General features: G+C 71.5%; 106 protein-coding genes, 7 tRNA genes and 1 pseudogene (2 of these 114 running past the window's edge). 89 read left to right on the top strand and 25 right to left on the bottom strand.

Translation table 11 applies throughout. The annotated features are described in order from the left end of the window. The 3 genes from ACZ7P3_RS32705 to ACZ7P3_RS32695 all read left to right on the top strand — a co-directional run. On the top strand, positions 1-338 hold the end of the coding sequence (locus ACZ7P3_RS32705) for a glycerophosphodiester phosphodiesterase (RefSeq protein ID WP_472087156.1). 838 nt of this gene lie to the left of the window's left edge; 338 of the gene's 1176 nt are visible here — the last part of the coding sequence; its start codon lies beyond the left edge, outside the window; the stop codon is at positions 336-338. Positions 339-450: 112 nt separating this feature from the next. Then, the gene (locus tag ACZ7P3_RS32700) at positions 451-957 is read left to right on the top strand and encodes a sigma-70 family RNA polymerase sigma factor (protein ID WP_472087155.1); all 507 of its coding nucleotides are present in this window, start codon (positions 451-453) and stop codon (positions 955-957) included. Between the two features lie 45 nt (positions 958-1002). Further along, entirely contained in the window at positions 1003-1500 is a 498-nt protein-coding gene (locus ACZ7P3_RS32695) for a GNAT family N-acetyltransferase (RefSeq protein WP_472087227.1), read from the top strand. 235 nt (positions 1501-1735) lie between these two features. Here the strand turns inward: ACZ7P3_RS32695 and ACZ7P3_RS32690 are convergent, their stop codons facing one another. Together ACZ7P3_RS32690 and ACZ7P3_RS32685 are read right to left on the bottom strand one after the other, a co-directional pair. Continuing rightward, positions 1736-2155, bottom strand: coding sequence for a hypothetical protein (locus tag ACZ7P3_RS32690; protein WP_472087153.1), 420 nt, complete (start codon positions 2153-2155; stop codon positions 1736-1738). A 1-nt stretch (position 2156) separates the two neighbouring features. Next, entirely contained in the window at positions 2157-2516 is a 360-nt protein-coding gene (locus ACZ7P3_RS32685) for a hypothetical protein (protein WP_472087151.1), read from the bottom strand. Positions 2517-2585: 69 nt separating this feature from the next. Between ACZ7P3_RS32685 and ACZ7P3_RS32680 the strand changes: the two genes are divergently transcribed. The 9 genes from ACZ7P3_RS32680 to ACZ7P3_RS32640 all read left to right on the top strand — a co-directional run bounded on the left by ACZ7P3_RS32680 (position 2586) and on the right by ACZ7P3_RS32640 (position 15842). Then, the gene (locus ACZ7P3_RS32680; RefSeq protein WP_472087150.1) at positions 2586-3236 is read left to right on the top strand and encodes an HAD family hydrolase; all 651 of its coding nucleotides are present in this window, start codon (positions 2586-2588) and stop codon (positions 3234-3236) included. A 386-nt stretch (positions 3237-3622) separates the two neighbouring features. Continuing rightward, positions 3623-4669 carry a methionine ABC transporter ATP-binding protein gene (locus tag ACZ7P3_RS32675; RefSeq protein ID WP_472087149.1) on the top strand — a complete coding sequence of 349 codons (1047 nt, stop codon included), beginning with the start codon at positions 3623-3625 and terminating at the stop codon, positions 4667-4669. Next, a complete protein-coding gene (locus ACZ7P3_RS32670) occupies positions 4666-5403 on the top strand; it encodes a methionine ABC transporter permease (protein ID WP_472087148.1) in 738 nt (245 codons plus the stop codon). Before ACZ7P3_RS32675 ends, ACZ7P3_RS32670 begins: the two co-directional genes overlap by 4 nt. Positions 5404-5484: 81 nt before the next feature. Then, complete coding sequence (locus tag ACZ7P3_RS32665) at positions 5485-6321, top strand: MetQ/NlpA family ABC transporter substrate-binding protein (protein ID WP_472087147.1); 837 nt, start codon at positions 5485-5487, stop codon at positions 6319-6321. 193 nt (positions 6322-6514) lie between these two features. Then, positions 6515-7153, top strand: coding sequence for a GNAT family N-acetyltransferase (locus ACZ7P3_RS32660; protein ID WP_472087145.1), 639 nt, complete (start codon positions 6515-6517; stop codon positions 7151-7153). 136 nt (positions 7154-7289) lie between these two features. Next, positions 7290-8513 carry a precorrin-6y C5,15-methyltransferase (decarboxylating) subunit CbiE gene (cbiE, locus tag ACZ7P3_RS32655; RefSeq protein WP_472087143.1) on the top strand — a complete coding sequence of 408 codons (1224 nt, stop codon included), beginning with the start codon at positions 7290-7292 and terminating at the stop codon, positions 8511-8513. Between the two features lie 393 nt (positions 8514-8906). Beyond that, positions 8907-13484, top strand: a complete 4578-nt coding sequence (cobT, locus tag ACZ7P3_RS32650) for a nicotinate-nucleotide--dimethylbenzimidazole phosphoribosyltransferase (protein WP_472087141.1) — start codon at positions 8907-8909, stop codon at positions 13482-13484. 205 nt (positions 13485-13689) lie between these two features. After that, positions 13690-14949: a uroporphyrinogen-III C-methyltransferase gene (cobA, locus tag ACZ7P3_RS32645; RefSeq protein WP_472087140.1), complete on the top strand. Its 1260-nt coding sequence runs from the start codon at positions 13690-13692 to the stop codon at positions 14947-14949. Between the two features lie 74 nt (positions 14950-15023). Continuing rightward, on the top strand, positions 15024-15842 hold the full coding sequence (locus ACZ7P3_RS32640; protein WP_472087138.1) for a TrmH family RNA methyltransferase: 819 nt from the start codon (positions 15024-15026) through the stop codon (positions 15840-15842). 96 nt (positions 15843-15938) lie between these two features. On the opposite strand, the gene ACZ7P3_RS32635 is transcribed toward ACZ7P3_RS32640, so the two are convergent. After that, positions 15939-17393 (bottom strand): serine/threonine-protein kinase, encoded by a 1455-nt coding sequence (locus ACZ7P3_RS32635; RefSeq protein WP_472087136.1) that lies wholly within the window; start codon positions 17391-17393, stop codon positions 15939-15941. Positions 17394-18276: 883 nt separating this feature from the next. On the opposite strand from ACZ7P3_RS32635, the gene ACZ7P3_RS32630 reads away from it, so the two are divergent. From ACZ7P3_RS32630 to ACZ7P3_RS32615, 4 genes are all read left to right on the top strand, one after another. Beyond that, positions 18277-18453: a hypothetical protein gene (locus ACZ7P3_RS32630; protein ID WP_472087134.1), complete on the top strand. Its 177-nt coding sequence runs from the start codon at positions 18277-18279 to the stop codon at positions 18451-18453. Positions 18454-18803: 350 nt separating this feature from the next. Further along, a complete protein-coding gene (locus ACZ7P3_RS32625; protein WP_472087132.1) occupies positions 18804-19052 on the top strand; it encodes a hypothetical protein in 249 nt (82 codons plus the stop codon). Beyond that, entirely contained in the window at positions 19049-20002 is a 954-nt protein-coding gene (locus ACZ7P3_RS32620; protein ID WP_472087131.1) for a phosphotransferase family protein, read from the top strand. Before ACZ7P3_RS32625 ends, ACZ7P3_RS32620 begins: the two co-directional genes overlap by 4 nt. 80 nt (positions 20003-20082) lie before the next feature. Beyond that, positions 20083-20391, top strand: coding sequence for a TFIIB-type zinc ribbon-containing protein (locus ACZ7P3_RS32615; RefSeq protein ID WP_472087130.1), 309 nt, complete (start codon positions 20083-20085; stop codon positions 20389-20391). Positions 20392-20443: 52 nt separating this feature from the next. Here the strand turns inward: ACZ7P3_RS32615 and ACZ7P3_RS32610 are convergent. The 5 genes from ACZ7P3_RS32610 to ACZ7P3_RS32590 all read right to left on the bottom strand — a co-directional run bounded on the left by ACZ7P3_RS32610 (position 20444) and on the right by ACZ7P3_RS32590 (position 20905). After that, a tRNA-Val gene (locus tag ACZ7P3_RS32610) sits at positions 20444-20515 on the bottom strand. A gap of 34 nt (positions 20516-20549) precedes the next feature. Beyond that, a tRNA-Val gene (locus ACZ7P3_RS32605) sits at positions 20550-20621 on the bottom strand. 26 nt (positions 20622-20647) lie between these two features. Then, positions 20648-20719: transfer RNA gene (locus ACZ7P3_RS32600), tRNA-Val, on the bottom strand. Between the two features lies 1 nt (position 20720). Beyond that, positions 20721-20794, bottom strand: a tRNA-Cys gene (locus ACZ7P3_RS32595). A gap of 38 nt (positions 20795-20832) precedes the next feature. Continuing rightward, positions 20833-20905 (bottom strand) — tRNA-Gly (locus tag ACZ7P3_RS32590). Between the two features lie 177 nt (positions 20906-21082). Between ACZ7P3_RS32590 and ACZ7P3_RS32585 the strand changes: the two genes are divergently transcribed. From ACZ7P3_RS32585 to ACZ7P3_RS32575, 3 genes are read left to right on the top strand one after another with little or no spacing between them, the layout of a single operon-like run. After that, positions 21083-22162: a chorismate-binding protein gene (locus ACZ7P3_RS32585; RefSeq protein WP_472087129.1), complete on the top strand. Its 1080-nt coding sequence runs from the start codon at positions 21083-21085 to the stop codon at positions 22160-22162. After that, a complete protein-coding gene (locus ACZ7P3_RS32580) occupies positions 22159-22980 on the top strand; it encodes an aminotransferase class IV (protein ID WP_472087127.1) in 822 nt (273 codons plus the stop codon). Before ACZ7P3_RS32585 ends, ACZ7P3_RS32580 begins: the two co-directional genes overlap by 4 nt. 54 nt (positions 22981-23034) lie before the next feature. After that, the gene (locus ACZ7P3_RS32575; RefSeq protein ID WP_472087125.1) at positions 23035-23871 is read left to right on the top strand and encodes a GNAT family N-acetyltransferase; all 837 of its coding nucleotides are present in this window, start codon (positions 23035-23037) and stop codon (positions 23869-23871) included. 88 nt (positions 23872-23959) lie between these two features. Here the strand turns inward: ACZ7P3_RS32575 and ACZ7P3_RS32570 are convergent, their stop codons facing one another. Next, entirely contained in the window at positions 23960-24484 is a 525-nt protein-coding gene (locus tag ACZ7P3_RS32570) for a DsbA family protein (protein ID WP_472087123.1), read from the bottom strand. Between the two features lie 235 nt (positions 24485-24719). Between ACZ7P3_RS32570 and ACZ7P3_RS32565 the strand changes: the two genes are divergently transcribed. After that, entirely contained in the window at positions 24720-25160 is a 441-nt protein-coding gene (locus ACZ7P3_RS32565) for a hypothetical protein (RefSeq protein ID WP_472087121.1), read from the top strand. Positions 25161-25290: 130 nt separating this feature from the next. Beyond that, on the top strand, positions 25291-25434 hold the full coding sequence (locus tag ACZ7P3_RS32560) for a hypothetical protein (RefSeq protein WP_472087232.1): 144 nt from the start codon (positions 25291-25293) through the stop codon (positions 25432-25434). A gap of 121 nt (positions 25435-25555) precedes the next feature. On the opposite strand, the gene ACZ7P3_RS32555 is transcribed toward ACZ7P3_RS32560, so the two are convergent. Continuing rightward, positions 25556-26116 carry a CGNR zinc finger domain-containing protein gene (locus tag ACZ7P3_RS32555; RefSeq protein WP_472087119.1) on the bottom strand — a complete coding sequence of 187 codons (561 nt, stop codon included), beginning with the start codon at positions 26114-26116 and terminating at the stop codon, positions 25556-25558. 353 nt (positions 26117-26469) lie between these two features. Further along, positions 26470-26883 (bottom strand): SsgA family sporulation/cell division regulator, encoded by a 414-nt coding sequence (locus tag ACZ7P3_RS32550; RefSeq protein ID WP_004002642.1) that lies wholly within the window; start codon positions 26881-26883, stop codon positions 26470-26472. A 191-nt stretch (positions 26884-27074) separates the two neighbouring features. On the opposite strand from ACZ7P3_RS32550, the gene ACZ7P3_RS32545 reads away from it, so the two are divergent. From ACZ7P3_RS32545 to ACZ7P3_RS32525, 5 genes and pseudogenes are all read left to right on the top strand, one after another. Continuing rightward, positions 27075-27527, top strand: a complete 453-nt coding sequence (locus tag ACZ7P3_RS32545; protein WP_472087118.1) for a TIGR02611 family protein — start codon at positions 27075-27077, stop codon at positions 27525-27527. An 84-nt stretch (positions 27528-27611) separates the two neighbouring features. Next, positions 27612-27683, top strand: a tRNA-Val gene (locus ACZ7P3_RS32540). Between the two features lie 263 nt (positions 27684-27946). Beyond that, positions 27947-28446: pseudogene (locus tag ACZ7P3_RS32535) on the top strand (extracellular solute-binding protein); the annotation flags it as partial. A gap of 360 nt (positions 28447-28806) precedes the next feature. Continuing rightward, positions 28807-29253: an SRPBCC family protein gene (locus ACZ7P3_RS32530; RefSeq protein ID WP_472087117.1), complete on the top strand. Its 447-nt coding sequence runs from the start codon at positions 28807-28809 to the stop codon at positions 29251-29253. Between the two features lie 39 nt (positions 29254-29292). Next, positions 29293-29364 (top strand) — tRNA-Val (locus ACZ7P3_RS32525). Positions 29365-29466: 102 nt separating this feature from the next. Here the strand turns inward: ACZ7P3_RS32525 and ACZ7P3_RS32520 are convergent. Continuing rightward, on the bottom strand, positions 29467-30192 hold the full coding sequence (locus tag ACZ7P3_RS32520) for an exonuclease domain-containing protein (RefSeq protein WP_472087115.1): 726 nt from the start codon (positions 30190-30192) through the stop codon (positions 29467-29469). Between the two features lie 168 nt (positions 30193-30360). Between ACZ7P3_RS32520 and ACZ7P3_RS32515 the strand changes: the two genes are divergently transcribed. From ACZ7P3_RS32515 to ACZ7P3_RS32500, 4 genes are all read left to right on the top strand, one after another. Next, a complete protein-coding gene (locus ACZ7P3_RS32515; RefSeq protein ID WP_472087114.1) occupies positions 30361-30927 on the top strand; it encodes a DUF4365 domain-containing protein in 567 nt (188 codons plus the stop codon). Beyond that, entirely contained in the window at positions 30924-32159 is a 1236-nt protein-coding gene (locus ACZ7P3_RS32510) for a hypothetical protein (RefSeq protein WP_472087112.1), read from the top strand. The genes ACZ7P3_RS32515 and ACZ7P3_RS32510 overlap by 4 nt, the downstream gene beginning before the upstream one ends. A gap of 98 nt (positions 32160-32257) precedes the next feature. Beyond that, a complete protein-coding gene (gene thrS, locus ACZ7P3_RS32505; protein WP_472087111.1) occupies positions 32258-34234 on the top strand; it encodes a threonine--tRNA ligase in 1977 nt (658 codons plus the stop codon). A 160-nt stretch (positions 34235-34394) separates the two neighbouring features. Then, entirely contained in the window at positions 34395-34955 is a 561-nt protein-coding gene (locus ACZ7P3_RS32500) for an HIT family protein (protein WP_472087109.1), read from the top strand. A gap of 222 nt (positions 34956-35177) precedes the next feature. On the opposite strand, the gene ACZ7P3_RS32495 is transcribed toward ACZ7P3_RS32500, so the two are convergent. After that, on the bottom strand, positions 35178-36314 hold the full coding sequence (locus ACZ7P3_RS32495) for an FAD-dependent oxidoreductase (protein ID WP_472087108.1): 1137 nt from the start codon (positions 36312-36314) through the stop codon (positions 35178-35180). 90 nt (positions 36315-36404) lie between these two features. Here ACZ7P3_RS32495 and ACZ7P3_RS32490 point away from each other — a divergent pair, with 90 nt between their 5' ends. Then, positions 36405-37163, top strand: coding sequence for a TetR/AcrR family transcriptional regulator (locus ACZ7P3_RS32490; protein WP_472087107.1), 759 nt, complete (start codon positions 36405-36407; stop codon positions 37161-37163). Positions 37164-37267: 104 nt separating this feature from the next. Here the strand turns inward: ACZ7P3_RS32490 and ACZ7P3_RS32485 are convergent, their stop codons facing one another. Both ACZ7P3_RS32485 and ACZ7P3_RS32480 read right to left on the bottom strand, forming a co-directional pair. Further along, positions 37268-38920: a hypothetical protein gene (locus tag ACZ7P3_RS32485; protein WP_472087105.1), complete on the bottom strand. Its 1653-nt coding sequence runs from the start codon at positions 38918-38920 to the stop codon at positions 37268-37270. Positions 38921-39250: 330 nt separating this feature from the next. Then, entirely contained in the window at positions 39251-41458 is a 2208-nt protein-coding gene (locus ACZ7P3_RS32480) for an elongation factor G-like protein EF-G2 (protein WP_472087103.1), read from the bottom strand. A gap of 229 nt (positions 41459-41687) precedes the next feature. On the opposite strand from ACZ7P3_RS32480, the gene pgsA reads away from it, so the two are divergent. From pgsA to ACZ7P3_RS32405, 15 genes are all read left to right on the top strand, one after another. Continuing rightward, the gene (gene pgsA / locus ACZ7P3_RS32475) at positions 41688-42416 is read left to right on the top strand and encodes a phosphatidylinositol phosphate synthase (RefSeq protein WP_472087226.1); all 729 of its coding nucleotides are present in this window, start codon (positions 41688-41690) and stop codon (positions 42414-42416) included. Continuing rightward, entirely contained in the window at positions 42413-43321 is a 909-nt protein-coding gene (locus ACZ7P3_RS32470; RefSeq protein ID WP_472087102.1) for a phosphatidylinositol mannoside acyltransferase, read from the top strand. The genes pgsA and ACZ7P3_RS32470 overlap by 4 nt, the downstream gene beginning before the upstream one ends. Further along, positions 43318-44478 carry a glycosyltransferase family 4 protein gene (locus ACZ7P3_RS32465; RefSeq protein ID WP_472087101.1) on the top strand — a complete coding sequence of 387 codons (1161 nt, stop codon included), beginning with the start codon at positions 43318-43320 and terminating at the stop codon, positions 44476-44478. Before ACZ7P3_RS32470 ends, ACZ7P3_RS32465 begins: the two co-directional genes overlap by 4 nt. Before the next feature lie 221 nt (positions 44479-44699). Then, complete coding sequence (locus tag ACZ7P3_RS32460; protein ID WP_472087100.1) at positions 44700-45242, top strand: LemA family protein; 543 nt, start codon at positions 44700-44702, stop codon at positions 45240-45242. A 134-nt stretch (positions 45243-45376) separates the two neighbouring features. Next, positions 45377-46282: a pyridoxal 5'-phosphate synthase lyase subunit PdxS gene (pdxS, locus tag ACZ7P3_RS32455; protein WP_472087098.1), complete on the top strand. Its 906-nt coding sequence runs from the start codon at positions 45377-45379 to the stop codon at positions 46280-46282. Between the two features lie 13 nt (positions 46283-46295). Next, entirely contained in the window at positions 46296-46901 is a 606-nt protein-coding gene (gene pdxT, locus ACZ7P3_RS32450) for a pyridoxal 5'-phosphate synthase glutaminase subunit PdxT (RefSeq protein WP_472087097.1), read from the top strand. A 48-nt stretch (positions 46902-46949) separates the two neighbouring features. Continuing rightward, entirely contained in the window at positions 46950-47702 is a 753-nt protein-coding gene (locus ACZ7P3_RS32445; RefSeq protein ID WP_472087095.1) for a YebC/PmpR family DNA-binding transcriptional regulator, read from the top strand. Positions 47703-47833: 131 nt separating this feature from the next. Beyond that, positions 47834-48373, top strand: coding sequence for a crossover junction endodeoxyribonuclease RuvC (gene ruvC / locus ACZ7P3_RS32440; RefSeq protein ID WP_472087093.1), 540 nt, complete (start codon positions 47834-47836; stop codon positions 48371-48373). Further along, positions 48370-48981 carry a Holliday junction branch migration protein RuvA gene (gene ruvA / locus ACZ7P3_RS32435; protein WP_472087091.1) on the top strand — a complete coding sequence of 204 codons (612 nt, stop codon included), beginning with the start codon at positions 48370-48372 and terminating at the stop codon, positions 48979-48981. The genes ruvC and ruvA overlap by 4 nt, the downstream gene beginning before the upstream one ends. A 27-nt stretch (positions 48982-49008) precedes the next feature. Then, positions 49009-50103 carry a Holliday junction branch migration DNA helicase RuvB gene (gene ruvB / locus ACZ7P3_RS32430; protein WP_472087090.1) on the top strand — a complete coding sequence of 365 codons (1095 nt, stop codon included), beginning with the start codon at positions 49009-49011 and terminating at the stop codon, positions 50101-50103. A 176-nt stretch (positions 50104-50279) separates the two neighbouring features. Further along, on the top strand, positions 50280-50780 hold the full coding sequence (yajC, locus tag ACZ7P3_RS32425) for a preprotein translocase subunit YajC (protein ID WP_472087088.1): 501 nt from the start codon (positions 50280-50282) through the stop codon (positions 50778-50780). A 137-nt stretch (positions 50781-50917) separates the two neighbouring features. Continuing rightward, on the top strand, positions 50918-52690 hold the full coding sequence (gene secD, locus ACZ7P3_RS32420) for a protein translocase subunit SecD (protein ID WP_472087086.1): 1773 nt from the start codon (positions 50918-50920) through the stop codon (positions 52688-52690). A 3-nt stretch (positions 52691-52693) separates the two neighbouring features. Continuing rightward, complete coding sequence (gene secF, locus ACZ7P3_RS32415) at positions 52694-53803, top strand: protein translocase subunit SecF (protein WP_472087085.1); 1110 nt, start codon at positions 52694-52696, stop codon at positions 53801-53803. Continuing rightward, positions 53800-54339 carry an adenine phosphoribosyltransferase gene (locus ACZ7P3_RS32410; protein WP_472087083.1) on the top strand — a complete coding sequence of 180 codons (540 nt, stop codon included), beginning with the start codon at positions 53800-53802 and terminating at the stop codon, positions 54337-54339. The genes secF and ACZ7P3_RS32410 overlap by 4 nt, the downstream gene beginning before the upstream one ends. Before the next feature lie 500 nt (positions 54340-54839). Next, positions 54840-57353 carry a RelA/SpoT family protein gene (locus ACZ7P3_RS32405; protein ID WP_472087082.1) on the top strand — a complete coding sequence of 838 codons (2514 nt, stop codon included), beginning with the start codon at positions 54840-54842 and terminating at the stop codon, positions 57351-57353. A 326-nt stretch (positions 57354-57679) separates the two neighbouring features. Here the strand turns inward: ACZ7P3_RS32405 and ACZ7P3_RS32400 are convergent, their stop codons facing one another. Together ACZ7P3_RS32400 and ACZ7P3_RS32395 are read right to left on the bottom strand one after the other, a co-directional pair. Further along, entirely contained in the window at positions 57680-58909 is a 1230-nt protein-coding gene (locus ACZ7P3_RS32400; protein WP_472087081.1) for a DUF349 domain-containing protein, read from the bottom strand. 169 nt (positions 58910-59078) lie between these two features. Further along, positions 59079-59906 carry a peptidylprolyl isomerase gene (locus tag ACZ7P3_RS32395; RefSeq protein ID WP_472087079.1) on the bottom strand — a complete coding sequence of 276 codons (828 nt, stop codon included), beginning with the start codon at positions 59904-59906 and terminating at the stop codon, positions 59079-59081. A gap of 179 nt (positions 59907-60085) precedes the next feature. Between ACZ7P3_RS32395 and ACZ7P3_RS32390 the strand changes: the two genes are divergently transcribed. Next, positions 60086-60793, top strand: a complete 708-nt coding sequence (locus ACZ7P3_RS32390) for an MBL fold metallo-hydrolase (RefSeq protein WP_472087077.1) — start codon at positions 60086-60088, stop codon at positions 60791-60793. 13 nt (positions 60794-60806) lie between these two features. Then, positions 60807-62117 carry a histidine--tRNA ligase gene (gene hisS / locus ACZ7P3_RS32385; RefSeq protein ID WP_472087076.1) on the top strand — a complete coding sequence of 437 codons (1311 nt, stop codon included), beginning with the start codon at positions 60807-60809 and terminating at the stop codon, positions 62115-62117. A 105-nt stretch (positions 62118-62222) separates the two neighbouring features. Here hisS and ACZ7P3_RS32380 read toward each other — a convergent pair whose 3' ends face one another. The 4 genes from ACZ7P3_RS32380 to ACZ7P3_RS32365 are packed head-to-tail and all read right to left on the bottom strand — an operon-like array spanning position 62223 to position 65756. Further along, positions 62223-62849, bottom strand: coding sequence for a response regulator (locus tag ACZ7P3_RS32380; RefSeq protein ID WP_472087074.1), 627 nt, complete (start codon positions 62847-62849; stop codon positions 62223-62225). Further along, a complete protein-coding gene (locus tag ACZ7P3_RS32375) occupies positions 62846-64051 on the bottom strand; it encodes a sensor histidine kinase (RefSeq protein WP_472087072.1) in 1206 nt (401 codons plus the stop codon). The genes ACZ7P3_RS32380 and ACZ7P3_RS32375 overlap by 4 nt, the downstream gene beginning before the upstream one ends. Beyond that, positions 64048-64893 (bottom strand): ABC transporter permease, encoded by an 846-nt coding sequence (locus tag ACZ7P3_RS32370; RefSeq protein ID WP_472087070.1) that lies wholly within the window; start codon positions 64891-64893, stop codon positions 64048-64050. The genes ACZ7P3_RS32375 and ACZ7P3_RS32370 overlap by 4 nt, the downstream gene beginning before the upstream one ends. Further along, positions 64890-65756: an ABC transporter ATP-binding protein gene (locus tag ACZ7P3_RS32365; protein WP_472087069.1), complete on the bottom strand. Its 867-nt coding sequence runs from the start codon at positions 65754-65756 to the stop codon at positions 64890-64892. The genes ACZ7P3_RS32370 and ACZ7P3_RS32365 overlap by 4 nt, the downstream gene beginning before the upstream one ends. 144 nt (positions 65757-65900) lie before the next feature. On the opposite strand from ACZ7P3_RS32365, the gene ACZ7P3_RS32360 reads away from it, so the two are divergent. From ACZ7P3_RS32360 to rpsD, 3 genes are all read left to right on the top strand, one after another. After that, on the top strand, positions 65901-66557 hold the full coding sequence (locus tag ACZ7P3_RS32360; RefSeq protein ID WP_472087067.1) for a vitamin K epoxide reductase family protein: 657 nt from the start codon (positions 65901-65903) through the stop codon (positions 66555-66557). A 46-nt stretch (positions 66558-66603) separates the two neighbouring features. Next, entirely contained in the window at positions 66604-67959 is a 1356-nt protein-coding gene (locus ACZ7P3_RS32355) for a replication-associated recombination protein A (RefSeq protein ID WP_472087066.1), read from the top strand. Between the two features lie 332 nt (positions 67960-68291). After that, positions 68292-68906, top strand: a complete 615-nt coding sequence (gene rpsD / locus ACZ7P3_RS32350) for a 30S ribosomal protein S4 (protein WP_108957064.1) — start codon at positions 68292-68294, stop codon at positions 68904-68906. A gap of 21 nt (positions 68907-68927) precedes the next feature. Here the strand turns inward: rpsD and ACZ7P3_RS32345 are convergent, their stop codons facing one another. Further along, on the bottom strand, positions 68928-71093 hold the full coding sequence (locus ACZ7P3_RS32345; protein WP_472087064.1) for an ATP-binding protein: 2166 nt from the start codon (positions 71091-71093) through the stop codon (positions 68928-68930). 159 nt (positions 71094-71252) lie between these two features. Between ACZ7P3_RS32345 and ACZ7P3_RS32340 the strand changes: the two genes are divergently transcribed. The 13 genes from ACZ7P3_RS32340 to nusB all read left to right on the top strand — a co-directional run bounded on the left by ACZ7P3_RS32340 (position 71253) and on the right by nusB (position 84620). Further along, positions 71253-71699 carry a DUF948 domain-containing protein gene (locus ACZ7P3_RS32340; RefSeq protein WP_472087063.1) on the top strand — a complete coding sequence of 149 codons (447 nt, stop codon included), beginning with the start codon at positions 71253-71255 and terminating at the stop codon, positions 71697-71699. 9 nt (positions 71700-71708) lie between these two features. Further along, a complete protein-coding gene (locus ACZ7P3_RS32335; protein ID WP_472087061.1) occupies positions 71709-72056 on the top strand; it encodes a hypothetical protein in 348 nt (115 codons plus the stop codon). Further along, positions 72056-74728 (top strand): alanine--tRNA ligase, encoded by a 2673-nt coding sequence (gene alaS / locus ACZ7P3_RS32330; protein ID WP_472087059.1) that lies wholly within the window; start codon positions 72056-72058, stop codon positions 74726-74728. The genes ACZ7P3_RS32335 and alaS overlap by 1 nt, the downstream gene beginning before the upstream one ends. Positions 74729-74753: 25 nt before the next feature. Then, a complete protein-coding gene (gene ruvX, locus ACZ7P3_RS32325) occupies positions 74754-75218 on the top strand; it encodes a Holliday junction resolvase RuvX (RefSeq protein WP_472087057.1) in 465 nt (154 codons plus the stop codon). Between the two features lie 122 nt (positions 75219-75340). After that, positions 75341-77083, top strand: coding sequence for an endolytic transglycosylase MltG (gene mltG, locus ACZ7P3_RS32320; RefSeq protein ID WP_472087055.1), 1743 nt, complete (start codon positions 75341-75343; stop codon positions 77081-77083). Then, on the top strand, positions 77064-77903 hold the full coding sequence (locus tag ACZ7P3_RS32315) for a shikimate dehydrogenase (protein ID WP_472087054.1): 840 nt from the start codon (positions 77064-77066) through the stop codon (positions 77901-77903). Before mltG ends, ACZ7P3_RS32315 begins: the two co-directional genes overlap by 20 nt. 210 nt (positions 77904-78113) lie before the next feature. After that, entirely contained in the window at positions 78114-79298 is a 1185-nt protein-coding gene (gene aroC, locus ACZ7P3_RS32310; protein ID WP_472087052.1) for a chorismate synthase, read from the top strand. Between the two features lie 5 nt (positions 79299-79303). Further along, on the top strand, positions 79304-79813 hold the full coding sequence (locus tag ACZ7P3_RS32305; RefSeq protein ID WP_472087050.1) for a shikimate kinase: 510 nt from the start codon (positions 79304-79306) through the stop codon (positions 79811-79813). Beyond that, positions 79810-80901, top strand: a complete 1092-nt coding sequence (gene aroB, locus ACZ7P3_RS32300) for a 3-dehydroquinate synthase (RefSeq protein WP_472087048.1) — start codon at positions 79810-79812, stop codon at positions 80899-80901. Before ACZ7P3_RS32305 ends, aroB begins: the two co-directional genes overlap by 4 nt. 164 nt (positions 80902-81065) lie before the next feature. Then, positions 81066-81881, top strand: a complete 816-nt coding sequence (locus tag ACZ7P3_RS32295; RefSeq protein WP_472087047.1) for a Pro-rich N-terminal domain-containing protein — start codon at positions 81066-81068, stop codon at positions 81879-81881. A 578-nt stretch (positions 81882-82459) separates the two neighbouring features. Next, positions 82460-83566 carry an aminopeptidase P family protein gene (locus ACZ7P3_RS32290; protein WP_472087046.1) on the top strand — a complete coding sequence of 369 codons (1107 nt, stop codon included), beginning with the start codon at positions 82460-82462 and terminating at the stop codon, positions 83564-83566. 56 nt (positions 83567-83622) lie between these two features. Then, positions 83623-84189 carry an elongation factor P gene (gene efp, locus ACZ7P3_RS32285; RefSeq protein ID WP_472087045.1) on the top strand — a complete coding sequence of 189 codons (567 nt, stop codon included), beginning with the start codon at positions 83623-83625 and terminating at the stop codon, positions 84187-84189. 2 nt (positions 84190-84191) lie between these two features. Beyond that, the gene (gene nusB, locus ACZ7P3_RS32280) at positions 84192-84620 is read left to right on the top strand and encodes a transcription antitermination factor NusB (protein WP_472087044.1); all 429 of its coding nucleotides are present in this window, start codon (positions 84192-84194) and stop codon (positions 84618-84620) included. A 230-nt stretch (positions 84621-84850) separates the two neighbouring features. On the opposite strand, the gene bldD is transcribed toward nusB, so the two are convergent. Further along, positions 84851-85354 carry a transcriptional regulator BldD gene (gene bldD / locus ACZ7P3_RS32275; protein ID WP_014671524.1) on the bottom strand — a complete coding sequence of 168 codons (504 nt, stop codon included), beginning with the start codon at positions 85352-85354 and terminating at the stop codon, positions 84851-84853. A 252-nt stretch (positions 85355-85606) separates the two neighbouring features. On the opposite strand from bldD, the gene pyrR reads away from it, so the two are divergent. The 14 genes from pyrR (at position 85607) to ACZ7P3_RS32205 (ending at position 102670) form a co-directional block, all read left to right on the top strand. Then, positions 85607-86185, top strand: coding sequence for a bifunctional pyr operon transcriptional regulator/uracil phosphoribosyltransferase PyrR (gene pyrR / locus ACZ7P3_RS32270; RefSeq protein ID WP_472087042.1), 579 nt, complete (start codon positions 85607-85609; stop codon positions 86183-86185). A 92-nt stretch (positions 86186-86277) separates the two neighbouring features. Further along, positions 86278-87255, top strand: a complete 978-nt coding sequence (locus ACZ7P3_RS32265) for an aspartate carbamoyltransferase catalytic subunit (RefSeq protein ID WP_472087041.1) — start codon at positions 86278-86280, stop codon at positions 87253-87255. Between the two features lie 5 nt (positions 87256-87260). Continuing rightward, complete coding sequence (locus ACZ7P3_RS32260) at positions 87261-88547, top strand: dihydroorotase (RefSeq protein ID WP_472087040.1); 1287 nt, start codon at positions 87261-87263, stop codon at positions 88545-88547. Then, positions 88544-89104 carry a PH-like domain-containing protein gene (locus tag ACZ7P3_RS32255; RefSeq protein WP_472087039.1) on the top strand — a complete coding sequence of 187 codons (561 nt, stop codon included), beginning with the start codon at positions 88544-88546 and terminating at the stop codon, positions 89102-89104. Before ACZ7P3_RS32260 ends, ACZ7P3_RS32255 begins: the two co-directional genes overlap by 4 nt. After that, a complete protein-coding gene (gene carA, locus ACZ7P3_RS32250) occupies positions 89101-90243 on the top strand; it encodes a glutamine-hydrolyzing carbamoyl-phosphate synthase small subunit (protein WP_472087038.1) in 1143 nt (380 codons plus the stop codon). The genes ACZ7P3_RS32255 and carA overlap by 4 nt, the downstream gene beginning before the upstream one ends. Beyond that, positions 90236-93553: a carbamoyl-phosphate synthase large subunit gene (gene carB, locus ACZ7P3_RS32245; RefSeq protein WP_472087037.1), complete on the top strand. Its 3318-nt coding sequence runs from the start codon at positions 90236-90238 to the stop codon at positions 93551-93553. Before carA ends, carB begins: the two co-directional genes overlap by 8 nt. 51 nt (positions 93554-93604) lie before the next feature. Beyond that, a complete protein-coding gene (locus ACZ7P3_RS32240; protein WP_472087036.1) occupies positions 93605-94711 on the top strand; it encodes a quinone-dependent dihydroorotate dehydrogenase in 1107 nt (368 codons plus the stop codon). Then, on the top strand, positions 94708-95553 hold the full coding sequence (gene pyrF / locus ACZ7P3_RS32235) for an orotidine-5'-phosphate decarboxylase (RefSeq protein ID WP_472087034.1): 846 nt from the start codon (positions 94708-94710) through the stop codon (positions 95551-95553). Before ACZ7P3_RS32240 ends, pyrF begins: the two co-directional genes overlap by 4 nt. 300 nt (positions 95554-95853) lie before the next feature. Beyond that, on the top strand, positions 95854-96177 hold the full coding sequence (locus ACZ7P3_RS32230) for an integration host factor (RefSeq protein ID WP_003977346.1): 324 nt from the start codon (positions 95854-95856) through the stop codon (positions 96175-96177). Positions 96178-96237: 60 nt separating this feature from the next. Further along, entirely contained in the window at positions 96238-96795 is a 558-nt protein-coding gene (gene gmk / locus ACZ7P3_RS32225; RefSeq protein WP_472087033.1) for a guanylate kinase, read from the top strand. Between the two features lie 77 nt (positions 96796-96872). After that, positions 96873-97145 (top strand): DNA-directed RNA polymerase subunit omega, encoded by a 273-nt coding sequence (rpoZ, locus tag ACZ7P3_RS32220; protein WP_005319902.1) that lies wholly within the window; start codon positions 96873-96875, stop codon positions 97143-97145. 100 nt (positions 97146-97245) lie between these two features. Next, positions 97246-98448, top strand: a complete 1203-nt coding sequence (gene coaBC / locus ACZ7P3_RS32215; RefSeq protein ID WP_472087032.1) for a bifunctional phosphopantothenoylcysteine decarboxylase/phosphopantothenate--cysteine ligase CoaBC — start codon at positions 97246-97248, stop codon at positions 98446-98448. 262 nt (positions 98449-98710) lie between these two features. Next, on the top strand, positions 98711-99919 hold the full coding sequence (gene metK, locus ACZ7P3_RS32210) for a methionine adenosyltransferase (protein ID WP_472087031.1): 1209 nt from the start codon (positions 98711-98713) through the stop codon (positions 99917-99919). A 603-nt stretch (positions 99920-100522) separates the two neighbouring features. Next, positions 100523-102670, top strand: coding sequence for a primosomal protein N' (locus ACZ7P3_RS32205; RefSeq protein ID WP_472087030.1), 2148 nt, complete (start codon positions 100523-100525; stop codon positions 102668-102670). A gap of 167 nt (positions 102671-102837) precedes the next feature. Here ACZ7P3_RS32205 and ACZ7P3_RS32200 read toward each other — a convergent pair whose 3' ends face one another. After that, on the bottom strand, positions 102838-103380 hold the full coding sequence (locus ACZ7P3_RS32200; RefSeq protein ID WP_472087029.1) for a hypothetical protein: 543 nt from the start codon (positions 103378-103380) through the stop codon (positions 102838-102840). A 476-nt stretch (positions 103381-103856) separates the two neighbouring features. Between ACZ7P3_RS32200 and fmt the strand changes: the two genes are divergently transcribed. From fmt to ACZ7P3_RS32150, 10 genes are all read left to right on the top strand, one after another. Beyond that, the gene (gene fmt, locus ACZ7P3_RS32195) at positions 103857-104816 is read left to right on the top strand and encodes a methionyl-tRNA formyltransferase (protein WP_472087028.1); all 960 of its coding nucleotides are present in this window, start codon (positions 103857-103859) and stop codon (positions 104814-104816) included. A 205-nt stretch (positions 104817-105021) separates the two neighbouring features. Continuing rightward, complete coding sequence (locus ACZ7P3_RS32190; protein WP_472087027.1) at positions 105022-106440, top strand: RsmB/NOP family class I SAM-dependent RNA methyltransferase; 1419 nt, start codon at positions 105022-105024, stop codon at positions 106438-106440. A 57-nt stretch (positions 106441-106497) separates the two neighbouring features. Further along, a complete protein-coding gene (locus tag ACZ7P3_RS32185) occupies positions 106498-107184 on the top strand; it encodes a GAP family protein (RefSeq protein ID WP_472087026.1) in 687 nt (228 codons plus the stop codon). Between the two features lie 118 nt (positions 107185-107302). Continuing rightward, positions 107303-107989 carry a ribulose-phosphate 3-epimerase gene (gene rpe, locus ACZ7P3_RS32180; RefSeq protein ID WP_472087025.1) on the top strand — a complete coding sequence of 229 codons (687 nt, stop codon included), beginning with the start codon at positions 107303-107305 and terminating at the stop codon, positions 107987-107989. 90 nt (positions 107990-108079) lie between these two features. Then, positions 108080-109123 carry a sugar-binding transcriptional regulator gene (locus ACZ7P3_RS32175; RefSeq protein WP_472087024.1) on the top strand — a complete coding sequence of 348 codons (1044 nt, stop codon included), beginning with the start codon at positions 108080-108082 and terminating at the stop codon, positions 109121-109123. A gap of 174 nt (positions 109124-109297) precedes the next feature. Continuing rightward, positions 109298-109726 carry a guanyl-specific ribonuclease gene (locus tag ACZ7P3_RS32170; protein ID WP_472087224.1) on the top strand — a complete coding sequence of 143 codons (429 nt, stop codon included), beginning with the start codon at positions 109298-109300 and terminating at the stop codon, positions 109724-109726. Further along, positions 109723-110052, top strand: coding sequence for a barstar family protein (locus ACZ7P3_RS32165; protein WP_472087023.1), 330 nt, complete (start codon positions 109723-109725; stop codon positions 110050-110052). The genes ACZ7P3_RS32170 and ACZ7P3_RS32165 overlap by 4 nt, the downstream gene beginning before the upstream one ends. A 134-nt stretch (positions 110053-110186) precedes the next feature. Further along, positions 110187-111629 carry a GuaB1 family IMP dehydrogenase-related protein gene (locus tag ACZ7P3_RS32160; RefSeq protein ID WP_472087022.1) on the top strand — a complete coding sequence of 481 codons (1443 nt, stop codon included), beginning with the start codon at positions 110187-110189 and terminating at the stop codon, positions 111627-111629. Positions 111630-111976: 347 nt separating this feature from the next. Beyond that, entirely contained in the window at positions 111977-113467 is a 1491-nt protein-coding gene (locus ACZ7P3_RS32155) for an amino acid permease (RefSeq protein ID WP_472087020.1), read from the top strand. A gap of 27 nt (positions 113468-113494) precedes the next feature. Beyond that, the gene (locus ACZ7P3_RS32150; protein WP_053665929.1) at positions 113495-113947 is read left to right on the top strand and encodes an Lrp/AsnC family transcriptional regulator; all 453 of its coding nucleotides are present in this window, start codon (positions 113495-113497) and stop codon (positions 113945-113947) included. A 375-nt stretch (positions 113948-114322) separates the two neighbouring features. On the opposite strand, the gene ACZ7P3_RS32145 is transcribed toward ACZ7P3_RS32150, so the two are convergent. Next, the gene (locus tag ACZ7P3_RS32145) at positions 114323-115063 is read right to left on the bottom strand and encodes a GntR family transcriptional regulator (protein WP_472087018.1); all 741 of its coding nucleotides are present in this window, start codon (positions 115061-115063) and stop codon (positions 114323-114325) included. A gap of 226 nt (positions 115064-115289) precedes the next feature. On the opposite strand from ACZ7P3_RS32145, the gene ACZ7P3_RS32140 reads away from it, so the two are divergent. Further along, a protein-coding gene (locus ACZ7P3_RS32140; RefSeq protein ID WP_472087016.1) for an ABC transporter substrate-binding protein crosses the window boundary here: on the top strand, positions 115290-115343 show its 5' portion. 1107 nt of this gene lie beyond the right edge of the window; the window shows 54 of its 1161 coding nt (coding positions 1-54); it begins with the start codon at positions 115290-115292; its stop codon lies beyond the right edge, outside the window.

The following is a 115343-nucleotide window of genomic DNA, read 5'->3' as shown; positions in this document are numbered from 1 at the left end:
ACCTGATCACCCCGCGGGGCCTCAGGGAGATCGCCGGCTACGCGCAGGGCATCGGCCCGACGCTGGACCTGATCATCCCGAAGAACGCCGACGGGACCCTGGCCGAGCCGACCACACTGGTCGCCGACGCGCACAGGGTGGGCCTGGTCCTGCATCCGTACACCATGCGCAACGAGAACCCCTTCCTCCCGGCCGAGTACCGCAAGGGCACCGACGCGGACGCCTACGGTGACGCCTTCGGCGCCTTCAGGACGTACTTCGCGACCGGCATCGACGGGGTCTTCACGGACAACGCCGACACCGGCGTGCTCGCTCGCGCCGACTTCCTGGCCCGCTGAGCGCAGGCCCGCCAGCCCCGGACCGTCAACGGCAAGGCCGTACGGCACCCCGTTCGGGCTGACTCCACGCCGCCCCGGAAACCTGCCGCCGGGGCGGTGCGTCGTTCCGCATATGACGCACGACCTGGTAGCCACCCTGGGCCCGCTGCTCACCGCCGAGGCCTCCGCCGAGGCATATTCCTCCGGAGGTGAGCCGGGTGACCTGGAGCAGGCCGTCTGGCTCCGCCTCCTGGAGCGCCTGGAGGCGGACGGGCCGCCGCAGGACCCGCAGGGCTGGCTGCGCAGGGCCGTGCGCGCCGAGGCCCGCCGCAGCCGTCGCACCACTCGCCTGGAACGCCCCTACGGCACCGAACCGGCCGACGACGTCCGCCCCGGCCCCGAGCAGCTCGCCCTCACCTCCGCCCGCCACCGCGCCCTGCGCGACGCGGTCCGCCGGCTGCCCGGCCGCTGCCCCCGCCTCATGGAGGCACTGCTCTCCCCGAAGGACCTGACATACCGGGAGATCGCGGGGGAGTTGGGTATCTCACAGGGCAGTCTTGGGCCGGAACGCTCCAGATGTCTCGGATGTCTGCGGCGATTGCTCACGCCGGAGGTTGCGGCCCGCGAAGCGCGGGGATAGGAGTGGGGGACGACAGGTGATCAGGTGAGCGGGAGGCATGCGCACATGGGCATGAGCGTGACCATCTCGGCAGCGACCGAGCAGGACGCGGAGCAGATCTTCAAGCTCCAGTACCTGTGCTTCCAGAGCGAGGCGGCGCTGTACGGCAACTACCGCATCGACCCGCTCGTCCAGAGCCTCGACTCGGTGCGCCAGGAGGTCGGAGCCGACTGCGTCTTCGTGGCGCGGCTCGGCGACGAAGTGGTCGGCTCGGTGCGCGGCAAGGTGACCGAGGACGGGGCGGCCGACATCGGCCGGCTCTGCGTCCACCCGCGTCTGCAGGGCCACGGCATCGGTGCGAGGCTGCTGCGCGCGGCCGAGGCGGCGCTGGCGGAGGAGCGGGGTGCCAAGCGGTTCCGCCTCTTCACCGGCCACCGCAGCGAGGGCAATCTGCGCCTGTACCGCCGCTCCGGCTATGAGACGGTGGGCCGCTCCCAGGGGGCCGACGGCGTGGAGATGATCGTCCTGGAGAAAACAGCGGGGACTTTCGTCCAGACGGCGTGAGGCGGAGCGCCCCGCAAGGGGCGCGAGGCTCTGCGCGCGAGTGCGGCTCCTGCCGGGCCGTACGGCTCTGCCAGGTGCATGGCTCTTACCGGGTGTTCGGCTCCGCCAGGTGCATGGCTCTTACCGGGTGTTCGGCTCCGCCGGGGTGCGGCTCCGCCGCGGGGTGCGGTCCGTCGGTCGTCCCTGCGCACCCGCGCCCCGCACCCGCGCCCCGCAGGCGCGGCTCCGGTGTGGCTCAGGCGCCCTGCGCGGCAGGTGCCTTCCGCAGCCAGTACATCGCGGAGAGCGGCAGCAGCACCGGGATGAAGATGTACCCCATCCCGTACTTCGACCACACGGTCGCGTCGGGGAACGCCGAGGGATCCACGATCGTCCACGTGCCGACGACCAGTACACCCACCAGCTCGGCCGCGCAGCACAGTTGTGCCGCCCGCCGGGCGGTCTCCCCGCCCCGGACCAGCGTGTACGTGATGAACCCGTACACGACCCCGGCCACGGCCGACAGCGCATAGGCCAGCGGCGCCCGCTGGAAGTCCGTCGCGATCTGGTACGCCGAACGCGACACCGCGCCGACCACCATCACGCCGTAGAACCAGACGAGCAGCATCCCCGGCCCGCTGATCAACCGGGTCGGCTTCTCCTCCAGTGCCGTCATCTCAGCCTCCCCAGATGTCATAGAGCCGCACCTCCAGCACGGCCAGCACCACACCGCCGGCCGCCACCGTCACCGAACCCCAGCGCGTGCGCTCGGCCAGTGACATGAAGCCCGACGCCGGCACGCACGCGAATGCGCCCAGCAGATAGGCCACGAAGATCGTCGTGCCCTGCTCCGGCTTCTGGCCCTGCGCCAGTTGCACGATCCCGACCACCAGCTGGACCACGGCCAGCAGCGACACCACGGCCATGCCGATGAAGTGCCAGTCCTTGGTCGGCTGGTCCCGGTAGGCGGCCCAGCCGCACCAGGCGGCGAGCAGCAGCGCGGCGACCCCGGTCACCAGCGTCAGGGCATTGAGCATGCCGTGACCTTATTACGGCGGAAATGGGCCGCCGCCGCCGACCCCGCCGAACACCGTAGGGTCTAGACCATGACGATCCACGCGCAGGCCCTCCTCTTCGACAACGACGGCACTCTCGTCTCCTCCCTCGACTCCGTCGAGCGCTGCTGGACACGCTGGGCGCGGGAGTACGGCATCACGGCCGAGGACTTCGCACGCGTGGCGCTGCACGGGCGGCCGGCGGCCGAGATAGTCGCCGACCTGCTGCCCGCCCGCCTGGTGCCGGAAGCGGTCGCGCGGGTCGAACAGCTGGAGGTGGAGGACGTGCCGGACGGTGGCGTGCAGCTCCTGCCCGGGACGCGGGAGTTCCTCGACTCGCTGCCGGCCGACCGCTGGGCCGTCGTCACCTCCGCCACCCGCCGGCTCGCCGAGGCGCGCCTCGACGCCGTCGGCATCCTGCCCAAGACCCTGATCTCCGCCGACGACATCACCCGCGGCAAGCCCGACCCCGAGCCCTACCTGCTCGCCGCCCGGCAGCTCGGTGTCGACCCGGCCCGCTGTGTCGTCTTCGAGGACGCCCCGGCCGGACTCCAGGCGGGCCGCGCGGCCGGCATGACCACCGTGGCATTGACCACAACCCACCGAGCGCAGGAGCTGGCGGCCGACCTGGTGGTGAAGGACCTGTCGGCCTTGTCCGCACTGGTCACCGAGGGCGGAGTGGAGATCTCCGTTCGCGGTTGAGAACTGTCCGCCGCTGTCCAGCATGCGGACAGCGGCGGACAGTCGGCAGCACAGGTCTGGTTTACTGATCGCATGACCACGACGAGCTGCCGCACCCTTGCGACCGAGGCGACCATGACGCCCGGTGCTCGTTGTCTGTGTCTGCGTCGAATGTGCGCCTTCTAGAGGGCCCCTGCACCATCTGAGCCTCGCGCCCCGAAGCGAGAGCCATGGCCTGTCCCACGCCGGGTTCCCGGCGTGCGCGACCGACGCCGCCCCGCGCACACGAAGTTCTCCCCCGGTTCACCGCCACAGCGAGAACCGTGCCGCGTCCTGAACGAATGCAACGCATGCACCCGTGCCCGGGCACACCCACGCCCGCGCACTCGACAGTGACGGAATTCCCTGTGATCACCACATCGGGCCTGACGAAAATCTACGGAGCCGACCGCTCCCGCGAGGTCACCGCCCTCGACGGCGTCGACCTCCATGTCCGCGAGGGCGAGGTCTACGGCGTCATCGGCCAGTCCGGCGCCGGCAAGTCCTCGCTGATCCGCTGCATCAACCTGCTGGAGCGGCCGACCGCCGGCACCGTGACCGTCGCCGGACAGGACCTCACCGCGCTCGCCGGGCGCGGACCGCGCGCCGGCCGGGAACTGCGGCAGGCGCGCAGCCGGATCGGCATGGTCTTCCAGCACTTCAACCTGCTGTCCTCGCGGACGGTGCAGGACAACATCGAGCTGCCGCTCGAAATCCTCGGCAGGTCCGGGAAGGACCGTTCCCGCAGGGCGCTCGAACTGCTCGACCTCGTCGGCCTCGCCGACAAGGCCAAGTCCTACCCCGCCCAGCTCTCCGGCGGCCAGAAGCAGCGCGTCGGCATCGCCCGTGCCCTCGCCGGCGACCCCAAGGTGCTGCTCTCCGACGAGGCCACCAGCGCCCTGGACCCGGAGACCACCCGCTCCATCCTCCAGCTGCTGCGCGACCTGAACCGGCAGCTGGGCCTGACCGTGCTGCTCATCACGCACGAGATGGACGTGGTGAAGTCGATCTGCGACTCCGCCGCCCTGATGGAGAGGGGCCGGATCGTGGAGTCCGGCACGGTCAGCGAACTGCTGGCCACCCCGGGCTCCGAGCTGGCCGCCGCGCTGTTCCCGGTGGGCGGCGAGGCCACCGGTGCCGACCGCACCGTCCTGGACGTCACCTTCCACGGCGAGGCCGCCACCCAGCCGGTCATCTCCCAGCTCTCCCGCACCTACAACATCGACATCTCGATCCTCGGCGCCGCCATCGACACCGTCGGCGGTCTCCAGATCGGCCGCATGCGCATCGAACTGCCCGGCCGCTACGAGGACAACGTGGTGCCGATCGGGTTCCTGCGCGAACAGGGCCTGCAGATCGATGTCGTCGGCCACGAGGGCGAGCAGCCCCTGCTGGTGAAGGAGGGTGCGAAGTGACCTGGTCCGAGATGCAGCCGCTGCTGTCGCAGGCGGGCTACGAGACGCTGTGGATGGTCGCCTGGTCCACGCTGATCTCGGTCGCCGCCGGACTCCCGCTCGGCGTCCTGCTCGTCCTGACCGACCGGGACGGCCTGCTGCAGAACCTCCTCGCCGGCAAGGTGATCGGCCAGGCCGTGAACGTCCTGCGGTCGATGCCGTTCATCATCCTGATGGTCGCCCTGATGAGCTTCACCCGCTGGGTCACCGGGACGACGATCGGCACCAACGCGGCGATCGTGCCGCTCGCCATCGGCGGCATCCCGTTCTTCGCCCGCCTGGTCGAGACGGCCGTCCGCGAAGTGGACCACGGGCTCGTCGAGGCCGTGCAGTCCATGGGCGGCAACACCTGGACCATCGTGCGCAAGGTGCTCGTCCCCGAGTCGCTGCCCTCGCTGATCGCCAGCACCACGACCACGCTCATCGCGCTCATCGGCTACTCGGCCATGGCCGGCACGGTCGGCGGAGGCGGGCTCGGCGACCTCGCCATCCGCTACGGCTACCAGCGCTTCGAGACCGAGCTGATGTGGATCATCGTCGCGATCCTCGCCGTCGTCATCTCCCTGATCCAGTTCGCCGGCGACTTCGCGGCCCGTTCGCTGCACCGCCGCGGCGCCCGCTCCGGGGCTGCGCCGAAGCTCCGCCTGCTGAAGGCCGGGGAGCCCGCGGCGGCCGACATCGGCAAGGTCGCCTGAGCCGGAGCCCCGAGCTCCCCTCCCCAGTACCCCCCGTGCACCGACACGGGGTCGCACCACCCTTAAGGAAAGGCACTTTTCGTGCGTAACACCGCCAAGATCACCGCAGCCGCCCTCGCCGCCGGAGCCCTCATCCTCGGGCTCACCGCCTGCGGCCCGGACGGGAACTCCTCCTCTTCCTCGTCCGACACCAGCGGCCCGCTGGTCGTCGCCGCGAGCCCGACCCCGCACGCCGAGATCCTGAACTTCGTCAAGAAGAACCTGGCGAAGAAGGCGGGACTCGACCTGGAGGTCAAGGAGTTCACCGACTACATCACGCCGAACACGGCGACGGAGGACGGCTCGGTCGGTGCCAACTACTTCCAGAACCAGCCGTACCTGGACGACTTCAACAAGAAGCGCGGCACCCACATCGTGCCCGTCGTCACGGTCCACCTGGAGCCGCTCGGCCTGTACTCCCACAAGGTCAAGAAGGTGGACGCGCTGAAGAGCGGTGCGACCATCGCCGTCCCGAGCGACGCCGTGAACGAGGCCCGCGCCCTGAAGCTGCTCGCCGCCAACGGGCTCATCACCCTCAAGGACGGCGTCGGCACCGAGGCGACCCCGCAGGACATCGCGAAGAACCCCAAGAACCTCAAGTTCAAGGAGGTCGAGGCGCCCCAGACCGCGCGCTCCCTGGACGACGTGGACGCGGCCGTGATCAACGGCAACTTCGCCATCTCCGCCGGCATCAAGCCCGCCAAGGAGGCCCTGGTCCTGGAGTCCGCGAAGAACAGCCCCTACGGCAACTTCCTCGCGGTGAAGAAGGGCCACGAGAAGGACCCGCGGGTCAAGAAGCTCGCCAAGCTGCTCACCTCGCCCGAGGTCAAGAAGTTCATCGAGGACAAGTACCAGGGCTCGGTCATCCCGTCCTTCTGACCCGCTGACCAGCGGCTGACCCGGATCTGACGGCACGTATACGGCGTATCGCCACGCACGGGGTCCACTCCCTCACCCGGGGTGGGCCCCGTCGTGCGGTTCAGTGGTTTCATGCTGCATGCTGGGCAGTTCAGCAGGGCCCTGACGGTCCTGATGCTCTCTCAAGGTTCTTCCGAAGGTTACGGAGCGGCGCATGACGAGCACCTTCCCCACCATCTCCATCAGCACGGAGCGGTTGGTGCTGCGTCCCCTCGACGAGGACGACGTGCCCGCCCTGGCCGAGATGATGAACGACGAGCAGATCGCCGCCTGGACCGACGTCCCCCAGCCGTTCACCGAGGACGGCGCCCGGCACTGGATCACCGAGCACGCGCCCGCCGAGCGCGCCGCCGGCCGGGGCCTGGACTTCGCCGTCACCGAGTTCCTCACCCAGCGGCTGGTCGGCATAGTCCAGCTGACCAGGGCGAACTGGCACATCCGCTCCACCGAGCTGTCGTACATCGTCGCCCCCTGGGCGCGCGGCGAGGGCTACGCCTCCGAGGCCGCGCTCGCCACCGCGCAGTGGCTCTTCGGCGACCAGAAGATCGAGCGCATCGAGATCCGCACCGCAGCCGACAACACCGCGTCCCAGCAGGTCGCCCAGAAGATCGGCTGCATCAGCGAGGGCGTGCTGCGCAACGCCTGCATAGTCCACCACCGCACCGAGGACGGCACCTGGACCGACGTGCGGACCGACTTCATCGTGTGGAGCCTGCTCCCGGAGGACCTGGAGGGCGTCGACGAGCAGCTCGCCGACTCCGGCGGCTTCGGGACGTACTCCGACTGGAACTGACGCGGGCAAGGAGCGCCCGGAGCCGCCCGCGGCCCCGCCCGGCCGCGCGTCCGCTACCTTCACCAGGTACGCTCACGGAGCCCGCTCAAGGGACCCGTACCCCTGACGACCTGCGAAAACCTGGAGACTGAGGACGATGGCCGACCGGGTCACGGTGATCGGCTGGGACGGCTCGCCGCTGACCGACGCGGCACGCGCCGCCCTCGGGGCCGCCACGCTCGTGGCGGGCGCGGCCCACCACCTGGCGCTGCCCGAGATCCCGCCCGCCGCCGAGCGCATCCGGCTCGGCAGCCCCGCCCTGGCCGCCCGCCGCATCGCCGCCCACCGCGGCACCGCGGTCGTCCTCGCCGACGGCGACCCCGGCTTCTTCGGCGTCGTACGGACCCTGCGCGCACCCGAGTTCGGCCTGGAGGTCGAGGTCGTCCCCGCCGTCTCCTCCGTGGCCGGCGCCTTCGCCCGCGCCGGCATGCCGTGGGACGACGCCCAGGTGGTCGTCGCCCACCCGCGCACCCTGCGCCGGGCCGTGAACGTGTGCCGTGCCCACACCAAGGTCGCCGTCCTCACCTCTCCCGGCGCCGGACCCGCCGAGCTCGGCCTGCTCCTGGACGGAGTCCACCGGACCTTCGTCATCTGCGAGGAACTGGGCACCGAACGCGAGCAGGTCACCGTCGTCACCTCCGACAAGGCCGCCGACCACAGCTGGCGGGACCCGAACGTCGTCATCGTCATCGGCGGCCCGGTCGGTGCCGGCGAGGGCGGCTGGATCGCCGGGCGCGACCCGGGCGCCGGCCCGCGCGGCTGGGTGCAGCGGGACGACGAGTACGCCGCGTACGGCGGCGGCCTCGGCGAAGGGGAGACGGAACTGCTCCGCGCCGCTCAACTCGCCCGGCTCGGGCCCCGGATCGGTGACCTCGTCTGGGACATCGGATCGGGCAGCGGCGCGTTCGCCACCGAGGCCGCGCGTGCCGGAGCGGCCGTCATCGCCGTGGACCGGGATGCCGGCGCCTGTGCGCGCACCGAATCGGCCGCACGCCGCTACGGCGTCCAGCTCCAGATCGTGCAGGGCAGCGCCCCGCACGTCCTCGAGAACCTGCCCGAACCGGACGTCGTCCGGGTCGGCGGCGGGGGAGCGGCCGTGGTCTCCGCGGTCGCCGACCGCCGACCGCAGCGCATCGTCACCCACGCCGCCACCCGGGACGAGGCCGAGCTCGTCGGCCGCGGTCTGACCGAACACGGATACCGGGTCGAGTGCGCCCTGCTGCAGTCCGTCGCGCTCGACACCAGGGCCTGGACCGAGACCGAGCGGAACGTTGCGTTCCTGCTCACTGGGGAATTGCCGCCGCGTGAAGCGCCTCACTGAGGGGCGGATGGCGGGCAGCGGGCGGGCCCTGCCGGATCACGCCCCGTGATCCTGTTGTCGTACTGCGCGCGGTAGGCTGGCCGATCGTTGTACCGCACCGGTGGCCCGGAACTTCGTTCGCCAATGTCCGGAAAACGCGCCCGTTTTGGGGTGGGTGTGGTACGGCGGAACCCGAGGACGCGCAACGTGGCGCAGTCCACAGCGGGCTGTCGCGGATCATGCTGTCGCGATGGCGGAACGGCCGGGACAATGCCACTGAATGGCTTTGTCGCCTTTTTTGGGCGGGTCGTTCGTGCCGCTGGGCACGCACGCTCGTTCTTCACTGCGGGGCGGTCGGTGCGCCGTCCCGGGTGAGAGGTCGTAGGAGCACTAACCGATGGGCGAGGGGTACGCATGACCGACACCGGCCAGGTCCCGGCCGAGGGGCAGCCGGAGAGCGCAGGCATGGCGGAACAGCCGGGCGTCCCCCCGCACGGCGCGTACGCCTACCTCTCCGAGACACCCGCCGAGGACGAAGACCTGCTGCTGCCGGGAGCCCAGGGCGCGTGGGGCAACGAAGTGCCGCCACCCGCCCCGGAACCGGTCGTCGAGGCCGTCCACGAGCCGGGCCCGCACGAGATGGCCGGCCGGGACAGCGGTTCCGTCGACCTCAGCGGCGTCCGGCTGCCGGGTCCGGGACCCGCGTCCGTGCCCCCGTCGCCCATTCTCTCGGCACCGCACGACCCGACGGCGGCCCCCCAGCCGCAGCGCCGGCCGCTGCACCTCGGGCCCCCCATCCCCGATGCCTCCGCCAGCCCGGTCCGCTCCCTCGCCGACCGCGGCCCCGCGGGCGCGCCGGTACGGCAGCCGGGGCCGCCCGGAACCGGTCCCGAGTACCTCGACGTCCAGCCACTGCCCGAGATGGCCCCGCAGAGCGCGGACCCGTGGGGTGCCGCTCCGGCGGCCGTGGCTCAGGTCGGCCCCGGGGCACCGGCTGCGGAAACGGTTAGTCCGGTCGATGTGTCCTTCGCGGATCCGGCCGGCGTGTCCTTCGCGGATCCGGCCGACGCCGCCCAGGTCGCCGTGGCCCGCGTCGCGACCCGGGCGGTCGCGCACACGTCGGGCGAGGGCGTCCAGGACCTGGCGCAGACGGGCCTGGTCCACGGCCATGACGGCGCGCAGCCGGTGCACGGCCACGACGGTGTGTACGCCGCTCCGGTGGAGCAGGGCCCCGGAGGAGCGCCGATTCCGGCAGCGCCAGGGCAGGAGCCGCCGGCCGCACCGGTGGCAGAGGGCGCGCCGGTTGTGCAGGACACACCGGTGGCAGAGGACGCTCCGGTTGTGCAGGACGCCCCGGTCATGCAGGACGTTCCGGTGGCGCAGGACGCTGCCGCGGTGCAGGACGCGTCGGTCGCACCGGCTTCGGCCGAGGCTGTGGAGATCGCCGCCGAGGGTGTAGACGGTGCCCGGAGCGTGCCCGTGCCGGAGGCGCCGGCGGTGCCGGAGGACGGACAGCAGGCCGACGGTGCCGTAGCGGCGCCGGCGGGCGTGGGGGCAGAGCACGGTGCCGGGGCGGTGGCGGCCGCGGAGACCGCGGAGATCCCGGACGGTGCGCAGACCGTCCCCGCCCCCGCTCAGGAAGCGCAGGCCGAGGTCGCGCCGGACCGGTCGGCGCAGGGTGCGCAGGCCGCGCAGGTCGCGCAGCTCGCCGAGTCCGTCCAGGTGCCCGAGCCGGTCGTGTCCGAGCCGGTCGTGTCCGAGTACGAGGGGGAGCAGCCGCTGCCGGGAGAGGGTGTGCAGCTCGGCGACGCCGCGCAGGTACCGGGTGCGCACGCCGTGGTGGCCGAGCCGCTGCCGCAGGCTGTGGATGCCGCCGCGGCCGGGGCTGTAACCCAGGCTGCGGATGCTGTTCAGGCCGAGCCGCTGCCTCAGGCTCCGGACGCCGTCCCGGCCGAGACGGTGCCTCAGGCCGTCGATGCCGTTCTGGCCGAAGCCGTGCCTCAGACCGTGGATGCCGTCCCGGCCGAGACGGTGCCTCAGGCCGTCGATGCCGTTCCGGCCGAAGCCGTGCCTCAGGCCGGCGATGCCATGCCGCCTCAGGATGTGGCCGAGGAGGCAGGCGTCGGCGCACCCCACGCTCCGGCCGAGAGCGCTGACGTCGCCGTCGCCCAGACCGCCTCCCAGGCTGCCGAGGCCGCTGTGGCTCAGGCCGTGGCCGAAGCCGCCGGACTCGCACCGGCGCCGGCCCACCCGCACATGGACCCGCAGTTCGCCGGAGCCGTGGCTGCCCAGGCCGACGCTGCCGGCCCCGGCCTCGCCGCCGAAGGCACTGCCGCCGCCACGGACCCGCAGTTCGCCGGAGCCGTAGCGGCCCAGGCCGTGGCCGCCCAGGCCGACGCTGCCGGCCCCGGCCCCGCCGCCGAAGGCACTGTCGCCGCCCAGCCCGTGCCGACGCACGCCGCCGACCCGGCCGTCGGCCCGGGTCAGGCCCCCGCCGCCACCGACCCCGAGCCGGCGGCGGCCGCCGAGCCCGTCGCCGCCCCCGGAGCGGACGCGCCGCAGGCCGAGGCCGTCGCCGCCCCGGAGCGGGACGCCGTACAGGTCGTGCCCGCCGCCGACGCCACGGTGACGCCCGCCGCGGGCGTCCCCGCGGCCACCGAGGTGTCCGAGCCGGCCCTCCTCCAGGTGCAGGGCCCCCAACTGGCCGGAGCCGTCCCGAACGAGGGTGAGGCCATGGCCGTCACACAGGAGTCGCCGGAGCCGTCGCCCGCCCAGGGGGCCGCCGGCCATGGCGAGGCCGGCCCCGTCGCCACGCCGGTCCCGCCCCATGGGCCCGCCGCCCCGGCGGGCCCCCAGATGCAGCCCGCCGCGGCGGAGCCCGCCGTGGAGCAGGGTGCCCCCGGGCAGCCGGTGCCCGGCGCCCCCGCGGACCCGCTGTCCCCCGGCGCCCCGCCGGAGCCGCACCCCGAGCAGCTGCTCGGGCAGTTCGTGCCGGTCGAGGGGTCGGTGCCGACCGCTCCGCACCTGGCCCCGACCCCGCCCCAGCCGCTCGCGCTGCCCGCCCAGGAGCAGCAGGAGCCCGTGGTGATGGTCCCCGGGCCCCGCGAGGCCGAGCCCGCTGCCGCACCCGCCGCGCCGGACGCCGAGCACGCCCCCGATGCCGTACAGCACGCGGAGGACCTGGAGACCAGGGCCGCCGATCAGGAAGAGAGCCAGGAAGAGAGCACGGCCGCAGTGGAAGACGTACGACAGTCCACCGGACCGGCTGCGCCCGCCTACGACGACGCCGAGCGTGAAGCCGTTCTGAAGGTGATGCGCGAGCGCCGCGACATCCGCAACGGCTTCCGCAGCGACCCCATCCCGCACGAGGTGCTGCTGCGTGTCCTGGAGGCGGCCCACACGGCCCCTTCCGTGGGCCACTCGCAGCCCTGGGACTTCGTCGTCATCCGGTCCGCCGAGACGCGCCGCACCATGCACGAACTGGCCCAGCGCCAGCGCGAGGCGTACGCCAAGTCGCTGCCCAAGGGCCGGGCCAAGCAGTTCAAGGAACTGAAGATCGAGGCCATCCTCGACACCCCCGTGAACATCGTCGTCACCGCGGACCCGACCCGCGGCGGCCGGCACACGCTCGGCCGGCACACCCAGCCGCAGATGGCGCCGTACTCCTCGGCGCTCGCCGTCGAGAACCTCTGGCTCGCCGCGCGGGCCGAAGGCCTCGGCGTCGGCTGGGTCAGCTTCTTCGACGAGCGGGAGATGGTCCGCGCCCTCGGCCTGCCCGAACACCTTGAGGTCGTCGCCTACCTGTGCGTCGGGTACGTCGACGAATTCCCGGACGAGCCCGAGCTGATGCAGGCCGGCTGGTCCAAGCGCCGCCCGCTGTCCTGGGTGGTGCACGAGGAGACGTACGGCCGACGCGCCCTGCCCGGAGAGGAACCCCACGACCTGCTTGCCGAGACCGTTGCACAGATCCGCCCGCTCGACGCCAAGGCACTCGGCGAGGCCTGGGAGCGCCAGAAGCGCATGACCAAGCCGGCCGGTGCGCTGGGCATGCTGGAGATCATCTCCGCGCAGCTGTCCGGGCTGTCCCGGCAGTGCCCGCCGCCGATCCCGGAGCCCGCGGCCGTCGCCATCTTCGCCGGCGACCACGGTGTCCACGCCCAGGGCGTCACCCCCTGGCCGCAGGAGGTCACCGCCCAGATGGTGGCCAACTTCCTCGGTGGGGGAGCGGTCTGCAACGCCTTCGCCGCCCAGGTCGGCGCCGAGGTGTGCGTCGTGGACGTCGGCGTCGCCGCCGACCTGCCGGCCACCCCCGGCCTGCTGCCCCGCAAGATCCGCGGTGGTACGTCCGACATGACCACCGGCCCCGCGATGACCCGCGAGGAGGCCAGGGCGGCCATCGAGGTGGGCATCGAGACCGCCCGCGACCTGGTGGCGGCCGGCAACAAGGCGCTGCTCACCGGCGAGATGGGCATCGCGAACACGACCGCGTCCGCCGCGCTCATCTCCGTCTTCACCGGTGCCGACCCCGTCGAGGTCACCGGCCGGGGCACCGGCATCAACGACGAGACGCTGGCCCGCAAGACCGAGGTCGTCCGCCGTGCCCTGGAGCTGCACCAGCCGGACCCGGCCGACCCGATCGGCGTCCTCGCGGCCATCGGCGGCTTCGAGCACGCGGCCATGGTCGGCCTGCTCCTCGGCGGCGCCTCCCTGCGCACCCCGGTGATCCTGGACGGCGTCAGCGCCGGCGCCGCGGCTCTCGTCGCCCGCGCGATCGCCCCGGAGGTCCTCGCGGCCTGCATCGCCGGTCACCGCAGCGCCGAGCCCGGCCATGTGGCCGCCCTCAACAAGCTGGGCCTGCGTCCTCTGGTCGACCTCGACCTCCGCCTCGGCGAGGGCACCGGCGCGCTGCTGGCCCTGCCGCTCGTACAGAGCACGGCCCGGGCGATGCACGAGGTGGCGACGTTCGATTCGGCGGGCGTCACGGAGAAGTAGAGGCAGAGGGGGCGACTCCGGGGCCTGTCGGCGACCGCGTGGTTGTGGCCGGCCGTTCCGCAGGGCGGAACGGGTGGGCACAACCACCCCGGCCGTGCACACGGCGATCATGCCCAGCCATCGGACAGCTGCCCCACCCTGCGCGTCGCCAACGTAAAATCCGCACGTCAGCGCCACTGCAACGCCCCTCGGAGGAGCCGCCGCCATGGCCGAACCCCCCGCCTACCCCGTAGGCCTCCGTCTCTCCGGCCGCCGTGTGGTCGTCCTCGGCGGCGGCCAGGTGGCCCAGCGCCGCCTCCCCGCCCTGATCGCGGCGGGCGCGGACATCGTCCTCGTGTCCCCCGGGGCGACCCCCTCGGTGGAGGCGATGGCCGACGCGGGCGAGATCACCTGGCACCGGCGTCCCTACGCCGAGGGCGACCTCGCGGCGGCCTGGTACGCCCTCATCGCCACCAGCGACCCCGAGGCCAACACCCGGGCCTCCGCCGAGGCGGAGACCCACCGCGTCTGGTGCGTCCGCTCCGACGACGCCGACCGGGCCACGGCCTGGACGCCGGCGACCGGCCGCAGCGAGGGCGTCACGATCGCCGTCCTCACCACGGACGCCAAGGGCCGAGACCCGCGCCACACCGCCGCCATCCGCGACGCCGTGGTCGAGGGGCTGCGGGACGGCACCCTGGTCGCCCCGCACCACCGCACCCGCACGCCCGGCGTGGCCCTGGTCGGCGGCGGCCCCGGCGACCCGGACCTGATCACCGTCCGCGGCCGCCGCCTCCTCGCCGAGGCGGACGTCGTCATCGCCGACCGACTCGGCCCGCGCGACCTGCTCGCCGAACTCCCGCCGCACGTCGAGGTCATCGACGCCGCGAAGATCCCGTACGGCCGTTACATGGCCCAGGAGGCCATCAACAACGCCCTCATCGAGCACGCCAGGCAGGGCAAGTCGGTCGTACGGCTCAAGGGCGGCGACCCGTTCGTCTTCGGCCGCGGCATGGAGGAGGTCCAGGCGCTCGCCGAGGCCGGCATCCCGTGCACCGTGGTCCCCGGCATCTCCAGCTCGATCTCCGTGCCCGGCGCGGCCGGCATCCCGGTCACCCACCGGGGCGTCGCCCATGAGTTCACCGTGGTCAGCGGCCATGTCGCCCCGGACGACGAGCGCTCACTGGTCGACTGGCCCTCCCTGGCCAAGCTCACCGGCACGCTCGTGATCCTCATGGGCGTGGACAAGATCGGGAAGATCGCCGAGACGCTCGTCGCGCACGGGAAGGCGCCCGGGACCCCCGTCGCCCTCGTCCAGGAGGGCACGACGGCCGCGCAGCGCCGCGTGGACGCGACCCTCGCCACGGTCGCCGAGGCCGTACGCACCGAGGACGTGAAGCCCCCCGCGGTCATCGTGGTCGGCGAGGTCGTCAACGCCGGCCCGGAGCCCGCGGCCGTGCCCCCCGGCCCGGCGCCCTCGGCGTGATCGCGCGTAACCCGGGGTAACACAACCCGTTCCCAGCCGTTGGCACCACACCCAGGACAAGGCAGTATCACCCTGTGGCCGATCTCATCACCGTTGAGGATCCCGAGGACCCGCGCCTGCGCGACTACACGGGCCTGACCGACGTCGAACTGCGCCGTAAGCGCGAGCCGGCCGAAGGCCTGTTCATCGCCGAGGGCGAGAAGGTCATCAGAAGGGCCAAGGAGGCCGGCTACGAGATGCGCTCCATGCTGCTCTCGGCCAAGTGGATCGACGTCATGCGCGACGTGATCGACGAACTCCCGGCCCCCGTGTACGCCGTGAGCCCGGAACTCGCCGAGCAGGTCACCGGCTACCACGTGCACCGCGGCGCCCTCGCCTCCCTGCAGCGCAAGCCGCTGCCGACGGCGGCGGAACTGCTGCGCTCGGCCCGCCGGGTGGTGGTGATGGAGTCGGTCAACGACCACACCAACATCGGCGCGATCTTCCGTTCGGCGGCGGCCCTCGGCATGGACGCGGTGCTGCTGTCGCCCGACTGCGCCGACCCGCTGTACCGGCGGAGCGTCAAGGTCTCCATGGGCGCGGTGTTCTCCGTGCCGTACGCGCGTCTGGAGACCTGGCCGAAGGGGCTGGAGTCGGTGCGCGAGGCCGGCTTCACGCTGCTCGCCCTCACCCCGGACGAGAAGGCCAGGACCCTGGACGAGGCCGCTCCGCACCGGATGGACCGGGTGGCGCTGATGCTCGGCGCCGAGGGCGACGGCCTGTCCACCCAGGCCCTGGTCGCCGCGGACGAATGGGTCCGCATCCCGATGTCCCACGACGTCGACTCCCTGAACGTGGGCGCGGCGGCCGCGGTGGCCTTCTACGCCGTGGCCTCGGGACGGCCGCAGTCCTGAGCCGGGCCGATGAGGCCACTTCGCCGATGAGGCCACTTCCCGGGAGGGTCCCTTCCTGTGGAGGCCACTTCCTGTGGAGGCCACTTCCTGGGGAGGTCACTTCCCTGGGGAGGTCACTTCCCCTGGGCCGGACGAGTGGAAGACCGAGTCGTACCGCTCGGACATCAGCTGCCCGTCGTCCAGCGGAGTGAAGCCCGGCTGCACCTGCTCATGCCGCCGGTCGTCGTCGCCGAGCCCGCGCGCCGGCCCCTGACAGCCCTGCGCCACCGCGATGCCGAGCGCGACCAGCAGCGTCACCACCACGAACACGAACAGCCGCTGACGCAGCAGCCGGGGATTGGCCGGCCGCCGCTTGGTTCTGGCGGTGTGCGGTCCCGGACGCCCGGTGCCGCCGCGGGCAGTGGGTCGGTGCCCGCTGCCCGAGCGCGGACCGCCGTCGCGGGGAGCCGGAGGAGGGCCCGCCGTGCCCGCACGGGAGGCGACACCGCCGGAACGCTGGGCGCCGACACCCCGCGACGGCGCACCACCTCGGGCAGGCGCGCCACCGCGGGGCACGGGGGTGCCACCGCGCGGCAGGGGGGTACCGGGGGAGGTCCGCCGCTGGGCGCGCTGCTGCTCGGGGTACTGGGCGCGCTGCGACTCGGGGTAGGTGTCCACGAGCCGCCCGGTGGGCCGGTCCGCCTCCGCGGAGCGCGGCGCGGGCGGCCGCGCGTCGGCCAGGCCCTGCGCCTCCCGCGCGGCGATCTCCTTCAGCCGCAGCGACAGTTGGAGGGTGCTGGGCCGGTCTTCGGGATCCTTGGCCAGACAGGCCCGCACGAGCGGAGCGAGAGCGTCCGGCACGCCGTGCAGCTGCGCCTCCTCGTGCACCACCCGGTACAGCATCACCTCGGAACTGCCGTGTCCGAAGGGTGAGTCACCGGTCGAGGCGTAGGCCAGGGTCGCGCCGAGGGAGAAGACGTCCGTGGCGGGCGTGACGGCCGCGCCGCGCACCTGCTCCGGGGCGAGGAAGCCGGGGGAGCCGACCGCCGTGCCGACGTGGGTGAGCGTGGAGGCGCCGGTGGCCCAGGCGATGCCGAAGTCGATGATCCGCGGCCCCTTGGGGGACAGCAGGATGTTGGACGGCTTCAGGTCCCGGTGGACGACCCCGGCCTCGTGCACGGCGACGAGCCCCTCGGACAGTGCCGCGCCGACCGCAGCCGTGTCGGCCGCGCTGAGCGGGCCCTCGTCGGCGACCTTGTCGTGCAGGGACGGGCCCGGTACGTACTGCGTGGCGAACCAGGGCCGCTCGGCATCCAGGTCCGCCGCCACCAGCCGGGCCGTGCAGCCGCCCCTGATGCGCCGGGCCGCCGAGACCTCACGGGCGAACCGGGACCGGAACTCCTGGTCCTCCGCCAGATCGGGCCGGATCACCTTGAGCGCGACGCGCTGCCCCTTCTTGTCGGAGCCGAGATAGACCACGCCCATCCCGCCCGCGCCGAGCCGTCGGTGAAGCCTGAACGAGCCGACGACACGCGGGTCCTCGCGCCTCAGGCGCATCATCGCCATGTTCATCCCCGCTGCCCGGTCCCTGTGACGTGGCACAGCTTACGTTTCCACAGCCGCCTGCGCGCAGAGGCCGCGCCCTCTGGGGCGGATGGATTGTGCCGGCCGGGCATACAAGGTGAAACGCGGTCAGGAAGCCGGTGCCTGCGGTGTCCTTGAGGCCGGTGGGACTCCAACCCGGCTCTGACAAAAGAAGGTTGACGCCGTGACGGATGACCGTGGACCAGGACGCGATGTCGCCCCGGGTACACCGTGCCCGGCCGGACGCACGGGAAGCGGGGCGGACCGCCGGGCGGCCGTGGCACGGCCCCAGGGCTCGTCCGGAGTGATCGAAGTCACTCGGCGCGCCCCGCCCGGCGCCCGGGACACGCCGCGACGCAGCCGTCCGGCAACAGGACGACACCCGTCCGGATCCGGTGTGGCACGGCGGTCCGCAACCGGTGTGACAGGCGGGTCCGCAGGGGGTGTGACGGGCGGTCCTGACTCGGTGTGACGGTCGGGTCCGCAGTCGGTCTGACGGGCGGTCCGGACCCGGTGCGACGGGCGGTCCGGACCGCCGGCTCACGGTGATCCGGCTCCGCACGGATGCGGGAGGGGGTGCGGCGATGGCCCAGTGGGTCCGGATATGCGGGACCCCGCCGTCCGGACATGGCCGGACACGGCGGGCGACCCCTCCGGGAAGACCCCGAGACCTAGGTCCCCGTCTCCACCCAGGGGAGTACTTCGCAGGTCATGGCTCATCCTCCGGGAGGCCCGCGATTCGGTACGAAGGCATGACGCCGGTCGGGCGCCGCACGCCTAGATTTGAGGTCAAGCGGCGGGTGCAGCACTCGTCCCCCGAGGTCAGACACCCGCCGCTGTCAAGGACAACCAGAACGGTCAGGAGAGGACCATGGCCCACACGGCACCGCGGCGCACAGCGCTCCGCCCCCGCCGGACGGGCCGTCGCCACCCCTTGGTGGCGACGCTCATGGCCCTTCCCCTGGCGGCCCTGCTCCTTCTCGTCTTCGACGGCTGGGAGACGGTGGCCACACAGGCGTCGTCCGTGGGTGCGATGCTGGGGCGCTGAGCGGCGACCCCAGGCCCGGAAGAGCGGTCCGGGCGGGGACATCCATCCATGAAACCCCGTGGGGACGGGGGTGCGGCGGACGGCACAAATGCCGGCGCAGCTGGGGAGCTGCGCCGGCATTGCGCCGTTTCCGGGGCGTTGTCGGTGCGGGGTGCGATGCTGGCGTGGACGACCGGCTCGTACTGATCAGGGGGAATCCGGTGACGGGTGAAGGCGCACGATCCGCCGGCCGGCCGGCCCGCCCGGCCCCGCAGCCCGGCCCGCCCGGGGCGAATGCGATCCCCGTACGATTCCCGCGGCACCAGCAGAGCCGTGTCCTCTGCCACCCCCACCTGCGAACCTGCGGCGAGGTGCCCGTCTTGCACTCCTTCCTCGACCTCGACCACGACCACGAGTACAGCTACGGGTACGCCTGCAAGCGCGAGTACCAGCACAGGCAGGACTGCGGGTGCGCCCACCAGCGCGAGCACGTGCACAGGCAGGACTGCGGGTGCGCCCGCAAGCACGGGCACGAGCGCGCCTACGAAGATCGCTCCGGGCCGGAGCCACAGCCGCGCGACTGTCCGTGCCGCGCCGCACAGCCCCAGGTGTCCGCATGAGTGCGCCGCCCGGGGTCCTCACAGCCCTCACCGCACAGGCCAGGGCCGCCGCCCACCCCGGTGCCGGCCCGGCCTCGTGCGCCTGTGGCAGCATCCCCCTCGCCGATCGCGCCGACGCCACCGTCGTCCGGCACGCCGACACCGTCGCGAAGGCCCACGCCCCGGACACCGACCCGGCCGGGCTGGCCCGCCGCCTCGCCATGGCCGCCCGCGTCCCCGACATCCTTCTCCCGCCGCTCACCGCCACCCCGGCGGCCCTGCACGGCCGCCCGGTGACCTTCTGGCCGTACGGCGCCCCCGTGGACCCGGACGATCCGGCGGCAGCCCCCTGGGAAGCCGCCGCCACGCTCCTCGCCCGGCTGCACCGAACGGCCCCCTGTGGCCCCCTGCCCCCGATGCGCGGGCCCGCCAAGGCCGCCCACGCCCTCACCCGGCTGCGCGCGGCCCTGGACGCCACGCCCGATCCGGCCGCGCGCCCGGTCCTGCAGGCCTGGCACGCTCTGCCCGCCTGGGCCCGCGCCGAGGCTCCGATGCCCGGCACCCCGGCCCTGTGCCACGGCGACCTGCACCTCGGCCAGCTCGTCCGCCACCCGGCACCGGACGGGCCCTGGCGGCTGATCGACGTGGACGACCTCGGCCTGGGAGTCCCGGCCTGGGACCTGGCCCGCCCCGCCGCCTGGTACGCCTGCGGGCTCCTCCCGCCCGACGACTGGGACCGTTTCCTGACCGCCTACCGCCGGGCCGGTGGACCCGCCGTACCGGCCGACGGCGATCCCTGGCCCGCCCTGGACGTCCCGGCCCGGGCCGTCACCGTGCAGACCGCGGCCCGCGCGCTCACCAAGGCGCTCGCGGCAGAGCGCCCGCTGGACGAGGTGGAGCAGGCCCTCGTGGACGCCTGTGCCCGAATGACCTCGGTACCCCGTCAGTTGACGCACGGATTCCCGGGTTAGGGTGCAACCGACCGGGGCCGGACAGAGTCTGTCCTGGGGAAACACGAAGCAGGACCTACCGGCGAGGAGTTGAGCCGACCATGCAGTGTCCGAAGTGCCATGCGCCGATGCACACATACAACCGCAACGGCGTCCAGATCGAGCAGTGCAGCGGCTGTCGCGGCATCTTCCTCGACTACGGCGAGCTGGAGGCGCTGACCCAGCTGGAGGCCCAGTGGGCCAAGCCCGTCCCGCCGACCCCGCCCGCGGCCCCGCAGGCGTACCCGGCGCCGCCCGCCCCCGCCTGGGGCGCCCCGCACGGCGGTGGCCACCACGGCGGTCACTACGGTGGCCACGGACACCATGGCCACCACCACAAGAGCTGGGCCCACATGCTCTTCTCCAGCTGAGCCCACGAAGAAGCCCCCGGCCGTACGAGACGGCCGGGGGCTCCGGAAGGTGTGGACGATACTGGGATTGAACCAGTGACCTCTTCCGTGTCAGGGAAGCGCTCTCCCGCTGAGCTAATCGTCCTCGGGACTGTGACCCGAAGGTCACAGGCTGTGCGTGCGCGATACTGGGATTGAACCAGTGACCTCTTCCGTGTCAGGGAAGCGCTCTCCCGCTGAGCTAATCGCGCGGGTAAGGATCTTCGAGGAGATCCAGTGGACGATACTGGGATTGAACCAGTGACCTCTTCCGTGTCAGGGAAGCGCTCTCCCGCTGAGCTAATCGTCCTTGGAGGTGGAGACGGGATTTGAACCCGTGTAGACGGCTTTGCAGGCCGTTGCCTCGCCTCTCGGCCACTCCACCAGGAGTGTAGGGGATCGGGAAGACCCCTTCTTCCTTCGAGCGGACGACGAGGCTCGAACTCGCGACCTCAACCTTGGCAAGGTTGCGCTCTACCAACTGAGCTACGTCCGCTTGTCGTTTCGTTCCGCTTCCACGTCCCGGCGACGTGTTGAACTCTAGCGGATTCCCGGGCCAGCACAAAAACGCGTTTGTGCAGCGTGCTGCGTTGCGTACGACAGAGGACGTGGTCAGGGCTCCGAGGGGACATCCGCGGGCCACCTTTCGGACACCCGCCCTAGACTCGTCCACGTGCTCCACCTCCCGTCTCGGCTCCCACCCCTGGCCCGGTTCGGCGACCGTCTCGCCACCGGCCTGCTCGACGTCACCAGCGACCCCGCCGCCCTGGAATCCGCAGGCTTCTGGGCGGTCTGCGCGGACTTCGAGGGCACGCTGACCTGCGCCCGCTTCGCGGACGTCCGGGAGGAGGGGGTGCCCGCTCCGGTGCCGGGCGGCTGGCGCGGCCCGGCCAGGGGTGAGTGGACCACCTCCCTGGACCGCGCCGCGTACACGGCGGCCGTGGGCCGGATACGCGAGCACATCGCGGCCGGCGAGGTCTACCAGGCCAACCTCTGCCGGGTGCTCACCGCGCCCGTCGCCCCCGACGCCGACGTGGACGCCCTGACCGCCGTGCTGGCCCGCGGCAACCCGGCGCCGTACGCGGGCACGGTCCGGCTGCCGGAGTACGGCGTGGAGATCGCCACCGCCTCGCCCGAACTGTTCCTGCGCCGGGACGGCCGGACCGTCGAGTCGGGGCCGATCAAGGGCACCGGCCGTACCGAGGCGGACCTCCTGGAGAAGGACTACGCCGAGAACGTGATGATCGTGGACCTGGTCCGCAACGACCTCGGGCGTGTCTGTGCCACCGGCAGCGTGACCGTCCCCGACCTGTGCGCCGTCGAGAAGCACCCGGGCCTGGTCCACCTGGTGTCCACGGTCCGCGGCGAGCTGCGCGACGGCGCCGGCTGGCCCGGGCTGCTCGCCGCCGCCTTCCCGCCCGGCTCGGTCACCGGCGCACCCAAGTCGAGTGCCCTCCGGATCATCGAGGCCCTGGAGACCGCACCGCGCGGCCCCTACTGCGGCGGCATCGGCTGGGTCGACGCCGACCGGGGCACCGGCGAGCTGGCCGTGGGCATCCGCACCTTCTGGATCGACCGGGACGCCGGTGTGCTGCGCTTCGGCACCGGCGCCGGCATCACCTGGGGGTCCGATCCCGAGGGGGAGTGGCGCGAGACCGAACTGAAGGCGTCCCGGCTGCTCGCGGTAGCGTCGGGGACGTACGAGGACAACGGGGCGGGCGGGGCCGCACCCGACGAAGGGGCTCTCACATGAAGATCTGGCTGGACGGCACTCTGCAGGACGCCGAGTCCGCGCGTGTCTCCGTCTTCGACCACGGGCTGACCGTCGGCGACGGCATCTTCGAGACGGTGAAGGCGGCCCACGGGCAGCCCTTCGCGCTCACCCGCCACCTCGACCGGCTCACCCGCTCGGCACGGGGCCTCGGCCTGCCCGACCTCGACCACACCGAGGTCCGCCAGGCCTGCGAGGCGGTCCTGGAGGCCAACCCGATGCCGCTGGGCCGGCTGCGCATCACCTACACCGGTGGCCACGGCCCCCTCGGTTCCGACCGCGGCGACCACGGACCGACCCTGGTGGTCGCCCTCGGCGAGACCACCCGCCGCCCGGACTCCACCGCGGTCATCACCGTGCCCTGGACCCGCAACGAGCGCGGCGCGCTCACCGGTCTGAAGACCACCTCCTACGCCGAGAACGTCGTCGCCCTCGGCCGCGCCCACCAACACGGCGCCTCCGAGGCACTGTTCGGCAACACGGTCGGGCAGCTCTGCGAGGGCACCGGGTCGAACGTCTTCGTCGTCCTGGACGGCGAGATCCACACCCCGCCGGTCGCCTCCGGCTGCCTCCCCGGCATCACCCGCGCCCTCACCGTCGAGTGGACCGGCGCCAAGGAGGCCGACCTGCCGCTGGACGTGCTGGAGCGGGCCGAGGAGGTCTTCCTCACCTCCACCCTGCGGGACGTGCAGGCCGTGCACCGGATCGACGGCCGGGAACTGCCCGGCACCCCCGGCCCCGTGACGGCCAAGGCGATGCGGATCTTCGACGAGCGGTCCGGCGAGGACCTGGACCCCTGACAGACACCTGAAATTCGGCTGCCCCGGGGTTCGGGAACGGGTAGAACACCGGTGATGACGACGACCCTGCGGCCGTCCGAGCCGCTTCAGCAGCACCCCGACGGGACCCGGTCCCGCCGCTACCAGGTGTGCGTGAACAGCCGGCCTGTCGGCGCGATACACCTCGGCACGGTGCCCGGCTTCGCCGGCGCCGTGGCCGGGGTCCTGGACCTGCGGATCGAAGAGGCGGACCGCCGCCGCGGCCGCGGCACGGTGGCCCTGCTCGCCGCCGAGGAAGTGGCGCGCGGCTGGGGCTGCCGGCGGATCCAGACGAACGTCCCCGCCGACGCCGACGTCCCTGCCGACGCCGCGCTGCGGCTCTTCGAAGCACTCGGCTACGCCCGCCGCAGCCGCGGCATGCACAAGCGGCTCGGCGAGGTCCCGCCCGAACTGCCCGCGGGCAGCCTGGCACGCCCCATGGACGAGGCCGAGTTCACGGCGTGGCTCGCGCATGAGTCCGAGCACTACACACGTGTCTGGATCGAGCAGGGCGTGCCCGAGGCCGAGGCGTACGCCAAGTCGCGCCGCGACCACGAGACGCTTCTGCCGCGCGGGCGCGCCACCGAGAACATGCTGTTCAGCGTGGTCGAGCACGAGGGCGTACGGGTGGGGACGCTGTGGGTGGCCCTGCAGGACGGCCAGGCCTATGTCTTCGACGTCGCGACCGAGGCGGCACAGCGCGGACGGGGCCACGGCCGTACGCTGATGCTCCTGGCTGAGGCGCAGGCGATCGCCGCCGGCCGCCGCGTCCTCGGCCTCAACGTCTTCGCCGGCAACACCCCGGCCGAGCGGCTGTACGAGTCGCTGGGCTACGGGACGACGCGGTACTCCCTGTACAAGGATCTCCTGTAGCGCCCGCTGCGCAGGGATCTCCGGTACTGCCCGGTGTGCGGGGATCTCCAGTGCTGCCCGGTGCGCAGGGTCCTCCCGTAGTGGCCGGTCAGGCCTGTTCCCCGGCCAGCAGCCGGTCCGCGATCTCCTCGATGCGCTCGCGCAGTCCGTCCTGGCTCTTGCCGCCGTCGAGGCGTTCGCCGCCGATGACGTAGGTCGGGGTGCCGGTCACACCGATCGCCTTGCCCTCGGCCTGGTCCGCGTCGACGATCAGGATGTGCCGACCGTCGATCAGCGCGGTGTCGAACTCCTCGGCGTCCAGCCCGAGTTCGCGGGCGACCTCGACCAGGAAGGGTTCCCCCTTACGGTCCAGCTCCTCGACCCGTTCCAGGACCGCCTCCACGTACGGCCAGCCCTTGCCCTGCCCGAGGGCCTCCTCGGCGGCCTGGGCGGCGGCGAAGGAGTGCTGGTGCTTCTCCAGCGGGAAGTGCCGCAGCCGCACGTCCAGCCGGTCGCCGTAGCGGTCGCGCAGGGCACGGACATCGCCCAGGGCGCCGCGGCAGTCGGGGCACTGGAGTTCGCACCAGACGTCGAGGACGAGGGGTTCGGTGCGGGCGGGGGAGGAGTCGCTCATGTGCCCAGTCTTCCAGGCCGGACGCGGGCGACCCAATCGAACCGTACGGCTGCGGCACCTGGCGGGGCGGGTCCGGGGGACCAGCACCTCAGGAGGAGGTGACCCGGAGATCTCCCTGATGTCGGGCCGGAGCGTGGCGTCGCGGGGACCGGGAGGGGCAGGATGGAAGGGACGAAGCGCACTCTGCCCGTGCGCCGCGTTCCGTTCGCCCGCCCGAGCCCGCCTGGAGGACCGGATGATTGCCGAGACCGTCTGCTCCGCCGTGTCCGCGGCGGGCCTGGGCATCGCGGTGGTCACGGCCTACCGCAAGCGTTTCCTGGCGGCCGCGCGGATCACTGCGTACTCGCTCGTGCCGGTCGGCCTGGTGATGACGGGCGTGGTCGGCTGGCTCGCCGACACCGCGTTCAGTCCCACGGCCTGGGCGGGCTTCGGGGTGCTGGGCGCGGCCTGGCTGTTGTTCGCGAGCACACGCGCCATCGAGCGCCGACGCGGCGGCACGCGTGCCGAGCGAAAGGCGGCGCGCAGCGGTCAGGGCGGCGCCGCGGTGGCCCCGACCGCGTCGGCGCCCTCGCTCGGTGCCGGGTCGACGCCCGCCGCACGGCCCGCCGCCCCGCGCAGCGGCTCCGGCGAGGACTTCAGCGACATCGAGGCCATCCTCAAGAAGCACGGCATATGACCTGAAACCGTTCACAACCGGAAGCAAGTCGAGCGGGCCAGTACGGAAATCGGTGCAGTACCGCACTCGGTGCGTGTGTTGATCGCCAACGGGGCACCCTCTGGGCCATCATCACCGCGAGATGCTGGACATGGAACAGAGCGAGGCCGCGCCGCAGAAGGACGAGCCGCGCGGGTGCCTCTTCGCCCTTTCCCAGCCACCGCTGATGATCTTCCTTGCGGTGATCGGGTGTCTGCTCCTCATGGCTGCGCTGCACGACCTGCTGTTGCTGTGAGCCGTACACGCCCGTCCCGGCGCCACCCGCCGGGACCGGCGTCGCCCGCCGCAGGGCGTGCGCCCTCCGTTCCCGCCCCTGGCCGTGCCCGTCGCCTCTGCCCCCGGGCCGCGCCGGCCGATCAGCCCGCCGCCTCCTTGCGCCGCGCCCGGTAGGCGGCCACATGCAGCCGGTTCCCGCAGGTGCGGCTGTCGCAGTAGCGGCGCGAGCGGTTGCGGGAGAGATCCACGAAGGCATGACGGCAGTCCGGTGCCTCGCAGCGTCGCAGCCGCTCCTGCTCCCCGGCCACCACGAAGAAGGCGAGCGCCATCCCGCAGTCGGCGGCGAGATGGTCCGCGACGGAGGCGCCGGGGGCGAAGTAGTGCACATGCCAGTCGTAGCCGTCGTGGTCCGTGAGGCGTGGCGTGGTGCCTGCCGCGGCGACCAGCTCGTTGATCATTCCCGCAGCGGCCCGGGCGTCCGGGGCCGCGAAGATCCCCGCGAACCGGCCGCGCACCTTGCGCACCGCCGACAGGTCGAACTCCGACAGCACTCCGACATCGCTCATTTTGTGGCTTCGCACGAAATCGGCGAGAGCCGTGACATCCGGCAGTCCGTCCGCCGCCGCGTTGTCCTCCGGCACGGTGTTCACCAGATCCACCACGGTATCGAGGGCGCACCGGGTGTCGTGGGTGATCAGCACGTTTCGCTCCCTGGCCTGGGGGGTCGGGCAGGCGCCCGCCGATGCTGGCCGATGGTAGCGACAACCGCGCCCGCCGCACCGGGTTCCCGCTCCACCGACGCTCGCCGGTAGAACGTCCCCGTGCCCACGGGGGTTCCCCGACCTCACGGGCGGTACCCGTACAGGCACAGCGGGTCCACGGAGGGTAGCCGGACAGGGCGCAGGGTGCTTACGGACGGTAGCGGGACAGGCATACGCCAACGCCGTCCCGTGAACACTCACGGTGACGGCGCCGGCCTGTGCCGTATGCGGTTGTCTTGGCCCGAGCCGTCTCCCCGAGTGGACGGCGCCGGGCGGCTTTGAGGGGCCGCGGCCTAGCTCTCCGCCAGGATGTGCGAGAGCTCCTGATCCAGATCGAAGTGCCGGTGTTCCGTGCCGGGCGGCACGGCGGCGTCGGTTCGCTTCAGGAAGGACTCCAGGGCCCGCGCCGGGGCCTCGAGCAGGGCCTCTCCCTCCGGGGAGCTCAGGGCGATGCACACGACGCCCTGGCCATGACTACGGGATGGCCAGACGCGGACGTCGCCGGTTCCGGTGGGCCGGTGAAGCCCCTCGGCGAGGAGGTCGCGGGCGAACACCCACTCGACGGTCTCCTCGGCTCCGGTGTGGAAGGTGGCGTGCACGGCGTAGGGGTCGGCCGTGTCGTACCGCAGGCCTGCGGGGACAGGCAGGGAGGACTCGCTCGACACAACGAGGCGCAGGTGCAGCTCGCAGCTGACCGTGGTGTTCATAAGCGCCAGGGCCTTTCGCTCAGTGTGCGCTCGGGGATTCGCACGTCGGCGAAATCGACATGCCACCTACGGTGCCGTTGTAAACCCCTCTGAGTGTTTTGCGTGTGTTTGCGTAACTCTTCCGGCCGAGAACTTCTCCAAGATCTACGACCATTCCGGTGACCGGATTCACTCGGGTAGGGTTTGGCTGTATGAATACGGGGAGTGACGAACAGGGCGAGGTCGCCGCGGGGGCGAGCGGCGCGACGGCCGGCCCGGGGCAGGCCGGGCAGGGGCTCGGTTCCCGCGCGCCGGAATTCATCAAGGCCCGCCGGGCCCTGCATCTGAGCTGGCAGGTCGGCGTCTTCGTGGTCGGCCTCGCGGTCGTCGTCGCGGGCGTCATCATGCTGCCGCTGCCCGGCCCGGGCTGGGTGGTGATCTTCGGCGGCATGGCGATCTGGGCGACCGAGTTCGTCTGGGCCCAGCTCGTGCTGCGCTGGACGAAACGCAAGGTCACCGAGGCGGCCCAGCGGGCGCTCGATCCCAAGGTGCGCCGCCGGAACATCACCCTGACGGCGCTGGGACTGGTGATCGTGGGGACGCTGGCCGGGATCTACCTGTGGAAGTTCGGCGTCGTGATGCCCTGGAAGATCAAGGATCAGTGACGGCGCCGCGGGACAGGGCCGTGCGCAGGCCCGGCCCGTGGTCGGAGGCACCCCCTGACATGGGGTAATGTTCTCCCTGCGCCCGGGCGATTAGCTCAGTGGGAGAGCGCTTCGTTCACACCGAAGAGGTCACTGGTTCGAACCCAGTATCGCCCACCCGGAACGACGGCCCATCTGCGAAACAGCAGATGGGCCGTCGTCGTCTGTGCTTGTGCGGCGACGGTCCGTGGCGGTGCCGGCTCGACCGCAGGCGCCGACCGGCCACCCGTGGCGTGCCCGCGAGTCGTGAAGAACCACGTACGTTCCCGCATGTGTCCGACAGCCCGGACGCCTCTCGCCCTCTCATGCGACTCCTCGCCCCCTGTGCACTCCTGGGCCCCTCCGCACCTTGCGTCAGCAAGCACCTGTTGAAACGATTCATGGCCCGGCGGAAACGCTGCGGGGAGAGCCCGGCCGCCGTGAAGGCCGACAAGAACCCTGAGGGGCGCAGGACCCTGGAGGCGGCCGGAGCCTCGGCTGCTGGGCTGTGGCTCGCCGTGGCGACGGGGTGTGGGGGCGACACCGGTTCCGGGAACGCGGCGGTGACGATCCGTTACTCGTGAGGGGGTGCCGAGGGGCGGGCCAAGAAGGTCGGCCGGCCGATCGCCCTCTTCGAGAAGAAGTACCCGAAGATCAAGGTAAAGACCGACTTGCAGATATATCAGTCGTTCTGGGAGAAGTTCCGGACCCAGGCTGCCGACGGAAATCCACCGGATGTTTTTCTCAATGCCGTCGGGTTCCTTCGCAAGTACGACAAGAGAGGAATTCCTCTCGGCCTCAAGTCACGGCTCCAGGCACGCCATCTGAGCCCGGATCACTTCCGCGGGGCCTCGTGAAGGCCGGCGGGACGGACGGTGGACAGCTCGGAATTCCCGCCGGCAAGGCCGACCTGACGCAGTGGTGGACCCGCGGCTGTGCGGCGGCCTCGCCGAGGAGGACCGGGGGCCGGCCGCGACGGCGCCCCGGTGGAGGGGAGTGAGGCGAGCCGGGTGCCGGCCAACGGCACCTCGCCGTACGGCCTCGCGGCCGTCGAGAATCCGGCGCTGCTCGGCGACGGGAAGCCGAACCGGCGGGTGATGGGAAGCGGAGCCGGGGGGTTACGGGAACCCGAGCCGGCGGGTGATGGGGGAGCGCCGTCGCACGGGCGGCGGCGCTCGTCCCCCGAGTGTGGTCCGCGTCACCGTGCGGCACATGAGTACTCGTACTCGGATCCACGGAGCCACCAGGGCAGACTCTGCCCATGGACTGGTCCCGCTACCGCTTTCGCAGTCTGTGGTCCCTGCCCGCCCCGCCGGCCGCCGTGTACGCGGTGCTGGAGCGGCCCGAGGACTATCCCTGCTGGTGGCCGCAGGTACGGGCGGTGACCCGGGTCGACGACGGCACCGGCGTCATCACCATCCGCTCCTTCCTGCCGTACGCCATCACGTTCACCGCACGTGAGACGCGCCGCGACCCGGCCGCGGGCATCCTGGAGGTCGCCGTGTCCGGGGACATCGAGGGCTGGGCCCGCTGGACGGTCACCGCCGACGGCGCGGGCACGCTGGCCCGCTACGACCAGGTCGTGGACGTCACCAGGCCACTGCTCAGACGGCTGGCCGTACCGGGGCGGCCCCTCTTCCGCGCCAACCACCGGCTGATGATGCGGGCCGGGCGGCGCGGACTGCTGCGCCACCTCGCAGCGGTTTGAAGTAACACCGCAAGGGCCTGTATTGTTCAGTGCGTTCCCGGGCGATTAGCTCAGTGGGAGAGCGCTTCGTTCACACCGAAGAGGTCACTGGTTCGAACCCAGTATCGCCCACCGGGAAGAGCCGGTCTGCAGTCGCAGACCGGCTTTTTCGTTTCCGCATGTACGTCCGGTCGTCCATCTGCAGGGGACTGCGCGCTGCGGTTCCCCGAACCGTCACGCCGCCGCCGGCAGCTCCGGCCGCAGCGGCCACTCCGTGCTGACGATCTCCGCCGAGCCGCTGCGCGCGAACCACGCCTGCAGGCCGCGGGCCTGCGCCGCGTGCCAGGCGGCCTGGAGCGTGTGCAGTTCGGCGGGGGAAAGCCGCTCCAGCCGGGCCGCGAAACGGCGGCCCAGCGCGCGTACGACCTCCAGCGCGGCCAGGGCGTCGGCCGCCGCGTCGTGCGCGCCCTCCAGCGTCACACCGTAGTGCGCGCACAGGTCGGTCAGCGTGCGCCGCCCCTTGCGGTAGCGGTCCAGATGCTTGTCCAGCACCCGGGGATCCAGCACCATCAGCGGCACCGACTCGAACCAGCGGTCGAGCGAAGAAGCCCGGTGCCGGCGCAACTCCCGGTCCAGGAGCGTCAGATCGAACGGCGCGTTCATCACCACCAGCGGCCGCTGCATCGCCGCGTGCTCCGCCAGCTGCTCGGCTATCTCGTACACCACAGGCGCCGGCCAGCGGCCGTTGTGCTGCAGGTGTTCATCCGTCAGTCCGTGCACCGCTGTCGCCGCCTCCGGCACCGGCACGCCCGGGTTCACCAGCCACCGGATGATCCGGGGCCGGGTGCCCGGCGCGTCCTGGACGACGACGGAGGCCGACACGATCCGGTCGGTCTCGACGTCCACGCCCGTCGTCTCCGTGTCGAAGGCGGCCAGCGGCCCCTCGTACCAGGTCGTCATGCGAACCCAACTCCTCGTTCACCCACGGCAGGTGACGTTCCGTCTTCTGCCCGTTTGGTGATACCCGGGCCGTTTGCGCCGTACGCCGGAAGGAGACAACAGGAGTACGGGTCTTTGCAGTTCAGCGGCCCGGCACGGGGAAACTCTTGGCTTGGAAGGCTGTTGGTCATGGCCATAGCGCAGCCCGAGCGGCCCGGGCTGCTGCCCGAACGCCCGGGCCCTCTTCGCGGCACGCTCGCCACCACCGCCTGCATGGAGACACTGCAGGTCGGCTATCTGCACGCGGTCGCCGCCGCGGCGGGCTGCTCGCTGTCCCAGCCCTTCCCGGACAACGGCATCGACTGGCACGTCAGCCACAGCGCGCCCGGACACACCGTCGACGACGAGGTCACCATCAAGGTGCAGCTGAAGTGCACCTACCAGGTCGCGCCGAACCCCGCGGGCCGCTTCTTCTCTTTCACGCTCGACAACGACCACCTGCGCAAACTCGCCCGCACACCCGTCTCGGTGCACAAGATCCTGGTGGTCATGCTCGTCCCGCGCTCCCAGGACGACTGGCTGCGCGCCAGCCACGACCGGCTCGACCTCAGGCACTGCTGCTACTGGGTCAACCTGGCCGGCCGGCCGGTCACCGGCCGGCACCGGACCACCGTGCGGATACCGACTTCGCGCATCTTCGACGACCGGGCGCTGTGCGAGATCATGACGCGGGTCGGGACGGGAGGCAGGCCATGAGGAGCCGTCCGTACGACGAGCCGGCCCGGCAGGTCCGGCCGCACCCCGACGACCTCGCCTGGAACCGGCCCCCCGACCCCGCCGAGGTCGACCCCGCCGTGCTGGGCGCACTGCTGCACCGGCACGGCTGGCAGCGGCGCGGCGGCGCGGCCGGGCGCTACGGCCGCTGGACCCCGCCGGGGCCGGGCGGCGGCGGGACCAGCCTGCTGGTGCCCGAGAGCCGAGCCTTCCCCGACAGCGACGACCTGCTCGGCGAGGCCCTCGACGCCCTGGCCCGCAGCGACATGCCCTCCGCGCGCGAGGTGCTGATCTCCCTGGCCGTGCCCAGCGACGAGATCCGCTGGTGGCGGGACACCCCCAGCGGGCCGGTGGGCGGCGCCGCGCCCTGGACCGTCGACGAACAACTGCGCGCCGCGGCCCGGCAGATGCTCCTCGCGGCCGCCCTCGCCACCCGGGCGCGGGCGGGTTACCACGGTGCCCGGCACCGGCGGTCCGCCGCCACCCTCCTGGAGCACCTCCTCGTCGGCCCGGCCGCCGAGGGCCGCCGGCTGACCGCCTTCACGCCCGTGCCCACCGCCCGCCCGCTCGCCGTCCGCCTCCACCAGGCCCTGTACGCGGCCCGCGAGGCCATCGACTACGAACGGGCCACCGGCGGCATGGACGCCTTCGACGGCGCAGTGGAGGCCGGCGTCAGCCGTGAGCTGACCGAGGCGCTGATCACCCTCGTCCGGGGCACCGAGGGCGCACGCATCGCCGTCGCCTGGGCGCCCGGGGCCGGTGTCCCCGAGGGCTGCGCCGCCTCCGCCGAACCTGTCGAGTTCTCGCCCGGCGACCTGCCCGTGCTGCGCGCGGCCGGCGCCCGCTATCTGCAGGAGGAGCCCTCCGTGCCGGTCCGGATCACCGGCGCCGTGGTCCGCCTGCGCCGCTCCGGCCCTCAGGGCGAGGGCACCGCACGGCTGCGGGTGCTCGCGGGTGCCGAGGTCCCGCACGTCCGCGTCACCCTGGACGAGGAGGACTACCGCATCGCCGGCCACGCCCACCTCGTCGGCCTCCCGGTGCGGGTGCACGGCCGGCTGGAGCGCCGGGGCGGCTTCCGCAGGCTCACCGGCGCCTCCGGGGTCGTACCCGTGCAGGTGGACGACGCCGAGCGGGACCGGCTGATGAAGTCCCTGCAGGAGAATCTCGACTTCTTCGAGGAGGCGTGCGGGGAGGGGTACGGGGCCGAGGACTGAGGGTGACCGTTTCGCGGTCGGTGCCGTCGGGTCGGTACGATCCCTTGTGCGCGCGCTCCTGGTATGGCGCCGCCCCCACCTTCAGTCAGGAGAGACCGGTGTCAGACGTCCGTGTGATCATCCATCGCGATTCCGAGCGGGAAGAACGCGTGGTGACGACGGGCACTACGGCCGCCGAGCTCTTCGCCGGCGAGCGCTCGATCATCGCCGCGCGTGTCGAGGGCGAGCTGAAGGACCTCACCTACGAGGTCGAGGACGGCGAGAGCGTCGAGGGCGTCGAGATCTCCTCCGAGGACGGTCTGAACATCCTGCGCCACTCCACCGCGCACGTCATGGCGCAGGCCGTGCAGGAGCTCTTCCCCGAGGCCAAGCTGGGCATCGGCCCGCCCGTCAAGGACGGCTTCTACTACGACTTCGACGTCGAGAAGCCGTTCACGCCCGAGGATCTCAAGGCCGTCGAGAAGAAAATGCAGGAGATCCAGAAGCGGGGCCAGAAGTTCTCCCGCCGGGTCGTCACCGACGAGGCCGCCCGCGAGGAGCTCGCGGACGAGCCGTACAAGCTGGAGCTGATCGGCCTCAAGGGATCCGCCTCCTCCGACGACGGCGCGGACGTCGAGGTCGGCGCCGGCGAGCTGACGATCTACGACAACCTGGACGCCAAGACCGGCGAGCTGTGCTGGAAGGACCTCTGCCGCGGTCCCCACCTGCCCTCGACCCGTCTGATCCCCGCGTTCAAGCTGATGCGCAACGCCGCCGCCTACTGGCGCGGCAGCGAGAAGAACCCCATGCTCCAGCGCATCTACGGCACCGCCTGGCCGTCCAAGGACGAGCTGAAGGCCCACCTGGACTTCCTCGCCGAGGCCGAGAAGCGCGACCACCGCAAGCTGGGCAACGAGCTGGACCTCTTCTCGATCCCCGAGCAGATCGGCTCCGGCCTCGCCGTCTTCCACCCCAAGGGCGGCATCGTCCGCCGCGTGATGGAGGACTACTCGCGCCGCCGCCACGAGGAGGAGGGCTACGAGTTCGTCTACACCCCGCACGCGACCAAGGGGAAGCTCTTCGAGACCTCGGGCCACCTGGACTGGTACGCCGAGGGCATGTACCCCCCCATGCAGCTCGACGAGGGCGTGGACTACTACCTCAAGCCCATGAACTGCCCGATGCACAACCTGATCTTCGACGCGCGCGGCCGTTCGTACCGTGAACTGCCGCTGCGCCTCTTCGAGTTCGGGACCGTGTACCGATACGAGAAGTCGGGCGTCGTGCACGGCCTGACCCGTGCCCGCGGCTTCACCCAGGACGACGCGCACATCTACTGCACCCGTGAGCAGATGTCCGAGGAGCTGGACAAGACGCTCACCTTCGTCCTCGGCCTGCTGCGCGACTACGGCCTGACCGACTTCTACCTGGAGCTGTCCACGAAGGACCCGGAGAAGTTCGTCGGCTCCGACGAGGTCTGGGAAGAGGCCACGGAGACGCTCCGCGAGGTCGCCGAGAAGCAGGGCCTGCCCCTGGTCCCGGACCCGGGCGGGGCCGCCTTCTACGGCCCGAAGATCTCCGTCCAGGCCAAGGACGCGATCGGCCGTACCTGGCAGATGTCGACCATCCAGCTCGACTTCAACCTGCCCGAGCGCTTCGACCTGGAGTACACCGGCCCGGACGGCGCGAAGCAGCGCCCGGTGATGATCCACCGCGCTCTCTTCGGCTCGATCGAGCGCTTCTTCGCGGTGCTCCTGGAGCACTACGCGGGCGCGTTCCCCGCGTGGCTGGCCCCGGTCCAGGCGATCGGCATCCCGATCGGCGACGGGCACGTGGAGTACCTGGAGAAGTTCGCCTCGGCGGCGAAGAAGCAGGGCCTGCGGGTCGAGGTGGACTCCTCCTCGGACCGTATGCAGAAGAAGATCCGCAACGCCCAGAAGCAGAAGGTGCCCTTCATGGTCATCGCGGGCGACGAGGACATGTCCAACGGCTCGGTGTCCTTCCGCTACCGCGACGGCTCCCAGGAGAACGGCATCCCGTTCGACGAGGCCATCGCCAAGATCGCGAAGGTCGTGGAGGAGCGGACCCAGGTCTGACGTCCCGGAGCCAGGTCCGACGTCCCGGACTCCGGTACGACGTCCGGGACCCGGGTCCGAGTCCGGCGTTCCGGCCAGGGGCCCTCGGGGATCGCATCCCCGGGGGCCCTTGCCGTCTTCTCCCTCGCCCCTGCGACACGCCTCGAACGGGCGAAGCCATATGCTGCCTTGCATGACGAGTGAGCCGGAACAGCAGATCGGAGTGGGGACGCAGGACGCGTTCCAGCGCCTGTGGACGCCCCACCGGATGGCCTACATCCAGGGTGAGAACAAGCCGACCGGTCCGGGGGCCGACGACGGCTGTCCCTTCTGCTCGATCCCGGCCAAGTCCGACGAGGACGGCCTGATCGTCCGCCGAGGCGAGCATGTGTACGCCGTCCTCAACCTCTACCCGTACAACGGCGGTCACCTGATGACGGTTCCGTACCGGCACGTCGCCGACTACACGGAGCTGACCGGGGCGGAGACCGCCGAGCTGGCCGAGCTGACCAAGCAGGCGATGACCGCGCTGCGCACCGCCTCCGGCGCGCACGGCTTCAACATCGGTATGAACCAGGGCACCGTGGCGGGCGCCGGCATCGCCGCCCACCTCCACCAGCACATCGTCCCGCGCTGGGGAGGCGACACGAACTTCATGCCCGTGGTGGGCCACACGAAGGTGCTGCCCCAGCTCCTGGCCGACACGCGGACGATGCTGGCCGAGGCCTGGGCCGAGGGCTGATGTCCCCGGGCCCGGGCTGAACCTTTCAGGCCTTGCACGCCGCGCGGGCACGATCCAACGCCGGGCCGGCCGTGCCGGGACCGCCGGGACGCCGTTGCCACCTTTGACGGGGTATCGCCGAGGTGAGCCCAACAGGGGGCATGGGGCGGTCCTCCGGCGGTGTGGTCGGGCATGAGCTAGGCGGCGGGCAGCCCGTGGTGGGCCGGGCGGTGCCGCACCGGCTCAGGCGGAGGTGCTTGCGTCTTCCGAGAACAGGCTGATGACCCCGGCGGGGGCGTTGGCGCCGAAGATGAAGTCGATGGTGCGGTGGGCGGCGGCAGCCGCCTTCTGGCTCCGGGGGAACATCCTGCTCTCGTAGTCTGCGAGGGCCTGCTCGATGTCGTCGGGGTGGGCCGCGATCGCCGTACCGAGTTCGGCGCCGTCGAGCATCGCGAGATTGGCTCCGTCTCCTCCGGGGACGGTCGCGTGTGCCGCGTCGCCGAGGAGTGTGACGCCGGGGACCCGGTCCCAGCGGTGGTCGTCCGGCAGCTCGTAGATGCTGCGCAGGACGGGTGCTGACTCGCCGTCGGTGATCAAGGCCAGCAGTTCCGGTGCCCAGCCGTCGAACTCTGCGGCCACCCGTGCCTTCGCCGCCGTGGCCTCGGTGAAGTCGATCGCATCGAACCACTCCACAGGACGGTGCAGCACGACATAGGTGTGGACGACGTCACCGGCTTCACGGTGGGCGAGGAATCCTCGGCCCGGGGCCAGGGCGTACAGGGCGCCGTTCCCGACGAGGCCGGCCACGTGCGGGTGGGCCGTGCCGACGTCGTGAAGGTAGGTGTCGACGTAGCTCATGCCTGAGTACACCGGCCGTTCGTCCGACAGGAGCGCCCGGACCTTGGACCAGACCCCGTCGGCGCCCACGAGGACGTCGGACACGGCCGACGAGCCGTCCGCGAACGACACCTGGTGTCGTCCGTCTCCGACGGGGGTCGCCGAGACGAGCTTCTTGTCCCATCGCACCGTGCCGGGCGGCAGTGAATCGAGCAGGATCCGACGGATGTCACCGCGCAGCGTTTCCGGCCGTTCCAGGGAGCCGTCGTCCGGCCGGTCCACGACAACGCGTCCCTGCTCGTCGACGACACGTCGTGCTCCGCCGCCCCGGTGGATGATCGAGCGGTACTCCTCGGTGAGCCCGGCCATCTCAAGGGCGAGCTGGCCGTCCTCTTCGTGGAGGTCGAGCTGTCCTCCCTGGGTGCGGACGCCTGCGGACTTCTCCGCCTCGTAGACGGTGGCGGGGATGTGGTGCAGGTGCAGGATCCGGGCGAGCGTGAGTCCGCCGAGGCCGGCGCCGATGATCGAGACCGAGGTCGTCATGGTGATTCCCTTCGCGTTGGTTCGCCTCCCAGCCTACGACGAACATTGTTCTAGTGGCGATGATTGTTCGTCAACGAGTAGAGTGGCGTCGTGGCAGGACGACGGGCAGCGCGTGACGCAATCTCCCGGGATCAGTGGGCGGCGCTGATCTCGGCCAACAACGCCGACCCGGAAACCGGAGCGCGCCGGGCCGCCGGCCGGGAGAAGACCCCCATCACGGTGGAGCGCATCATCGACGCCGCTCTCCGGGCCGTGGAGGAGGGCGGCTTCGAGGACCTGACGATGCGCGCGGTCGCGACGAGGCTGGGGACCGGCCCCGCGTCGTTGTACGCGCACGTGCGCAACCGCGCGGAGCTCGGTGACCTGCTCATCGGCAGGCTGTGCTCCCAGGTCGCTCTCCCCGCACCGGACCCCGCGTGCTGGCGGGACCAGTTCATGGACGTGTGCGCACAGCTGCGCGATCAGTTTCTGCGCTACCCCGGTATCGCGCAGGCCGCTCTCGCCGTGGTGCCCGCCGATCTGGCGACTCTGCGGGTCGGCGAGGGGATGCTCGCGATCCTGCTCGCCGGTGGCGCGCCCGCCCGACAGGCGGCCTGGACCAGCGACGCGGCCTTCCTCTACATCACGGGCTACTGCCTGGAGGCATCCGCGGCCCGGCGGCAGAGTGAGGACGCCGACGGCCGTGTGATCGACCGCGCGGAGATCGAGGAGCGGCTCCGGATGCTGCCGCCCGACGTGTTCCCCCATACCGTCGCCCATGCGCGGGAGCTCACCTCGGGCGCCGGACACGACCGGTTCGCCTTCACCCTCACCCTGCTGCTGCAGGGGCTGGCCCCGCCACGGCCGTGAACGGTCTCAGGACATCGGTGCAGCGGTTGACGCCGAGCCGGTGATCCTGGTCGGGCCGTGGTCCCGTCCTCGTAACTTCCGGCACCGGCCGAACCGCCGGGTGCCTACGCGTCGTACAGGTCCGCCTTCCTCGGCGTCGGGTCCTGGACCAGGCCGCTCAGCATCGACGAGCGGTTGCCGAACTTCTCCGTGTCCACCCCGTTGTCCGCCAGGACCCGGAGAGCCGCCGAGTGCACCACCCTGAGCACCGGCGTGGCCGCGCGCAGCGCATCGTCGGCCATGAAGCGGTGCCGCCAGGGCTGATCGGCCCAGGCGTGCCGCAGCCCGAACGGCTCGGGCAGGACGAGGGAGCCGCCGAGCCAGTTCAGCAGCGGCGGATACCAGGTCAGCGGGGCGCGTGCGGCGAGCCGTACCACCTCGTCGGTCGGCACCAGCGGAAGCTTGACCGTGCGGGTCTCCCAGGGCTTCAGGGACTTGGAGACCTCCTTGGTCGGTGCCTCCGGCTTCGCGGTGAACAGCGGGTTCACCGGTCCCAGGGCATGCCCGGTCACCTCGATGCGCAGCGTCTCGTGCAGCACGGTCACGGTGATCAGCATGGTGATGACCAGCTGTCCGTCCCAGAGCGTCCACTGCACACCCAGGTAGTGGCGGTCACCACTGCCGAACTGCTGCTTGTTGCAGATCTCCTGTATGGCGTGCTGCTTGACCTGGAACGCCTCGACGTCCGTGCCCTCCGGCCGGGACACGGCCGCGGCCTTCTCGCCGATCGGCGTGACGATCCAGTGCCGTATCGACGGCCGGGGGAAGCCGCCCGTGTTCAGCGGGCCCCGCTCCAGCATGCGCAGCTGGTCGTGGATCGCGCGTACGACGTCCCAGCTGCGGAAGGGGTGGATCTCCCGGGTGGGGTCGGCCGACACCAGGTCCTCGGCGAGCTGCCATGATCCCCAGCGGGTGCCCATGCCGAGCACGCCCTTGGGGCCGGCGTAGAAGACCGAGTTGGACTGCTGTTCGGCGCTGAGCCGGGCCAGCGACTGGCGCAACTGCTCGGCCGCGGTCTCGCCCGGGCTGCGCGGCACGGCCTCGGGGACCTTGGCGCCGACGCTGCTGCCCGAGAGCAGCCCGTCCCAGCGCGCCCGCAGGTCCTTGGCGGTGCGCTCGCAGATCCGCTTGGCCAGGAACCACCCCAGCACCGGTGCGGCCACCGCCGCCCGCGCGTACCAGGCCCAGAAGCCGTGGAACGGCATCTTCAGGAGGAAGAGCGCGGCCAGCAGGCCCACCCCGTACAGCAGGGCACTGGCCACCCATCCGGCGCGCTTGGCGTCGCGCTTGGCGACGAACCTGCGCAACTGGAAGACGATCAGCCAGCCGATGAGCCCCGGCAGGAAGATCAGGCCGCACACGACCATGAGGAGCGACAGCCGGTTGTCACGGTCCCGGCGGATGTTGTTGGCCGCCAGACAGTGCTCCACGACGACCTGGGGCTCGGCCCCGAAGGACTGGATGAGCGGCTTGCGGCCGGGCGCGAGCATGCGGTCGGCCACGGCCCGGGAGAAGGCCTCACCCAGGTTGGGCCGGAAGATCGTGGCCCATTTGCGGCCCGGCTTGACGGTCGACTGGTGCCAGTCGTTGTCGGCCTTCTTGATCTCGTCGAGCACGTTGTCCCGGTAGGCCGCCGAGGCCAGCGCGAAGGTCGCCGCCTGGCCCCCGTCGCCGGATACGGGCACCTGTGGTCCGTCCCACTCCGTTCCCACCGACATTGCCGCCCCCCTCGCCGCCGGTCTCGCTCCTGCGGCCTTCCCGACTTCCCTGCTCCGCACACCTGTTGGACAGGACGTCGTGCCGATACCACTTCCGTACCGCATGAGTTCGGCACGACATGATCAGGTGATCAGCGTATCCGCAGTCACTGACAGTGCGTCGGCGGACCGCGAAGGCCGCTTCGATCGCCCGTACTCCTGCGGGCGCCCCGGCCGGTGCCGGGGCCCGACCGTGCTCGGCCCTGCGGGCCTTTGCACTCGGGCTCCCGGCACCGGCGTGCCCCTCCGGCTCACTCGTGGCGCCGGCGCACGGCGGCCACCGGTGGTGGGCTACGGCGTCTCGCCCGCCTGTTCGCGGATCCGCTCCGCGATCTGCGGCGGCATCGGCTCGTGCCGCGCGTACGAGCGGCTGAAGCGGGCGGTGCCGTGCGAGAGGGACCGCAGGTCGATCGAGTAGCGGCCGATCTCGAACTCGGGCACCTCGGCGCGGACCAGGGTCCGCCCGGAGCCCACCTGTTCGGTGCCGAGCACCCGGCCGCGCCGGCTCGACAGGTCGCTCATCACCGCGCCCACATAGTCGTCGGTGACCAGCACGGTCACCTCGGCCACCGGTTCCAGCAGATGGATCCGTGTCTCGGTCGCCGCCTCACGCAGGGCCAGCGCGCCCGCCGTCTGGAAGGCGGCGTCGGAGGAGTCCACCGAGTGCGCCTTGCCGTCCAGCAGCGTGATCCGCACGTCCACGAGCGGATAGCCGGCGGCGACCCCCTTGGCGGCCTGCGCCCGCACGCCCTTCTCCACGGAGGGGATGAACTGGCGCGGTACGGCGCCGCCGACCACCTTGTCCACGAACTCGATGCCCGAGCCGCCGGGCAGCGGCTCGACCTCGATCTCGCAGATGGCGTACTGCCCGTGCCCGCCGGACTGCTTGACGTGCCGGCCGCGCCCCGCCGCCTTCTCGGCGAACGTCTCCCGGAGGGAGACCTTGTGCGGGACGACGTCGACCTGGACGCCGTACCGGCTGCGCAGCCGTTCCAGGGCGACGTCCGCGTGGGCCTCGCCCAGGCACCACAGGACCACCTGGTGGGTGTCCTGGTTCTGCTCCAGACGCATCGTCGGGTCCTCCGCGACCAGGCGCGCGAGGCCCTGGGAGAGCTTGTCCTCGTCGGCCTTGCTGTGCGCCTGGATGGCCAGCGGCAGCAGCGGGTCCGGCATCTGCCAGGGCTCCATCAGGAGCGGGTCGTCCTTGGGCGAGAGCGTGTCCCCGGTCTCCGCGCGGCTCAGCTTTGCCACGCACACCAGGTCGCCCGCGACGGCCTGTGTCACCGGGCGCTGCTGCTTGCCGAAGGGCATGGACAGCGCGCCGATCCGCTCGTCGGCCTCGTGCAGGGTGCGGACCTCGTGCCCGCCGTCGGCCAGGCCGTGCCCGCAGACGTGGACCGTTTCGTCGGGGCGCAGGTTGCCGGAGAAGACGCGGACCAGGGAGACCCGGCCGACATAGGGGTCGGAGGCCGTCTTGACGACCTCGGCGACCAGCGGCCCGCTCGTGTCGCACGCCTTCAGCGCGCGCGGCTTGCCGTCGATCGTGGTGACCCCGGGCATGGGATGCTCGAACGGGGTGGGGAACCCGCCGGTGATCAGCTCCAGCAGTTCCACCGTGCCGAGGCCCTGCTTGCCGCCCTCGACGGCGGGGGCGGCCGCCAGGACGGGGAAGAACGTGCCGCGCGCGACGGCCCGCTCCAGGTCCTCGATCAGCGTCTTCACGTCGACCTGCTCGCCGCCCAGATAGCGGTCCATGAGGGTCTCGTCCTCGCTCTCGGCGATGATCCCCTCGATGAGCCGGTTGCGGGCCTCGTCGATGTCCGGCAGCTGGTCCTCGTCGGGTTCGGACTCCTTGCGCTCCCCGGTCGAATAGTCGAACAGCTTCTTCGACAGCAGCCCGACCAGCCCGGTCACGGGCGCGTGTCCGTCGGGGCCCTCCAGGCCGCGCAGCGGCAGGTACAGCGGCAGCACGGCGTCCGGGTCGTCCGCGCCGAAGGCCTGCGCGCACACCCGGGTCATTTCCTCGAAGTCCGCGCGGGCGGCCTCCAGGTGCGTGATCACGATCGCCCGGGGCATGCCGACGGCCTGGCACTCCTCCCAGACCATGCGGGTCGAGCCGTCCACCCCGTCCGAGGCCGAGACGACGAAGAGGGCCGCGTCCGCCGCGCGCAGACCGGCCCTCAGCTCCCCGACGAAGTCCGCGTACCCGGGGGTGTCGAGGACATTGACCTTGATGCCGTCCCACTCGACCGGCGCGAGGGAGAGCTGTACGGAGCGTTGCTGCCGGTGCTCGATGTCGTCGTAGTCGGAGACGGTGCCGCCGTCCTCCACGCGGCCCGCCCGGTTCACCGCCCCCGCGGTCAGCGCGAGGGCCTCCACCAGCGTTGTCTTGCCCGATCCGGAGTGGCCGACCAGCACCACATTCCGTATGGACGCGGGGTGGTCGGCCGCTACTGCCCTGCCGGCGGCTCCAGGGTGTGTATGCGTCTTGTCGCCCATGATCCTGCCTCCCGTGCACGGTGAGGTCACTGTGGGCGCGGACACGCGGCACCGCGTGCACTGGCGGCTCCTGCGACGCCCGCGGTCCTTCGAGCTTTCCACTCCCGTCATGCTGCGTCCATACGACGGACGCCGATCGCGCCACCGGCGCCCCCAGGGTGCGGTGCGCGCCGGATCGGGGCACGGCTGCGGGTGGCCCGCCCGTCACGCACACGCGCGCGTGGCTACGATGGGCCAGCCGGTGGTCACCAGGGCCGCGGCGACACCGACCGTCGGGAAGGCCATGCTGAACAAGTACGCGCGTGCATTCTTCACGCGTGTCCTCACACCGTTCGCCGCGTTTCTCATCCGGCGGGGGGTCAGCCCCGACACGGTGACGCTCCTCGGCACGGCCGGTGTGGTCGCGGGCGCGCTGGTCTTCTACCCCCGGGGGGAGTTCTTCTGGGGCACGGTCGTGATCACGCTGTTCGTCTTCTCCGACCTGGTCGACGGCAACATGGCGCGCCAGCTGGGCCGCACCAGCCGCTGGGGCGCCTTCCTGGACTCCACCCTGGACCGGGTCGCCGACGGCGCGATCTTCGGCGGCTTCGCGCTCTGGTACGCGGGCAACGGCGACAACAACGCCCTGTGCGCCGTCTCGATCTTCTGCCTGGCCAGCGGCCAGGTGGTCTCGTACACCAAGGCACGCGGCGAGTCGATCGGACTGCCGGTCGCCGTCAACGGGCTCGTCGAGCGCGCGGAGCGCCTGGTGATCTCGCTGGTCGCGGCCGGTCTCGCCGGTCTGCACACGTTCGGTGTGCCCGGCATCCAGTGGCTGCTGCCGATCGCCCTGTGGATCGTCGCCGTCGGCAGCCTGGTCACGCTGATCCAGCGGGTCGTCACCGTCCGCCGCGAGTCCGCCGAGGCCGAGGCGGCGGCGGAGCACAACGCGTCCCAGGGGAGCGAGGCGGCGAAGTGAGCACCGCCGACCGGCTCACCGACGCGCTGTACGGCCTCGGCTGGGGCACCGTCAAGAAGCTCCCCGAACCCGCCGCGGTCCGCCTCGGGCAGACCATCGCCGACCTCGCCTGGAAGCGGCGCGGCAAGGGGGTGCAGCGGCTGGAGGCGAACTACGCGCGCGTGGTGCCGGACGCCACCCCCGAGCGCCTCGCCGAGCTCTCCCGCGCGGGCATGCGCTCGTACCTGCGGTACTGGATGGAGTCCTTCCGGCTGCCCGCCTGGAGCGCCGAGCGCGTGAAGACGGGCTTCGAGTGCAAGGACGTGCACCACCTGACCGACGGGATCGCCTCCCCCCGGGGTGTGATCCTCGCCCTGCCGCACCTGGCCAACTGGGACCTGGCCGGCGCCTGGGTCACCACCAGGCTGGAGACGCCGTTCACCACGGTCGCCGAGCGGCTGAAGCCCGAGACGCTCTACGACCGCTTCGTCGCCTACCGCGAGGGCCTCGGCATGGAGGTCCTGCCGCACAGCGGCGGCAGCGCCTTCGGCACCCTGGCCCGGCGGCTGCGCGACGGCGGCCTGGTCTGCCTGGTCGCCGACCGCGACCTGTCCGCCTCCGGTGTGGAGGTCGACTTCTTCGGCGACCGGGCCCGGATGCCCGCGGGCCCGGCCCTCCTCGCCCAGCAGACCGGAGCGCTGCTGCTGCCCGTCACGCTCTGGTACGACGACTCGCCCGTGATGAAGGGGCAGGTCCACCCCCCGATCGAGGTACCGGAGTCAGGTACGCGGGCCGAGCGGACGTCTGTCATGACACAGTCGCTGGCCGATGCCTTCGCCACCGGCATCGCCGATCATCCGGAGGACTGGCACATGCTCCAGCGCCTGTGGCTCGCCGACCTCGACCCCGCGAAGGGACCCTCGTGAGAATCGGGATCGTCTGCCCGTACTCCTGGGACGTGCCCGGTGGCGTCCAGTTCCACATCCGCGACCTCGCCGAGTACTTCATCCGTCTCGGCCACGAGGTCTCCGTCCTCGCCCCCGCCGACGACGACACCCCGCTGCCGCCGTACGTCGTCTCGGCCGGCCGTGCGGTCCCGGTGCCCTACAACGGGTCGGTGGCCCGGCTGAACTTCGGTTTCCTGTCGGCCGCGCGGGTGCGGCGCTGGCTGCACGACGGCGCGTTCGACGTGGTCCACATCCACGAGCCGACCTCCCCGTCGCTCGGCCTGCTGACCTGCTGGGCCGCCCAGGGCCCCATCGTGGCCACCTTCCACACCTCCAACCCCCGCTCGCGCGCGATGATCGCCGCGTACGCCATCCTGCAGGCCGCGCTGGAGAAGATCAGCGCGCGCATCGCGGTCAGCGAGTACGCCCGCCGCACCCTGGTCGAGCACCTGGGCGGCGACGCGGTGGTCATCCCCAACGGGGTCGACGTCGACTTCTTCGCCCGGGCCGAGCCCAACCCGGAGTGGCAGGGCGACACGATCGGCTTCATCGGCCGCATCGACGAGCCCCGCAAGGGCCTGCCGGTGCTGATGAAGGCCCTGCCGAAGATCTTCGCCGCCCGCCCGCAGGCGCGTCTGCTGATCGCGGGGCGCGGCGACGAGGAGGCGGCCGTCGAGGACCTGCCCCGTGAACTGCGCTCCCGCGTCGAGTTCCTCGGCATGGTCAGCGACGAGGACAAGGCGCGCTTCCTGCGCAGCGTCGACCTGTACATCGCGCCCAACACCGGCGGCGAGAGTTTCGGCATCATCCTCGTCGAGGCCATGTCGGCGGGTGCCCCCGTGCTCGCCTCCGACCTGGACGCCTTCGTCCAGGTCCTCGACCAGGGCGCGGCCGGCGAGGTCTTCGCCAACGAGGACGCCGACGCGCTGGCCGAGGCGGCCGTACGCCTGCTCGCCGACCCGGTCCGGCGGGCCGAACTGCGCGAGCGGGGCAGCGCCCACGTGCGGCGCTTCGACTGGTCGACCGTCGGCGCGGACATCCTGTCGGTCTACGAGACGGTCACGACCGGCACGGCCGCGGTGGCCACGGACGAGCGGTCGGGCCTGCGGGCACGCTTCGGGCTGGCCCGCGACTGACCCGGATCCAGGTGCCGACGGCCTCGGGCCGGCGCGGGACCGACCCGGATCCGGATGGCGGCGGTTTCGGGCCCGCCGCGGCACGGCTTGCGGGCGCGGACCGGCCCGGCGCCCGGCAGGCCCGGATCCAGGTGCTGACGGCCTCGGGCCGGCGCGGGACCGACCCGGATCCGGATGCCGACGGCTTCGGGCCCGCCGCGGCACCCCGATAGCCTTCGCCCGTGACCGCAACCCTGATCTGGATCCTTGTCGCGCTCGTCGCCATCGGCCTGTACCTGAGCTGGACGGCCGGACGGCTGGACCGGCTGCACGTGCGGATGGACGCGGCGCGGGCCGCACTCGACGCGCAGTTGCTGCGGCGGGCCTCCGTGACGCAGGAACTGGCGACCTCGGGCGTGCTGGACCCGGCCGCCTCGATCGTGCTCTACGAGGCCGCGCACGCCGCCCGGCAGGCCGAGGAGGAGCAGCGCGAGGTGGCGGAGAGCGAGCTGAGCCAGGCCCTGCGGGCGGTCTTCGGGGATCCGCTGCAGGTCGAGGCCGTCCGGGAGGCCCCGGGCGGCGAGGAGGCGGCCCGTGAGCTGGCCGAGGCGGTCCGCAGGGTGCCGATGGCCCGGCGCTTCCACAACGACGCCGTGGGGGCCGCCCGCAGGCTCCGGGAGCACCGCAAGGTGCGCTGGTTCCGGCTGGCCGGCCACGCCCCGTTCCCGCTGGCCTTCGAGATGGACGACGAGCCGCCCGCGGCCCTGGTGGAGCGGGCCGCCTGAACGCCCGGTGGACCAAAAGGATCCACCGGCTTTCCATTGGCCCTTGCTGTGGCCTGGTCCACTCGCGTTTCCTCTGGGGTGCAGAAACCCCTTCCGGGGTGCACAAACCCTCTTTCCCTTCAGTGAGGTCACCCGTGTCCACCATCGAGAACCAGGCTCCCGAGACCGGCACCGCCCGCGTGAAGCGCGGCATGGCCGAGCAGCTCAAGGGCGGCGTGATCATGGACGTCGTCACACCGGAGCAGGCGAAGATCGCCGAGGACGCGGGCGCCGTCGCGGTCATGGCCCTGGAGCGGGTCCCGGCCGACATCCGCAAGGACGGCGGCGTGGCCCGCATGTCCGACCCGGACATGATCGAGGGCATCATCGAGGCCGTATCCATCCCGGTCATGGCCAAGTCCCGCATCGGCCACTTCGTCGAGGCCCAGGTGCTGCAGTCCCTCGGCGTCGACTACATCGACGAGTCCGAGGTCCTCACCCCGGCCGACGAGGTCAACCACTCCGACAAGTGGGCCTTCACCACCCCCTTCGTCTGCGGTGCCACCAACCTGGGCGAGGCCCTGCGCCGCATCGCCGAGGGTGCGGCCATGATCCGCTCCAAGGGCGAGGCCGGCACCGGCAACGTCGTCGAGGCCGTCCGTCACCTGCGCCAGATCAAGAACGAGATCGCCAAGCTGCGCGGCTTCGACAACAACGAGCTGTACGCCGCCGCCAAGGACCTGCGCGCCCCGTACGAGCTGGTCAAGGAGGTCGCCGAGCTGGGCAAGCTCCCGGTGGTCCTCTTCTCCGCCGGTGGCGTGGCCACCCCGGCCGACGCGGCCCTGATGCGCCAGCTCGGCGCCGAGGGCGTCTTCGTCGGCTCCGGCATCTTCAAGTCCGGCGACCCGGCCAAGCGCGCCGCCGCCATCGTGAAGGCCACCACCTTCTACGACGACCCCAAGATCATCGCGGACGCGTCCCGCAACCTCGGCGAGGCCATGGTCGGCATCAACTGCGACACCCTCCCCGAGGCCGAGCGCTACGCGAACCGCGGCTGGTAAGGCACCGGAGCACATGAACACCCCCGTCATAGGCGTCCTGGCCCTCCAGGGCGACGTACGGGAGCACCTCATCGCCCTGGCCGCGGCCGACGCCGTGGCCAGGCCGGTGCGGCGCCCCGAGGAACTCGCCGAGGTCGACGGCCTCGTGCTGCCCGGCGGCGAGTCCACCACCATCTCCAAGCTGGCCGTCCTCTTCGGAGTGATGGAACCCCTCCGCGCGCGCGTGCGGGCCGGTCTGCCCGTCTACGGCACCTGCGCCGGCATGATCATGCTCGCCGACAAGATCCTCGACCCGCGTTCGGGCCAGGAGACGATCGGCGGGATCGACATGATCGTGCGCCGCAACGCCTTCGGACGGCAGAACGAGTCGTTCGAGGCGGCGGTCGCCGTCAAGGGAGTCGCGGGCGATCCTGTAGAGGGCGTCTTCATCCGCGCCCCGTGGGTCGAGTCCGTGGGGGCCGAGGCCGAGGTGCTCGCCGAGCACGAAGGCCACATCGTCGCGGTCCGCCAGGGCAACGCGCTCGCCACGTCGTTCCACCCGGAACTGACCGGCGACCATCGCGTGCACTCCCTGTTCGTCGACATGGTGCGCGCCAATCGGACACCGGAGTCCTTGTAGGATCTCTGGCGTTCGTTCATAGATGGGTTACGCGAAGGAGACAGGCAGATGTCCGGCCACTCTAAATGGGCCACGACGAAGCACAAGAAGGCCGTGATCGACGCCAAGCGCGGCAAGCTCTTCGCGAAGCTGATCAAGAACATCGAGGTCGCGGCGCGGATGGGCGGCGTCGACCTGGAGGGCAACCCGACCCTCTACGACGCCGTTCAGAAGGCCAAGAAGCAGTCGGTCCCGAACAAGAACATCGACTCCGCCATCAAGCGCGGTGGCGGTCTCGAGGCCGGCGGCGCCGACTACGAGACGATCATGTACGAGGGTTACGGCCCCAGCGGCGTCGCCGTGCTCATCGAGTGCCTGACCGACAACCGCAACCGCGCCGCCTCCGACGTCCGCGTGGCCATGACCCGCAACGGCGGCAACATGGCCGACCCGGGCTCGGTGTCGTACATGTTCAGCCGCAAGGGCGTCGTCATCGTCCCCAAGGGCGAGCTGTCCGAGGACGACGTCCTCGGTGCCGTCCTGGAGGCGGGCGCCGAGGAGGTCAACGACCTCGGCGAGACCTTCGAGGTCATCAGCGAGGCCACCGACCTGGTCGCGGTGCGCACCGCCCTCCAGGAGGCCGGCATCGACTACGACTCCGCCGAGTCCAGCTTCGTGCCGTCCGTCCAGGTCGAGCTGGACGAGGACGGCGCCAAGAAGATCTTCAAGCTGATCGACGCGCTCGAGGACAGCGACGACGTGCAGAACGTGTTCGCCAACTTCGACGTCAGCGACGAGATCATGGAAAAGGTCGACGCCTGAGCGCAGCCGCGGGCACAGCAGGTTCTCCGGCGGGCCGGGTGGGACACGTCCCACCGGCCCGCCGTCGTTGTCGGTGGCAGCCGTTAGCCTGGCGTCAACCGGAGATCGCAGAGGGGATGGGAGGGGGCGCGGTGCGCGTACTGGGGGTGGACCCCGGACTGACGCGGTGCGGTGTCGGCGTCGTCGAGGGGGTCGCGGGCCGCCCGCTCACCATGCTCGGCGTCGGGGTCGTACGGACCCCCGTGGACGCCGAGTTGAGCCTGCGTCTGCTCGCCGCCGAAGAGGGCATCGAACGGTGGCTGGACGAGCACCGGCCCGAGATCGTCGCGGTGGAACGCGTCTTCAGCCAGCACAATGTGCGCACGGTGATGGGCACCGCCCAGGTCAGCGCCGTCGCGATGCTGTGCGCCGCCCGACGCGGCCTCCCGGTCACCCTGCACACCCCCAGCGAGGTCAAGGCCGCCGTCACCGGCAACGGCCGCGCGGACAAGGCCCAGGTCGGCGCCATGGTCACCCGGCTGCTCCGGCTCGCCGCACCGCCCAGGCCCGCCGACGCCGCCGACGCCCTCGCGCTCGCCATCTGCCACATCTGGCGCGCCCCCGCCCAGAACCGGCTCCAGCAGGCCGTCGCCCTGCACACCGCCAACGCAACGAAAGGCCGTACGGCATGATCGCCTTCGTCAGCGGACCGGTCGCCGCCCTCGCCCCCGACGCAGCCGTCGTCGAGGTCGGCGGTGTCGGCATGGCCGTCCAGTGCACGCCGAACACGCTGTCGACGCTCCGCGTCGGCCGGCTCGCCAAGCTGCACACCTCCCTGGTCGTGCGCGAGGACTCGCTGACCCTGTACGGCTTCGCGGACGACGACGAGCGCCAGACCTTCGAGCTGCTGCAGACCGCGAGCGGAGTCGGCCCGCGCCTGGCCCAGGCGATGCTCGCCGTGCACACCCCGGACGCGCTGCGCCGTGCCGTCGCCACCGCGGACGAGAAGGCCCTCACCGCCGTCCCCGGCATCGGCAAGAAGGGCGCGCAGAAGCTGCTGCTGGAGCTGAAGGACCGGCTCGGCGCCCCCACCGGTGGTGCCGCCCCCGCGGTCGCCGCCCCGGTGACCCAGGGCTGGCGCGACCAGCTGCACGCGGCCCTCGTCGGCCTGGGCTATGCCACCCGCGAGGCCGAGGAGGCGGTCGTCGCCGTCGCCCCGCAGGCCGAGGCGGCGGGCGGCACGCCCCAGGTGGGCCAGCTGCTGAAGGCCGCCCTGCAGACCCTGAACCGAGCCCGCTGACCTGCGCCGCCCGCAAGGAGATCTTGAGTGAACTGGGACGAGACGACCGACGCCTCCGCCGAGGAGCGGCTCGTCGGCCCCGCCGCGGAGCGGCTGGTGGGCTCTGCCGCCGACGGGGAGGACCAGGCCGTGGAGGCCGCCCTGCGGCCCAAGGACCTCGGCGAGTTCATCGGCCAGGAGAAGGTCCGCGAACAACTCGACCTCGTCCTGCGGGCCGCGCGCGCGCGGGGTGCGACCGCCGACCATGTCCTGCTCTCCGGCGCGCCCGGCCTCGGCAAGACCACGCTGTCGATGATCATCGCCGCCGAGATGGGCGCCCCCATCCGCATCACCTCCGGCCCCGCCATCCAGCACGCCGGCGACCTCGCCGCGATCCTCTCCTCCCTCCAGGAGGGAGAGGTCCTCTTCCTCGACGAGATCCACCGCATGTCGCGGCCCGCCGAGGAGATGCTGTACATGGCCATGGAGGACTTCCGCGTCGACGTGATCGTCGGCAAGGGCCCCGGCGCCACCGCCATCCCCCTGGAGCTGCCCCCGTTCACCCTGGTCGGCGCCACCACCCGCGCGGGCCTGCTGCCGCCCCCGCTGCGCGACCGCTTCGGCTTCACCGGACACATGGAGTTCTACGGGCCCGCCGAGCTGGAGCGGGTCGTGCACCGCTCGGCGAGCCTGCTCGACGTCGCGATCGAGCCGGACGGCGCCGCAGAGATCGCCGGCCGCTCCCGCGGCACGCCCCGGATTGCCAACCGCCTGCTGCGCCGCGTGCGCGACTATGCGCAGGTCAAGGCGGACGGCTTCATCACCCGCGAGATCGCCGCGGCCGCCCTCGCGGTCTACGAGGTCGACGCGCGCGGCCTCGACCGCCTCGACCGGGCCGTGCTGGAGGCGCTGCTGAAACTGTTCGGCGGCGGCCCGGTCGGCCTGTCCACGCTCGCCGTCGCGGTGGGGGAGGAGCGGGAGACCGTCGAGGAGGTGGCCGAGCCCTTCCTGGTACGCGAGGGTCTGCTCGCCCGTACCCCACGCGGCAGGGTGGCCACTCCTGCGGCATGGGCGCATCTCGGTCTGACCCCGCCCCGCTCGTCAGCTGGGGGAAACGGACAACAGGACCTGTTCGGGGCGTGATGGCTTCGTGACGGCGAGGGCATTGGCGGGTGCAGGAACCCAGGTGCCATGCTGAGCGTTGTTCCATGCGCGCGGACTCGCTTAGACTCCGCCGATGCCGCCCTTGCGGGTGGCGCCGACCGACCCCCATCCATCAGGCCGCTCAGCGCGCGGTCGCGCGAAGGAAATTCCGTCCCGTGAATGCCTTTACCATTCTCCCTTTCATTGTGCTCATCGCGGCCATGTTCCTGATGACACGCTCGGCCAAGAAGAAGCAGCAGCAGGCCGCCTCCATGCGGAACGAGATGCAGCCCGGATCCGGTGTCCGCACGATCGGGGGGATGTACGCGACGGTCAAGGAGGTCAACGAGGACACAGTCCTCCTCGACGCCGCCCCTGGTGTCGACCTTCTCTTCGCCAAGAACGCGATCGGCGCCGTGCTCACTGACGACGAGTACAACCGCATCGTGCACGGCATCGAGCACGACCTGAAGTCCGACGCCGACATCGTCCCGGACGACGCCTCCTCCCTCACCGAGTCCGACGCCGCCGACGAGCCTGCCGCCGCCTCCGACGACAAGGCCGTCGACCTCGGTAAGAAGGACGCCGTCGAGGACAAGACCGATGCGGCCGAGGCCGCCGAGGCCAAGGCGGACGAAGAGCCGAAGAAGACCGACGGCGACTCCGACGCGAAGTAGTCACGACCCGGGGTGTGCGGCGCGGTCCGATCGCGCCCCGCGCACCCCGGGCGCGTCTGTTTCCCGCAGGGGAGCCCGACACCATGTGATGGCCGACCGCGCCGGGCGCGGGGCGGCCCGAGAGGGAGTACGAAAAGGTGGCAGCACCTAAGAAGGGCCGGAGCGCGAGCGCCCAGAGCAAGCCAGGGCGCTCGCTGGCCCTCATCCTGATCGCCATCGTGGCGCTGACCGGAGGGATGTTCGCCTCCGGGCACACCACTCCGCGTCTCGGTATCGACCTCGCCGGTGGCACGAGCATCACGCTCAAGGCGAAGGCCGACCAGGGGTCCGCGATCAACAAGGCCAACATGGACACCGCGGTCGACATCATGGACCGCCGTGTCAACGGCCTGGGCGTCTCCGAGGCGGAGGTGCAGACCCAGGGGACCGACCACATCATCGTGAACATCCCCAAGGGCACCAACTCCAAGGAAGCCCAGCAGCAGGTCGGCACCACCGCCAAGCTGTACTTCCGCCCGGTCCTCGCCAGCGAGCCCAGCGGCGCCGCCGCGCCGAGCCCCTCGCCGAGCGCTTCCTCCAGTGGCAGCAGCTCGCCGAGCCCGTCGAGCAGCGCCTCCGGCAAGCAGAAGGCCTCCTCGTCCTCCAGCGCGTCCCCGACGGCCACCGCCACCTCCCAGGGCCGCGCGGTCACCGACGCCCTGAAGGCTGACGCCACGCCGTCGCCCTCCGGCTCCCCGAGCGGTACGTCCTCTCCGAGTCCGTCCGCCTCGTCCTCCGGCGCCAGCGCCGACGCCGGCAAGCTCCAGGCCCAGTACGCCGCCCTGAACTGCGCCAAGCCCGCCGAGCGCGCCAAGGCCGGCACGAGCGCCAAGCCCGGCGAGCCCACCGTGGCCTGCGGTCAGGTCGACAAGGTCTGGTACAAGTACGTCCTCGGCCCGGCCGGCGTGGACGGCACCGAGGTGAAGAAGGCCCAGGCGGTCTTCGACACCCAGGGCGCCTCCGGCTGGCAGGTCCAGATGACCTTCACCGGCAGCGGATCGAAGAAGTTCGCGGACATCACCGGCCAGCTGGCCAAGAACCAGCAGCCGCAGAACGAGTTCGGCATCGTCCTCGACGGCCAGGTCGTCTCCAGCCCGTTCGTGCAGAACGCCATCACCGGCGGCCAGGCGGAGATCTCCGGCCACTTCACGCAGCAGGAGGCGCAGAGCCTCGCCAACATGCTGTCGTACGGTGCCCTCCCGCTGTCCTTCAAGGAGGACACCGTCACCACGGTGACCGCGGCGCTCGGCGGTGAGCAGCTGCACGCCGGTCTGCTCGCCGGCGCGATCGGCCTCGCCCTGGTCGTGATCTACCTGATCGCCTACTACCGGGGCCTGTCGATCGTGGCGATGGCCTCACTGCTGGTCTCCGCGGTCCTCACCTACGTGATCATGGCGCTCCTGGGCCCGGCCATCCACTTCGCCCTGAACCTGCCGGCGGTCTGCGGTGCCATCGTGGCCATCGGTATCACCGCGGACTCGTTCATCGTGTACTTCGAGCGCATCCGGGACGAGATCCGCGAGGGCCGCACGCTGCGTCCCGCCGTCGAGCGGGCCTGGCCGCGCGCCCGGCGCACCATCCTGGTCTCCGACTTCGTGTCGTTCCTCGCCGCTGCGGTGCTGTTCATCGTGACCGTCGGCAAGGTGCAGGGCTTCGCGTTCACGCTCGGCCTGACCACCGTGCTCGACGTGGTCGTCGTCTTCTTCTTCACCAAGCCGCTGATGACGCTTCTCGCGCGCCGCAAATTCTTCGCGAACGGCCACAAGTGGTCCGGACTCGACCCGAAGGGCCTGGGCGCCAAGCCGCCGCTGCGCCGTACCCGCCGTCCCGCCGGTCCCGCCGCCGGCCCTGTCGACCCGAAGGAAGCGTGAGCGATGTCGAAACTCGGCAGCCTCGGCGCCCGACTGCACCGTGGTGAGATCAGCTACGACTTCGTCGGCAAGCGCAAGATCTGGTACGGCGTCTCCATCCTGATCACCATCACGGCCATCCTCGGCCTGTCGGTGCGCGGCCTGAACATGGGCATCGAGTTCCAGGGCGGAGCGGTCTTCACGACGCCGACGAAGATGAGCACGTCGGTGGCGAAGGCGGAGGAGTACGCGAAGGACGCCTCCGGCCACGAAGCGGTCGTGCAGAAGCTCGGCAACGGCAGCCTGCGCATCCAGATCGCCGGCATCGACACCGACAAGTCCGACCAGATCAAGCAGACACTGGCCAAGGACCTGAACCTCAACCCGGAGAAGCTCGCAGCCGACCTGGTCGGCCCGAGCTGGGGTGAGCAGATCGCCAACAAGGCCTGGGAGGGTCTGGCGATCTTCATGGTGCTCGTGGTGATCTACCTGGCGATCGCCTTCGAGTGGCGCATGGCCATCGCCGCGCTCGTCGCGCTGATCCACGACATCACCATCACGACCGGTATCTACGCCCTCGTCGGCTTCGAGGTCACGCCCGGTACGGTCATCGGTCTGCTGACGATCCTCGGTTACTCGCTCTACGACACGGTCGTCGTCTTCGACAGCCTCAAGGAGCAGACGAAGGACATCACCAAGCAGTCCCGCTGGACGTACAGCGACATCGCCAACCGGTCGATCAACGGCACGCTGGTCCGCTCCATCAACACCACCGTGGTCGCCCTGCTGCCGGTTGCGGGTCTGCTCTTCATCGGCGGCGGCTTCCTCGGCGCCGGCACGCTGAACGACATCTCGCTGTCGCTGTTCGTCGGCCTCGCGGCCGGTGCGTACTCCTCGATCTTCATCGCCACGCCGCTCGTCGCCGACCTCAAGGAGCGCGAGCCGGCGATGAAGGCGCTCAAGAAGCGGGTCCTGGCCAAGCGTGCCCAGGCCGCGGCCGAGGAGGACCTCGTGGAGACACGGTCCGACGCGGGCGACGAGCCCGACGACGCCGCTCCCGCCGTGGTGGGTCCGCGCAACCAGCCCGCGTCCCGCAGCCGGGGCCGTGGCCGCCCCTCCGGGAAGCGCCGATGACCGACATCGAGGAACTGCTGCTCAGCCGCATCCGTGATGTGGCCGACTACCCGGAGCCGGGCGTGATGTTCAAGGACATCACACCGCTCCTGGCGGACCCGGCGGCCTTCACGGCCCTCACCGACACGCTCGCCGAGATCGCCGCGAGCACCGGTGCGACCAAGGTCGTCGGCCTGGAGGCCCGGGGGTTCATCCTGGGCGCGCCGGTCGCGGTCCGGGCCGGCCTCGGGTTCATCCCGGTCCGCAAGGCGGGCAAGCTGCCGGGGGCGACGCTCCGGCAGGCGTACGACCTGGAGTACGGCTCGGCGGAGATCGAGGTGCACGCGGAGGACCTGTCCTCCGGGGACCGTGTGCTGATCGTGGACGACGTGCTGGCCACGGGCGGTACCGCCGAGGCCGCGATCCAGCTGATCCACCGGGCCGGCGCCGAGGTCTCGGGCCTCGCGGTCCTCATGGAGCTGGGTTTCCTGGGCGGCCGGGCCCGTCTGGAGCCCGCGCTGAGCGGTGCACCGCTTCAGGCGCTGCTGCGGATCTGAGTTCTGAGTACGGAGCGGCCGTCGGCGGACCGAGTGACCTCGGCTCCCCCTCCGGCCGCTCCGTCTTTCCCGCCCACACCACCGGTACCACCGGCACCACCCGCATCGGCACCGGACCGGCACCAGCACCCGCACCCGCACCACCCGCACCCGCACCACCCGCACCCGCACCACCCGCGCCCGCACCACCCGTGCGGGTCTCGTGGCCACCCGCGGGTGGCCCTCCATAGGGTCACCGCCGCCGTCGGCGCCCGCGGCCCAGTGGTCGCCTTCCGTGTCGGCGTTCGGCGTCGTGCGGTCGTCTCAGGGCCCCGGCGCGACACTTCGCGGTCACCCCGAGAACACCCCGGCGAAGCCCCCTGGAATCCCCCGGCAGCCCCGGGTGTTTCAGCGGTGGACGGTGCTCTCGGTCGCCTGAAGGCGATGACCGGGCGCAGGATCGATACCATGGGGTCTCCGGAGCCTGACCGGGGGACCCGGATCGTGCACGAGGAGCCCTCTTGCCAGACGAGGCCCAGCCACTGACCGCCGCGAAGCCCGAGCCCGGCTCGGCGCCCGCGGCCAAGCCCGCGCCGAACGCGTCCCACGCGAAGAACGACCCCCGCGGGACGGTCGAGCACGCCCAGTCCGCGCCCGTCGAGAAGGCGGCCGAGACCGCACGTCCCAAACCTGCTGCGCCCGTGCGCCCCGCTGCCGGCCAGCCCGCCCGCACCGGCTCCTCCAACCGCGTCCGCGCCCGCCTCGCCCGCCTCGGCGTCCAGCGCGCGAACCCGTACAACCCCGTGCTGGAGCCGCTGCTGCGGATAGTGCGCAGCAACGATCCGAAGATCGAGAACTCGACGCTGCGGCAGATCGAGCGCGCCTACCAGGTCGCCGAGCGCTGGCACCGGGGCCAGAAGCGCAAGAGCGGCGATCCGTACATCACGCACCCGCTCGCCGTCACCACCATCCTTGCCGAGCTGGGCATGGATCCGGCCACGCTGATGGCAGGCCTGCTGCACGACACCGTCGAGGACACCGAGTACGGCCTGGACGACCTGCGCCGCGACTTCGGCGACGTCGTGGCGCTCCTCGTCGACGGCGTCACCAAGCTGGACAAGGTCAAGTTCGGCGAGGCCGCGCAGGCCGAGACCGTGCGCAAGATGGTCGTAGCCATGGCCAAGGACCCTCGTGTCCTGGTCATCAAGCTCGCCGACCGTCTGCACAACATGCGCACCATGCGCTACCTCAAGCGCGAGAAGCAGGAGAAGAAGGCGCGCGAGACCCTGGAGATCTACGCGCCGCTCGCTCACCGCCTGGGCATGAACACCATCAAGTGGGAGCTGGAGGACCTCGCGTTCGCGATCCTCTACCCCAAGATGTACGACGAGATCGTGCGGCTGGTGGCCGAGCGCGCGCCCAAGCGGGACGAGTACCTCGCCATAGTGACCGACGAGGTCCAGGCCGACCTCCGTGCCGCACGGATCAAGGCGACCGTCACCGGGCGCCCGAAGCACTATTACAGTGTCTACCAGAAGATGATCGTCCGCGGCCGGGACTTCGCGGAGATCTACGACCTGGTGGGGATCCGTGTACTGGTCGACACGGTCCGCGACTGCTACGCCGCCCTCGGCACCGTGCACGCGCGATGGAATCCGGTCCCCGGCCGGTTCAAGGACTACATCGCGATGCCCAAGTTCAACATGTACCAGTCGCTGCACACGACGGTCATCGGCCCCAACGGCAAGCCGGTCGAACTGCAGATCCGCACCTTCGACATGCACCGGCGCGCGGAGTACGGCATCGCCGCGCACTGGAAGTACAAGCAGGAGGCCGTCGCCGGCGCCTCCAAGGTGCGCACCGACGTGCCCAAGGCCGGCAAGGGCAAGGACGACCACCTCAACGACATGGCGTGGCTGCGCCAGCTGCTGGACTGGCAGAAGGAGACCGAGGACCCGGGCGAGTTCCTGGAGTCCCTGCGCTTCGACCTGTCCCGCAACGAGGTCTTCGTCTTCACGCCCAAGGGCGACGTCATAGCGCTCCCGGCCGGGGCGACGCCGGTGGACTTCGCGTACGCGGTCCACACGGAGGTCGGCCACCGGACCATAGGAGCACGGGTCAACGGCAGGCTCGTACCGCTCGAATCCACCCTGGACAACGGCGACCTGGTGGAGGTCTTCACCTCCAAGGCACCCGGTGCCGGTCCGTCCCGCGACTGGCTCGGGTTCGTCAAGTCGCCGCGCGCCCGCAACAAGATCCGCGCCTGGTTCTCCAAGGAGCGCCGCGACGAGGCGATCGAGCACGGCAAGGACGCCATCGTCCGCGCCATGCGCAAGCAGAACCTGCCGATCCAGCGCATCCTCACCGGCGACTCGCTCGTCACGCTCGCGCACGAGATGCGCTACCCGGACATCTCCGCGCTCTACGCGGCGATCGGCGAGGGCCATGTCTCCGCGCAGCATGTCGTCCAGAAGCTCGTCTCCGCGCTGGGCGGCGAGGAGGCCGCCGCCGAGGACATCGACGAGGCCGTCCCGCCCACGCGCACCCGCGGCCGCAAGCGCCGCTCCAGCGCCGACCCCGGCGTGGTCGTCAAGGGCGTCGACGACGTCTGGGTCAAGCTGGCCCGCTGCTGTACGCCCGTCCCCGGCGACCCGATCATCGGCTTCGTCACGCGCGGTAGCGGTGTATCGGTTCACCGCAGCGACTGTGTCAACGTGGAGTCACTGTCCCGCGAGCCGGAGCGCATCCTCGACGTCGAATGGGCACCCACCCAGTCCTCGGTCTTCCTGGTCGCCATCCAGGTGGAGGCCCTGGACCGCTCGCGCCTGCTGTCGGACGTCACCCGGGTCCTGTCCGACCAGCACGTCAACATCCTCTCCGCGGCCGTCCAGACCTCCCGCGACCGGGTGGCCACCTCCCGCTTCACCTTCGAGATGGGCGACCCGAAGCACCTCGGCCACGTCCTGAAGGCCGTCCGGGGCGTGGAGGGCGTGTACGACGTCTACCGCGTGACCTCGGCCCGCAGCCGGTCGTAGACCGCAGGAACGCACGGCCGGCTGTGCGGACGCACGGCCGGCGGTAGGCAGGCCCGGTTGTGGGGACGCTCGTCCGGTCGCAGGCACGCAGGGCCGGTTGTGGGGACGCACAGCCGGTCGTAGGCACGCAGGGCCGGTTGTGGGGACGCACAGCCGGTCGTAGGCACGCAGCGTCGGTTGTGGGGACGCACAGCCGGTCGTAGGCACGCAGCGTCGGCTGTGGGGACCCGCGGCCGGCCGCGGGAAGAACCGCCGGTCGTGGACACGCAACGCGCAGGGGCCCCGTACGCCACGTACGGGGCCCCTGGTGCGCGCAGGCGGGGGGATCAGCCGCCGAACTCCTGCAGGCCCTTCAGAGCCTGGTCCAGGAGCGCCTGACGGCCCTCCAGCTCCCGCTCCAGCTTGTCGGCCTTGGAGGTGTTGCCCTGGGCGCGCGCCTGCTCGATCTGCGCCCTCAGCTTGTCCACGGCGGCCTGCAGCTGGCCGGTCAGACCCTCGGCACGCGCGCGTGCCTCCGGGTTCGTCCGGCGCCACTCGGCCTCCTCGGCCTCCTGGATGGCCCGCTCGACCGTGTGCATCCGGCCCTCGACCTTCGGACGCGCGTCCCGCGGGACGTGACCGATGGCCTCCCAGCGCTCGTTGATCGAACGGAAGGCGGCCCGGGTGCCCTTCAGGTCCGCGATCGGCAGGAGCTTCTCGGCCTCCTCGGCCAGCTCCTCCTTGAGCTTCAGGTTCTCCGACTGCTCGGCGTCCCGCTCGGCGAAGACCGAGCTGCGGGCGGCGAAGAACACGTCCTGGGCGCCGCGGAAGCGGTTCCACAGGTCGTCCTCATGCTCGCGCTGGGCGCGGCCCGCGGCCTTCCAGTCCGCCATCAGCTCGCGGTAGCGGGCCGCCGTCGGACCCCAGTCCGTCGAGCCCGACAGCGCTTCGGCCTCGGCGACCAGCCGCTCCTTGATCTTGCGGGCATCCTCGCGCTGCGCGTCCAGCTGCGCGAAGTGGGCCTTGCGCCGCTTGGAGAACGCCGACCGGGCGTGCGAGAAGCGGTGCCACAGCTCGTCGTCCGACTTGCGGTCCAGCCGCGGCAGCCCCTTCCAGGTGTCCACCAGGGAGCGCAGCCGTTCACCGGCCGCCCGCCACTGGTCGGACTGCGCCAGCTGCTCGGCCTCGGTGACCAGGTCCTCCTTGGCCTTGCGGGCCTCGTCGGACTGCTTGGCGCGCTGTGCCTTGCGCTCCTCGCGCCGCGATTCGACCGTCGCCACGAGTTTGCCGAGACGGGTCCGCAGGGCCTCCAGGTCGCCGACCGCGTGGTGTGCGTCCACCTGCTCGCGCAGGTGGTCGATGGCGGTCTGGGCGTCCTTCGCCGACAGGTCGGTCGTCTGTACTCGCTTCTCGAGGAGGCCGATCTCGACAACCAGGCCCTCGTACTTGCGCTCGAAGTAGGCAAGCGCCTCCTCAGGGGAGCCGGCTGCCCAGGAACCGACGACCTGCTCGCCGTCGGCCGTACGCACGTACACGGTCCCCGTCTCGTCGACGCGGCCCCACGGGTCGCTGCTCACAGCGCCTCCTCCACATGATGCCTGCGAGGGGCCTCAGCACCCCCGGGCATCGTCCACAGTTTCGTCACGGCCAACATAGGCGACCAGCGGGTTACCTGTCCGCATCCAGCGCGACCGAAATTCCGCTGTTGGCCGTGTTGAGCATTGCCTGGACGTCACGAGCGAGACATCAGGACTTGGTGACCGTCGCCTTGTCGATCACGACCGTCGCGTTCGGGGCACCGTCACCGGCACCCGTGTTCTCGCCCGCGGCGGCGATCTTGTTCAGCACCTTCAGACCCGCCGCGTCGATCGTGCCGAACGGCGTGTACTGGGGCGGCAGCGGGCTGTCCTTGTAGACCAGGAAGAACTGGCTTCCGCCGGTGTGCTTCTGACCGGTGTTGGCCATGGCCACCGTGCCCGCCGGGTACTTGTTGCCCTTCAGGCTCGCGTCCTTCAGGTTCTCGTCCGGGATCGTGTAGCCGGGACCGCCGCTGCCGAGGCCCGTCGGGTCGCCGCACTGCAGCACGTAGATGCCGTTCGTGGTCAGGCGGTGGCACTTGGTGTGGTCGAAGAAGCCCTTGCCCGCGAGGAAGTCGAACGAGTTCACCGTGTGCGGCGCCGCCGACGCCTTCAGCGCGATGCCGATGTCACCGCACGTCGTGGCGAGCTTCATCGTGTACTTGGCCGACGTGTCGATCGACATCGCCGGCTCCTTCTTCCAGCTCTGCTTCTTGATCGCGCCCGCGGCCGGCTTCGCGCACGGGTCCGGCGCCTTGCTGCTCGGCGAGGCGCTCGGCGTGACGGCGGAGCCGGCGTCGGTCTTCTTGTCGTCGTTGCTGTTCTTCAGCACCCCGGTCGTGTACAGCGCAACGCTGCCGATCACGACCACGCCGAGCACCGACGCGATCACGGAGTTGCGCATGCGTGCCTTGCGCCGCGCGCTGGTGCGCCGCTGCTGCTGCCGCAAGAACTTCTCCCGGGCGAGCTGACGCCGCCGCTGCTCCTGGCTGACCACCGGGTTCTCTCCTCATGCGTGTCGTGTGTCGACCGGTACACGTGCGTCCTGTGAGCCGACAGCCGCTTGTAGCCCCGTACCGTATATGGGTTCGCTGAGGAAACGGCAGCGCCGGTAGGCTCTGGACCACGGGCCGACCGCCCGCAAGCCCTCCCGTATCGACACAACCAAGGACGATCGTGCTCATTGCCGGGTTCCCCGCCGGGGCCTGGGGGACGAACTGTTATCTCGTCGCCCCCGCCGCCGGTGAGGAGTGCGTGATCATCGACCCGGGCCACCAGGCCGCCCAGGGCGTCGAGGAAGCGCTGAAGAAACATCGGCTCAAGCCCGTCGCCGTCGTCCTCACCCATGGTCACATCGACCACGTGGCCTCGGTCGTCCCCGTGTGCGGCGCACATGACGTGCCGGCCTGGATCCACCCCGAGGACCGCTACATGATGAGCGACCCCGAGAAGGCGCTCGGCAGGTCCATCGGCATGCCGCTCATGGGCGAGCTGACCGTGGGGGAGCCGGACGACGTCAGGGAGCTGGCCGACGGCGCCGGCCTCCGGCTGGCCGGGCTGGAGTTCTCCGTCGCGCACGCGCCGGGCCATACCAAGGGGTCGGTGACCTTCCGGATGCCGGAGACCGCGGACATCCCCCCGGTCTTCTTCTCCGGGGACCTGCTGTTCGCCGGCTCCATCGGACGTACCGACCTGCCCGGTGGCTCCACGGAGGACATCCTCGACTCGCTGGCCCGCGTGTGCCTGCCGCTCGAGGACTCCACCGTGGTGCTGTCCGGCCACGGCCCCCAGACGACCATCGGCCACGAGCGCGCCACCAACCCCTATCTGCGGCAGGTGGCGGCCGGCCGGGGAGCCGTCCAGGCTCCCCGACGAGGAATGTGACGAGAGAGCTTTCGTGAGTACCTTCCAGGCCCCCAAGGGCACCTATGACCTGATCCCCCCGGACTCCGCCACGTACCTGGCGGTCCGCGAGGCGATCGCGGCCCCGCTCCGCAACTCCGGCTACGGCTACATCGAGACCCCCGGTTTCGAGAACGTCGAACTCTTCGCGCGCGGTGTGGGTGAGTCCACCGACATCGTGACCAAGGAGATGTACGCGTTCGAGACCAAGGGCGGTGACCGGCTGGCCCTGCGGCCCGAGGGCACGGCGTCCGTCCTGCGGGCGGCCCTGGAGGCCAACCTGCACAAGACCGGCAACCTCCCGGTCAAGCTCTGGTACTCCGGCTCGTACTACCGTTACGAGCGCCCCCAGAAGGGCCGCTACCGGCACTTCTCCCAGGTCGGCGCCGAGGCGATCGGCGCCGAGGACCCGGCGCTGGACGCCGAGCTGATCATCCTGGCCGACCAGGCCTACCGCTCCCTGGGGCTCAGCAACTTCCGCATCCTGCTGAACAGCCTGGGCGACAAGGAGTGCCGGCCGGTGTACCGGGCCGCGCTGCAGGACTTCCTGCGCGGCCTCGAACTGGACGAGGACACGCTGCGGCGGGCGGAGATCAACCCGCTGCGCGTCCTCGACGACAAGCGCGAGTCGGTCCAGAAGCAGCTGACGGGCGCGCCGCTGCTGCGTGACTACCTGTGCGACGCTTGCAAGGCGTACCACGAGGAGGTCCGTGAGCTGATCACGGCGGCGGGCGTGGCCTTCGAGGACGATCCCAAGCTGGTCCGCGGCCTGGACTACTACACGCGCACCACCTTCGAGTTCGTGCACGACGGTCTGGGCTCCCAGTCCGCGGTGGGCGGCGGCGGCCGGTACGACGGCCTGTCGGAGATGATCGGCGGTCCCGCGCTGCCGTCGGTGGGCTGGGCGCTCGGTGTCGACCGCACGGTCCTGGCCCTGGAGGCCGAGGGCGTGGAGCTGGACATCCCGTCGTCGACCAGCGTCTATGCGGTGCCGCTCGGCGAGGAGGCCCGCCGTGTGCTGTTCGCGAAGGTCACCGAGCTGCGCAAGGCCGGTGTCGCCGCGGACTTCTCCTACGGTGGCAAGGGCCTGAAGGGCGCCATGAAGAACGCCAACCGCAGCGGCGCCCGCTACGCGCTCGTCGCCGGTGAGCGTGACCTCGCCGAGGGCCTCGTCCAGCTCAAGGACATGGTGTCCGGCGAGCAGACGGCGATCGGCGTCAACGAGATCGTGGCGGAGCTGGAGTCCCGGCTCGGCCAGGACCTGTCCGGCACGATCCGCCGGACGGGCCTCACCACCCGGGCGTAGGGCCCCCAGCACCCGGGCGTAGGTCAGCACCCGGGCGGTAGAGCCCCAGCGCCCGGCGTAGGGCCCCAGCGGTCGCAAGGGCGCCGGAATCCTCCGGCGCCCTTGTCAGTGGTCGAGCAGTCCGTGGCGCATGGCGCTGGTGACGGCCGCGGTGCGGTCGTCCACCCCCAGCTTTCCGAAGATCCGCAGCAGATGGGTCTTCACCGTGGACTCACCGATGAACAGGCGGCGTCCGATCTCGGCGTTGGTGCAGCCGTCCGCCACCAGGCGCAGCACCGCGGTCTCGCGGGCCGACAGGCGGGGGAGTTCGGGTCGGGTGCGGAGCTGGTCCACCAGGCGGGTGGCGACCGACGGGGCGAGGACCGTCTCGCCGCGCGCGGCGGCCCGTACCGCGTCCGCGAGTTCCCGGCGCGGCATGTCCTTGAGCAGATAGCCGGCGGCGCCCGCCTCCACGGCCCGCAGGATGTCCCGGTCCGTCTCGTACGTCGTCAGGACGATCACCCGGGACGGCAGGCCGGCCGCGCTCATGCGCTGGATGGAGTCGACGCCTCCGCCCCCGGGCATCCGCAGGTCCATCAGGACGATGTCCGGACGCAGTTCGGCCGCCAGCGCCTCGGCCTGCGGTCCGCTCGCCGCGTCCCCGACCACCTCCAGGTCCGGCTCGGCGCTCAGCATCGCGCGCAGTCCCTCCCGTACGACGGGATGGTCGTCGGCCAGCACGATCCGGATCACACGCTCTCACTCCTCAGGGCGGCGGGAACGGGAAGCCGCACGGTCACCTTCGTACCGTCGCCGGGTGCGCTGCACACCGCTGCGGTCCCGCCCACCTCGGCGGCGCGGGCGCGCAGCCCCGCGAGACCGTATCCGCCGGCCGCGGCGGCGGGGTCGAAGCCCCGGCCGTCGTCGTCGACGGAGACGGTCACGGCGTCGTCGCTGTAGGCGAGCGCGACCTGCGCGACCGCCGAACTCCCCGCGTGCTTGTGCGCGTTGGTCAGCGCCTCCTGGCACGAGCGCAGGGCCACCACCTCGATGCCGGCCGGGAGGGCGCGCACCGGGCCGGTCACCTCCAGAGCGGCCTCGTGCCGGGCGGCCAGCCGCGTCAGCGCGTCCGGCAGCGAGGCGCCCGCCAGATCGGCGGGGGCACCACCGGCCACCAGGGCCCGGGCCTCGGCGAGGTTGCGGCGGGCCGTCTCGTCCATCAGGGCCAGGTGGTGGCGGGCCTGCGGGAGGTCGGAGTCCAGTTCCGCGTCCACGGCCTGGACCAGCATCAGCAGGCTGGTGAAGCCCTGCGCGAGGGTGTCGTGGATCTCCCGCGCGAGCCGTTCGCGTTCGGCGAGCGCGCCGTGTGCGGCGGACAGCCGGGAGATCTCGTGCCGACTGGCGTCCAGTTCTGCGATCAGCTCGGCCCGTTCGCTGCTCTGCTCGATGATCCGGATGATCCAGCCGCCGATCACCACCGCGAAGACGAGGGTGACCACGGCGAACAGGAAGTTCTCCACCAGGTCCGACAGGCCGGGACGCCACAGCACGGCCCAGCCGGTGACCGGCACCAGATTGATGACGGTCACCATGACCAGGGCCCGGCGCTCCCGCAGCGTCATGAAGCACTGCGGGATCAGCGCGTACGCCATCAGGCGGCTCTCGCCGGCCAGGACCGCCGCCGGCAGGAACAGCGCGATCGCCCCGGCGAGGTAGCACAGGGCACGCCGTTCGTCGGGCGGGTGCCGCTGCAGCAGTCTGCGCCCCACCGCGGCGTACCAGGGGACGAGCGGCACGAGCAGCCCGGCCGCGGTGGCCCGCACCGGCCAGCCCGGCTGGGACGCGTAGAGGACGAAGGCCAGGGTGGTCGCCCAGGCCGCGGCGAAGTACGCGTCCCAGTACCGGATCGTCCGGTCCCAGGCGTGCACGTCCCGCGCCCGGCCCGGACCGGTCATCCCTCGCGCCGGTTCTTCCACCGGAAGGTCAGCAGGCACAGCGCCAATCCTCCGACGCACCAGGCCGTCAGCACCAGCGCGATCCGACCGAACTCCCAGCTCCCGGCCTGTTCCAGTACCCGCGCGGAGTCCGGCAGGAACACGCCCCGCAGGCCCTGGCACAGCCACTTCAGCGGGAACAGGGCGCTGATGTCGAGCATCCAGCCGGGGATGGTGTCGATGGAGATGTACACCCCGGAGATGAACTGGAGCACCAGGAAGGGCAGGACGACGACGGAGCTGGCGCTCTTCGCCGACCTGGGCACCGAGCTGATCGCGATGCCCAGCAGCGCGCACCCGGTCAGACCGAGCACGAAGATCCATGCGAAGTCGAACCAGCGGCCGGGATCCGTCGGCAGGCGGACGTCGTAGAAGGCGGTGCCCACGAACAGAAGGATCGCGGTCTCCAGGACCCCGGTGAACAGAACGAGCCAGATCTTCCCCAGGAAGTAGGCGGTCGGCGGCATCGGGGTGCCGCGCAGCCGCCGCAGTACCTTCTCGTCGCGTTCGACGGCGATGGAGATGCCCAGCGACTGGAAGCTCGTGGACATGATCCCGGAGGCCATCATGGCGGGCACGTACAGCTGCGAGGCGTTCACCCCGCTGCCCCGGACGTCGTCGTGGAAGATCGACGCGAACAGGAACAGGAACACCACCGGGAAGGAGAAGGTGAAGACCACCTGTTCGCGCTGGCGGAAGAACTGCCTGATCTCCAGGCCGCCCCGCAGCAGCCCGAGCGTCCAGGCGCCGGGCAGGGACCCGGCGGACCCGCGGGCGGTGGCCCGTACGGCGGTCGTGGTCATCGCGCGGACTCCTGTCCGGTCAGCCGGAGGTAGACGTCCTCCAGGGTGGGGCGGGTCACGGTCAGGCCCGGTATCTCGCCGTCGAAGCGGCTCAGCAGGGCGGCGACGGTCCTCGTGGGGGTCTCGGTGTGCTCCACGCGCGTGGAGCCGTCGGGTTCCGTCCAGGTGACGGTGGCGCCGCTGCCGTGGCGCTCGCGGAGTTCACCCGGCCCGCCCTCGGCGACCACCCGGCCCCGGGCGACGACCGCGAGCCGGTCCGCGAGGCCTTCGGCCTCCTCCAGGTAGTGCGTCGTGAGCAGGATCGTCGTGCCCTCGTCGGCCAGCAGCCGGATCAGGTCCCAGAACTGGCGCCGGGCCGCCGGGTCGAAGCCGGTGGTCGGCTCGTCCAGGAGCAGCAGCTCGGGGCCGCCGATCACGCCGAGCGCCACATCGAGGCGTCGGCGCTGACCGCCGGAGAGAGCCTTGATCCGGCTGTTCGCCTTCGCCTCCAGACCGACCAGGCGGATGACCTCCTCCGGGTCGCGCGGGCGCGGGTAGCAGCGGGCGAAGTGCCGGACCGTCTCGCGGACCGTCAACTCGGCGGGCGTCGATTCGTCCTGCCAGACGATTCCCACCCGGGACCTCCACGCGCGCGTGCCGGTCGCCGGATCCGACCCGAGGACCGACACCTCGCCCGCGTCCCGTGACCGGTTGCCCTGGAGTATCTCGACCGTGGTGCTCTTGCCCGCACCATTGGGTCCTAGCAGGCCGAACACCTCACCCCGGCGGATGCCGAGATCGATGCCGTCCACCGCGGTCACGTCCCCGTACTGCTTGCGCAGCCCCCGTACGTCCACCGCGAGGTCGTTCGCGTGTGCTGTCATGCTCCGAGCATCGGCCGGAACCGAACGATCCGTGACCACCGTGCGTACTTCCTTATGTCCATCGAACGGTGGACACACAAGCGAGTACGGCACAATGACCGGTGCCGGAAGATGGTCCAACTCTCAAGTGACGGAATCGGCGTGATGAGCAAGACGACAGTCAAAGACGTCTCCACGGAGCCCGAGCCCGAGCGTGCCGCCGCGGCACCCCGCACGGTGGGCGGCAGCCGCGCCTTCGCTCTGCTGCTGGTGATCACCGGCGCGGCCGGAGTGCTCGCCGCCTGGGTCATCACGATCGACAAGTTCAAGATCCTCGAGGCCAAGGTCGCGGGCAAGACCTTCACGCCCGGCTGCAGCGTGAACCCGGTGGTGTCCTGCGGCAGCGTGATGGAGAGCAAGCAGGCGGCGGTCTTCGGGTTCCCGAACCCGATGCTCGGCCTGGTCTGCTACGGCATCGTGATCTGCGTCGGCATGAGCCTGCTGGCCCGGGCCCGCTTCCCGCGCTGGTACTGGCTGACCTTCAATTTCGGCACCCTCTTCGGCGTCTGCTTCGTGACCTGGCTGCAGTTCGAGTCCCTGTACCGGATCAACGCGCTGTGCCTGTGGTGCTCGCTGGCCTGGGTCGCCACGATCACCATGTTCTGGCACGTCACCTCGTTCAACGTCCGCAACGACTTCCTGCCGGCCCCGCGCCTGCTGAAGTCCTTCTGCGGCGAGTTCACCTGGGTGCTGCCCGTCACGCACTGCGGCGTCATCGCCATGCTGATCCTGACCCGGTGGGGCAGCCAGCTCTGGGCCTGACCCGCCGCCGCGCGGCGTTGTCAGTGGCGTGTCTTAGGGTTTCAGCGTGGAACCCGACCTCTTCACCGCCGCAGCGGAAGAACGCCAGGAGAAGGACCCGGCAGGCAGCCCCCTGGCCGTGCGCATGCGCCCGCGCACGCTCGACGAGGTCGTGGGCCAGCAGCACCTGCTGAAGCCCGGCTCCCCGCTGCGCCGGCTGGTCGGCGAGGGCTCCGGCGGTCCCGCGGGACCCTCGTCGGTGATCCTCTGGGGCCCGCCGGGCACCGGCAAGACGACCCTGGCGTACGTCGTCTCCAAAGCCACCGACAAGCGGTTCGTGGAGCTGTCCGCCATCACCGCGGGCGTCAAGGAGGTCCGCGCGGTCATCGACGGCGCCCGCCGCGCCACCGGCGGCTTCGGCAAGGAGACCGTCCTCTTCCTGGACGAGATCCACCGCTTCAGCAAGGCCCAGCAGGACTCCCTGCTCCCCGCGGTCGAGAACCGCTGGGTGACCCTGATCGCGGCGACCACGGAGAACCCGTACTTCTCGGTGATCTCCCCGCTGCTCTCCCGCTCCCTGCTGCTCACGCTCGAACCCCTCACCGACGACGACATCCGCGGGCTGCTGCGCCGCGCCCTCGGCGACGAGCGCGGCCTCAAGGACACCGTCGCCCTGCCCGGGGACACCGAGGAGCATCTGCTGCGCATCGCCGGCGGAGACGCGCGCCGTGCTCTGACCGCCCTGGAGGCCGCGGCCGGAGCCGCCCTGGACCAGGGCGACTCCGAGATCAGCCTGCAGACCCTGGAGCAGACCGTCGACCGGGCCGCGGTGAAGTACGACCGGGACGGCGACCAGCACTACGACGTCGCCAGCGCCCTCATCAAGTCCATCCGCGGCTCCGACGTCGACGCCGCTCTGCACTACCTGGCCCGCATGATCGAGGCCGGCGAGGACCCCCGCTTCATCGCCCGCCGCCTGATGATCTCCGCCAGCGAGGACATCGGCCTGGCCGACCCGAACGCACTGCCCATCGCGGTCGCTGCCGCCCAGGCCGTCGCCATGATCGGCTTCCCCGAGGCCGCCCTCACCCTCAGCCACGCCACCATCGCCCTGGCACTGGCCCCCAAGTCCAACGCCGCGACCACGGCGATCGGCGCCGCGATGGAGGACGTACGCAGGGGCCTGGCCGGACCGGTCCCGGCGCACCTGCGGGACGGCCACTACAAGGGCGCCGCCAAGCTCGGCCACGCCCAGGGGTACGTGTATCCGCACGACCTGGCCGAGGGCATCGCCGAGCAGCAGTACGCCCCGGACGCCCTCAAGGACCGCGAGTACTACACGCCGACCAGACACGGAGCGGAGGCGCGTTACGCGGACGCCGCGGAGTGGACGAGGAAGCGCCTCGGTCGCAAGCGGTCCTGAGCGCCCTGTAGACTGCCCCGAAGTGCTGAGTCCCGTGTCCGGCCCCTCGAACGAGGAGTCGGCTCACCAGAGCGGGACACCCAGCCGGAGACCTGGTCCGCCAGGTTCTCCAGGAGCGTCGCGCACCAGCGAATGGTGTCGCGGGCAGCCCACCACCACCCGGGTTCCCGGGAAGGGTCGGTGGGCCACTCGCGTGCTGCACGTATGTGCCCAGACCAGGGAGCGGCTGCCCGGCCGTCCACGCGGACGGACGGGTTTCCCCGGCTGCGGATGCGACCTCCCCTAACCCTGGTGAAGCCGTATTCGCATCAGAAACACGAGGTGTCGGTTCCATGGCGAACCAGTCCCGCCCCAAGGTCAAGAAGTCGCGTGCCCTCGGCATCGCGCTGACCCCGAAGGCCGTCAAGTACTTCGAGGCCCGCCCCTACCCGCCGGGCGAGCACGGCCGCGGCCGCAAGCAGAACTCGGACTACAAGGTCCGTCTGCTCGAGAAGCAGCGCCTGCGCGCGCAGTACGACGTGTCCGAGCGTCAGCTCGTCCGCGCCTACGAGCGTGCCTCCAAGGTCCAGGGCAAGACCGGTGAGGCCCTGATCATCGAGCTCGAGCGCCGTCTCGACGCGCTGGTCCTGCGTTCGGGCATCGCCCGCACGATCTACCAGGCCCGCCAGATGGTCGTCCACGGCCACATCCAGGTCAACGGCCAGAAGGTCGACAAGCCGTCCTTCCGCGTCCGCCCGGACGACGTCGTGCAGGTCCGCGACCGCTCCAAGGACAAGACGCTCTTCCAGGTCGCCCGTGAGGGTGGCTTCGCCCCCGACGGCGAGACCCCGCGCTACCTGCAGGTGAACCTCAAGGCCCTGGCGTTCCGCCTGGACCGTGAGCCGAACCGCAAGGAGATCCCGGTGATCTGCGACGAGCAGCTCGTCGTCGAGTACTACGCCCGCTGACCCCAGCCCCGGCGCAGCACTTCAGCCCGCCGTCTCCCCGCCCTTCCGGGTGGGCGAGGCGGCGGGTTCGCGTTTCCCGGCGCCGCCACGGCGCCCCGCGACCGGCCCGCGGGGGGCCGGCAGCCCCGGCAGCGGCCGGACACCGCCGCCGCCCAGCGCCCGGGCCACGGCCGCCTCCCGGCCCAGCCCCGCCCCCTCGCGCACACACTCCTCGTACAGCTCGTCGCCGAGAGCCTGCCGGGCCGTGGCCTCGCACAGTTCGTGCGGGGCGTTGTAGTACGCCGAGCCGAACAGCGGCAGCCCCACCGACGGCCACAGCGTGCCCGCCGCCCCCTGCAGCACCGCCGCCTCGGCAGGGTCGCCCAGGGACGCCGTCACCAGCGCCAGCAGCTCGATGGACAGCACCGAGCCGAGCAGGTCGTGGAAGGCGTGCGCATGGTCCAGACAGTCCGCGAGCAGCTCGCGCGCCGTCGCCGGATCCCCGTCCCGCCAGGCCGCGTACGCCAGCACATACAGCGCGTACGACCGCGCCCACCGCTCCCCGTGGTCCTCGCACACCCGGCGCACGTCCTCGCACAGCCGCACCGCGTCCGCCAGGTCCCCCTGGAACGCCCGCGCCATCGCCAGCTCCACCTGGCCCATCAGGACATTGCTGTTCAGTTCGCCGATCTCCCGGTAGCGGTCGAGCGCCGACCGCAGCAGCGTTTCTGCGCCGGCCATGTCGTCGGTGACCAGGGCCAGACAGCCGGTGCGGTGCTCCGCGTACGCCACCGCCGTCGCGTCCGCGGCACGCTCGGCCTGCTCCCGGCACTCCCGCAGCGCCGTCAGGGCCGGCACGGTGTCGCCCTGCAGGATCGCCACATAGCCGAGCACCCACAGCGCCTTCAGCCGGGACCGCTCGTACTCCGACTCCAGGCCCAGGCTGCGCTCCAGCCAGCGCCGCCCCTCCGACAGCCGTCCGCAGCCCGCCCAGCAGAACCACAGCGAGCCCGCCAGGTACTGGCCCAGATGCGCCTCGTCCGGCTCGGTCAGGCAGAACTCCAGGGCGGCCCGCAGATTCGGCAGCTCGGCCTCGACGCGCGCGGCCACCTCGCGCTGCCGGGGCGAGAACCAGTCCAGCTCGCACCAGGTCGCCAGGCCCAGGTACCAGTCGCGGTGCCGCCGCTGCAGCCGGGGCGCGTCCCCGGTCGCCTCCAGCCAGTCGGCGCCATAGGCCCGGACGGTGTCCAGCATCCGGTAGCGGGGACCGGCCGGAGCCTCCTCGCGGGCGAGGACCGACTGCGCGAGCAGCTGCGCGAGCACGTCCAGCACGTCCTCGGCAGGCAGCCCGTCCCCGCTGCACACGTACTCGGCCGCCTCCAGGTCGAAGGTCTGCGCGAAAACCGAGAGCCGCGCCCACAGCAGCCGCTCGGCGGGTGTGCACAGCTCATGGCTCCAGCCGATCGCCGTGCGCAGCGTCCGATGGCGCGCAAGGCCGTCCCGCCCGCCGCCGGTGAGCAGCCGGAACCGGTCGTCCAGCCGCTCCAGCAGCTGCGCCGGGGACAGGGCCCGCAGCCGCCCGGCGGCCAGCTCCAGGGCCAGCGGGATCCGCTCCAGCCGTCGGCACAGCTCGCGCGCGTCCGGGCAGTCCCCCACCTCCGGCCCCTGCTGGCGGGCACGGTTCGCCAACAGCTCCACCGCCTCGTCCTCGGCGAGCGGGGCCAGCGGGAACAGCAGCTCGCACGCCAGCCCCAGCGGACGCCGTCCCACCGCCAGCACCCGCAGCCGGGGCAGCTTGCGCAGCAGCTCGGCCACCAGCTCGGCGCAGGCCCCGACCAGGTGCTCGAAACCGTCCAGCACCAGCAGGACGCGACGGCCGGCGAGCCGGTCGAGCAGGGTCTCCCGGGGCAGCCGGGTGGTGTGGTCGGTCAGCCCCAGCGCCTCCACGACCGCGTACTCCACGAACTGCGCATCGCGCACCGGGGCCAGCTCCACCACCCACACCCCGTCCCGGGGAGCCGACCGTGCCGCCGCCCGGGCGGCCAGCCGGGACTTGCCCACTCCGCCGACCCCGGTCACGGTCACCAGCCGGGCCGCCGCCATCGCCTGGGCCAGCCCGGCGAGTTCGGCCGAGCGCCCGATGAACGCGGTGAGTTCCGGGGGCAGATTGCCGTCCGCCGGGGCGTCCGGGCGCTGAGGACCTCGCATGGGACACGGAGCGTACTGAAGTGTGTTCATTCCGTACAATCGCTTCCCGTAACTCCGTCGTCCGCCGACGGTAATCCGGTACGGAGTCCCGCCCCTGGCGCGATAGGCTCGGTCCACGACTTTTCGATGCTCAGGCACGTTTCAGGGAGCGGGTGCACAGTGTCCGGTGGAGAGGTGGCCGGGATCCTGGTGGCCGTCTTCTGGGCGATCCTGGTCTCCTTCCTCGCCGTCGCACTGGTGAGGCTGGCCCAGACGCTCAAGGCGACCACCAAGCTCGTCGCGGACGTGACCGACCAGGCCGTCCCGCTGCTCGCCGACGCCTCCGCGGCCGTGCGCTCCGCACAGACCCAGATCGACCGGGTCGACGCGATCGCCTCCGACGTCCAGGAGGTCACGTCCAACGCCTCCGCGCTCTCGACCACCGTCGCCTCCACCTTCGGCGGCCCGCTGGTCAAGGTCGCGGCGTTCGGCTACGGGGTGCGCCGGGCCCTGGGCGGCCGCAAGGAGGACGTGCCCGAGAAGGCACCGAGGCGTACCGTGATCGTGGGCCGGACCGTACCGGCCGCACGGCGGGCCAAGCGAAACCTCCGCGGGAAGAGGGACTGAGACCTAGCGATGTTCCGCCGTACGTTCTGGTTCACCACAGGCGTCGCCGCCGGAGTGTGGGCCACCACCAAGGTCAACCGCAAGCTGAAGCAGCTGACCCCGGAGAGCCTCGCCGCGACCGCGGCGAACAAGGCCCTGGAGACCGGTCAGCGTCTCAAGGACCGGGCGGTCGGCTTCGCGTTCGACGTGCGCGACAACATGGCGCAGCGGGAGGCCGAGCTGGGGGAGGCGCTGGGTATCGACAGCGCGACCGAACTCCCCGCGGCCCGGCGGTACACCGCCATCGAGAACAACCGCAGCAACCCGAAGTACATCGAGAACACGACGTACTCGTCCAACCGGAATGAGGACCACTGATGGAGTCGGCCGAGATCCGCCGCCGCTGGCTGAGCTTCTACGAGGAGCGCGGGCACACCGTTGTCCCTTCGGCGTCGCTCATCGCGGACGACCCGACTCTGCTCCTCGTCCCCGCCGGCATGGTGCCCTTCAAGCCCTACTTCCTGGGCGAGGTCAAGCCGCCGTTCAGCCGTGCCACGAGCGTGCAGAAGTGCGTGCGCACGCCCGACATCGAAGAGGTCGGCAAGACCACCCGCCACGGCACCTTCTTCCAGATGTGCGGCAACTTCTCCTTCGGCGACTACTTCAAGGAAGGCGCCATCAAGCTCGCCTGGGAGCTGCTCACCACCTCCCAGGACAAGGGCGGTTACGGCCTCGACCCCGAGCGTCTGTGGATCACCGTGTACAAGGACGACGACGAGGCCGAGCGCATCTGGCACGAGGTCGTCGGCGTGCCCAAGGAGCGCATCCAGCGTCTGGGCATGAAGGACAACTACTGGTCCATGGGCGTCCCCGGACCCTGCGGCCCCTGCTCCGAGATCAACTACGACCGCGGCCCCGAGTTCGGCGTCGAGGGCGGCCCCGCCGTCAACGACGAGCGGTACGTGGAGATCTGGAACCTCGTCTTCATGCAGTACGAGCGTGGCGAGGGCATCGGCAAGGACAACTTCGAGATCCTCGGGGACCTGCCGAGCAAGAACATCGACACGGGCCTCGGCCTGGAGCGCCTCGCCATGATTCTGCAGGGCGTGCAGAACATGTACGAGATCGACACCTCCATGGCCGTCATCGGCAAGGCCACCGAGCTGACCGGCGTCCGCTACGGCGACGCCCACGACTCGGACGTGTCCCTGCGCGTGGTCACCGACCACATGCGCACGGCCACCATGCTCATCGGCGACGGTGTCACCCCCGGCAACGAGGGCCGGGGCTACGTCCTGCGCCGCATCATGCGCCGCGCCATCCGCAACATGCGCCTGCTGGGCGCCACCGGCCCGGTCGTCCTCGACCTGGTCGACACCGTGATCCGGATGATGGGTCAGCAGTACCCCGAGCTGGTCACCGACCGCGAGCGCATCGAGAAGGTCGCCCTCGCCGAGGAGAACGCCTTCCTGAAAACGCTGAAGGCCGGCACCAACATCCTCGACACCGCCGTCACCGAGACCAAGCAGGCCGGCGGCAAGGTCCTCTCCGGCGACAAGGCCTTCCTGCTCCACGACACCTGGGGCTTCCCGATCGACCTGACCCTGGAGATGGCCGCCGAGCAGGGCCTCTCCGTGGACGAGGACGGCTTCCGCCGCCTGATGAAGGAGCAGCGGGAGCGCGCCAAGGCCGACGCCCAGGCCAAGAAGACCGGCCACGCCGACATGGGCGCCTACCGTGAGATCGCCGACACCGCCGGCGAGACCGCCTTCATCGGCTACAGCGACACCGAGGGCGAGTCCACGATCGTCGGCATCCTGGTCGACGGCGCCTCCTCCCCGGCCGCCACCGAGGGCGACGAGGTCGAGATCGTCCTGGACCGCACCCCGTTCTACGCCGAGGGCGGCGGCCAGATCGGCGACACCGGCCGGATCAAGGTCGACTCCGGTGCCGTGATCGAGATCCGCGACTGTCAGAAGCCGGTCCCGGGCGTGTACGTCCACAAGGGCGTCGTGCAGGTGGGCGAGGTCACGGTCGGCGCCAAGGCCCTTGCCTCCATCGACATCCGCCGCCGCAAGGCCATCGCCCGCGCCCACTCGGCCACGCACCTCACCCACCAGGCCCTGCGCGACGCCCTCGGCCCGACGGCCGCCCAGGCCGGTTCCGAGAACCAGCCCGGCCGCTTCCGCTTCGACTTCGGTTCCCCGTCCGCCGTGCCGACGGCCGTGATGACCGACGTCGAGCAGAGGATCAACGAGGTGCTCGCCCGCGACCTGGACGTGCACGCCGAGGTCATGGGCATCGACGAGGCCAAGAAGCAGGGCGCCATCGCCGAGTTCGGCGAGAAGTACGGTGAGCGCGTCCGCGTGGTGACCATCGGCGACTTCTCCAAGGAGCTGTGCGGCGGCACGCACGTGCACAACACCGCCCAGCTGGGCCTGGTGAAGCTGCTCGGCGAGTCGTCCATCGGTTCCGGCGTGCGTCGTATCGAGGCCCTCGTCGGCGTGGACGCCTACAACTTCCTGGCCCGTGAGCACACGGTCGTCGCCCAGCTCCAGGAGCTGATCAAGGGCCGTTCGGAAGAGCTTCCGGAGAAGGTCTCCGCCATGCTCGGCAAGCTGAAGGACGCCGAGAAGGAGATCGAGAAGTTCCGCGCCGAGAAGGTGCTGCAGGCCGCCGCCGGTCTCGCCGAGTCCGCCAAGGACGTGCGGGGCGTGGCCGTCGTCACCGGTCAGGTCCCGGACGGCACGACCCCGGACGACCTGCGCAAGCTGGTCCTCGACGTGCGCGGCCGCATCCAGGGCGGCCGGGCCGTCGTGGTCGCCCTCTTCACGGTCAACAACGGCAAGCCGCTGACCGTCATCGCCACCAACGAGGCCGCCCGCGAGCGTGGCCTCAAGGCCGGTGACCTGGTCCGCACCGCCGCCAAGACGCTCGGCGGCGGCGGTGGCGGCAAGCCGGACGTCGCCCAGGGCGGCGGCCAGAACCCGGCCGCCGTCGGTGAGGCCGTCGAGGCCGTCGAGCGTCTCGTCGCCGAGACCGCCAAGTGACAGCTGAGTAAGGAAACGGTCGGAAATGCGCAGAGGACGTCGGCTCTCGATCGACGTCGGGGACGCCCGGATCGGGGTCGCGTCGTGCGACCCCGACGGGATCCTCGCCACCCCGGTGGAGACCGTCCCCGGCCGGGACATCCCCGCCGCTCACCGCCGGTTGCGTCAACTGGTGGAGGAGTACGAACCGATCGAGGTCGTCGTCGGCCTCCCTCGTTCCCTCAAGGGGGGCGAGGGCCCGGCCGCCGTCAAGGTCCGTGGCTTCGCCCAGGAGCTGGCCAAGGGCATCGAGCCCGTCCCGGTGCGCCTGGTGGACGAGCGGATGACGACCGTGACGGCCAGTCAGGGACTACGCGCCTCGGGGGTGAAATCCAAGAAGGGCCGTGCCGTCATCGACCAGGCCGCAGCCGTCATCATTCTGCAGCAGGCCCTGGAATCCGAACGGGTGTCAGGTAAAGCACCCGGCGAGGGCGTCGAAGTGGTCATCTGATCGCGATACGGTAACGTTCCGCGCGATGCGGTGGTGTTCGAACAGCTGCCGCACAGCAAGAGGTGGAACGGAAGCCGGTGCACCGGCCGCGTGACCGTCGGCCTCGCGGCTCTAGGGGATCGATGACTGAGTATGGCCGGGGTCCAGGCCCCGAACCGTGGCATCCGGAGGACCCGTTGTACGGGGACGGCGGATGGGGAGGGCAGCAGACCCACGCGGGTCAGCAGTCCCCCTACGGCGGCCAGCCACAGCAGCAGTACCCGCAGCCGCAGTACGGCGAATGGACCCAGGGGCAGCAGCCCGGGTACGACCAGCAGCAGCACCAGTACTACGACGAGCAGGGCCGATCGCACTACGGCCAGCAGTACGCGGGCCAGGACCAGCAGTACGCCGGACAGGATCAGCAGTACGCAGGCCAGGACCAGTACGCCGCGCACGCCCAGCAGTCGTACCAGCAGGGTGGCTGGGACGCGACCGGTACCCACGGTCAGGTCCCGTACGCCGCCGACCCCGGTGACCCCTACGGCCAGCAGCCCGTGGCCTATGGCGCGGAACAGCCCGACTTCTACGGCACCGAGGACGCCTACCCGCCGCCCGTGCCGCCGGGCCGCCGGCGCCCCGAGCCGGAGCCGGGCCCGGACCCGGAGACCGGCTGGGACCCGGGCGAGGACCAGGGCGAGCACGCCTTCTTCGCGGGGGGCGGCGATGACGAGGACGCCGACGACGAGGCCGAGAGCCGGCGCGGCCGCGGTGACCGCCGTGGCCGAAAACCGGTCAAGAGCAAGAAACGGCGCACCGGCTGCGCCTGCATGGTCGTGGTGCTCGTCTTCGGCGGCGGCCTCGGCGGAGTCGGATATTTCGGGTACAAGTTCTACCAAAATCGTTTCGGCGCGGCACCGGACTACGCGGGCGACGGCACCAACGAGAAGGTGACCGTCGAGATCCCCAAGGGTGCGGGAGGCATGGAGATCGGCCGCCGCCTGGAGGAAGCCGGCGTCGTCAAGAGCGTCGGCGCGTTCGTTCACGCGCAGGGAGAGATCCCCAGGGGCAACACCATCCAGGCCGGCGCCTATCTCATGAAGAAGGAGATGTCCGGCGCGAGTGCCGTGCAGTTGATGCTCGACCCGAAGAGCCAGAGCAATGTGCTCGTCAAACCGGGCGAGCGCAATTCCGAGGTCTATCAGGCCATCGACAAGCAACTCGATCTTTCCACGGGCACCACCCAGAAAGTCGCCAAGACGGCCTACAAGACCCTCGGCCTGCCGAGCTGGGTGCAGGCCGGCACCGACGTCAGGGACCCACTGGAGGGCTTCCTCGACCCGGGCACCTATCCGGCCGCCAAGGGCATGAAGCCCGATGCCGTCCTCAAGCAGATGATCACCCAGGCCAAGTCGCGGTACGCCGCCTACGACCTGCCGGGCAAGGCGAAGGCGCTCGGCCTGCAGAACGCGTTCCAGCTCGTCACGGTCGCGAGCCTGGTCCAGGCGGAGGGCAAGACGCACGACGACTTCCGCAAGATGGCGGAAGTGGTCTACAACCGTCTCAAACCCACCAACACCGAGACGAACCAGTTGCTGCAGTTCGACTCGACGTACAACTACCTCAAGGGTACGAGCAACATCCATATCTCCGAGAAGGAGATCAACGGCAACCGGAACCCGTACAACACCTACACCCACAAGGGCCTTCCGCCCGGTCCGATCGGCAACCCCGGCGAGGACGCGATGAAGGCGGCACTGAACCCGACGCACGACGGCTGGATCTATTTCGTGGCGACCGACGGTACGACCAACACCGAATTCGCCAAGACCTACGCGGAATTCAAGCAGCTCAAGGACAAATTCAATGCCACCTCGGGCAACTGACGCCCGCCGTGCCGCCGTGCTCGGTAAGCCCATCGCCCACTCCCTCTCCCCGGTGCTGCACCGGGCGGCCTATGACGCGCTCGGGCTCACCGGCTGGTCGTACGACCGCTTCGAGGTCGACGAGGCCGCCCTGCCCGGCTTCTTCGAGGAACTCGGCCCGGAGTGGGCAGGACTGTCGCTGACCATGCCGCTGAAGCGCGCGATCATCCCGCTGGTGGACGAGATCAGCGAGACGGCCGCCTCGGTCGACGCCGTCAACACGGTGGTCTTCGCCGAAGACGGACGCCGTATCGGTGACAACACCGACATCCCGGGCATGGTGGCCGCACTGCGCGAGCACGGCGTCGAACAGGTCGACTCCGCCGCGATCCTCGGCGCCGGCGCCACGGCCTCCTCGGCGCTGGCCGCGCTCGCCCGGATCTGCACCGGCGAGGTCGTCGCCTATGTACGCAGCGAGGCCCGCGCCGCCGAGATGCGCCGATGGGGCGAACGGCTCGACATGGACGTGCGGACCGCGGACTGGGCGGACGCGGAGCAGGCCCTGCGTGCCCCGCTGGTGATCGCCACCACCCCCGCCGGCACCACCGACGCCCTCGCCACCGCCGTACCCGAACGCCCCACCACCCTTTTCGACGTGCTCTACGACCCCTGGCCCACCGGGCTGGCGGCCCGCTGGTCCATGTTCGGCGGTGCCGTCCTCAGCGGCCTCGATCTGCTGGTCCACCAGGCCGTCCTCCAGGTCGAGCAGATGACCGGCCACGCCCCCGCCCCTCTGGAGGCCATGCGGCAGGCCGGCGAGAAGGCACTCGCGGCCCGCTGACGGCGTGTCCCACCGCCTTTCCTGCCACCTTCCCCGGCGCCTTCCCTTCCGCCTCTTTGTCCCGCCTGCTGGACCAGCGGCCGGACACCCGGCCCGGACGTGGGAGGATCGGAGGTGGCGGACCGGGGTCGCGCATCCGGTCGCGCCGTCGCCGTACGCGAGGAGATGCGTACGCAGGGCAGTACCGGGCGCGAACACTGAGGAGCACCGTTGAGCAGGCTGCGTTGGCTGACCGCGGGGGAGTCCCACGGTCCCGCACTTGTCGCGACGCTGGAGGGGCTTCCCGCCGGCGTGCCGATCACCACGGAGATGGTGGCGGACCATCTGGCGCGGCGGCGGCTCGGCTATGGCCGCGGTGCGCGGATGAAGTTCGAGCGCGACGAGATCACCTTCCTGGGCGGTGTCCGGCACGGACTCACCCTCGGCTCCCCGGTCGCGATCATGGTGGGGAACACCGAGTGGCCCAAGTGGGAGCAGGTCATGGCGGCCGACCCCATCGACCCGGAGATCCTCGCCGGCCTCGCCCGCAACGCACCGCTGACCCGCCCCCGGCCCGGCCACGCCGATCTCGCCGGCATGCAGAAGTACGGCTTCGACGAGGCCCGGCCGATCCTGGAGCGCGCCTCCGCCCGTGAGACCGCCGCCCGTGTGGCCCTCGGCGCCGTCGCCCGTTCCTACCTGAAGGAGGCGGCCGGCATCGAGATCGTCTCCCATGTCGTCGAGCTGGCCTCCGCCAAGGCCCCCTACGGCGTCCACCCCACCCCGGCCGACGTCGAGAAGCTGGACGCCGACCCGGTGCGCTGCCTGGACGCCGACGCGTCGAAGGCGATGGTCGCGGAGATCGACCAGGCCCACAAGGACGGCGACACGCTCGGCGGCGTGGTCGAGGTACTCGCCTACGGCGTCCCGGTCGGCCTCGGCTCGCACGTGCACTGGGACCGCCGGCTCGACGCCCGCCTGGCCGCCGCCCTCATGGGCATCCAGGCGATCAAGGGCGTCGAGGTCGGCGACGGCTTCGAGCTGGCCCGCGTGCCCGGCTCCAAGGCGCACGACGAGATCCTCACCACCCCCGAGGGCATCAAGCGGGCCACCGGTCGCTCCGGCGGTACCGAGGGCGGCCTGACCACCGGCGAGCTGCTGCGCGTGCGGGCCGCCATGAAGCCGATCGCGACCGTGCCGCGGGCCCTGCAGACCGTCGACGTCGCCACCGGTGAGGCCACCCAGGCCCACCACCAGCGCTCCGACGTGTGCGCCGTCCCGGCCGCCGGCATCGTCGCCGAGGCCATGGTGGCGCTGGTCCTCGCGGACGCGGTCGCGGAGAAGTTCGGCGGCGACTCCGTCCCCGAGACCCGCCGGAACGTGCAGTCCTACCTCGACAACCTCCGGATCCGGTGACCGCGATGCCTGCGGTCGTACTGGTCGGCCCGATGGGCGTGGGCAAGTCCACCGTCGGGCGGCTGCTGGCCGAGCGGCTCGGGGTCGGCTACCGGGACACCGACGAGGACATCGTCACCGCCGAGGGCCGCACCATCGCCGAGATCTTCGTGGACGACGGGGAGCCCGCCTTCCGCGCGATCGAGAAGCGGGCGGTGCACACCGCGCTCGCCGAGCACGAGGGCGTTCTCGCGCTCGGCGGCGGCGCGATCCTCGACGCGGACACCCGTGCCCTGCTCACCGGGCACCGGGTGGTCTACCTCTCCATGGACGTCGAGGAGGCCGTCAAGCGCACCGGTCTCAACGTCGCCCGCCCGCTGCTCGCGGTCAACCCGCGCAAACAGTGGCGCGAGCTGATGGAGGGCCGTCGGCATCTGTACGAGGGGGTCGCCGCGGCCGTCGTACCGACCGACGGCCGTACCCCCGAAGAGGTCACCCAAGCGGCGCTGGACGCACTGGAGATGAAGGAAGCATGAGCGAGGCTGTCACCCGGATCCAGGTCGCCGGCACCGCGGGCACGGATCCGTACGAGGTGCTGGTCGGCCGCCAACTCCTCGGCGAACTGGCCGGTTTGATCGGCTCGAAGGCCAAGCGGGTCGCGGTGATCCACCCGGAGGCGCTGGCCGAGACCGGCGACGCCCTGCGCGCCGACCTCGCGGAGCAGGGCTACGAGGCCGTCGCCATCCAGGTGCCCAATGCCGAGGAGGCCAAGACCGCCGAGGTCGCCGCCTACTGCTGGAAGGCGCTCGGCCAGTCCGGCTTCACCCGCACCGATGTCATCGTCGGCGTCGGCGGCGGCGCGACCACCGACCTGGCCGGTTTCGTGGCCGCGACCTGGCTGCGCGGGGTGCGCTGGATCGCCGTCCCCACCACGGTGCTCGCCATGGTCGACGCGGCCGTCGGCGGCAAGACCGGCATCAACACCGCCGAGGGCAAGAACCTGGTGGGTGCCTTCCACCCGCCGACCGGCGTCCTGTGCGACCTGGCCGCGCTGGACTCCCTCGCGGTCAACGACTACGTCTCCGGCCTCGCCGAGATCATCAAGGCCGGCTTCATCTCCGACCCCGTGATCCTCGAACTCATCGAGTCCGACCCCGAGGCCGCCCGGACCCCGGCGGGCCCGCACACGGCCGAGCTGATCGAGCGCTCGATCCGGGTCAAGGCCGACGTCGTCTCCTCCGACCTGAAGGAGTCCGGTCTGCGGGAGATCCTCAACTACGGCCACACCCTCGGCCACGCCATCGAGAAGAACGAGCGCTACAAGTGGCGGCACGGCGCGGCGGTCGCGGTCGGCATGCACTTCGCCGCCGAACTGGGCCGTCTCGCGGGCCGGCTGGACGACGCGACGGCGGACCGGCACCGCACGGTCCTGGAGTCGGTCGGCCTGCCCCTGTACTACCGCTACGACCAGTGGCCCAAGCTGCTGGAGACGATGAGGGTCGACAAGAAGTCCCGCGGCGACCTGCTGCGCTTCATCGTCCTCGACGGCCTGGCCAAGCCCACCGTCCTGGAGGGCCCGGACCCCGCGGTCCTGCTCGCGGCCTACGGGGAAGTGGGCCAGTAAGTACCCCGCTGTTCCTTCCGCCCGATTCCCTTCCCGGACCGGGCACTTCGGACCGCCCCCGGTCGTTTCACCAAACGACGGCCGGGGGCGGTACCGTTCGGTAAGGAGCGGGCTCGCGCCCGCGTGCCGGCGCCAGATGTGTGTACGAGATGGAGTGGCAACGGATGCAGCACGCAGTGGGATCTCCGCTGCCGCCGCCCCACCAGCCGGGGCAGGGACCGCAGGCCGGCTGGGCGCCGGCCGCACACCACCCGGGAGCGCATCCGGGAGTCCCCCAGGGTCCCGCACCCGTACCTCCGCCGCCACCCGCGCCGGGCTTTCCGCCGGCGCCGGACACCACCGGTCATGTACCGCTGCCGCCCGGCGGCCCGGTCGGCGTGCCCACCGCACCGCCGGCCGCCGTCTCGGTCCCCGACCCGACCGCCACCACCCTGGCCGTGCTGCTGATCGGCCCCGCGGGCGCGGGCAAGACCAGCGTGGCCAAGTACTGGGCGGCCCAGCGCCGGGTGCCCACCGCCCACATCAGCCTGGACGACGTGCGCGAATGGGTCCGCTCGGGCTACGCGAACCCGCAGTCGGGGTGGAACGACCACTCCGAGGCGCAGTACCGCCTCGCCCGCCGCACCTGCGGCTTCGCCGCACGGAACTTCCTGGCCAACGGCATCTCCTGCATCCTGGACGACGCCGTCTTCCCTGACCGCCCCGTGGTGGGCCTGGGCGGCTGGAAACGCCATGTCGGCCCCGGCCTGCTCCCGGTCGTCCTGCTCCCGGGCCTCGACATCGTCCTGGAGCGCAACGCCGAACGCACCGGCAACCGCCGCCTCACCGACGAGGAGGTGGCCCGCATCCACGGCCGCATGGCCGGCTGGTACGGCTCGGGCCTGCCGATCATCGACAACTCCCAGCTGGACATCCCGGCAACGGCCCAAGTACTCGACGAAGTCCTGACCCGAGCCATAGCAAGCCCCCCGAACTGGTAGAGCCCAAGAAGGCCCACCGAACCGACACCAGTCCGCTCCGGGCCAAGACCCACCAGTCCGCTCCGGGCCAACACCAGAGGGCGGCCCTGCAGCCCCCAGGGGCGTGGGGCACGGCGCGACAGGCCCCCCACTGCACCAACCTCACCAGCCCTCAACCAATCCGGTCCGGGCTGATAACAGAGGGCCCTGCAGCCCTCTCGGGGGCGCGGGGAACGGCGCGACAAGCCCCCACTCATCCGCACGCGCCCCACCACCGCCCCCACTCCGCCCGCCCTCATCAACCCGAACTGGCAGACCAGGGCCCTACAGCCCCCTAGGGGCGCGGGGAACGGCGCGACAAGCCCCCACCCATCCGCACGCGCCCCACCACCGCCCCCACTCCGCCCGCCCTCATCAACCCGAACTGGCAGACCAGGGCCCTACAGCCCTCCCAGGGGCGCGGGGAACGGCGCGACAAGCCCCCACCCACCCGCACGCAACCCACCACCGCCCCCACCCGCACGCAACCCACCACCGCCCCCACCCCACTCGGCCCTCATCAATACGCACAAGCGGGACAAAACTCCTACGCTCATCTCATGTCAGAGGTGTACGCAACCCGCCGAGCCCGGCTCAGGGAACGCTGCAACGCGGCCGGCACCGCGGCAGCGCTCATCTCCCGCCCGGCCAACGTGCGCTACCTGGCGGGCGCCGCCCCCCAGGGCGCAGTCCTGCTCCTCGGCAAATGCCAGAACCTGCTGGTGTGCGCCGTTCCGCCGGACGACCGGCCCGCGGAGGGCCGCCCCGACGAGTCCCTGGCGCTGCACATCCTCCCCGACCCCGGGGGCGACGCCGCCGTGGCAGCCGCCGACCTCGCCGAAGGCCAGGGCGCCGAATCCCTCGCGGTGGAGGAACACCACCTCACCGTCGCCCGCCACAGAGCCCTCTCCTCCGTCGCCCCGAAGCTGCGCCTCGTCGACCTCGGCGCGGCCGTGGAGCAGCTCAGGGTCGTCAAGGACGAGGAAGAGATCTCCTGCCTGCGGATCGGCGCCGAGATCGCCGACCAGGCGCTCGGCGAGCTGCTGGAGTCGATCCTGGTCGGCCGCACCGAGCGGCACCTCGCCCTGGAGCTGGAGCGGCGCCTGGTCGACCACGGCGCCGACGGGCCCGCGTTCCCGACCTCCGTGGCCACCGGGCCGCACTCCGGCCGCCGCGGCCACCGCCCCACCGACCGCCGCGTGGAGGAAGGCGACTTCCTCTCCGTCTGCCTGGGTGCCACCTACCGCGGATACCGCTGCGAGATCGGCCGCACCTTCGTCATCGGCACCTCGCCCGCCGACTGGCAGATCGAGCTCTACGACCTCGTCTTCGCCGCTCAGCGCGCCGGGCGCGAGTCCCTGGCGCCCGGTGCCGCCTACCGTGACGTCGACCGCGCGGCACGCCAGGTACTGGACTCCGCGGGCTATGCGGAAGCCCTCCCACCGCTGACCGGACACGGCGTCGGACTCGAAATCGACGAGGACCCGCAGCTGGCCCCCGCGGCCATGGGTAAACTGGACGCTTGCGTGCCGGTCACCGTCGAACCGGGGGTTCACCTCCCGGGCCGGGGCGGCGTCCGGATCGATGACACGCTCGTCGTACGCCCCGAGGCGGACGGCGGACCCGAGCTACTCACCATCACGACCAAGGAGCTGCTCGCGCTCTAGCCTCGCGCTGTGCGCCTGCCCCGGCGTCGTACGTCAGTCCAGGAGATTCCGCAACCGTGGCTTCCACGAACGACCTCAAGAACGGCATGGTGCTCAAGCTCGAAGGCGGCCAGCTCTGGTCCGTCGTCGAGTTCCAGCACGTCAAGCCCGGCAAGGGCCCGGCCTTCGTGCGCACCAAGCTGAAGAACGTGCTGTCCGGCAAGGTGGTCGACAAGACCTTCAACGCCGGCGTCAAGGTCGAGACCGCCACTGTCGACAAGCGCGACATGCAGTTCTCGTACATGGACGGCGAGTACTTCGTCTTCATGGACATGGAGACCTACGACCAGCTGCACATCGACCGGAAGGCCGTCGGCGACGCCGCGAACTTCCTGATCGAAGGCTTCACCGCCACCGTGGCCCGGCACGAGGGCGAGGTGCTCTTCGTCGAGCTCCCGGCCGCCGTCGAGCTGACCATCGCCGAGACCGAGCCGGGTGTCCAGGGCGACCGCTCCACCGGTGGCACCAAGCCCGCCGTCCTGGAGACCGGCCACCAGATCAACGTCCCGCTCTTCATCACCACCGGCGAGAAGATCAAGGTCGACACCCGTACCAGCGACTACCTCGGCCGGGTGAACAGCTAACCGTGGCTGCTCGCAACACGGCCCGCAAGCGCGCCTTCCAGATCCTCTTCGAGGGCGACCAGCGCGGCGCCGACGTCCTGACGGTCCTCGCGGACTGGATCCGGCTGTCCCGGGCCGACACCCGGCAGCCGCCCGTGAGCGAGTACACGATGCAGCTGGTCGAGGGCTACGCGGCATACGCGAAGCGCATCGACGAGCTGATCGCCCAGTACGCCGTGGGCTGGACGCTCGACCGTATGCCGGTCGTCGACCGCAACCTCCTGCGCCTGGGTGCCTACGAGCTGATCTGGGTGGACGAGACTCCGGACGCCGTCGTCCTGGACGAGATGGTGCAGCTGGCGAAGGAATTCTCCACGGACGAGTCCCCCTCGTTCGTCAACGGCCTCCTGGGCCGTCTGAAGGAGCTGAAGCCTTCGCTGCGCCGCGCGTAGCGGAACCTTCGCTGCGCCGCGCGTAGCGGACAAGGGGCGCCGGGAACCGCGGCGGCCGGGCGACCACGGGTCGCCCATGGCCGTCCGCGCGGTTCCCGGCGCCCCTTTCGGCGTTTCCCGGCACGGCATGGACAAGCCGCCGGGCCGCAAAAAGAACACCGCCGGGGTGGCCGGAACCGTACGGTTCCGGCCACCCCGGCGGCACGTTTCTGCTGTGGTGCTGAGCGGGCTCAGGCCTCTTCGTGCGTGGCCACGGCGCGGCGTGCGTCCGCGTCCAGGACACCCCAGCTGATCAGCTGCTCGGTGAGAACCGAGGGGGACTGGTCGTAGATGACGGCCAGTGTGCGCAGGTCGTCCTGGCGGATCGACAGCACCTTGCCGTTGTAGTCGCCGCGCTGCGACTGGATCGTAGCCGCGTACCGCTGCAGGGGGCCTGCCTTCTCGGCCGGCACGGTGGCCAGCCGCTCCAGGTCCAGGACCAGCTTCGGCGGCGGCTCGGCGGCGCCGCCCGGAGTGGTGCCCGGCAGCAGCTCCTGCACCGGAACCCCATAGAAATCGGCCAGCTCGGCCAGGCGCTGTACGGTCACGGCGCGGTCACCGCGCTCGTACGAACCGACCACCACGGCCTTCCAGCGACCCTGTGACTTCTCCTCGACACCGTGGAGGGAAAGGCCCTGCTGGGTGCGGATGGCCCGGAGCTTGGCCCCGAGCTGTTTGGCGTATTCGCTGGACATATAGCTCCCCGGACACTGTGTCGACGCGGTCGGTTGGGTTTTCCGCCGCGCGGCTGGTAACTCACTGTGAGGTTACGCAGCGTGACTCTTGTGCGTCAAGCCGAATGGTCCACACCGACTCTTCCGTGGTAGTGGCACCTGATTGCGCCGAGTGGGTGATCGTGGCCCGTCGGGGACCTGCTACGGTGGATGGCGCAAATCCGACGTCCTTTAAGGTCCGTCCCGTGAGGCGGAGAAGGAGGTCCGTTTCGTATGGACACGCACGCGAACCCGAACCCGTATGCGTCCGATGCGCGGCCCGTTCTGGAGGGCCCCGACATCGCACGAGTACTGACCCGTATCGCCCACGAGATCGTCGAGCGCGCCAAGGGCGCCGACGACGTGGTGCTCCTCGGCATTCCGACCCGGGGTGTCTTCCTCGCCCAGCGGCTCGCCGCCAAGCTGGAGCAGGTCACCGACCGCAAGGTCCCCGTCGGCTCGCTCGACATCACCATGTACCGCGACGACCTGCGCATGCACCCGCCGCGTGCGCTGGCCCGCACCGAGATCCCCGGTGACGGCATCGACGGCCGCCTGGTCGTCCTCGTCGACGACGTCCTCTTCTCGGGGCGCACCATCCGCGCCGCCCTCGACGCCCTGAACGACATCGGGCGCCCGCGCGCGGTCCAGCTCGCGGTCCTGGTCGACCGCGGCCACCGCGAACTGCCCATCCGTGCGGACTACGTCGGCAAGAACCTCCCCACGTCGCTGCGGGAGACGGTCAAGGTCCAGCTCGCCGAGGAGGACGGTCGCGACACCGTGCTGCTCGGTGTGAAGCCGGCCGACCAGTAGCAAGCCGGGCGCGCACGGCCGCTTCGGCATGCCGGCACACGCCCCGCTTTGCCTCAATCCTCCCGAATGAACTGCCTTACGGAGCCTGACAGATGCAGCGTCATCTCATCTCGGCCGCCGACCTCACCCGCGACGACGCCGTCCTGATCCTCGACACCGCCGAGGAGATGGCCCGGGTCGCCGACCGGCCGATCAAGAAACTGCCGACCCTGCGCGGCCGCACGATCGTCAACCTCTTCTTCGAGGACTCCACCCGCACCCGGATCTCCTTCGAGGCTGCCGAGAAGCGGCTGTCCGCGGACGTCATCAACTTCACCGCCAAGGGCTCCAGCGTGTCCAAGGGCGAGTCCCTGAAGGACACCGCCCAGACCCTGGAGGCCATGGGCGTCGACGCCGTCGTCATCCGGCACGGTGCCTCCGGGGCCCCCTACCGCCTGGCCACCTCCGGCTGGATCGACGCCGCCGTGGTCAACGCGGGCGACGGCACCCACCAGCACCCCACCCAGGCCCTCCTGGACGCCTTCACCATGCGCCGCCGGCTCGTCGGCAGGGACGCCGGCCTCGGCCAGGACCTGTCCGGCAAGCGGATCACCATCGTCGGCGACGTGCTGCACAGCCGGGTCGCCCGCTCCAACGTGGACCTGCTGCACACCCTCGGCGCCGAGGTCACCCTGGTCGCCCCGCCCACCCTGGTGCCGGTCGGCGTCGGGACCTGGCCGTGCGAGGTGTCGTACGACCTCGACAGCACACTGCCCAAGTCCGATGCCGTGATGATGCTCCGCGTCCAGCGCGAGCGCATGAACGCCGCCTTCTTCCCGACCGAGCGCGAGTACTCGCGGCGCTACGGCCTCGATGGCGACCGCATGGCGAAGATGCCCGAGCACGCCATCGTCATGCACCCCGGCCCGATGGTCCGCGGCATGGAGATCACCGCCGAGGTCGCCGACTCCGAGCGCTGCACCGTCGTCGAGCAGGTCGCCAACGGGGTCTCCATCCGGATGGCCGTCCTGTACCTGCTGCTGGGCGGCAACGAGCCCGCCGTCACCCACACCCGTACCGAGGAGAAGTAAGACCCATGAGCAAGATCCTGATCCGTGGTGCGAAGGTGCTCGGCGGTGAGCCGCAGGACGTGCTGATCGACGGCGAGACCATCGCCGAGGTGGGCACGGACCTCGGCGCGGAGGGCGCCGAGGTGATCGAGGCCGGCGGCAAGGTGCTGCTCCCGGGCCTGGTCGACCTGCACACCCATCTGCGCGAGCCGGGCCGCGAGGACTCCGAGACCGTGCTCACCGGGACCCGGGCGGCGGCGAGCGGCGGCTACACCGCGGTCTTCGCCATGGCCAACACCTTCCCGGTGGCCGACACCGCCGGTGTGGTCGAGCAGGTCTGGCGGCTCGGCCAGGAGCACGGCTACTGCGATGTGCAGCCCATCGGCGCCGTCACGGTCGGCCTGGAGGGCCGCAAGCTCGCCGAGCTGGGCGCCATGCACGAGTCCGCCGCCGGGGTCACGGTCTTCTCCGACGACGGCAAGTGCGTGGACGACGCCGTGATCATGCGCCGTGCGCTGGAGTACGTGAAGGCCTTCGGCGGCGTGGTCGCCCAGCACGCGCAGGAGCCGCGGCTGACCGAGGGCGCCCAGATGAACGAGGGTGTCGTCTCCGCCGAGCTGGGCCTGGGCGGCTGGCCGGCCGTCGCCGAGGAGTCGGTCATCGCCCGGGACGTCCTGCTCGCCGAGCACGTCGGCTCACGCGTCCACATCTGCCACCTGTCGACCGCCGGGTCCGTCGAGATCGTCCGCTGGGCCAAGTCCCGCGGCATCGACGTCACCGCCGAGGTCACCCCGCACCACCTGCTCCTCACCGACGAACTGGTGCGCACCTACAACCCGGTCTACAAGGTGAACCCGCCGCTGCGCACCGAGCGGGACGTGCACGCCCTGCGCGAGGCGCTCGCCGACGGCACGATCGACATCGTCGCCACCGACCACGCCCCGCACCCGCACGAGGACAAGGACTGCGAGTGGGCCGCGGCGGCCATGGGCATGGTCGGCCTGGAGACCGCGTTGTCAGTGGTCCAGGAGACCATGGTCGACACGGGCCTGCTGGACTGGGCCGGCATCGCCGACCGGATGTCCTTCAGGCCCGCGCAGATCGGACAGGCCACCGGACACGGCCGTCCCGTCTCGGCTGGTGAGCCCGCCAACCTCACCCTTGTCGACACGGCATACCGTGGCCAGGTGGACCCCGCGGGCTTCGCCTCGCGCAGCCGCAACACCCCGTACGAGGGACGCGAGCTGCCGGGCCGTGTCACCCACACGTGGCTGCGGGGCAAGGCGACGCTCGTCGACGGGAAGCTCACGTGACACCTGTAATCCTGCTGGCCGAAGCCAAGAAGTCGGCCGAGGTCACCGACTGGGGAGCCCGAATCGGCTGGCTCGTCGGCCTCGCTCTCTTCGTCGCGCTCGTCTACTGGCTGATGCGCGAGGGCTGGAAGTGGCGCGGCACCCTCCAGGGCGATCTGCCCGAGCTGCCCACCGTGCCGGACGAGACCGGCCCGGCGACACTGAGCATGAGCGGCCGCTACCACGGCTCCACCACCGCCGGGCAGTGGCTGGACCGCATCGTGGCCCGAGGCCTCGGCACCCGCAGCCGGGCCGAGCTCACCCTGACGGACGCGGGCCTGGAGGTCGTACGCCCCGGGGCGGCCGACTTCTTCGTGCCGGCCGCCGCGCTGCGCGGGGCCCGGCTCGACAAGGGCATCGCCGGCAAGGTCCTCACCGAGGGCGGACTGCTGGTGGTGACCTGGGCCCACGGGGACAAGCTGATCGACTCCGGCTTCCGCTCCGACCACGCGGCCGAGCACACCGAATGGGTCGACACCCTGAACCAGATGATCAACGACACGGAAGGCGCACGATGACGACCTCCACCAGGGGAGCCGCCAAGGTTCCCGCCGTACTCGTCCTGGAGGACGGCCGCACCTTCCGCGGCCGCGCCTACGGGGCCGTGGGGGAGACCTTCGGCGAGGCCGTGTTCTCCACCGGCATGACCGGCTACCAGGAGACCCTGACCGACCCGTCGTACGACCGCCAGATCGTCGTCGCGACCGCCCCGCAGATCGGCAACACCGGCTGGAACGACGAGGACGACGAGTCCCGCCGCATCTGGGTCTCCGGCTACGTCGTGCGCGACCCCGCGCGCGTGCCCTCCAACTGGCGCGCCAAGCGCTCCCTGGACGACGAGCTGGTCGCCCAGGGCGTGGTCGGCATCTCCGGGATCGACACCCGCGCCCTCACCCGCCACCTGCGCGAGCGCGGCTCGATGCGCGCCGGCATCTTCTCCGGCGAGACGATCGCTCCCGAGACCGAGCTGGTGGAGCGCGTGCAGGCCCAGCCGCACATGAAGGGCGCGAGCCTCTACGAGGAGGTCGCCACCAAGGAGGCGTACGTCGTCCCCGCGGTCGGCGAGAAGAAGTTCACCGTCGCGGCGATCGACCTCGGCATCAAGGGCATGACGCCGCACCGCATGGCCGAGCGCGGCATCGAGGTGCATGTCCTGCCGGCCACCGCCACCGCCGACGAGATCTACGCCGTCGCCCCGGACGGGGTCTTCTTCTCCAACGGCCCCGGCGACCCGGCGACCGCCGACGGCCCGGTCGCGCTGATGACCGCCGTCCTGGAGCGCAGGACGCCGCTGTTCGGCATCTGCTTCGGCAACCAGATCCTCGGCCGCGCCCTCGGCTTCGGCACCTACAAGCTGAAGTACGGCCACCGGGGCATCAACCAGCCGGTCCAGGACCGTACGACCGGCAAGGTCGAGGTCACCGCGCACAACCACGGCTTCGCCGTCGACGCGCCGCTCGACCAGGTCAGCGAGACCAAGTTCGGCCGCGCCGAGGTCTCGCACGTCTGCCTGAACGACAACGTCGTGGAGGGGCTGCAGCTGCTCGACCAGCCGGCCTTCTCCGTCCAGTACCACCCCGAAGCGGCAGCGGGCCCGCACGATGCCGCCTACCTGTTCGACCGCTTCGTATCCCTGATGGAGGGCCAGCGTGCCTAAGCGCACCGATATCCAGTCCGTCCTGGTCATCGGCTCCGGCCCGATCGTCATCGGCCAGGCCGCCGAGTTCGACTACTCCGGCACCCAGGCGTGCCGCATCCTGCGCGCCGAGGGCCTGCGGGTCGTCCTGGTCAACTCCAACCCGGCGACGATCATGACCGACCCGGAGATCGCCGACGCCACCTATGTCGAGCCGATCACCCCCGAGTTCGTCGAGAAGATCATCGCCAAGGAGCGCCCCGACGCCCTGCTGCCCACCCTGGGCGGCCAGACGGCCCTGAACACCGCCATCTCGCTGCACGAGAACGGCGTGCTGGAGAAGTACGGCGTCGAGCTGATCGGCGCCAAGCCCGAGGCGATCCACAAGGGCGAGGACCGCGAGCTGTTCAAGGCCGTGGTGGAAGCCGTCCGCGCCAAGATCGGGTACGGCGAGTCCGCCCGCTCGGTGATCTGCCACTCCATGGACGACGTCCTGCAGGGCGTCGAGACCCTCGGCGGCTACCCGGTCGTCGTCCGCCCGTCCTTCACCATGGGCGGCGCCGGTTCCGGCTTCGCCCACGACGAGGAGGAGCTGCGGCGCATCGCGGGGCAGGGCCTCACCCTCTCGCCGACCACCGAGGTGCTCCTGGAGGAGTCCATCCTCGGCTGGAAGGAGTACGAGCTGGAGCTGATGCGCGACAAGCACGACAACGTCGTGGTCGTCTGCTCCATCGAGAACTTCGACCCCATGGGCGTGCACACCGGTGACTCGATCACCGTCGCACCCTCGATGACGCTGACCGACCGCGAGTACCAGATCCTGCGGGACATCGGGATCGCCGTCATCCGCGAGGTCGGCGTCGACACCGGCGGCTGCAACATCCAGTTCGCGGTGAACCCCGAGGACGGTCGCGTGATCGTCATCGAGATGAACCCGCGCGTCTCGCGGTCCTCGGCGCTCGCCTCCAAGGCCACCGGCTTCCCGATCGCGAAGATTGCCGCGAAGCTGGCCGTCGGCTACACGCTGGACGAGATCCCGAACGACATCACGCAGGAGACGCCGGCCTCCTTCGAGCCCACGCTCGACTATGTGGTCGTCAAGGCCCCTCGCTTCGCATTCGAGAAGTTCCCGCAGGCCGATTCCACGCTGACCACCACCATGAAGTCGGTCGGCGAGGCCATGGCCATCGGCCGCAACTTCACCGAGGCCCTCCAGAAGGCGCTGCGCTCGCTGGAGAAGAAGGGCAGCCAGTTCACCTTCGTCGGCGAGCCGGGTGCCGCCGGGGACAAGGACGCGCTGCTGCGCGAGGCCGTGCGCCCCACCGACGGCCGCATCAACACGGTCATGCAGGCCATCCGCGCGGGCGCCACGCCCGAGGAGGTCTTCGAGTACACGAAGATCGACCCCTGGTTCGTGGACCAGCTCTTCCTGATCAAGGAGATCGCGGACGAGCTGGCCGAGGCGCCCGAGCTGACCGCCGACCTGCTCGCCGAGGCCAAGCGGCACGGCTTCTCCGACCAGCAGATCGGCGAGATCCGCGGCCTGCGCGAGGACGTCGTCCGCGAGGTCCGGCACGCCCTCGGCATCCGCCCGGTCTTCAAGACGGTCGACACCTGCGCCGCCGAGTTCGCCGCGAAGACGCCGTACTTCTACTCCTCCTACGACGAGGAGAGCGAGGTCGCGCCGCGCGAGAAGCCCGCGGTGATCATCCTGGGCTCCGGCCCGAACCGCATCGGCCAGGGCATCGAGTTCGACTACTCCTGCGTGCACGCCTCCTTCGCGCTCTCGGACGCCGGGTACGAGACCGTGATGGTCAACTGCAACCCGGAGACCGTCTCCACGGACTACGACACCTCCGACCGCCTGTACTTCGAGCCGCTGACGCTGGAAGACGTGCTGGAGATCGTCCACGCGGAGTCCCTCGCCGGCCCGGTCGCGGGCGTGGTCGTGCAGCTCGGCGGCCAGACCCCGCTGGGCCTCGCGCAGGCCCTGAAGGACAACGGCGTGCAGATCGTGGGCACCCCGCCCGAGGCGATCCACGCCGCCGAGGACCGCGGCGCCTTCGGCCGTGTCCTCGCGGAGGCCGGCCTGCCCGCGCCGAAGCACGGCACCGCGACCACCTTCGCCGGGGCCAAGGCCATCGCCGACGAGATCGGCTACCCGGTCCTGGTCCGGCCGTCCTACGTCCTCGGCGGGCGCGGCATGGAGATCGTCTACGACGAGACCCGCCTCGCCTCCTACATCGCCGAGTCGACCGAGATCAGCCCCTCCCGGCCCGTCCTCGTCGACCGGTTCCTGGACGACGCCATCGAGATCGACGTCGATGCCCTCTACGACGGCGAGGAGCTGTACCTCGGCGGCGTCATGGAGCACATCGAGGAGGCCGGCATCCACTCCGGCGACTCGGCGTGCGCCCTGCCCCCGATCACGCTGGGCGGCTTCGACATCAAGCGGCTGCGGGCCTCCACCGAGGCCATCGCCAAGGGCGTCGGCGTGCGCGGCCTGATCAACATCCAGTTCGCGATGGCGGGCGACATCCTCTACGTCCTGGAGGCCAACCCGCGCGCCTCCCGCACCGTCCCCTTCACCTCGAAGGCGACCGCGGTGCCGCTGGCCAAGGCCGCCGCCCGGATCTCGCTCGGCGCGAGCATCGCCGAGCTGCGCGCCGAGGGCCTGCTGCCGCGGACCGGCGACGGCGGCGAGCTGCCGCTGGACGCGCCGATCTCCGTCAAGGAGGCCGTCATGCCCTGGTCGCGCTTCCGCGACATCCAGGGCCGCGGCGTCGACACCGTCCTCGGCCCGGAGATGCGCTCCACCGGCGAGGTCATGGGCATCGACTCCGTCTTCGGCACGGCGTACGCCAAGTCGCAGGCCGGGGCCTACGGCCCGCTGCCCACCAAGGGCCGCGCGTTCATCTCGGTCGCCAACCGGGACAAGCGCTCGATGATCTTCCCGGCCCGGGAGCTGGTCGCGCACGGCTTCGAGCTGCTCGCCACCTCCGGCACGGCCGAGGTCCTCAAGCGCAACGGCATCAACGCCACGGTCGTGCGCAAGCAGTCCGAGGGCACCGGTCCGAACGGCGAGCGGACCATCGTCCAGCTCATCCACGACGGCGAGGTCGACCTCATCGTCAACACCCCGTACGGCACCGGCGGCCGCCTCGACGGCTACGACATCCGTACGGCGGCCGTGGCGCGCTCCGTGCCCTGCCTGACGACCGTCCAGGCACTGGCCGCGGCCGTCCAGGGCATCGACGCCCTCAACCACGGTGACGTGGGCGTCCGCTCGCTCCAGGAACACGCGGAACACCTGACCGCGGCCCGCGACTAGCAGCCCCGAGGGGGACACCGGAAACGGTGTCCCCCTCGGCATGAGGACACCATGTACAAGATCTTCTTCAACCTCGTCTTCCGCCGCATGGACCCCGAGAAGGCCCACCACCTGGCCTTCCGCTGGATCCGCCTCACGGTCCGCGTCCCCGTGCTGCGCACCTTCGTCGCGGCCGCCCTCGCGCCCCGCCACAAGGAACTGCGCACCGAGGCCTTCGGGCTGCGCATGCACGGTCCCTTCGGGCTGGCCGCCGGCTTCGACAAGAACGCGGTCGCCATCGACGGCATGTCGATGCTGGGCTTCGACCACGTCGAGATCGGCACGGTCACCGGCGAGGCCCAGCCCGGCAACCCCAGGAAGCGGCTGTTCCGGCTCGTCGCCGACCGGGCGCTGATCAATCGTATGGGCTTCAACAACGACGGATCCCTGGCGGTCGCCGCGCGCCTCGCCTCCCGCGAACCCGTCTTCAAGACGGTCGTCGGCGTCAACATCGGCAAGACCAAGGTCGTCCCGGAGGCGGAGGCCGTCGGCGACTACGTGAAGTCCGCGGAGCGGCTCGCCCCGTACGCCGACTACCTGGTCGTGAACGTCTCCTCGCCCAACACGCCCGGCCTGCGCAATCTGCAGGCCACCGAGGCGCTGCGCCCGCTGCTCACCGCCGTGCGCGAGGCCGCCGACCGTACGGTCGCCAACCGGCGCGTCCCGCTGCTGGTGAAGATCGCGCCCGACCTCGCGGACGAGGACGTCGACGCGGTCGCCGACCTGGCCGTGGAGCTGGGTCTGGACGGCATCATCGCCACCAACACCACCATTGCGCGCGACGGCCTCGGGCTGACATCCGAACCCTCGCTGGTGAAGGAGGCCGGCGGGCTCTCCGGCGCGCCCCTCAAGGCCCGCTCCCTGGAGGTCCTGCGCCGTCTGTACGCCCGCGTGGGCGACCGGATCACCCTGGTGGGTGTCGGCGGCATCGAGACCGCCGAGGACGCCTGGCAGCGCATCCTGGCCGGCGCCACGCTGGTCCAGGGCTACAGCGCCTTCATCTACGAGGGTCCCTTCTGGTGCCGCGCGATCCACAAGGGCCTCGCCGCGCGCCTGCGCACCAGCCCCTACGCCACCCTCGCCGACGCGGTCGGCGCCGACGTGAGGAAGCCCGCATGACCTCGTACGAGCCCTTCGGTGCCCGGCTGCGCCGCTCGATGGACGAGCGCGGCCCGCTGTGCGTCGGCATCGACCCGCACGCCTCCCTGCTCGCCGAGTGGGGCCTGAACGACGACGTGGCCGGTCTGGAGCGGTTCAGCCGCACGGTCGTCGAGGCCGTGGCCGACCGGGTCGCCGTCATGAAGCCGCAGAGCGCCTTCTTCGAGCGTTTCGGCTCCCGCGGAGTCGCCGTCCTGGAGAAGACCGTCCAGGAGGCGCGCGCGGCCGGCACCCTCGTCGTGATGGACGCCAAGCGCGGCGACATCGGCTCGACCATGGCCGGGTACGCGGAGGCCTTCCTGCACAAGGACGCCCCGCTGTTCTCCGACGCCCTGACCGTCTCGCCCTACCTCGGCTACGGCTCCCTCAGCCCGGCCGTCGCGCTGGCCCGGGAGAGCGGTGCCGGGCTGTTCGTCCTGGCGCTGACGTCGAACCCGGAGGGCCCCGAGGTCCAGCACGCGGTCCGTGCCGACGGCCGCACCGTGGGCGCGACCATGCTGGCCCACCTCGCCGCCGAGAACGCGGGCGAGGAGCCGCTGGGCTCCTTCGGGGCGGTCGTCGGTGCCACGGTGGGCGACCTGTCGTCGTACGACCTCGACATCAACGGTCCGCTCCTCGCGCCCGGAGTCGGGGCCCAGGGGGCGACCCCGGCCGACCTTCCCAGGGTCTTCGGGGGCGCGGTGCGCAATGTCGTCCCGAACGTCAGCCGGGGCGTGCTGCGGCACGGTCCCGACGTCAAGGCGCTGCGCTCGGCCACGGAGCGCTTCGCGGAGGAGATCCGGACCGCCGTCACCGGGGGCTGAGATGTCCGCGGGGCGTCCCGGCGGGCGGTGTCGGGGCGGCTTGAGTGTGAATACATCCTCAAATCGAGGGCATTATGTCTCAAATGTCCGTCCTGGCGGCGGCTGACCAGTACTTTTCCGCTGTTCTCGCTGACTCTGGCGGACTTGCCCGCTAGTCTCCGAGCAGTGGGGGCACCTCCCGCGCCCCTCAAGGCAGTGGGGGAGAACGGGCAGCGTGTTGCTCGTAGCTCCCCAGGTGTGGGGCGACTAGGTTCCTCACCGGTCCGTATCCGACAGTTCGACATCCGAGGTGACGTAGGCGTGGCTCTTCCGCCCCTTACCCCTGAACAGCGCGCAGCCGCGCTCGAAAAGGCCGCCGCGGCTCGCCGGGAGCGGGCCGAGGTCAAGAATCGACTCAAGCACTCCGGCGCCTCCCTGCATGAGGTCATCAAGCAGGGCCAGGAGAACGACGTCATCGGCAAGATGAAGGTCTCCGCCCTGCTCGAGTCGCTGCCGGGCGTGGGCAAGGTCCGCGCCAAGCAGATCATGGAGCGTCTGGGCATCTCCGAGAGCCGCCGCGTGCGAGGTCTCGGTTCCAACCAGATCGCCTCCCTGGAGCGTGAGTTCGGCAGCACCGGCTCCTGAGTCCGGGCCCTGCCGGACCGGGCGTCCCGGGCACCCCGGGATTGCTGGAATAATCGCTGCATGAGCGAACGTCCGCGGCTGACCGTGCTCTCCGGCCCCTCGGGGGTCGGCAAGAGCACGGTCGTCGCCCATATGCGCAAGGAACACCCCGAGGTCTGGCTCTCGGTGTCGGCCACCACCCGCAGGCCGCGCCCCGGCGAGCAGCACGGAGTCCACTACTTCTTCGTCACCGACGAGGAGATGGACAAGCTGATCGCCAACGGTGAGCTGCTGGAGTGGGCCGAGTTCGCCGGCAACCGCTACGGCACGCCCCGCGCGGCCGTGCTGGAGCGGCTGGAGAACGGCGAGCCCGTGCTGCTGGAGATCGACCTCCAGGGCGCCCGGCAGGTCCGTGAGTCCATGTCCGACGCTCAGCTGGTGTTCCTCGCTCCGCCCTCCTGGGAGGAGCTGGTGCGCAGGCTGACCGGCCGGGGGACCGAGCCGCCCGAGGTCATCGAGCGCCGCCTGGAGGCGGCCAGGACCGAGCTGGCGGCCGAGCCGGAGTTCGACGTGACCTTGGTCAACACCTCCGTCGAGGACGTGGCGAGCGAGCTGCTAGCCTTGATGGACGTTGTGTGATCGTTGCCGTGCTGCACGCAGGTGCACACAGGGCGGCCACACCAACTGATTCTTTCCCATCCATCGGAAGGTAGAGCGTGTCCTCTTCCATCACCGCGCCCGAGGGCATCATCAACCCGCCGATCGACGAGCTTCTCGAGGCCACCGACTCGAAGTACAGCCTCGTGATCTATGCGGCCAAGCGTGCCCGCCAGATCAACGCGTACTACTCGCAGCTCGGCGAGGGCCTCCTCGAGTACGTCGGTCCGCTCGTCGACACCCACGTGCACGAGAAGCCGCTCTCGATCGCCCTGCGTGAGATCAACGCGGGTCTGCTGACCTCCGAGGCCATTGAGGGCCCGGCCCAGTAGTACTTTCAGATCGCAGTTGCTTTATCCACAGGCCCGGCAGTGTCTCTGCCGGGCCTGTGGTGTGTGATGGAACCGCACGTTGCCGAGCCGGGGAGAGACGGTGGACAAGCCCAAGGTCGTTCTGGGGGTCAGTGGCGGTATCGCCGCGTACAAGGCCTGTGAGCTGCTGAGAAGGCTCACGGAGTCGGGTCATGACGTGCGTGTGGTGCCCACCGCCTCCGCGCTGCACTTCGTCGGCGCCGCGACCTGGTCCGCCCTCTCGGGCAACCCGGTCTCCACCGAGGTCTGGGACGACGTCCACCAGGTCCCGCACGTCCGCATCGGCCAGCAGGCCGACCTGGTCGTGGTGGCCCCGGCGACCGCCGACATGCTCGCCAAGGCGGCCCACGGCCTCGCCGACGACCTGCTGACCAACACGCTCCTCACCGCCCGCTGCCCGGTCGTCTTCGCCCCCGCGATGCACACCGAGATGTGGGAGCACCCCGCCACCCAGGAGAACGTGGCCACGCTGCGCCGCCGTGGCGCCGTCGTCATCGAGCCCGCCGTCGGCCGTCTCACCGGCGTCGACACCGGCAAGGGCCGCCTGCCCGACCCGGCGGAGATCTTCGAGGTCTGCCGCCGGGTGCTGGCCCGGGGCGTCCGAGAGCCCGACCTGCGGGGCCGGCACGTCGTCGTCTCGGCCGGCGGCACGCGCGAGCCCCTCGACCCTGTCCGCTTCCTCGGCAACCGCTCCTCCGGCAAGCAGGGCTACGCCCTCGCCCGCACGGCCGCGGCCCGCGGCGCCCGGGTGACCCTGATCGCGGCCAACGCCGGCCTGCCGGACCCGGCCGGTGTCGACGTCGTACACGTGGGCACTGCTGTTCAACTGCGCGAAGCGGTGCTGAAGGCCGCGGCGGACGCGGACGCCGTCGTGATGGCCGCCGCGGTGGCCGACTTCCGACCGTCGGCGTACGCGGCCGGGAAGATCAAGAAGAAGGACGGCCAGGAACCCGACCCGATCGTGCTGGTGCGGAACCCGGACGTCCTCGCGGAGATCTCGGCCGAGCGCGCGCGTCACGGACAGGTCGTCGTCGGGTTCGCCGCCGAGACCGACGACGTCCTCGCCAACGGTCGCGCCAAACTGGCCCGCAAGGGCTGTGACCTGCTCGTGGTGAACGAGGTGGGGGAACGCAAGACCTTCGGTTCCGAGGAGAACGAGGCTGTCGTGCTGGGCGCCGACGGCAGCGAGACCCCCGTGCCGCACGGTCCGAAGGAAGCCCTCGCCGACACCGTCTGGGACCTGGTGGCCGCCCGGCTGGGCTGATCGGGTTGCCGCCGTCCGGGGCGAAATGTTTCGGCCGTTCGACGGGCCTTTCCTGCGCGGCGATGTCGCGTGGTGCCCCCTGGCCAAGGTCAGCGGCATTGTGCAGAATGCCCGTGCCGCAGGTCACAGCGCTCCCGAGAGGCGAGACGGGTGGGCCGGCGGCACGGTGCGACCCGTAAACTGTTCTCGGACGCGGCCAGGCGCAGCCCTGTGCCCGTCCGCAAATGATCAGCCAGCAGCCGCTGCAACCCCAGGGAGCGTTGTGTCCCGTCGCCTGTTCACCTCGGAGTCCGTGACCGAGGGTCACCCCGACAAGATCGCTGACCAGATCAGCGACACCATTCTCGACGCGCTTCTGCGCGAGGACCCGACCTCCCGGGTCGCCGTCGAAACCCTGATCACCACCGGCCTGGTCCACGTGGCCGGCGAGGTCACGACCAAGACCTACGCGGACATCGCGACCCTGGTCCGCACCAAGATCCTCGAGATCGGCTACGACTCCTCGAAGAAGGGCTTCGACGGCGCCTCCTGCGGCGTCTCGGTGTCGATCGGCGCGCAGTCGCCCGACATCGCCCAGGGTGTCGACTCGGCCTACGAGACCCGGGTCGAGGGCGACGACGACGAGCTGGACCGCCAGGGCGCGGGCGACCAGGGCCTGATGTTCGGCTACGCCAGCGACGAGACGCCGACCCTGATGCCGCTGCCGATCTTCCTGGCGCACCGCCTGTCCAAGCGGCTGTCCGAGGTCCGCAAGAACGGCACCATCCCCTACCTGCGCCCGGACGGCAAGACGCAGGTCACCATCGAGTACGACGGCGACAAGGCCGTCCGCCTCGACACCGTGGTCGTCTCCTCGCAGCACGCCAGCGACATCGACCTGGAGTCCCTGCTGGCCCCCGACATCCGCGAGTTCGTCGTCGAGCCCGAGCTGAAGGCGCTCCTGGACGACGGCATCAAGCTGGACACCGAGGGCTACCGCCTGCTGGTCAACCCGACCGGCCGCTTCGAGATCGGCGGCCCGATGGGCGACGCCGGCCTGACCGGCCGCAAGATCATCATCGACACCTACGGCGGCATGGCCCGCCACGGCGGCGGCGCCTTCTCCGGCAAGGACCCGTCCAAGGTCGACCGCTCCGCCGCGTACGCGATGCGCTGGGTCGCCAAGAACGTCGTGGCGGCCGGTCTGGCCTCCCGCTGCGAGGTCCAGGTCGCCTACGCCATCGGCAAGGCCGAGCCGGTCGGTCTGTTCGTGGAGACCTTCGGCACGGCCAAGGTCGACGCCGAGAAGATCGAGAAGGCGATCGACGAGGTCTTCGACCTCCGTCCGGCCGCCATCATCCGCGACCTCGACCTGCTCCGCCCGATCTACGCCCAGACGGCGGCGTACGGCCACTTCGGCCGCGAGCTGCCCGACTTCACCTGGGAGCGCACGGACCGCGTGGACGCCCTGCGCAAGGCCGTGGGTCTGTAAGCCCGGTACGGCTTCGGCAAGCCCGCCAGGGCTCCTGCGGCCCGGTACGGCTTCGGTAAGTCCGATAGGGCTGCTGCGGCCCGGTACGGCTTCGGTAAGTCCGATAGGGCTGCTGCGGCCCGGTACGGCTTCTCGTCGAGGCCCGGTTCCCTTCGGGGGCCGGGCCTCGACGTGTCCCGTCCGGGTCTTCCGGCGTCCTTCGACGACCCCGGGCAGGGCCCGGAAGCAGGTCGCCGCGGGGGACCGCCGGCCGGTACGCCGGCGATCTCCCGGTGCGCCGGCTGCGGCTACCGCGGTGGAGCGCGCCTGCTTCGGTGGAGCGCGCTCCGCGCGCGGTGAATGCGGAATGTGCTCACCGCCGTCGAACGGATCTCGGAGAAGGGCGTCCGTCCGGCGCGAAGGACACGGGTACTTCCGGGTGCCCCCTCGCGGGTTCGGACCCTGCTGCCGGCCGAGCGGCGGACCGGCATGGCCGAGCGGCGGACCGGCATGGCCGAGCGGCCCGAGGCAGAAGCGCCGAACGGCACCCCGCTGCCGGCCCGGATCTCGGGCGGGCGCCGGCGGCCGGCTCGTTTGTCAGTGGCGTTTGGTAAGAATGCAAGCGTGAGCAGCGAGAACGGGCAGGGGGACGGCGGGGCCGACGGGGCGCCGCCGGAACAGCTCGCGCTCATCCGGGAGAGTGTGCGCGGTGCCAAGGTGCCCCGGGCCAAGCCGCGCACCTGGCGGGGGGCCGCCCTCGCCAAGGAGCGGCCGGTCGCGCGCGTGCTCGTGGACAAGGGCGTGCTCCACCTCGACCGGTACTTCGACTACGCCGTACCCGAGGAGCTGGACGCCGAGGCGCAGCCCGGGGTCAGGGTGCGGGTGCGGTTCGGGGCGGGGCGGCACCGGGTGCGCGAAGGGCGCCGCGAGGGCGGCGGGCTCATCGACGGGTTCCTCATCGAGCGGCGGGACGAGTCCGACTACTCCGGGCCGCTGGCCGCCCTCGCCCAGGTCGTGTCACCCGAGCCCGTGCTGAGCGAGGAACTGCTGGGGCTCGCGCGGGCCGTCGCCGACCGGTACGCCGGAAGCCTCGCCGACGTGCTCCAGCTGGCCGTGCCACCGCGCAGCGCCCGTGCCGAGCGGCGGCCGTCGCCCGCGCCCCTGTCGCCCCCGCCCGCGCCGGACGCCGGGTCCTGGGCGCGGTACGAGCACGGCGGCGCCTTCCTGGAGTCGCTGGCCTCCGGAGGCGCCCCCAGGGCCGTGTGGAACGCCCTGCCGGGACCGCTGTGGGGCGAGGAGCTGGCCCGGTCCGTCGCCGCGACGCTCGCCTCGGGACGCGGCGCGCTCGTCGTCGTACCGGACGGGCGGGCCGCCACGCGGGTCGACGCCGCGCTCACCGCGCTGCTCGGCGAGGGCCGGCATGTGGTGCTCACCGCGGACGCCGGCCCCGAGAAGCGGTACGCGCAGTGGCTCGCGGTGCGACGGGGGGCGGTACGGGCCGTGGTCGGAACACGGGCGGCCATGTTCGCTCCCGTGCAGGACCTCGGGCTCGTCGCCGTCTGGGACGACGGGGACGACAGCCACAGCGAGCAGCACGCTCCTCAGCCGCACGCGCGCGATGTGCTGCTGCTGCGTGCCGCGCTGGACAAGTGTGCCTTCCTGGCGGGGGGTTGGAGCTGCACCGTCGAAGCCGCCCAGCTCGTGGAGAGCGGTTGGGCGCGGCCCCTGGCCGCCGGGCGGGAGCAGGTGCGGCGGGCCGCGCCCCTGGTACGCACCGTGGGGGACGACGACCTCGCCCGCGACGAGGCCGCACGCGCCGCCCGGCTGCCCACCCTCGCCTGGCAGGCGGTCCGCGAGGGGCTGCAGCACGGGCCGGTGCTGGTCCAGGTGCCCCGGCGCGGCTACGTACCGCGCCTGGCCTGTGCGCAGTGCCGGGCGCCCGCGCGGTGCCGGCACTGCGCCGGACCGCTGCAGGCACAGGACGCGGGCGATTTGCGGTGCGACTGGTGCGGGCGCGAGGAGGGCGCCTGGCACTGCGCCGAGTGCGGGGGCTTCCGGCTGCGGGCGCAGGTGGTCGGCGCGCGCCGGACCGCCGAGGAGCTGGGGCGGGCCTTTCCCGCCGTACCGGTGCGCACCTCGGGGCGTGAGCATGTCCTGGACACCGTGCCGGGCACGCCCGCCCTGGTCGTGAGCACTCCGGGCGCCGAGCCCGTCGCCGAGGGCGGTTACGCCGCCGCCCTGCTGCTGGACGGCTGGGCCATGCTCGGGCGGCCCGACCTGAGGGCCGGTGAGGACGCGTTGCGGCGGTGGATCGCGGCCGGGGCGCTGGTGCGGCCGCAGTCGGAGCGCGGCACCGTGGTCGTCGTGGCCGAGCCGACCCTCAGGCCCGTGCAGGCGCTGGTGCGGTGGGACCCCGTGGGTCATGCCGTGCGTGAGCTGGCCGAGCGGGCCGAACTGGGGTTCCCGCCGGTGTCGCGGATGGCGGCCGTGTCCGGGGTGCCGACGGCTGTCGCCGAGTTCCTGGGCGCGGTCGAACTGCCGCCGGACGCCGAAGTGTTGGGGCCTGTGCCGGTGCCGCCCACGCTGCCCGGCCGGGCGCGCAGACCCGGCGCGCCGCCTCCCGGGGAGCACTGGGAGCGGGCGCTCGTCCGGGTGCCGCCCGGCAGCGGCGCCACGCTGGCCGCGGCCCTGAAGACCGCCCATGCAGCGCGGATGGCACGGGGGAGCGGGGAGCCTGTGCGGGTACGGATCGATCCGCCGGACATCGGTTGACGGAAGCCCCCGGGGTCGACCTGGCGACGCCGTTGCCGTTGTTGTTGCCGTTGCCTTTATCGGCACCTCTGCTGGGAGCAGGCGGCCCGGCGATGACGGCGGCCTCGGTCCCGTGGTGCAAGCGGCTGCCCTCCCGGCGTCTTCCGGGAGGGCAGAGTTCGGTCGGGTCAGCCGTTGCGCGGGCCGGGGAAGGCCGTCGGCCGTACGTCGTCGCGGAGCGTCGGGCTGCCCGCGGTCGGCTGCGTCGGCATGGAGCGGGCGGCCGGGACCGTCGGCATCGTGGGCAGGCCGGTGTTCACACTGAGTGTGCGGGAGCCGGACGGTTCCGTCGCCCGGTCGGCCTCGGCGGCGGCCTGGGTCGCGGCGCGGCGGGCCCCGTAACGGCGGTGCACCGCCTGCTTGGTGACCCCGAGCGCCGAGCCCACCGCATCCCAGGAGAAGCCGAGTGAGCGGTCGAAGTCCACGGCGGCCGTGACCAGGGTTTCGACACTGTCCCGGAGTTCCTGGGCGAGGCGGACCGTCGGGGCGGGGGCGCGTCCGTAGACGACGAAGCCCGTGGACGGGCCGGATCGGCGCGGGCGGTAGACGTTGCCCAGCTGGGCGGTGAGCGTGCGCAGTGCGTCCACCTGTCGGCGGACCCGTTCGATGTCCCGCACCAGCAAGTGCAGGCTGGCCCGGGCCTGGGCGTCGTGGGTTGCATGGTCGGCCATGAACAAGCCTCTCGAACCGGCGTTGAAAGGAATTGGGCCGCTAAAGCGGCCCTATGTGGTCAACTCTTTCTTGACCAACGCGTGTGCGCTCCGCTGGTCACGGTGTGGGGGCGTATGGGCATATGCGTACGCCGTTCTGCCGCCCGCGCACCACCCGCTTCCAGGTGGTGAGGAGGCCGGACGGCCCGCGGGGGCGCTCACCGCATCGAAGGCCCAGGCGTCAGCCGCGGTTGCCGTGCCGGCGGCGCGGGCGTCATTCGTGGTTGCCGTGCCGGCGGCGCGGGCGTCATTCGTGGTTGCCGTGTCGGCGGTCCCGGTGTCATTCGTGGTTGCCGTGTCCGCGGCGCAGGCGTCGTCCGTGGTCGTGGTGTGGGCGGTGGGGGTGTCATCCGCGGTCGCCACGTCCTCCTCGTCGCCGTCGTCATAGACTGGTGTGCTGCCCGTCCAACCCCCGTCCGAGAGGCCCGATCCCGCATATGAAGCTTGTCTTCGCCGGTACCCCCGAGGTCGCCGTTCCCGCTCTGGACGCTCTGATCGCCTCCGGGCGGCACGAGGTGGCCGCCGTCGTCACGCGGCCCGACGCGCCGGCCGGACGGGGACGCAGGATGGTCGCCTCGCCCGTGGCCCAGCGGGCGGAGGAGGCCGGCATCGAGGTGCTCAAGCCCCTCAAGCCGCGCGACCCGGAGTTCCTGGAGCGGCTGGCGGAGATCGCCCCGGACTGCTGCCCCGTGGTCGCCTACGGCGCTCTGCTGCCCCGGGCCGCCCTGGACGTCCCGGCGCACGGCTGGGTCAACCTCCACTTCTCGCTGCTGCCCGCCTGGCGGGGGGCAGCGCCGGTGCAGCACGCCATCATGGCGGGCGACGAGATCACGGGCGCCGCCACCTTCCTCATCGAGGAGGGACTCGACTCCGGGCCCGTCTACGGCACCGTCACCGAGGAGATCCGGCCCACCGACACCAGCGGTGACCTGCTCACCCGGCTCGCCTTCGCCGGCGCCGGGCTGCTCTCCGCGACCATGGACGGCGTCGAGGACGGCACCCTGAAGGCCGTTCCGCAGCCGGCCGAGGGCATCACCCTCGCGCCGAAGATCACCGTCGAGGACGCCGAGGTGGACTGGGCGACCCCCGCCCTGCGGGTCGACCGCGTCGTGCGCGGGTGCATGCCCGCCCCGGGCGCCTGGACGACCTTCCGCGGGGAGCGGCTGAAGCTGATCCAGGTCACGCCGGTGCCCGAGCGGACCGACCTGGCCCCGGGGCAGCTGGTGGTCGGCAAGAACAACGTGCACGTGGGCACCGGGTCGTACGCCGTCGAGCTGCTGTGGGTGCAGGCGCAGGGCAAGAAGCCGATGCGGGCCGCGGACTGGGCGCGCGGGGTGCGCATCGCGGAGGGCGAGCGGCTGGGCGGCCACGAGGAGACCCCCGCGTCGCCTGCGTGAGCGAGAAGCTTCCCCCCGCCCACGGCGAACGGAACGGCGCCCCCGCCCACGGTGGGCGGAACCGCTCCCAGGGCCACGGTGGCCGCGGCGGCGCCCCTGCCCACGGTGGGCGGGGGCGGCCCCGGGCCCCGGAAGGCAAGGGCGGCAGTGCGCCGACGTACGCTGGGAACCGCACCCCCTTCTTCACATCCGGAGCACCTTTTTCGTGAGCGAGCAGTCCCGGCGGCCGCGCAGGCCCGCCAAGCCCTACCGTCGTCCCCAGAAGGACCCCGTCCGCATCCTCGCCTTCGAGGCGCTGCGCGCCGTGGACGAGCGGGACGCGTACGCCAACCTCGTGCTGCCGCCGCTGCTGCGCAAGGCGCGGGAGCAGGGCGACTTCGACGCGCGGGACGCCGCCCTCGCCACCGAGCTGGTGTACGGGACGCTGCGCCGGCAGGGGACGTACGACGCCGTCGTCGCCGCGTGTGTCGACCGGCCGTTGCGGGAGGTCGACCCGCCGGTGCTCGACGTGCTGAACCTCGGTGTCCACCAGCTGCTCGGGACGCGGATTCCGACGCACGCGGCCGTGTCCGCCTCCGTGGAGCTGGCGCGGGTGGTGCTCGGGGACGGGCGGGCCAAGTTCGTCAACGCCGTGCTGCGCAAGGTCTCGCAGGACGACCTCGACGGGTGGCTGGAGAAGGTCGCGCCGCCCTATGACGAGGATCCCGAGGACCACCTCGCCGTCGTGCACTCGCATCCCCGCTGGGTCGTCTCCGCACTGTGGGACTCCCTGGGCGGCGGGCGGGCCGGCATCGAGGACCTGCTGGAAGCGGACAACGAGCGGCCCGAGGTGACCCTCGTGGCGCGGCCGGGGCGGGCCACCGCCGAAGAACTGCTCCGAGAGGACGCGGCCGTGCCTGGGCGCTGGTCGCCGTATGCCGTGCGGCTCGCCGAGGGCGGGGAGCCGGGCGCCGTCGAGGCCGTCCGCCAGGGGCGGGCCGGGGTGCAGGACGAGGGCAGCCAGCTGGTCGCCCTCGCGCTGGCGAACGCCCCGCTCGAAGGCCCCGACGAGAAGTGGCTCGACGGGTGCGCCGGTCCCGGCGGCAAGGCCGCGCTGCTGGCCGCCCTGGCCGCCGAGCGCGGCGCCGCGCTGCTCGCCTCCGAGAAGCAGCCGCACCGCGCGGGTCTGGTGGCGAAGGCCCTGCACGGAAACCCGGGGCCGTACCAGGTCATCGCCGCCGACGGGACCCGGCCGCCGTGGCGGCCCGGCAGCTTCGACCGCGTGCTGATGGACGTGCCGTGCACCGGCCTCGGCGCGCTGCGCCGCCGCCCCGAGGCCCGGTGGCGGCGACGCCCCGAGGACCTGGACAACTTCGCGCCGCTCCAGCGTGCCCTGCTGCGTACCGCGCTGGACTCGGTGCGCGTCGGCGGGGTCGTCGGCTACGCCACCTGTTCCCCGCACCTCGCCGAGACCCGGGCGGTCGTTTCCGACGTGCTCAAGCAGCGCCCGGAGGCGGAACTCATCGACGCCCGGCCGCTGCTGCCCGGTGTCCCCGCGCTCGGCGACGGCCCGGACGTGCAGCTGTGGCCGCATGTGCACGGCACGGACGCGATGTACCTGGCGCTCATCCGCCGGACCGGCTGACGGCACCGGCCGGCCCGCGCCGAGAGGTGCGGCCGGCCGCACCGGCTTACGCTCGTCGTGTTCCGACACGGTGGGGTCGCCATGGTCCTCGATCTGCTGGTGATCGCCCTCGCCATCACCCTCGATCCGCTGCCGCTGATGGCGTTCGTCCTGGTGGTGGCGGCGCGGCGGGGCGTGTGGAACGGACTCGTGTTCATCCTGAGCTGGCTGGCCTGCCTGGTCGCGGTGATCGCCCTCGTCCTGGCCCTGACCGGCGGACAGCCTCCGCCGCCCCGCGCACCCGCGTCGACGGCGGTGCTCGCGGTGAAGCTGGCGATCGGCGTGGCGCTCGTCCTCTACGGCGAGCACCGGCGCCGGCGGCTGGTGGCGGACCGGGCCCGGCAGCGGGCCCCGGAGCCGCCGGGCCCGCCCTCCGAGGCCGACCACGGCTCGGTGTGGGCCTCGGCGGGCCTGGCCGTGCTGCTGCAGCCCTGGGGCATGGTCGCCGCCGGGGCCACGACGGTGGTGTCCGCGGACCTGTCCCACTCGGTGACCTGGCTCGTCCTCTTCGGCTACTGCGTGCTCTGCAGTGCGAGCCTGGTCGCCGTCGAGCTGTACGTGGTGTGCGCGCCCACGCGGGCGAAGGCCCGCCTGCTGCGCCTGCGGGCCTGGATGAAGGCGCACGAGCAGCAGGCCGTCGTGATCCTCTGCCTCGGCCTCGGATTCTGGCTCACCGGCAGGACCCTCTACCAGCTCACCGCGTGAGGCGGAGGCGCCCGGCGGCTGTCCACGGGCGTCCACGGACGGCCCGGCCAGTATGATGAACGGTCTCGCCTGTGGACGGGCGCGAACATCAGTGCCCCGGACATGGCAGGCTTGGGTCATGGCCGCGCAGATCAACCCCAGCATCCTGTCCGCCGACTTCGCCCGCCTTGCGGACGAGGCGAAGGCGGTCGAGGGAGCCGACTGGCTCCACGTCGACGTCATGGACAACCATTTCGTCCCGAACCTCACGCTCGGCGTGCCGGTCGTGGAGTCCCTTGCCCGGGCGACGGGTACTCCGCTGGACTGCCATCTGATGATCGAGAACCCCGATCGCTGGGCGCCGCAGTACGTGGAGGCGGGCGCCTCGTCCGTCACCTTCCACGTGGAGGCCGCCGACGCGCCCGTGCGACTCGCCCGGGAGATCCGCGCCAAGGGTGCCCGCGCCTCCATGGCGCTCAGGCCCGCGACGCCGATCGAGCCGTACGAGGACCTCCTCCCGGAGCTCGACATGCTGCTGATCATGACGGTCGAGCCGGGCTTCGGCGGCCAGGCCTTTCTCGACATCATGCTTCCCAAGATCCGCCGCACCCGTGAGCTGATCACCAAGCACGGTCTCCAGCTGTGGCTGCAGGTCGACGGCGGTGTCTCGGCGTCCACGATCGAGCGGTGCGCGGAGGCGGGAGCGGACGTGTTCGTCGCGGGTTCCGCGGTGTACGGGGCCGAGGACCCGGCTCAGGCGGTGCGTGCCCTGCGCGCCCAGGCGGAGGCGGCCACCGCCCAGGCGTCCTGGGCATGCGACCACTGAGCCACAGCTACGTGAACGGTTGAGGGAACGGCGCCCATCAGGGCGGATCAGTTGCGCCGAATCTGCAAGGATGAACGGCGAATCCAGAGTGTGAACAGCAGTGAGGAGATCGCCGTGTCGGGTATGTCGGCGGGCCGGTCAGCCATGCGGATGGGACCCGCTGAGCTGGTGCAGGCGGCGGCCATGGCCCGCCGCTTCTACCTCGAGGGGAAGTCCAAGATCCAGATCGCCGAGGAGTTTGGCGTCAGCCGCTTCAAGGTGGCCCGGGTCCTGGAGACGGCCCTCGAACGGGATCTCGTGCGTATCGAGATCCGTGTGCCGGCCGAGCTGGACGCCGAGCGCTCCGACGCGCTCCGCGCCCGCTACGGCCTGAGGCACGCAGTCGTGGTCGAGTCCCCGGCCGAGGCCGAGGAGACCCCCGATCCCGAGAACCTCGGCGAGGTCGCCGCCGAACTGCTCGGCGAGCTCGTCAACGAGGGGGACGTGCTCGGGCTGGCCTGGGGCCGGTCCACCATCCACATGGCGGCGGCGCTCGACCGGCTGCCCCCGTGCACGGTGGTGCAGCTGACGGGCGTGTACGACGCGGGAACCGCCGAGCGCGGCTCGGTGGAGGCGGTGCGCCGTGCCGCCCAGGTGTCGGGCGGCGACGCGCACCCCATCTACGCGCCGATGCTGCTGCCGGACGCGGCCACCGCGGCGGCCCTGCGCCACCAGACCGGGATCGCCCGGGCCTACGAGTACTTCGACAAGGTCACGGTCGCCTGCGTCTCCATCGGCTCCTGGGAGCCGGGCATCTCGACCGTGCACGACATGCTCAGCGACGAGGAGCGCGCGCACTACGCCTCGCTCGGTGTCGCCGCCGAGATGTCCGCACACCTGTTCGACGCCGAGGGGCGCCGGATCGGGCGTGACCTGGGGGAGCGGTGCATCACCGTCAAGGCGGACCAGCTGCGCCGTATCCCGGAGGTCGTGGCGATCGCCGGCGGGCAGCGCAAGGCGTCCGCGATCGACGCGGTGCTGCGTTCCGGCCTCGTCACCAGCCTGGTGACGGACACCTCGGCCGCGGACTACCTGATGACGGTGGGACCGACGCCGAGGCCCGCGCTCAGCCGGGCCGACCCGGACGGGGTCTGACGGCGGGTCGCGGCGAGGTCGTGACGGGACGGCCGTGGCAGCATCGGCGACATGCTGCTCCGGTTCGTCCCCCCACCGGTCCTGCGCCACGTCTGCCCGCCGGTCCTGCGCCGTCGCCTCCCGCCGGTCCTGCGCCGCTTCCCGCCGGTCCTGCGCCGAGCCCCCGCACCGGTCCTGCGGCGCGTCCCTGCACCGGTCCTGCGGCGCGTTCCCCGTGCGCTCGCAGGGCTGCTGCTGGTCTGCCTCTCCGTCCTGCTGACGGGTTGCTCGTCGCATCCGGGCGCCGCGACGGCTCCGGGCGTGTCCGCCCCGGCGTGGGCCCGGGGCATGGACACCGTCCAGGCGTCCCGGCTCCCGGCCGAGGCCCGGCAGACCCTCGCCCTGATCGACAAGGGCGGGCCCTATCCCTATGCCAAGGACGGGGTCGTCTTCGGCAACTTCGAGCGGCTGCTGCCCAAGCACCAGCGCGGCTACTACCACGAGTACACGGTCAGGACGCCGGGCTCGCGCGACCGCGGTGCGCGTCGCATCGTCACCGGACAGGGCGCGGAGATCTACTACACCGATGATCACTACAAGTCGTTCCGGGCGGTGCTGAGATGAGCGAAGACCTCGCAGACCGGCTGTCGGTCACCCTCGACCTCGCGGGTGTCACCGACAAGGCGGGTCTGATGGACCGGACGGCACGGGCCCTGGCGCTGCCCGACTGGTTCGGCCGCAACTGGGACGCCCTGGTCGACTCCCTCTCCGACCACACCGTCTGGCCCGAGGGCGCCGTCGAGCAGGGGCTGCTCGTCGTGGTGCGGGGCTGGCGGCCGTACGCCGAGGCGAACCCGGCCGAGTGGCGGACCGCGCAGGACGTCTTCGCCGAGGCGGTCGACCGGACCCCGGCGCTGGCCGTCGTCCTGGCCCTTGGAGGATCCTCCTAGCGCCGTTCCGGCGGGCCTGGATGTTCTGTGGGGGCATCTCAGGGGCCCCGTCATGGGACAATGAAGTACGTGCTCTTTTCCCCCTGGCGCACCCGTCGGGGGGGTCACCTCTGATCGACTGGGATGTGCAGCACGTGCGTTTCCTCAATGACATCCAGCCCGCGTACGACCTGACGTACGACGACGTGTTCATGGTGCCGAGCCGCTCCGCGGTCGGTTCGCGTCAGGGCGTGGACCTCGGCTCGCCGGACGGCACGGGCACCACCATCCCGCTCGTCGTCGCCAACATGACCGCCATCGCCGGCCGCCGTATGGCCGAGACGGTCGCCCGGCGCGGCGGCCTGGTGGTCATCCCGCAGGACATCCCGATCGACGTGATCACGGACGTCGTGTCCTGGGTGAAGAGCCGCCATCTGGTGCTGGACACCCCGATCGTGCTGGCCCCGCACCAGACCGTCGCCGACGCCCTCGCCCTGCTGCCCAAGCGGGCGCACAACGCCGGTGTGGTCGTCGACGAGTACCAGCGGCCCGTCGGTGTCGTCACCGACGCGGACCTGACCGGTGTCGACCGCTTCACCCAGCTCGAAGTGGTCATGTCCAAGGACCTGCTGCTGCTCGACGCGGACATCGACCCGCGCGAGGCCTTCAACCGGCTGGACGCGGCCAACCGCCGCTACGCCCCGGCCGTCGACCGGGACGGCAAGCTCGCCGGCATCCTCACCCGCAAGGGCGCCCTGCGCGCCACGCTGTACACCCCCGCCGTCGACGCCCGGGGCAAGCTGCGCATCGCGGCGGCCGTCGGCATCAACGGCGACGTGGCGGGCAAGGCCAAGCAGCTGCTCGACGCGGGCGTGGACACGCTCGTGATCGACACCGCGCACGGCCACCAGGAGTCGATGATCAGCGCCGTCAAGCTGGTGCGCGCACTCGACCCGCACGTCCCGATCGCCGCGGGCAACATCGTCTCCGCCGAGGGCGTCAAGGACCTCATCGACGCCGGCGCGGACATCATCAAGGTGGGTGTGGGCCCCGGCGCCATGTGCACCACCCGCATGATGACCGGCGTGGGCCGGCCGCAGTTCTCCGCCGTCCTGGAGTGCGCCGCCGAGGCGAAGAAGTACGGCAAGCACGTGTGGGCCGACGGCGGTGTCCGCCACCCGCGCGACGTGGCCATGGCCCTGGCGGCCGGTGCCTCCAACGTGATGGTCGGCTCCTGGTTCGCGGGTACCTACGAGTCGCCCGGCGACCTCCAGCACGACGCCAACGGCCGTGCCTACAAGGAGTCGTTCGGCATGGCCTCCGCCCGCGCGGTGCGCAACCGTACGTCCGAGGACTCCGCGTACGACCGGGCGCGCAAGGCGCTGTTCGAGGAGGGCATCTCCACCTCCCGGATGTTCCTCGACCCGGCCCGCCCGGGTGTCGAGGACCTGATCGACTCGATCATCGCGGGCGTCCGTTCCTCCTGCACCTACGCCGGTGCCGGCTCCCTGGAGGAGTTCGCCGCGAAGGCCATCGTCGGCATCCAGAGCGCGGCCGGCTACGCCGAGGGCAAGCCGCTGCACGCCAGCTGGAGCTGACCCCAACGCGCCTGCCCGCGGCCCCCGTTGTTCCCCCGGTCGGGAACGACGGGGGCCGTCTGCGTGCCCGGGGTCGCGAGGAGTCCGAACAGGGTGGTCACGGGGGCCGGTGAGGTGCCCGTGCAACGGTCCGCAGCTCCAGCGCAACGATTTGTCATACCGGCCGGATGAACGCAATGATCATGCGGGGATGCGCAAGGTTGCTGCATTACGCCCGTGAAGGCCCGCCTCATAGGGTGCTGCGCTGTACGTGGTGTGGCGGGGACTCCGCTCGGTGGGTTCCTGTCCTTGCGGGCCCCTGTCCGGTCCCCGCCCGTCCTGACCGGCATCGAACAAGGAGCCAGCGCGTGCTCGACCAAGGCGCACCCCCGCACAACCAGCGAACGGCCACTTCCGCGTCCCCAGGCGTCGCCGCGCGCCTGATGCGCCGCAAGCCCGTGGAACGCCTGGTCGCGGAGGGCGGCCAGGGTGAGGGAGGCTCGCTGAGGCGCTCTCTCGGGCTGTGGCAGCTGACCATGATCAGCATCGGTGCCACCCTCGGTACCGGCATCTTCGTCGTCCTCGGAGAGGCGGTGCCCAAGGCGGGCCCGGCCGTCACCCTGTCCTTCGTGATCGCCGGTCTCACCGCGCTGTTCTCGGCCCTGTCCTACGCCGAGCTGGCGGGCACCATCCCGGTCGCCGGCTCCTCGTACTCGTACGCATACGCAACCATGGGTGAGCTGATCGCCTGGGTCTGCGGCTGGTGCCTGCTCCTGGAGTACGGCGTCTCGGTCGCCGCCGTGGCCGTCGGCTGGGGCGAGTACCTCAACGAGCTGCTGGACGGCACCATCGGCGTCACCATCCCGGACGCCCTGGCCAACCCGCCCGGCGTCGACGGCGGCGTCTTCAACCTGCCCGCGCTGGTCGTCGTGCTCCTCGCGATGACGTTCCTGCTCGGCGGCGCCAAGGAGTCCGCGCGGGCCAACACCATCATGGTGTGCGTGAAGATCGCCGCGCTGGTGCTGTTCTGCACCATCGGCTTCATGGGCTTCAAGTCCGGCAACTACTCCCACTTCATGCCGCTCGGCATGGCGGGCGTCAGCGCGGCCGGCGCGACCCTGTTCTTCTCCTACATCGGCTTCGACGCCGCCTCCACCGCCGGCGAGGAGGCCAAGAACGCCCAGCGCGACCTGCCGCGGGCCATCATGCTGTCCCTGGTCATCGTGACGGCCCTGTACGTGCTGGTCGCGGCCGTCGCCGTCGGCGCGAAGCCGTGGCGGCAGTTCAACGACTCCGAGGCCGCACTCGCCCAGATCATGAAGGACGTCACCGGTCAGAGCTTCTGGGGCACTTTGCTGGCCTTCTGTGCGGTCATCGCCATCGCCAGCGTCGTCCTGACCGTGCTCTACGGCCAGACCCGCATCCTCTTCGCGATGTCCCGCGACGGCCTGGTGCCCAAGGTGTTCGCCAAGGTCCACCCGAAGACCGGCGCGCCGCGTGCCAACACGATCATCGTGTCGCTGTTCTGCGGTGTCCTCGCCGCCGCGATCCCGCTGGGCCAGCTGGCCGACGCCACCAGCATCGGCACGCTGTTCGCCTTCGCGCTGGTCAATGTCGCGGTCGTGGTGCTGCGCCGGACGCGCCCGGCCATGCCCCGCACCTTCCGTGTGCCGCTCTCGCCGGTGCTGCCCGCGCTGGGCTTCGCGTTCTGCGTCTGGATGATGGGCAGCCTGTCCATGGTCACCTGGGTCGTGTTCGGTGTCTGGATGGCCGTGGGGCTCGTGTTCTACTTCGTGTACGGCTACCGCCGTTCCCGTCTCGCGACCGGTGAGGACCTCGCGGTGGCGGCAGAGAAGTGACCGATCCGAAGAAGTGAACCACCCCCTGTGCTGAACGATCTCGACGAACGCATTGTGCACGCCCTCGCCGAGGACGCCCGCCGCTCCTACGCGGACATCGGGCAACTGGTCGGCCTGTCCGCGCCCGCCGTCAAACGGCGCGTGGACCGGCTGCGGGCCACCGGAGCCATCACCGGATTCACCGTGCGGGTGGATCCGGCGGCGCTCGGCTGGGAGACCGAGGGCTATATCGAGATCTACTGCCGGCGCAACACCTCGCCGGAGACCATCCAGCGGGGCCTGGAGCGCTACCAGGAGGTCGTGGCCGCGTCGACCGTCACCGGCGAGGCGGACGCTATCGCCCAGGTCTTCGCCTCCGACATGCGCCACTTCGAGCGGGTCCTGGAGCGGATCGCCGGGGAGCCGTTCGTCGAGCGGACGAAGTCTGTGCTGGTGCTCTCGCCGCTGCTGCGCCGGTTCTCCTCCGGGGCGCCCGGCTGAGGGCGGTTTTCAGCTCGTGGGGCACGGACCGTCGCCGGGTGCGGGTCCGTCGTGGTTTCTCGCGCAGTTCCCCGCGCCCCTGAGGGTGCTGCGGCACAGCGCCCCGAAGGGGCGCGGGGAACCGCGCGACCGGCCACGGAGCACCCGCATCCGGCGACGGAAGTGCCCGGTCCGATACGGCGGACGGACCCCGCAGTCGGCGAAGGGCAGTGTCCCGCCCGTTACGGCGGACGGACCCGCATCCGGCGACGGAAGTGCCCGGCCCGTTACGGCGGACGGACCCGTACGCGGCGACAGACAGCGCACCGCCCGCTGCGGCGACGGACCCGCACCCGCATCCGGGCCGGGGGCGGCGAAGGCGCCCCGAGCCCGCCCCTACTCCGCGGTCTTCCTCGCCAGCGCGTTGTTCCCGATCGAGTTGTGCACGCTGAAGGTCACGGCGTCCGAGCGGTAGCGGTCGTCGGACCACTCCACCGGGCGCCCTTCGCGTGTCGTGGTCACCCGGCGCACTCGCAGCAGGGGGCTCGTGCGGCGGACGCTCAACAGCTCGGCATCCTGCGCGCCCGCCGACACCGCGTCGATGACGTGCTCGCCGTAGGCGAAGACCAACCCCGTGTCGTCGTACAGCCGTTGGGTGACCGACGGGCAGTCGGGCTCGATCACCTCGACCGCCGGCGCGATCCAGTCCGCGTACACGGTGCGCTCCAGCAGCACCGGTTCACTGTCCAGACCGCGCACCCGCAGCACCTGCAGCACCCGTGCGCCGGCGGCCAGTTGGAGCCGTACGGTGTCCTCCTGGGTGGCCGGGCGGTACTCCTGTGCCACGACGTGCCCGGTGGCCTCGCGGCCCATGGCCCGCGCCCACTGGGCGAAGCTGCGCAGTTCCTCGAAGCTCTGGCTGCGGCGGCTGGCGAGCACCATGCGCCGGGCGCCCTGCCGGGAGCCGATCAGGCCTTCGGCGGTGAGCGTCGCGACGGCCTGGCGGACCGTGCCGCGCGAGACGCCGTAGTGCGCCGCCAGCTCCGACTCCGAGGGCAGCCGGCTGCCGACCGTGTACTCCTCGCGGTCGATCGCAAGCCGCAGCTCGTCGGCGATCTCCTCGTGTCGTGCCGTCATGCTTCCCCTCTGCTCAGGCCGCTGTGCACAGCGTGACCAGCCTAATCGACGCCGTCAGGTGATCCGTGTCAGCCGGAAGTGTGCAGGGAATCAGGGGGCTGCGTTTCGCCGGTGTTTACCAACAGGACACCACGACCGGGCGTACTTAGGCCAACTTGTTCAGACAAGTTTGCCGTACTTCTTGTTTCGCACCGCATCGAACCCCGTGCGCACCCCTGGAGAGACCGTGACCGTGTCCCTGCCGAGAAACGCCGTACTCGGCGGCTCCCTCGCCGTCGTC

It is taken from the genome of Streptomyces sp. NPDC107581 (genome assembly GCF_055657175.1).
This window is presented reverse-complemented; position numbering and strand designations above follow the sequence as displayed.

Coding starts and splice junctions, on each gene's coding strand:
- ACZ7P3_RS32690 (WP_472087153.1), bottom strand. CDS start 2,155: ATGACGGCACTGGAGGAGAAGCCGACCCGGTTGATCAGCGGGCCGGGG.
- ACZ7P3_RS32575 (WP_472087125.1), top strand. CDS start 23,035: ATGACGACGACCCTGCGGCCGTCCGAGCCGCTTCAGCAGCACCCCGAC.
- ACZ7P3_RS32560 (WP_472087232.1), top strand. CDS start 25,291: ATGGAACAGAGCGAGGCCGCGCCGCAGAAGGACGAGCCGCGCGGGTGC.
- ACZ7P3_RS32630 (WP_472087134.1), top strand. CDS start 18,277: ATGGCCCACACGGCACCGCGGCGCACAGCGCTCCGCCCCCGCCGGACG.
- ACZ7P3_RS32660 (WP_472087145.1), top strand. CDS start 6,515: ATGACGAGCACCTTCCCCACCATCTCCATCAGCACGGAGCGGTTGGTG.
- ruvA (WP_472087091.1), top strand. CDS start 48,370: ATGATCGCCTTCGTCAGCGGACCGGTCGCCGCCCTCGCCCCCGACGCA.
- ACZ7P3_RS32680 (WP_472087150.1), top strand. CDS start 2,586: ATGACGATCCACGCGCAGGCCCTCCTCTTCGACAACGACGGCACTCTC.
- ACZ7P3_RS32515 (WP_472087114.1), top strand. CDS start 30,361: ATGGCCATAGCGCAGCCCGAGCGGCCCGGGCTGCTGCCCGAACGCCCG.
- ACZ7P3_RS32580 (WP_472087127.1), top strand. CDS start 22,159: ATGAAGATCTGGCTGGACGGCACTCTGCAGGACGCCGAGTCCGCGCGT.
- ACZ7P3_RS32700 (WP_472087155.1), top strand. CDS start 451: ATGACGCACGACCTGGTAGCCACCCTGGGCCCGCTGCTCACCGCCGAG.
- ACZ7P3_RS32145 (WP_472087018.1), bottom strand. CDS start 115,063: ATGACGGCACGACACGAGGAGATCGCCGACGAGCTGCGGCTTGCGATC.
- ACZ7P3_RS32545 (WP_472087118.1), top strand. CDS start 27,075: ATGAATACGGGGAGTGACGAACAGGGCGAGGTCGCCGCGGGGGCGAGC.
- ACZ7P3_RS32290 (WP_472087046.1), top strand. CDS start 82,460: ATGTCAGAGGTGTACGCAACCCGCCGAGCCCGGCTCAGGGAACGCTGC.
- ACZ7P3_RS32480 (WP_472087103.1), bottom strand. CDS start 41,458: ATGGGCGACAAGACGCATACACACCCTGGAGCCGCCGGCAGGGCAGTA.
- ACZ7P3_RS32530 (WP_472087117.1), top strand. CDS start 28,807: ATGGACTGGTCCCGCTACCGCTTTCGCAGTCTGTGGTCCCTGCCCGCC.
- ACZ7P3_RS32165 (WP_472087023.1), top strand. CDS start 109,723: ATGAGCGAAGACCTCGCAGACCGGCTGTCGGTCACCCTCGACCTCGCG.
- ACZ7P3_RS32200 (WP_472087029.1), bottom strand. CDS start 103,380: ATGGCCGACCATGCAACCCACGACGCCCAGGCCCGGGCCAGCCTGCAC.
- ACZ7P3_RS32360 (WP_472087067.1), top strand. CDS start 65,901: ATGAGCAAGACGACAGTCAAAGACGTCTCCACGGAGCCCGAGCCCGAG.
- ACZ7P3_RS32500 (WP_472087109.1), top strand. CDS start 34,395: ATGCTGCCTTGCATGACGAGTGAGCCGGAACAGCAGATCGGAGTGGGG.
- rpsD (WP_108957064.1), top strand. CDS start 68,292: ATGGCGAACCAGTCCCGCCCCAAGGTCAAGAAGTCGCGTGCCCTCGGC.
- ACZ7P3_RS32495 (WP_472087108.1), bottom strand. CDS start 36,314: ATGACGACCTCGGTCTCGATCATCGGCGCCGGCCTCGGCGGACTCACG.
- ACZ7P3_RS32335 (WP_472087061.1), top strand. CDS start 71,709: ATGTTCCGCCGTACGTTCTGGTTCACCACAGGCGTCGCCGCCGGAGTG.
- gmk (WP_472087033.1), top strand. CDS start 96,238: ATGAGCGAACGTCCGCGGCTGACCGTGCTCTCCGGCCCCTCGGGGGTC.
- ACZ7P3_RS32345 (WP_472087064.1), bottom strand. CDS start 71,093: ATGCGAGGTCCTCAGCGCCCGGACGCCCCGGCGGACGGCAATCTGCCC.
- cobT (WP_472087141.1), top strand. CDS start 8,907: ATGACCGACACCGGCCAGGTCCCGGCCGAGGGGCAGCCGGAGAGCGCA.
- pyrR (WP_472087042.1), top strand. CDS start 85,607: ATGGACACGCACGCGAACCCGAACCCGTATGCGTCCGATGCGCGGCCC.
- cobA (WP_472087140.1), top strand. CDS start 13,690: ATGGCCGAACCCCCCGCCTACCCCGTAGGCCTCCGTCTCTCCGGCCGC.
- ACZ7P3_RS32365 (WP_472087069.1), bottom strand. CDS start 65,756: ATGACAGCACACGCGAACGACCTCGCGGTGGACGTACGGGGGCTGCGC.
- ACZ7P3_RS32410 (WP_472087083.1), top strand. CDS start 53,800: ATGACCGACATCGAGGAACTGCTGCTCAGCCGCATCCGTGATGTGGCC.
- ACZ7P3_RS32305 (WP_472087050.1), top strand. CDS start 79,304: ATGCCTGCGGTCGTACTGGTCGGCCCGATGGGCGTGGGCAAGTCCACC.
- ACZ7P3_RS32265 (WP_472087041.1), top strand. CDS start 86,278: ATGCAGCGTCATCTCATCTCGGCCGCCGACCTCACCCGCGACGACGCC.
- ACZ7P3_RS32685 (WP_472087151.1), bottom strand. CDS start 2,516: ATGCTCAATGCCCTGACGCTGGTGACCGGGGTCGCCGCGCTGCTGCTC.
- ACZ7P3_RS32260 (WP_472087040.1), top strand. CDS start 87,261: ATGAGCAAGATCCTGATCCGTGGTGCGAAGGTGCTCGGCGGTGAGCCG.
- ACZ7P3_RS32695 (WP_472087227.1), top strand. CDS start 1,003: ATGGGCATGAGCGTGACCATCTCGGCAGCGACCGAGCAGGACGCGGAG.
- ACZ7P3_RS32445 (WP_472087095.1), top strand. CDS start 46,950: ATGTCCGGCCACTCTAAATGGGCCACGACGAAGCACAAGAAGGCCGTG.
- alaS (WP_472087059.1), top strand. CDS start 72,056: ATGGAGTCGGCCGAGATCCGCCGCCGCTGGCTGAGCTTCTACGAGGAG.
- ACZ7P3_RS32510 (WP_472087112.1), top strand. CDS start 30,924: ATGAGGAGCCGTCCGTACGACGAGCCGGCCCGGCAGGTCCGGCCGCAC.
- ACZ7P3_RS32615 (WP_472087130.1), top strand. CDS start 20,083: ATGCAGTGTCCGAAGTGCCATGCGCCGATGCACACATACAACCGCAAC.
- ACZ7P3_RS32240 (WP_472087036.1), top strand. CDS start 93,605: ATGTACAAGATCTTCTTCAACCTCGTCTTCCGCCGCATGGACCCCGAG.
- pyrF (WP_472087034.1), top strand. CDS start 94,708: ATGACCTCGTACGAGCCCTTCGGTGCCCGGCTGCGCCGCTCGATGGAC.
- rpe (WP_472087025.1), top strand. CDS start 107,303: ATGGCCGCGCAGATCAACCCCAGCATCCTGTCCGCCGACTTCGCCCGC.
- ACZ7P3_RS32565 (WP_472087121.1), top strand. CDS start 24,720: ATGATTGCCGAGACCGTCTGCTCCGCCGTGTCCGCGGCGGGCCTGGGC.
- ACZ7P3_RS32375 (WP_472087072.1), bottom strand. CDS start 64,051: ATGACCGGTCCGGGCCGGGCGCGGGACGTGCACGCCTGGGACCGGACG.
- ACZ7P3_RS32370 (WP_472087070.1), bottom strand. CDS start 64,893: ATGACCACGACCGCCGTACGGGCCACCGCCCGCGGGTCCGCCGGGTCC.
- ACZ7P3_RS32295 (WP_472087047.1), top strand. CDS start 81,066: ATGCAGCACGCAGTGGGATCTCCGCTGCCGCCGCCCCACCAGCCGGGG.
- ACZ7P3_RS32570 (WP_472087123.1), bottom strand. CDS start 24,484: ATGAGCGACTCCTCCCCCGCCCGCACCGAACCCCTCGTCCTCGACGTC.
- pgsA (WP_472087226.1), top strand. CDS start 41,688: ATGGGCCAGCCGGTGGTCACCAGGGCCGCGGCGACACCGACCGTCGGG.
- cbiE (WP_472087143.1), top strand. CDS start 7,290: ATGGCCGACCGGGTCACGGTGATCGGCTGGGACGGCTCGCCGCTGACC.
- aroB (WP_472087048.1), top strand. CDS start 79,810: ATGAGCGAGGCTGTCACCCGGATCCAGGTCGCCGGCACCGCGGGCACG.
- fmt (WP_472087028.1), top strand. CDS start 103,857: ATGAAGCTTGTCTTCGCCGGTACCCCCGAGGTCGCCGTTCCCGCTCTG.
- ACZ7P3_RS32620 (WP_472087131.1), top strand. CDS start 19,049: ATGAGTGCGCCGCCCGGGGTCCTCACAGCCCTCACCGCACAGGCCAGG.
- bldD (WP_014671524.1), bottom strand. CDS start 85,354: ATGTCCAGCGAATACGCCAAACAGCTCGGGGCCAAGCTCCGGGCCATC.
- carA (WP_472087038.1), top strand. CDS start 89,101: ATGACGACCTCCACCAGGGGAGCCGCCAAGGTTCCCGCCGTACTCGTC.
- ACZ7P3_RS32520 (WP_472087115.1), bottom strand. CDS start 30,192: ATGACGACCTGGTACGAGGGGCCGCTGGCCGCCTTCGACACGGAGACG.
- ACZ7P3_RS32485 (WP_472087105.1), bottom strand. CDS start 38,920: ATGTCGGTGGGAACGGAGTGGGACGGACCACAGGTGCCCGTATCCGGC.
- ACZ7P3_RS32550 (WP_004002642.1), bottom strand. CDS start 26,883: ATGAACACCACGGTCAGCTGCGAGCTGCACCTGCGCCTCGTTGTGTCG.
- ACZ7P3_RS32315 (WP_472087054.1), top strand. CDS start 77,064: ATGCCACCTCGGGCAACTGACGCCCGCCGTGCCGCCGTGCTCGGTAAG.
- ruvX (WP_472087057.1), top strand. CDS start 74,754: ATGCGCAGAGGACGTCGGCTCTCGATCGACGTCGGGGACGCCCGGATC.
- secF (WP_472087085.1), top strand. CDS start 52,694: ATGTCGAAACTCGGCAGCCTCGGCGCCCGACTGCACCGTGGTGAGATC.
- mltG (WP_472087055.1), top strand. CDS start 75,341: ATGACTGAGTATGGCCGGGGTCCAGGCCCCGAACCGTGGCATCCGGAG.
- ACZ7P3_RS32635 (WP_472087136.1), bottom strand. CDS start 17,393: ATGAACATGGCGATGATGCGCCTGAGGCGCGAGGACCCGCGTGTCGTC.
- pdxT (WP_472087097.1), top strand. CDS start 46,296: ATGAACACCCCCGTCATAGGCGTCCTGGCCCTCCAGGGCGACGTACGG.